We start from the raw sequence: 111,020 nt of genomic DNA, 5'->3' as shown, positions 1-111,020 counted from the left end.
CGTCAAGACCGACGGCTCCACCGTCCGCATGGAGGTCTACCTCTTCGCCGAGTTCGCCCCCGACGGCCGCTTCCGCCGCCTGGAGGAGACCACCCTCCTGCTCGAAGGCACCGACGGCGACCGGGACCTCGGCAGCGCCCGCTGACCGCGCATCGGCAGGGGCGGCCCCATGAGGACGCTCGTTGAGAACCCTCATGGGGACCGCCCCTGCCCGGGCACCCGACCGCCACCGCAGGCCGGCCCCGGCGGAGGCCCGCGTCAGCTCATGGTGACGGTCTTGCCCCGGATGAAGCCCTGGTAGCCGTAGTGCTCCGGGTCAACGCCGACGGCTCCACGACGCAGCAGGGCCCGGATGGCCGTCGTGATCTCCTCGGGGGCCTCTTCGGCCATGAAGTGGCCCGCTCGGGTCAGCCGGTGGTCCAGGTCCGGTGCCCACGCCCGCCACACCGCGGCGGCGTCGTAGCCCAGTCGGGCGCCCCAGTCATGCTGGACGACCGTCACGGGCATGGCCAGCTGCGAGCCGGCGGCCAGGTCCGCCTGGTCGTGCAGGACGTCGATCCCGGCCGAGGCACGGTAGTCCGCGACGATCGACGGCACCGCCGCGGCGCTCGCCCGCAGGTAGGCGGCGCGCACGTCCTGCGGGATGGCGGTCGCGTCGCCGGCCCAGGTGTCGAGGAAGGAGCCGAAGAACGCGTCCGCGCTGTTGGCGATCATCGTCTCCGGCAGGCCCGACGGCTGCGCCATCAGGTAGAGGTGGTAACCGACCGCCGCCGAGGTGCCGTGCAGGACGTTCCACATGTCGAGCGTGGGCACGATGTCGAGGATGCCCAGGTGCGTGACGGTCTCGGGGTGGTCCAGGCCCGCGCGGAAGGCGACCAGGGCGCCCCGGTCGTGGCCGACGAGGGCGAAGCGCTCGTGGCCGAGCGCCGCCGCCAGGCGCACGACGTCGGCGGCCATGGTGCGCTTGGCGTACACCTCGGGGTCGGTGGCCGCCGGCTTGTCGCTGGCGCCGTAGCCCCGCAGGTCGGGGCAGATCACCGTGTGCTCCGCGGCGAGCCGCTGGGCGACGTGCCGCCACATCAGGTGGGTCTGGGGGAAGCCGTGCAGCAGCACGACGGGACTGCCGCTGCCGCCGACGGCCGCGGCCAGCCGCACACCGTCCGTGCCGGGCAGGCGGACGTGGTCGAAGCCGGGGATGGTGGGCGCGGGGGCGGGGGTCGGGGTCGTGGGCGGCATGAGGGGATGTCCTTTCGGGTCGGAACTGACGGACGGACTGACCTGGTCAGCCTGGACGACGGCGATCAGCAACCGATCAGTGCGGTTGGGCGCGGCCGACCACCGGCGCGGAGGATGGGGGCATGCGAATCGACGTGCTCGGTGCCGTACGGGCCCTCCGTGACGACGGCAGCCCGGTCGACCTGGGCGGCCCCCGGCATCGCGAGGTGCTGGCACGGCTCGTCGCCGCCGAAGGCCGGATGGTGACCACCGACACCCTCGTCGACGACCTGTGGACCGATCCGCCGGCGCGCGCCGTGGGGGCCTTGCGGACCTTCGTCGCTGCACTGCGCCGCGCCCTGGAACCGGACCGGCCGCCCCGCACTCCGCCGCGCGTCATCGTCACCGAAGGTCCTGGGTACGTGCTGCGGCTGCCGCGGGAGGACGTGGACGTCCACCGGTTCCAGGACACCCTGGCCCGTGCCCGGCGCGACGCCGGCGCGGTGCCGGCCTCCATGCCGGGCGCAGTCCCGGGCGCAGCGCCGGGCGCCGGCGCGGTGGCCGAGCTCGACGCGGCGCTCGCGGACTGGCGCGGGCCCGCCTACGCGGATGTGACCGGCTCCGCGTGGGCGCAGCGCGAGCGGACCCGGCTGGAGGAACTGCGGCTGGAGGGGGTGGAACTGCGCGCCCGCATCCTGCTGGACGCCGGGGACGGGGCCGAGCTCGCGGCCGAGCTGGGTGCCCATGTCGCGGAGCATCCGTGGCGTGAGCCGGCCTGGGGGCTGCTGGCCCGGGCGCTGTACCGCGCGGGGCGGCAGGCGGACGCGCTGGCCGTGCTCCGCCGGGCCCGTGCGATGCTCGTCGATCAGCTCGGGCTCGATCCCGGTGCCGAACTCCGGCGTCTGGAGGCGGACATCCTCGACGGGGCCGCGTTCCTGGGTGGTTCTGCGGGCGCCGACGGGGTCGCGGGCGTCGGCGGGACCGCGACCTGCGACGGGACCGCGACCGCCGACGGCGCACGCGCCGGGTGGAGCGGCCGCGGCCCCGGTGTCCGGTTCGGGCCGCGCACCACCGTGGATCTGGCCCGTACCCTCGCTCTGGCGGGTGGCGACGCCCTCGTCCACTCGCGGCGCGAGCGCCTGCGCGCGATCCGGGCGGCGGAGCGCACGGGCGACACCCACCTGACCGCCCGGATCATCGGCGCCTACGACGTACCCGCCCTGTGGAGCAGGGCCGACGACCCCGAACAGTCCCGCGCCGTCGTCGCGGCCGCCGAGCGTACGCTCACCGCTCTCGGCCCCGACGGCCCCGCCGACCTGTCCACCCGCCTGCTGGCCACGATCGCCGTCGAGAGCCGCAGCGCCGACCTGTCCGCCGGCGGCCGGTCCGATGGCGGCCGGTCCAGGGCCGACCTGGAGCGCGCGCAACAGGCGGCGCGGCAGGCCGAGGCGCTGGCCCGGGGCCTGGCCGACCCCGCCCTGCTGGCCTTCGCCCTCAACGGGGTGTTCCTGCAGTCCTTCACCCGTCCCGGGCTCGCGGCGGAACGGGACGCGATCGGCGCCGAACTCCTCGACCTGGCCACCCCGCACCAGCTCCCGAACTTCGCCGTCCTGGGCCGACTCGTCCGCCTCCAGTCCGCCTCGGCCCTCGGCGACCTCGACGCCGCGGCCGCGCACGCCGAGGCCGCCGAACGGATCGCCGCCACCACCGAGGCGCCGCTCGTCCCCGTCCTCACCGGGTGGTTCCGGGCCCGGGCCGCAGCCGACCGCAGCACCGAACCCGGCGGACCGACCGCCGCCACGGCCGCGGCGCAGTACCGCGCCGCCGAGAACGCCCTGCGGACGGCCGGAATGCCGGGGCTGCACCGCGGCCTGTTCCCGCTCGCCGTCCTGGGGCTGCGCCTGCTGCACGACCGGCCCGCGCCCACCGATCCGCAGCTCGACTGGGGCCCGTACCGGCCCTGGGCGTTCCCGCTCGTGCTGCTCGCCCAGGACCGGGTCGCCGAGGCCCGTACGGCCCTCGCCGCGACGCCCGACCCCCCGCTCGACCACCTGCAGGAGGCCCTGTGGTGCCTGACCGCCCGCGCCGCCGTACGCCTCGGCGAGCGCGCGGTCGCCGCCCGCGCCGCGGCGGCCCTGCGCCCGGCCGGTGCCGAACACGCGGGCGCGGCCAGCGGACTGCTGACCCTGGGCCCGGTCGCGCGCTACCTGGCCGAGGCCCAGGCGTGCGCGGCGGCGGGCGCGGCGGGGTAGGCGGGCGCAACAGGCCCAGCGGAGGGCGGCGCAGTCGTGATGGCCGCGGCCGTCGTCACCGGGGCGGCCCTGCGTGAGCTGTTCATCCGTTCCTCGGCGGCACCGACATCCTGGGCCGGCTGCCGAACTCCAGGCAGGTGGCAGTGCCGCTCTCCACGAGCCTCCGGTGAGCGTCAGGTGGCCGGCCCGGCCCGGCTCGTCACCTCGTGAGGATGCCGGCCAGGCGGGCCGCCTCGGTTCGGACGCGGCGGGGTATGGACGGTATGGCTGGTACGGCAGGTACGGCCAGGGCGTCGAGGGCGGGCAGGGTGGTGCGGATGCCTTCGGCTGCCGCGCACTCGGCGGCGAGGACGAGGACGTCCGCCAGTGCGCGCCGGCCCGGGTCGGCGGCGAGGTCGGTGATCAGGGCCGCGAGCACCGCCCACACCGTCCGGCCCGCGCCGCTGCGGGCGGCGTCCGCCAGGACGGGCAGGACCCGGTTCGGCTTGACGACGGACAGGCACCACAGGGCTGCGAGCCATGCGCCCAGCGCCTCCGGCCGCAGCCGGCCCCTGGCGGCCGCAGCCAGCAGGGCGTCCAGCGCGGCCGTGCGGTTCTCCGCGCGGGCGGCGGTCAGGCCGTACGCGAGCAGCAGGTGGCTCACCGGCCCGAACTCGCCCGGGGCTTCGGCGAGTCGGGGCAGCAGGGGTTGTTCTCGTGGTGGCTGGCCGTGTCCGCCTGGCGCACCGCGCGGGGGAGGCCGTGGGCGGCGATGGTCTCCGGGTGCCAGGGCGCCAGCCAGGGCAGCTGGGCGAGGTCGGCGGCCGACAGCGACGGCGTGCCCGTGAACCGGTCGATCTCGGTGGGGTCGGGCAGCGTGTGGAGCAGCCCGGTGATTCCTCCGGATGCGGACACGGGGGTGTCGACGAGCGGTGCGATGCGCGGGAGTACGGGCGGGGCCCAGCCGTAGCCGCCGACCCGCTCCGGCAGGTCCGGCGTCTGGGTGTGGAAGCGGCGCGGTGCCGGGGGCGCGGTGTCGGGGGGCAGGTCGCAGCCGAGTCCGGCGGCAGCGGCACGGAGGCCCGGCAGCGCGTGCGGGGGGACGCGGAGCAGCGCCTGGGCCATGTCCAGGGGCCAGGGGCGGGCTCCGGACGCGCGGTGGGCCGCGAGCCGTTCCGTGAGCACGGCCGGGTCGATCGTGCCGTCCCCGGCGGTGGGGGTGGCGAGCAGGAGCGGCACCGGTGCGGCGGCGACCCGGCCCGCCGCCTCGTGGATGCGCAGTACGGGGATCACGGCGGGAGTGCGCAGGTGCGCCGGCCAGTCGAGCAGTTCGGCCGCGTGCCGGTCGGACTCCTGCGGTCGGCCGGTGAGGGCGTCGAGGAGGCAGCCGAGCGCTCCCCCGAGGCTGCGGGCCTCCCAGAACGACGCCGGGCCTTCGCCGCGCCGTGCGGTGAGCGGGGCGAGCGCCGTCCGCAGCGCGGACGCGTCGCGGCGGTGCTCCGCGACCAGGGCGGCGAGCACCACCTCGAACTCCCCGGGATCGGGCACGCGGTCGGCCAGCAGGGCGCCCAGCCGCTCGGCGAGATCGACCGGCCCGGCGGGTGCGGCCGGCATCGCGGCAGAGCCCGTAGGTGATGCCTCGACCTGCGGGGGCTCCTGCCACTCGCCGGATGGGGTCGGGATGGCCAGCAGGCGGTGGGCGTCGGCCTGCAGGGCGGGGCTGAGGGCGCTCACGGCAGCGCGCACGGCCTCGGCCGCGGCGGCGGCCGTGTGGGGCAGGTGGCGGGCGGCGAGGCCCAGGGCACGTTCCTGGACCGTGGGCGCCGGATGGGCGAAGGCCACGGCGACAGCGGGCAGCAGCCGGTCGGCCTGCGCCGGGTCGCGGCGCAACGCGGCCCCGACCCAGCCGAGTTGGGCGGTGGCGAGGGCCTTCTCGGGGCGGGCCAGGACGGCGGCCGTGAGTTCGGCGAACAGCTCGGCGGGCAGCCGGGTGTCCACGGCTCGCAGCGCCGCCTGGGCGGTCTTGGCGGCGGTCGGGGCGCCGTCGGCGGCCAGCCGGACGTGGTCGCGGGCCCGGGCCAGGACCTCCTCGGCGTCGGGGGCCAGTTCCGCGTACAGCTGGAGGAATCCGCGCAGGTTGCCGGGCCGGTCGCCGCGCAGCAGCCGGCCGAGGCACAGGTCGATCAGTTCGGCGCGGTCGAGCAGGCCCTCGCCCGCCAGGGCGGTGAGGACCTTGGGCCACTCGTTGTCCGGCCCGGAACGGGCGGCGTGCGGGTCGGCGAACTCGCTTCCGACGTCCGGGACTTCGAAGAGCCGGCGGACGAACTCGGCGAGCCGGGGCTGAACCCGCAGCCAGGACCGCAGCGTGCCGTGGTGCGGCACCGGCCCGCGCAGGCCCTCGGCGGCGAACCACTCGCCGATCTCCCGGTGGTGGTGCCGCATCATGCCGCCCTCGCGCACCCAGCCGATCACGTAGCCATCGGTGGTGGGGAGTTCGGCACCGGACCAGACCGCGAGGCCGTGCGCGATCAGCCACCGGGCGCCGTCGCCCCGCGCGGGCAGCCACTCGGCGAGGCGGACCGCCAGCTCCCGGTGGAAGGCCGCGTCACGGTGCGGCCCGAGCAGGGCCCGCAGCAGGGCGTGGTGGTCGGGATTGGTGGAACCGCCGCCGGGCCGCGGCCAGGTGAGGTCGAGCAGCCGCCGGGCCGTCAGCCACTCCAGGGCCTCCGCCGGAGTCGCCGCGGCGAAGACCCCGGCGAACTGCAGCGCGGCGAGCTGGTCGTACGCGGCGCCGTACCGGCCCATGTCACCCGAGGAGAGCTCCCTCCCGAGCTCACTCCGGAGCCTGCGCAACGGCCCCCGCAGGTGCCGCAGCTCGGCGGCGGGCACCGGCGAAAGCCGCTCGATCACCCCCTGCGGAACCCGGGCGGCGATGAGCGCACGCACCTCTTCCCAACTGATCATCTCGATCGTACGGTCGGTCACAACGCCCCCCATCCGGTCCGGCTGATGATCGCGAACGTAGCGCACGGCACTGACATTCACGTCGACGGCCCAGTCGACAACCCAGTCGACAGCCCTGTCGACGGCCGGACGGACGGGCGGGCGGGGGCGTAGGAGATGCCGACGATCAGGCCGTCCGTGGTGAGGAGCTCGGTCACGGTCTGGCTCCGTGTCACCCGATCGGGTCAGACTCGGCGACGGGTCGACCGGGCGGCGGATCGCATAGGGTCGGCCAATGGCGAAGTACTTCGACGTGCACCCGCAGACCCCTCAGGCCCGCACCATCGGCACCGTGGCCGACAGCCTCCGCTCGGGGGCCCTCATCGCGTATCCGACCGACTCCTGTTTCGCCCTGGGCTGCCGCATGGGCAACCAGGACGGCCTCGAACGGATCCGGACGATCCGGCGGCTCGACGACCGGCACCACTTCACCCTGATGTGCCAGGACTTCGCGCAGCTGGGGCAGTTCGTCCACATCGACAACGCGGTCTTCCGGGCCGTCAAGGCGGCGACGCCGGGCAGCTACACCTTCATCCTGCCCGCCACCAAGGAGGTCCCGCGCCGGCTGATGCACCCGAAGAAGAAGACGGTGGGCGTCCGGATCCCCGACCACGTCGTCACCCAGGCCCTGCTCGCCGAGCTCGGCGAACCCCTCGTCTCCAGCACCCTGGTCCTGCCCGGCGAGGACGAGCCGATGACCCAGGGGTGGGAGATCAAGGAGCGGCTGGACCACGTGCTGGACGCCGTGGTGGACTCCGGCGACTGCGGGACCGAGCCGACGACGGTCGTCGACTTCTCCGGCGGCACGGCGGAGATCGTCCGACGCGGGGCCGGCGACCCCGCGCGCTTCGAGTGACGGCACCGCCCGGGCGCGGCTCCCGGGCGCGGCTCCCGGGCGCTGCGCCCCGCACGAAGGGCGCCGGCCGGCAGTGGCGCGGATCACAGCAGCGTTCGCTCCGGCGGCGAAATGCGGGGGCCGTCGAGGTGGTTGGCAGGGGCAACCGTATTCGTTCCGGCGCACGCCACCGGTATCCGCGAGGGATCCCCATGACCATCACCGAGCCCACCGACCACGCCGCATCCCGGGCGGCCGGGATCCTGTCCCGGCCCGTCACGATCAACGGGCTGACCGTGCCCAACCGGATCGTGATGGCGCCGATGACGCGCCAGTTCTCCCCCGGCGGCGTGCCCGGCGAGGACGTGCGCTCGTACTACGCCCGCCGCGCCGCCGCGGGCGTCGGCCTGATCGTCACCGAGGGCACGTACGTCGGGCACGAGTCGGCCGGGCAGAGCGACAGCATCCCGCGCTTCCACGGGGAGGAGCAGCTGGCCGGGTGGGCCCGCGTCGCCGAGGACGTCCACGCGGCGGGTGGCACCATCGTGCCGCAGCTGTGGCACATCGGCATGGTGCGCAAGCAGGGCGACCCGCCGTACGCCGACGCCCCCGCCATCGGCCCGTCCGGGATCCGGCTGGACGGCACCGAGGGGACGGGGCGGGCGATGACCCGCACCGACCTGGACGCCGTCATCGGCGCGTTCGCCGAGGCCGCCGCGGCCGCCGAGCGGATCGGCTTCGACGGCGTCGAGCTGCACGGCGCCCACGGCTACCTGCTCGACCAGTTCCTGTGGGCGGGCACCAACCGCCGCACCGACGCCTACGGCGGCGACCCGGTCGCCCGGACGAAGTTCACGGCCGAGCTCGTCGCCGCGGTGCGCGAGGCCGTCTCGCCCGAGTTCCCGGTGATCTTCCGCTACTCGCAGTGGAAGTCGGAGAACTACGACGCCCGGCTCGCCGAGACCCCCGAGGAGCTGGAGGCGATCCTCACCCCGCTCGCCGAGGCCGGCGTCGACGCCTTCCACGCCTCGACCCGCCGCTACTGGGTGCCCGAGTTCGACGGCTCGGACCTCAACCTGGCCGGCTGGACCAGGAAGCTCACCGGCCGCCCCACCATCACCGTCGGCTCGGTCGGCCTGGACGGCGACTTCATCCGCGCCTTCGCCGGCGAGGGCGCACCGGTCCAGGGCATCGACGACCTGCTCGACCGGCTGGAGCGCGACGAGTTCGACCTGGTCGCCGTCGGCCGCGCCCTGCTCCAGGACCCGCAGTGGGCCGCCAAGGTGCTCGCCGGCCGTTTCGCCGACCTGAGCCCGTACGACGCCGCCGCGCTGCGCACGCTGAGCTGACCGGCGCGTCCCGGTGCCCGGGCGGGTCACCCGTCCCGCCCGGGCACCCGGGGGGTCAGTGGCGCGGCACCGCGACCGCCGTCACCTGTTGCTGCTGCAGGTGGCCCGGGTTGGTGCCGTCGTCGTAGGTGGTCACCGAGGTGGTGTACGCGGTGCCGCCGCCGATCGTGTTGCCGAAGTAGTCCCCGATGAAGGTGTCGGAGCCCTCGACCGGCGCATCGAGCTGCGGGTCGAAGGAGTGCGCGCTGAGCCGGATGTTGTGGCCGAGCGGGTCGAGCGTCGGGCCGTAGAACTGGGCGCTGGTGTTCACGCAGTAGTCGGCGGCACCGTAGGGCGCGCCGGGGTGCTTGGGGTTGGCGGTGTCCAGGGCGAGCCCGGCGGCCCGGGCCTCGGCGGTGCCGGCGGCGGGGCAGGCCAGGCGCCGGTCGTAGAAGGCGACGCTGACGGTGCCGTCCTCGCCGGTGGTCAGGTTGGGCTGGAACTCGTCGACGGGCGCCGTGTTGTCGTTGACCCGGACGGGCGCGCTCCAGGTGGCGCCGCCGTCGTAGGAGGCGGTCAGCAGGACGTTGACGACGCCGGTGGCGTAGTCCTCGTACGCGACGTACAGCGGGTAGTGGCCGTTCACCGGCCGGCTGCCGAGGGTGAAGGTGTCCTCGATGCCGTCGCGGAAGGTGGTGTTGGCGTACTCGCCCGGGGCGGGGTGATGGTGCCCGGCAGCGTCGAGACGGTGGACCAGGTCCGGCCGCCGTCGTGCGAGGCGTCCAGGAAGATCGCGTCGCAGCAGAACCGGTGCGCCGGGTCGGAGTTGGTGAGCGTGGTGTACACCGTGCCGTCCGGCGCGACGTGGGGCAGCAGGTAGGTGGCGCCCTGCGGGGTGCCGGGCGGTTCGGGGAGCACCTGCGGGGTCGACCAGTCGGTGTGGGTGCCGTCCGGACGGGCGTCGGCGTACGCGAGGTAGGGCACGGCGGTCCTGCTGTGGAAGTCCACCCACATCGCGTAGATGCGGTTCGGGTGCGGGCTGCCGGGGTTGGTGTCGATCGCGATCCACTGCTTGTCGGGACCGTTGCCGACGCTGTCGTAGCTCGCCACGTAGTCCGGGTGCCCGGCGTGGGTGCTGACCCACTGGGTGGCGGTGGTGGCGCCGTGCGGGCGGACCGCGACCGAGATGACCTGGGACGGGACGGCGGGGTTCGGCTCCTGCGCGGCGCCGGGGGCGAAGTCGTGGCTGCCGTCGGGGTCGTAGGAGAACTGGTAGGGCAGCAGCAGCGAGTAGTAGTTGCCCCAGCTGTCGAAGGCGCCGACCGGGTCGGTGTTGTCGGTCCACCCCTCGTAGCCGGGGATGTGGCCCTGCACCGGCCAGCTGTGCCCGCCGTCGAAGGACTCGAAGAAGCCGAGCAGGTGGTTGTAACCCTCGGCGCTCGCAACCCACTTGGAGGAGCCGATCAGGTGGGCGGGGTTGGTCGGGTCGATCCGCAGGTCCGACTCCGAGTGTCCCTTGACCAGCATCGGCGTCGCCGCCGGGTAGCCCGGGTTGCTGCCGGCCTGGCTCGCGTACGGTCCGGCCGTACCGGCGTCCTCACCGGTGGTGGGGCCCGACGCCGGGCAGGGCGTCATGCCGCTGTAGCCCTCGGCCGGGCCGCTGTCGACGCCGTACGGCACCTCCGGGCGGTAGCAGCTGAGGACGCCCGAGGTGGCCTGCACGTTGCTGACGGCGTTCGCGGCACGGCTCGTGGCGTAGGCGTCGTCGCTCTGGGTGCCCTGCGGCAGCGCCGGACCGGCGGCGGCCGAGGAGGAGGAAGGGGAGAAGAGGGAGAGGCCGAGCAGGGCCGGGCCGACCAGCTGGGCGATTCTTCGAAGGCGCACGGCGGATCCTCCTGGAGGGTGTGCGACAGCCTCGGGGCGGTGTCGGCCCCGGGTCGCGGCGCGGTGACGGGCCATCAGGTGATCGAAGCCCGATGACCGTAGTGAGGGCGGGGCCACGTCAACAAGTGCACGGGAGGGAAGTTGACGTGCCGTTTGCTCGCGCGCGGGGAGTGCTTTCCCTGCGGCCGCCCGTTGTCGGCCCCTCGCCGCCCGGCCGGGACGCCGCTCGACCTGCCGGGGCGGCCGACCGGACGATCGGGCGGTACGGACCAACGGGAGGCGTCGGCGTTGGAGCGCCGGGGTCCGGGGGGCGCCGGTGGCCGGTGCGGACGGGGCTGGCAGGCTGGGGTGGTCGGGGCGCTGCCGGGCGCCCCTCGGCGAGGGGGGTTCCTGGTGACGGTGCCGGACGCATCGGTGGCACAGGGCGTGCCACCCCTGGATCCGCAGGTGGGGGCCGCCGTGGCGGCCGCCGGGGAGCGGGCGCGGGCGGTGCTCACCCCGGAGGGCCTGACGGCGTGGCAGGAGCGGGATGCCGCCGCGCGGCCACGCCCGACGCTGGAACGGCTGCGTGACGGCGGCCGGTTCGAGGTGACGGAACTGCACGTGCCGCGGGCGGACGGCGTGGCCGACGGCGGGGGCTCGGCCGACAGCGGCGAGGTCACGCTCGTCAGTGCCCGGCCCGCCGGGGTCCGCGAGCCGCTGCCCCTGCTGTACTACCTGCACGGCGGCGGGATGGTGACGGGCAACGCGTGGTCGGTCCTGCCCCGGCTGCTGCGCACCTGGGCGCTGCCGCTGGGGCTGGCGGTCGTCTCCGTCGAGTACCGGCTGGCGCCGCGCACCCGGTTCCCCGGGGCCGTCGAGGACTGCTACGCCGGGCTCTCCTGGGTCTTCGAGCACGCGGACGCGCTGGGCGTGGACGCGCGGCGCGTGGTCGTCGGCGGCAAGAGCGCCGGCGGCGGGCTCGCCGCGGCCCTGGCCCTGCTGGTCCGCGACCGCGGCGGCCCTGCGCCGGCCGGCCAGCTGCTGCTGAGCCCGATGCTCGACGACCGCGGGGACACCTTCTCCAGCCACCAGCTGGCGGGCCACGACACCTGGGACCGCACCTCCAACGCCACCGCCTGGCAGGCCCTGCTCGGCGACCGCTACGGCGCCGCCGACCTGTCGCCGTACGCCGCCCCGGCCCGCGCCACCGACCTGTCCGGGCTGCCCGCGGCGTACGTCGAGGTGGGCTCCGCCGAAACGTTTCGGGACGAGGCCGTCGCCTACGCCGACGCGATCTGGCGGGCGGGCGGCGACGCCGAGCTGCACGTGTGGCCCGGCGCCTGCCACGGCTTCGACACCCTCGCCCCGGACGCGGCCCTCAGCCAGGACGCCCAGGAGGCGCGCACCCGCTGGCTGCGGCGCGTCCTCCACCGGTGACCTCGTCAAGGCTTCAGGCCGGGTGGTCAGCCGGGTGGTCGGGAGTCTGCGGGAGCAGGGCCTCGATCTCCTCCAGGATCGGCCGGTAGGCCGCCTCGGCCCTGCGCATAAAGGCCTCGCACTCCGCGAACAGCCGCCGGGAGCGGGCCCTGCGCCAGGGCAGCAGGCCGTAGCGGCGCAGCCGCACCGAGCGGAGGTCCACCATGAAGCCGGGCTTGCAGCGCACGCCGTGGGCGTAGCGCACCTCCTCCTCGGCGTGGCGCAGCAGGCCCTGGTAGGCCTCGTGGGCCGTCCGCCAGCGGGCGGCGTCCTGCTCGGTGGCGGGCACCTCGACGCCGCCCGCCTGGACGACCTCGTACAGGGTGAAGGCGAGTCCATCGGGCACCCGGGCCCAGGACATGGCTCTCCACGGCCACGGAATCAGGGTGTAGCTGCGTTGCCGTACGCGTATCACGCGGTCCCCCCGGGGTCGGTGCGTGCTGGGCTCGGCGCCCGGCGCCAGCGTAGAGGCAGCCGCCCGCACACGGCGAGCGGCGGGGGCGGCGGGGCGGGACGGTGACGCGAACTCCGGTCGGCACAGCAGACCTTGGTGTCCCATCAGGTATCGTCGCACGTCACCCGAATCCACTCACACGTTCGACCCGTCCGTTCGATCCCCCTGCGACGAACCGAGGAACCGAGGAACCGAGGAGCCATGGAGACGCAACCGACCGTGAACCAGCCCCGCCACGTCCTGATCACCGGTGCCGCCGGCCGCATGGGCAGCTGCCTGCGGGAGCTGCTGCCCGCCCACGGCTACCGGCTGCGCAGCTTCGACCGCCTCCCGGTGCCCGGCGAGCCCGAGGCCGTCGTCGCCGACCTGCGGGACACCGAGGCGCTGGCCGCGGCGATGGACGGCGTCGACGCCGTGGTCCACCTGGCCGGGATCCCGGGGGAGGCGCCGTTCGCCGACATCCTGGCCGCCAACATCGACGGCACCTACCGGCTCTACGAGGCCGCGCGGGCAGCAGGTGTCCGGCGGGTCGTCTACGCCAGCAGCAACCACGCGACCGGCTTCACCGAGCGGCCCGCCGACGGCAGCAGCGTGCCGGTGGACGCGCCGGCGCGGCCCGACACCTACTACGGGGTCTCCAAGTGCTTCGGCGAGAGCCTCGCCTCGCTGTACGCCGACCGGCACGGCATCGAGACGGTCTCGCTGCGCATCGGCTCCTTCACCCCCGAACCCCGCAGCGTCCGGATGCTCTCCACCTGGCTCAGCCCGGCCGACTGGGCCCGGCTGGCGCACGCCGCGCTCACCGGCCCGGTGGCCGGCGGCCACACCGTGGTCTACGGCATCTCCGCCAACACCCGGGCCTGGTGGGACCTCTCGTCGGCGCGGGCGCTCGGCTACCGGCCGCAGGACGATGCCGAGGCCTACGCCCCCGAGCTGATCGCCAAGTTCGGCGAACTGCCCGCCGACGACCCGGAGTTCCGCTACCTCGGCGGCAGCTTCACCCAGTCCGGGCGCTGACCGGGCGCTGACCGCCGACCGGCATGGACTGCGGGTGCTCCGTGTCCGACCCGCACGATACGGTTCGTCATCTCACAACCGGAGGTGGAACATGGCTCGTTGGGGAATCGGAACCGGGCAGGCCGGGCTGCGCCGACGCCGGGCCGAGCGGCAGCTCCTGGCGGCCGAACAGGGCTGGGACTTCCACGAGGAGAGCCCGGAGCTCGCCGCGCGCTGGCACGAAGCCGTGCCCGTCGGCGCAGGTGGCCGCGACGCCGCGTCCCACGCCCGCTTCGCGGCCACCGGCATGCTCGACGGCCACCGGGTCACCGTCTTCGACCTGGTCGGCGGCGGGCCCGACGGCGACATACGCACCGTTCACCTGGTCGAACTCCCCTGCCCGCTGCCCCTGGTGGCGGTCGCCCGCCACACGCTGGCCCTCGACACCCTGCTGCCGCTGCTGCGCCGCCGCGTCCTGGAGACCCCCGGCCGCCACCTGTACGAGAGCGGCGACCCCGAGTACGACGCCGTCCACCTGGTCGAGACCACCGACCCCGGCCTGGCCGCCCGCCTGCTCACCCCCGCCGTCCGGGAGTACGCCGACGACCGCCGCTGGCTGGAATGGCGGGTGGACGACCGCTGGCTCTGTTACGCCGGGAACCCGGGGCCTGCGGCGGCGGGCGAGAACCCGCCGGCCGTCCTGCGTTCCCTGGCCCGGCTGGTGGACCTCGCCGACCCGGCACTCTGGGGCGACCAGTCCCTCACGCGGAAGCCTGTCGCACCCGCTGCCGCGCCGCCCCGACCCGCCGGCACCAGCACCGGCCCGAGCACGGCCCGCGGCGGCCCCGGCCACGCCGGCTTCCACCCCTGGAGCACCCGCCTGCCCGAACGCCCCGGCTCCGCCCCCGCCGTCCGCGCCGGAACCCTCTACCAGGCCGCCGGCCCGCACTGCTACGCCCTGGACGCGCTCACCGGCCGACTCCGCTGGCGCCACCAGGCCCAGGACCGGCTGACCACCACCCCCGCCGTCGCGGGCGACACCGTCTACCTCACCGGCGAGGACGGCCTGCTGCGCGCGCTCGACGCCACCGACGGCGCCGAGCGCTGGAGCACCCGCGTCGGCACCTGCGCCGCGCCCACCGTCGCCGACGGCGTGGTCTACACCGTGACCACATCGGAGTTCCGGCTGCAGCACGTCCGCTCCAGCACCCTGACCGCGACCGACGCGCGCACCGGCCGGACGCGCTGGCAGCAGCACCTCCCCGACGGCTCCTGCTCCGCGGCGACCGTGGCCGGTGGCCTGGTCCATGTGACGGGCGTCAAAGGGCAGTTGGGCGCCTACCGGACGGAGGACGGCGAGCGGGTCTGGTACGACGACAATGCCGAACGCTACCTCGCCCTGTGCGCGCCGAGCGTCGCCGACGGCACCGTCTACCTCGGCACCGGCGGCGGCCTGGCCCACGCCTTCGACGCGGCCACCGGCAGGCAGCGCTGGGGCGCCGAGGTCGGCGGCACCGCGATCGACCACAGCCCGGCCGTGACCCACGACCTCATCCTCGTCGCCGACTTCGGCACCGGCGTCCACGCCCTCGACCGCACCACCGGCATGCGCCGCTGGCACCTGCCCGGCCCCCACGGGGCTTCCGCCGTCACCGTCAGCGGCTCCGACGCCTGGGTGGTCACCGGGCCCCGCCGCCGCGTGCTGCTGCGGCTCGACCCCACCACCGGCACGGTGCACTGGCGCCGCACCCTCGACGCCCCCGGCAGCCGCCCCGTCCACGCGGACGGCGTGGTGTACGCGACCACCGCCAAGGGCACGGTCCTGGCCCTCGACGCCCTCACCGGCCGCCGCCCCGCCCTACGGCAGCGCGGGCAGCGCATCCCCTGATGGCCCCGGGCGCTCCTGCACGGTCACTGTCGGCGCGCGACATCGCCTTCGGTGGCAGGGGCGAGCTGCAGGTGGATCGCGAGGACGCCGAGCGCTTCCTTCTCCGGCGGGTAGATCTCGCTGCAGGCGGCGAGGAGTTCGGCCCGGTCCATGCCCTCGCTGCCGATCGCCTCGTTGTCCTCGGCGTCGAGCATCGCCTCGAAGGTCGGGTACTCGGCGACCTTCACGACCTGGGTGCGGCAGCGGGCCCCGCCGGACTCGAAGACCAGGGCCTGGCCGGGGTGGATCCGGCGCATGCTCGAGTAGCCGACGCGGACTTCGATCGTCTTGGTGCCGTCGGCGATCAGGTCGAGGTAGGGGCGGCGGATCTGGATGACGCGGTCCTGCTCGGGCATGGGGATCTCTTCCTACGCCGGGATGGACAGGGTGGTCAGACGCTCGCGCAGTTCACCAGCAGCGCCGTGGCCGGGTGGAAGGTGAGGGCGTAGTCGGCGAGCGACAGTGGGCCCAGGCCGAAGCAGTGGGCCATCCGGACGGGCCACGTGTCTACCGCCCCAGGCGGTCGGCCAGGGACTCGATGGTGCGCCGGCGCAGGGTGTAGGCCGAGACGGCCGAGCCGTCGGCGAAGTGGAGGCGGAAGCGGGCCATCGCCTGGAACCTCGGGCGGCGTTCGATCCGGGTGACCAGGTGGCGCGGGACGTGCCACAGCACCTCGCCCGCCCGCCGGATGTCGGCCGCCGAGACGAACGCGACCCGCCGGTCGGTGACCATGAGCAGTTTGTGGATCGCCGTGCCGGCGCCGGTGGGGAAGCCGTGCGCCAGGCTGCCCGTCTCGCCCGAGACCGCGCCGATGCGCCCCAGCTTGTTGCCGATCTTGGCGCCCGCGCCGTCCCCCAGGCCCTTGGCCCCCGCCACCGGAATGACGGTCGCCACGTCCTGCAACTGCTCGCCCGGCACCAGGAGCGGTTCCACGGCCTGGCGGTAACGGTTCACCAGCTTGTCTGTCACCCGGTCAGCGTAGCGAAGCCGTCAGCCGAGCTCCGCAGGGCCCGGGACGAGGGGCCCGACGACGTGCTGGGTCGGGTTGGTGACGTCGTCGTTGTCGTCGTCGTCCGAGTTCACCGAGGTGGTGACCGAGCTCGTCACCCAGGACACCACGCCGAGCAGGATGAAGAGGACGAGCAGTCCGCGCCCGGCGCCGCCCAGCACCAGCGGTCGGGTGGCCGACACCGGGCCGCCCGGCTCGCTGCCCGGCTCCTCGCCGAACAGGCGCTTGGGGTAGGCGGAGGAGAGCATCGTCAGGTACGCGGCGTAGCGCATCCGGTAGCGCAGGATCGCGGTCGTCGCCTCGTACAGCGGCTGCGGCATCCGGCCGAGGACCAGCACCACGAGCCAGCTGACGAAGCCGACCGTCCACCACCCCGCGTACACCAGGCCCTGCACGATCGAGGCCGGGATGACGAGGACGATGCGGAACAGGACGGCGAGCCGGTTCAGCTCCCCCGGCCGCAGCTCGACCTGCACCGGGTGGTCGGGGGCGTGGAAGCGGAACGGCGGGTAGCGGTCCACGGTGAGCATCAGGTACCCGGTGACGCGGGTTTCGTACGGGACGAACGCGGTCAGGTAGTCCGCGGCGAAGCCGGGCAGCCGGCCGAGCACCAGCGCGCCGAACCAGCCGATGACCGTGACGAAGAACGCCACCACCGACAGCACCCACACCACCACGAACTGGGGGATCAGCAACAGCGCGCGCAGCAGCACCGTCCAGCGGTTCTGCGGGCCGGGCGCCGGCATGTCCAGCACCGGGAGCCATTCACGGCTGACGGGAGCGGGGGGTGCCTGCCACATCCGGGCCTCCACGGTCTCGGGACGACGGGCCCGGGCCGCCGTGTGCGCCACCGGGTGCCCTCCGAAGATCGCAGCCACCCGCCCGGCCCGCGCGCCGCGCTGCGCCGGACGGGTCGGGCCCGTCGTTCCGGATCAGTGGGAGGGGCCGGACCAGAGGACGTTCTTGCGCTGCAGCCCGTTGCCGTAGCTGAACTCGACGGAGAACCGGTCGGCCGCGCCGGCCGGCAGGGCGTAGGCGGACAGGCCGGTGGCCTCCTGGCCGGGGGCGAGCGAGCCGGCGAGGACCTTCATCCGGCCGCTGCCGTCGATCAGCGAGAAGACGGGGGCGCCGTTGGCGTCCTTGACGATGGGCGAGCCGGATCCGTAGAGCGAGACCTGCTCGGAGCCGGTGTTCACGACGGTGATCTTCACCTGGACGATCGTGGCGTTCTCGGGGAGGTCGTAGACGGTCCCGCGCGGGACGTACGGCTCCGGCTCGGCCATCGTGACCTTCAGCCCGTCACCGTACGTGTAGGACTGGCCGAACGGCAGGCGCCGGGCCCGCTCGTCCGCGGCCGCCTTCTCCTGCTCGGCCTCGGCCTTCTTCCGCTGGGCGTCGGCCAGCTCCTTCTCCTTCACCGCCCGCTGCCGGGCGGCCTCGATCGCGGCGTCGGCACGGGCCCGGGCGGCGTCCGCCTCCGCCCGCCGCTCGTCGTGCACCGCCTGGATTCGGGCCACCACGAACACCCCGGCGCCGACCGAGACCAGCAGCCCGGAGATGCCCAGGACCACGCCCGCGATCGCCATGCCCCGGTTCGTCGCCACGCCCCTGCGCGCATGACCGACGCCGATGACCCCGAAGACCAGGGCAAGCAGGGCCGGTATCCAGGACACCCAGAACAGGAACACCGCCAGGCTCAGGACCACCCCGACGATCCCCAGCACCATGGCCGCGGTCCCCAGCCCGTTGCGGGGCACCGGCGCCGCCACCGGGTACGGCGGCCAGTACGGTGCGCCGTGGGCGGGGGCGGCGGCGGGAGCGGCCGAGGGAGCCGGTGCGGCGGCAAGGGCCGGGGCGGCACCGGCCGGCGCCGCCCACGGGTCGCTGCCGGACGGCTCCTCAGCGGGCCGCGGACTCTCGGGCGGGACGGAATCGGTCATGGGAATCCTTCGACGACAGACGACAGACGACAGACGGACGGTGAGCGGCTGTTCGGCTCTGGGTCGAGGTCTTTCCCGCCCCCCGGCGACAGCATCCGGCCCCCGCGGGGAGGCCGACGGCCGGGCCGGACTCCACGCGTCCCCACACCCCGGGACGGGAACCCGACAGGCCCGGCACGCGATCAAGATACAGGTGCCGGGCGACGGCCTCGGCCATGACCTGCTCACGCACGCCGGTAGCGGGCCGTCACACGGGCGGCATCAGATCGCTCTCGCTGACGGTGTACGTCAGCGGTGGGTAGGTGAAGTCCGTTTCCCGGTTCTCACGGCGTCGGAGCCGGTAGAACTCGCGGCTCTGCTCGTCGTCGGCCGACACCAGGCGCGCGCCCTGCGGGAGGTGTGCCTGTCCGTCGCGAAAGCGAACCAGGGTCTTCGACGTCCGAAAGGTCACGCCCAGCCACTGGTTGTCCGCCGCCCGGTCGGGCCCGTCCAGGACGATCCTGTGCCGCAGTCGCCGATTGGTGTCGACGGAGAACGCGACGACACCGTGGTGGGTGAGGGGGATCTCGAACTTCTCGCCGTCGGACTCCTTCGGTTCGAAGATCAGCTTCCTCGGCGGGCCCGCTTCGGGATTCCGGTAGCAGGAGAAGACGGCGATGAACGAGTCGTCGGCCAGGTCGAGGGCCTGGTCGGAATGGGCGCCCATGGTGGTGTAGGCGTTCGTGTAGGTCTCGATGAGGGCGTTGTTGAAGCCGACCGAGAGCCCCGCGTGTTCCTGGATCCGCTGTGCGAGCCGTTCGTGGACCGCCCGGAAACGCTGGGCCGGGCTGCCGTACCGCGTGGTGGTACGGACGAGGGGCACCCCGTCCGACTCGTCGGCCCTGGTGAGTACGGCGCCTCGCCGGCCCTTTCCCACGTCCTCCCAGTGGACCGACGCGGACAGCTCCGCGAAGATGTCCGCTTCGGCCGGCAGGGCGTACGAACGGACTTCGTCCGAGATCCTAGGCGCGGGGGGCAACGTAGTCTCCGGCGTTCATGCTGAAGAGGAATTCGTCGCCGTAGTCGACGAAGGACGAGGACCTGTTCTCCTCGGCGTACCGCCGGCGCAGCTCGTCCATCCCGCCCTGCGTGGGCGGCTCCAGCTCCACCAGCCCTCCGGCGCTCTTGAGGAACGTCCGGCCGTCCTTGTGCACGGCTTCGGTGTTCGAACAGCGCACCACGTACCCCAGCCGGGTCGGCAGCAACTCGGCGTCCAGCGCCGAGGGCCGGATCTCGTGGGTGTAGAGGCGGTTGGTGGACAGCGGCATGAAGAACACGGAGCCGGGGTGGAGGGTCACGGTGAACTGCGCGGGGAGTACGCCGCCGTCGTGTCCCTCGATCTCCTCGGCCGAATCCTTGAGACGGAACCGGAGCCTGGTCAGCCCGCTGACGCCCTTCACGCCGTGGTCGAAGGCGTCTCCGGCCAGGGGCTGCAGCCTGTCGAGCCCGTCGTAGAAGGTGCAGAAGGCCATGATGCCGTTGACGGGCATGTCCTTGGTCTTGTCGGCGTGGGCCGAGATCCTGGCCTTGGACTGCTTGCGCTCGGTCGTGGCACGGGTGTTGTGGTAGGTCTGGGCGAGGACGTGGTTCAGCGGCGCGTGGTTCCGGAAGACCGCGGCGGCCTCGCGGTTCAGGTCCTCGACGATGCTCGTGTCGGTCGGGCCGAAGTTCTCGGTCGGCCCCGAGAGGTTCGTGGAGCACCGCAGCAGGCGGAAGTGCAGTTCGTCACCGTCCTGTGTGACGGGCGTCAGGTAGATTCCGCTGCGGTGGGCCGTCCCGGGCTTGGTGGACTCCGTCAGGGACTGGAACTCGTGCTCCGCGCGGATCCGTCCGAAGAAATCGCCGTCGAGCCCGAAGAAGCGGTGGTAGTACACGCCGACACCGTGCACCCGGACCGGAACCCGGCCGAGGTCGACCACGGTCCAGGGATCGCCGGCGTCCTCGCGGTAGCCGTGCGAGAGCTCCCGGACGACGAACACCCGGGCAGCCGCCGGCAGTCGGCGACGGTCGATCCCGGAGATGTCGCCGCACAGGTAGACGGTCTTCTGCGCGAGGTCGGGCGAAGGCGAACCGGAGGCAAGCTCCTCGGGCGTGATGACGGACCCGAAGAAGTCCCGGACCACGTCGGCGTCCTGAAGCGCCGAGGGCGCGACCAGGATGGTGCTCGCATCCTCGATGCGGGCTTCTGTCAGCTCCGGCGTGTCCGTCGAACGGTGCGTACCTGCCATTCGGCGATGCTCTCACGGGGCTCGAACAGCGGACAACGGGGTTTTGTCGGCGACGGTTTCAGTAGTTCTGGTTCTCGCTCTCCGTCGTCAGCCACTGGATGTGCTCGTGGAACTGCCGTCCCGCGGTCCGGAACAGGTTGTACTCGCCCCGCTGCCCCTCCGGGCAACTGGCGCCGGAGGCGTCACGGCGTCACGGCCGGTCGTACCGGCATCGCCCACGACCAGCCCCCTGCCCCGACCGAAAGCGAGAAACGGACATCATGTTGGTCCCGCCCTCTGAGATCCGCTCTCATGCGCCGGGTCGGGGAAGCCGTTCGCTGATCGGGCGCGGCGAGGTTTCACGTCGCGCTCGCCTTCACCGCACGTCCAGGCCGGCAGTCCGGATGCGCGGGTACTGTGGCCTGCGTGCGCAGGGAGCAGGGAGGGAGCCGAGTCATGGGGGACGGGCTTCGGTGGCTGGTCGAGGGTGAGGAGTGGTATTTCGGCGTCGTGTTCGCCCGTGGTGTCACGCCGGGGGAGCTCGCGGTGCGGATGGGCGGCGTGGCCGGGTCCGTGCCGTCGCCGGTGACGGGGGCGCAGGCGTGGGGCGTCGTCATGGACGACGGAACGGATGACGAGTCCGTGGTGCGGGTCGGGGCCTACCAGGGGTGGTCGTTCGCCCTGGAGTACGGCATACCCGGCGGGGTGGAGCGGCTGGCCGAGGTCTCGCGGGGCGGGGTGGAGGCCGTCCGGCTGGACCCTCAGCCGGACCATCCGCCGCGGCAGTTCGCCTACGCCAGGGACGGGGTGGCCGTCTGTTCCTTCGGCCTCGGCGAGGAGGTGTGGCGGTGGGGCTCGCAGCCGGACTTCCTGCTGGAGGAGCTGGTCCGGGCCGGCGTGCTCCGCCCGGACGGCGAGTCCGCCCGCCCGGAGGGGGAGGACGGCGAGGACGCCGAACGGGCCACCCTGGCGGTGATCGAGGCCCGGTTCGGCCTCGGCCTGCCCCGCGATGTCGAGGAGGCGGCCCTTCCGGCGTTCGTGATCAGGTGATCGGGTGCTCCGGTGATTCGTTCCGCCCACATGCACACGGGTGGCTGTCACAGGAGCAGCGCCTCAAGTTCCGGGAGCCGGCCGTACAGGTCGGGGAGGCCGCGCACGCCGTTGCGCGCGGACTCGTGCGACAGGGCGAGGTCGGGGCCGGTGCTCGCCTCGACTCCGGCGAGGCACCGGAGGATGTTCCACCTCGTGTGCCCCAGCCAGCCGCCGACCATGTACACGAACCAGCTCGGACCTGACGGCGGCAGCGCTCCGCCGCCCGCGACGTAGCCGTCGAGGACCGAACGGAAGACGGCGGGCCTGATGTCGTCGAAGCCAGGCCCTTTCGCGAGGCTCAGCGCGGTCGAGCCGAGCTCGCCGGACAGGTCGAGCATCCCGGAGAGCTCCCAGTCGAGCACCACCGGCCGGCCCTCGCGAGCGAGCAGGTTCCACGGTTGGACGTCCCGGTGGGTCAGCACCACGGGGCCCGGCCGTTCGCAGGTGTCGACCAAGCGGGCGATCGCGAGGAACGTCTCGACGTGGGAGGCGAGTTCGTCGGCCCACGGCTGTCCGGTCGCCACCGCCCGCGCGGCGAGCTCGGGCCAGTCCCGTGGCGTTTCCGGTTCCTCGACCGGCGCACCGGTCCACGCGACGTCGAGCGCGTGGAGGCGCGCCAGGATCTCACCGATCTCGAACGCGTACGCCGCCGACACCGGTGCCTCCGGCACCTTCTCGCCCTCGACCCACCGGTGAACGAGCGTGTCGTGGCTCGCCGAGATCGGCTCCGGCATCGGGATGCCGGCGGCGAAGGCCGCCCGCTCGAACCTGAACACGTCCTCGGCCCGATACGGCCGGCGGCGGTCGGCGAGGTTCAACTCCTTCACCGCGAACGACCCTTGGTCGGTGTCGAGCCGGTACATCCGGTTGGCGAACCCGCCGTGGACGCGAACCATCGGCCCGAGCGGCGCGCCGAGATGCGAGAGGTCCATCCACGCATGCTAGGGCCCGCAGTTCCTCGCCGCACCGGAGTTTCCCGCGGCGCTGCCTGCTCACCGGGTCGGCCCGGGTCGCGCCCCCGGGTCGGCCGCAACGGAGCCGGGCGCCCCGGGCCTGACGGATTGTCGAGATGGTGTGCAGGCCCGTTCCCGAGGGCTTGTGCGGGCTCGACGGCCCTGCCCATACTTCCCGTCAGCGCCTGTCAGGGGCAGATCATCCGCGTGGCTCCCGTGAGCTGCGGCGGGTGCCCGCGCACGCCCTGACCGCGCCTCACCGGCCCCCACCCTCAGGGGCCTCTCACTCCCAGGAGGAGATCAGTGAGGACCACGCGCACCACCCCCCACACCGGCACCGCGCGGACCACTCGTCTGCTCGCCGCCGCCGTCGGCCTGCTGTCCGCGACCGCGGTCGCCGTGCCGAGCGCCGTCGCCGCTCCCGCCTCGTCCGCCGCTCCCGCCGCCCCCACGCGGCTGGCGGCGGTCAGCGACGCGGTGCAGCGCAGTGACGTCAACGGCATCGCCTGGTACACCGACCAGGCGTCCGGCCGGGTCGTCGTCACGGCGGACAGCTCCGTCTCCCCGGACGGGATCGCCAGGATCAGGCAGGCCGCCGGCGCCGACGCGGCGACCCTGCGGATCCAGCGCTCCCCCGGGACCTTCCGCCCGCTGCTCTCGGCGGGCAACGCCATCTACGGTGGCCAGTACCGCTGTTCGCTCGGCTTCAACGTGGTGAGCGGCAGCACGTACTACTTCCTCACCGCAGGGCACTGCGGGAACGTCGCGAGCACCTGGTACACCAACTCGGGCCACACCACGCTGATCGGCGCGACCGTCAACTCCAGCTTCCCGGGCAACGACTACGCGCTGGTCCGGTACGACAACAGTGCGCTGAGCCACCCTGGCGGGTACTCCTCCGCCCCGAACGCGTTCGTCGGCGAGTCGGTCAAGCGCACCGGCTCGACCAGCGGCACGCACGGCGGCACGGTCACCGCGCTCAACGCCACCGTGCGCTACTCCGACGGCGGCACCGTACGCGGCATGATCCAGACCAACGTCTGCGCCGAGCCCGGGGATTCGGGCGGCCCGCTGTACGACGGGACCAAGGCCCTCGGCATCACCTCCGGCGGCAGCGGCGACTGCAGCACCGGCGGCACGACCTTCTTCCAACCGGTGAACGAGGCGCTCGCCGCCTACGGGGTCAACATCTACTGACCGACCCCGGCCGTCGTTCCCCGACCCCGATCCCGACCCCGGCCGCCCGGCCGCCCCTGCTGCGTGCGGCAGCGGGGGCGGCCGGGCGGCCCCTTTTCGTCGTCTTGACGAAAACCAGCACGGACCCATATCGTCGCCATGACGAAAAGGGGTTCCACCGATGGCCGACATCACCAGACGATTCGGGCTGCGCCACCTGCGCGCCGTCCCCACCGCCCACGTCCGCCACCTGCGGCGCGGCCGGGTCGCCCACGAGGGCACCGGACTGGCGTTCTGGTTCCGACCGCTGACCGCGGCGATCTCCGAAGTCCCCGTGGACGACCGGGAACTCGCCATGCTCTTCCACGCCCGCACCTCGGACTTCCAGGACGTCACCGTCCAGGCGACGCTCACCTACCGGATCACCGACCCGGCCACCGCCGCCACCCGCGTCGACTTCGGCATCGACCCGGACACCGGTGCCTGGCGCACCGCCCCGCTCGACCAGCTCGCCACCCTGCTCACCGAGACCGCCCAGCAGCACGCGCTCGGCCTGCTCGCCCGCACCCCGCTCGCCGCCGCCCTCGCCGACGGGGTGAGCGCGGTGCGCGAGCGGATGGCCGACGGCCTCGCCGGCGAGCCCCGGATCGCCGAGACCGGGCTCGCCGTGATCGCCGTCCGGGTGGTGGCGCTGCGGCCCGAGCCGGAGGTCGAGCGGGCGCTGCGCACCCCCGCCCGCGAGCTGGTGCAGCAGGAAGCCGACCGGGCGACCTTCGAGCGCCGCGCGGTGGCCGTCGAGCACGAGCGCGGCATCGCCGAGAACGAACTCGCCAACCGCATCGAACTCGCCCGCCGCGAGGAGCAGTTGCTCGCCCAGCAGGGTGCCAACCAGCGGCTCCAGGCCGAGGAGGAGGCCGTCGCCGACCGGGTCCGCACCGACGCCGAGGCCCAGCGCCGCACCCGGCTCGCCGCCGCCGAGGCCCAGGCCGCCCGCGACCTCGGCGACGCCCGGGCCGCGGCGGAGGCCGCCTGGCTGACCGCCCACCAGCAGGCCGACCCGGCGGTGCTGCGGGCGCTGGCGCTGATGCGGCTGGCCGAGCACCTGCCGCGGATCGACAGCGTGACGCTCACCCCGGACGTGCTCACCGGCCTGCTCGCCCGCCTCGGCGCCCCCGGCGCCCCCGGAGCTCCCGGCGCGCAGCGGTGACCCTCGCCCCGCGGGTGGTCCTGGTGCACCGGCGCACCGAGTACGAGGAACTGGTGGCCCGTCACGGCACCCCCGGGCAGGCGGCGTTCTTCCTCGCCTCCCGGGGCCGCTCGGCGGCGGAGGTCGAGCAGCGCCACCGCCGGCAGGCGGCGGCGCTCGCCGCGGCGGCGGCGGCCGTACCGCTGGACTGGCGGCGTACCCGGGTCGAGCGGGCGGACCTGCCGCGCTTCCTCTTCGAACCCGGGGACGTGGTCGCCGTGGTGGGCCAGGACGGCCTGGTGGCCAACGTCGCCAAGTACCTGGACGGCCAGCCGGTCATCGGCGTGGACGCCGACCCCGGCCGCAACCCCGGTGTGCTGGTGCGCCACCGGGTGGACGCCCTGCCGGCCCTGCTACGGGCGGCGGCGGACGGCCGGGGGCCGCTGGAGGAGCGGACCATGGTCGAGGCGGTCGCGGACGACGGCCAGCGGCTGCTCGCCCTGAACGAGGTGTACGTCGGCCAGCCCGGCCACCAGACGGCCCGCTACCGCCTGGGCACCGACGACCCTGTGCTTTCCGAAATCCCCGCCGAGGCCCAGGCCTCCTCGGGCGTCCTGATCGGCACCGGCACGGGCGCCACCGGCTGGTGCCGCTCGGCCTGGCTGGAACGCGGCAGCCCGCTCCCCCTGCCCGCCCCGCACGCACCGGCCCTGGCCTGGTTCGTCCGCGAGGCCTGGCCCTCCCCCACCACCGGCACCAGCCAGGTCCACGGCCTGCTGGACGCCGGACGGCGCCTGGTGCTCACCGTCGAGTCCGAGCACCTGGTCGCCTTCGGCGACGGGATCGAGGCGGACGCCCTGGACCTCACCTGGGGCCAGACCGTCCGCGTCGGCGTCTCCACCACCCGCCTGCGCCTCCTGGGCTGAGCCCGGGCCCCGACCGGACCGTCAGCGGGCCGACAGCTCCCGCGGCTCCGGGCTCCCGTCACCGTAGGCGTCGGCCATCGGGGAGGCTCCGCTGGTGACGAAGTCCCGGATCGCCAGCAGGTAGGCGGCGCGGTCCACGGTGCCGTCACCGTCGGTGTCCAGGGCGGCGAACGCGGCAGCGGCTCCGTCGGTCGTGTTCCCGGTCGCCGCGCGAAGGCGGGTGAACTCCTGGCGGGTCAGCCGGCCGTCGCCGTCGGAGTCGGCGAGGTCGAACAGGGAGCCGAGGGCGGGCCGGCAGGACTGCTCGAAGGCGTCGTGCCCGGCCCAGTCACGGTATTCCTCGAAGGTGACGCCGCCGTCCCCGTCGCCGTCCATCTGCCGGAACACCTCCCGGTGGGCCGCCCTGGCCGCCTCGACCAGGGGGTCCTGCGGCTCGCGCCCGCACGCCGAGGCCGCCCGCTCCACCCGCGCAAGGTACTCGGCCCGGGTGATCACCCCGTCCCCGTCCGCGTCCAACATCGCGAAGATGCGCCGCTTCGCCTGGTCCGACATTCCGTCACCATCCCTTTCTCCCATCCGACTTGCTCCGCCGGACGCTATCGCCTCCACCGGCCGGACCGGAGCAGACACGACGGCCGCCACCCGGGCGTGGCCGGAATCGGACCGAGACCGGCATCGCGGTGTCCCCAGGGGAGCGGGTCAGGGGGCGCGGGTCGGGGGCCTCGAGTGCGCCGTCATCGGCGTGCCCGACGCGAAGTGGGGCGAGATCACCGTCGACGGCACCGTGGAGATCGAGGGCGAGCCGAAGCCGGCCGCGGTCCTGCAGAGCGTCTCGCGCTTCTACGCCTGAGTCACGACACCGCCGGGTACCGAAAAGGTCCCCGTCTCCAGGAGGAGACGGGGCCCTTTCGGGCTACCCGGTCACGGTGTGGTCAGCTGCTCCTCAAGGGCAGCCAGCGTCCGGTAGCAGTTCAGCACCTGGGCGATGGACGCGTTCGGCTCGCGGCCCTCGCGGACGGCGGCGACGAACTCGCGGTCCTGCAGCTCGATGCCGTCCATCGAGACGTCGACCGCGCTCACGTCGATCGGCTCGTCCTTCCCGGTCACCAGGTCGTCGTAGCGCGCGAGGTAGGTGCCGGTGTCGCCGATGTAGCGGAAGAAGGTGCCGAGCGGCCCGTCGTTGTTGAACGACAGCGACAGGGTGCAGATGGCACCGTTCTCCGCGCGCAGCTGGACGGACATGTCCATCGCGATCCCGAGCTCGGGGTGGATCGGTCCCTGGATCGCGTTGGCCTGCACGATCGGCGACCCGGTCTGGTACGCGAACAGGTCGACGGTGTGCGCGGCGTGGTGCCACAGCAGGTGGTCGGTCCAGGAGCGCGGCCGGCCGAGTGCGTTGAGGTTCTCGCGGCGGAGGAAGTAGGTCTGCACGTCCATCTGCTGGATCCGGTAGTCCCCGGCCTGGATCCGCTGCCGGACCCACTGGTGGCTGGGGTTGAAGCGCCGTGTGTGCCCCACCATGGCGACCAGGCCGGTGCGCTGCTGCGCAGCGTGGCACGCCTCGGCGTCCTCCAGCGATGCGGCCAACGGGATCTCGACCTGGACGTGTTTGCCGGCCTCCAGGCAGGCGAGCGTCTGCGCGGCGTGCACCGGGGTGGGCGTGGCGAGGATGACGGCGTCGACGTCGTCGGCCGCCAGCGCCTCCTCAAGGCTCGCGACGGCGCGGCCCGTGCCCTGCTCCTCGGCGAAGCGCCGGGCGCGTTCGAGCGTGCTGCTCACGACGGCGGTCACCTCGACGCCCTCGATCCGCCGCAGCGCGGCCGCGTGCTTGGCGCCGAAGGCGCCGCCACCGACCAGGGCGATCCGGACGGTCTTCTCGTCGGTCATGTCACTCCTTCATGCCGGGCGTCTCGCCCTGCGGGTGGTTCTCGATGATCAGGTGGCCGACGGCGGTGTTGGACGCCGGCACGTGGTAGAAGCGGTGCTTGACCTCGGTCCTGCCGGATCCGTCGATGTCGCTCATCGCCCCCCGGGCGATCAGCCACATGACCAGCTCGATGCCCTCCGAGCCGGCCTCCTCGACGTACTCCAGGTGCGGCACCCGGGACAGGCCCTCCGGGTCCGCGACCAGCCGGTCCAGGAATGCGTTGTCCCACTCCCGGTTGATCAGGCCGGCGCGCGGGCCCTGCAACTGGTGGCTCATCCCGCCGGTGCCCCACACCTGCACCTTCAGGGGCCGGTCGTAGGACTCGATCGCCCTGCGCAGCGCCCGGCCGAGCGCGAAGCACCGCGCGCCCGAAGGCACCGGGTACTGCACCACGTTGACGTGGAACGGGATCACCTTGCACGGCCACCGCTCGACGTCGCCGAACATCAGCGACAGCGGGACGGTCAGGCCGTGGTCGACGGTCATCTCGTTGGCGAGGGTGAGGTCGAAGTCGTCCTGGATCAGCGCGTGCGCGATGTGCGCGGCCAGCTCCGGATCGCCCTCGATGCCGGGGACCGGCCGGGGCCCGTAGCCCTCGTCCGCGATGGGGTAGGCCGCACCGGTGCCGAGCACGAAGGTCGGGATCAGCGACAGGTCGAAGGCGGAGGCGTGGTCGTTGTAGACCAGGACGATCACGTCGGGGACGTTCTCCCGCTGCCACCGCCTGGAGAACTCGTAGCCCTCGAAGACCGGCCGCCAGTAGGGCTCGTCGGTCTTGTGGTGGTCGATGGCCGCGCCGATCGCGGGCACGTGCGAGGTGAACACCGCGCCGGTGATGCTGGCCCCTGCCTTCGGCGGACGTCGGTCGGCGTGCGCCGCTTCGAGGACGGCGTGGTCGATCCGGTTGCCGGCGACGGGGCGTCCGCCGCCGGCCATCATGTCGCGGTAGTCCTGCTCGGTCATGCCGGTCATCGACCCGGCCATCTGCTGGAAGGACAGTCCGAGCGTCGCTCCCCACTTGGCCAGGAAGTAGATGTTGCCGCCCTCGCGGATCGCGGCGTTGAGGTCGCGGTCGAGCAGCGCCTGCTTCTGTTCCTCCCGCAGCGGCCACGCGTCCAGGTAGGCGCGCTCGTCGGCGAGGTAGCTCTGCCGGTTCTCCGCCGTCATCAACGACATGCAGAACTGGTTGAGGTGGTAGCCCTTGGCGGACTGCTCGGCGTCGAAGACGGTCGTCCCCGGGACCAGTTTGTAGCTCTTGTCGAGCGGCACGGGGGGTGCCTCCTCTCGTAGGGCGGTCGGGGCGGTCGGGGCGGCTCAGTCGGCGTCCGGCCAGTACAGGCGCATGGGGTTGTCGACCAGGAGCGCCTGCCGGAGCGCGGGCGTCGGCGCGATGTGCGGGATGAAGTCGACGAGCAGGCCGTCGTCGGGCATGTGGTCGGTGAGGTTCGGGTGCGGCCAGTCGGTGCCCCACAGCACCCGGTCGGGGAACTCCTCGACCACCCGCCGGGCGAACGGGACGACGTCCCGGTAGGCCCGCCGCTCGCCGTCCAGGGCCGCGGGGCCGCTCAGTGACAGCCGCTCCGGGCAGCTCACCTTGCACCAGATGTCGTCCCTGGCCCGCATGAAGTCGAGGAACGCCTCGAACTCCGGGCCCTCCGGGTCCTTGCCGACGTCGGGCCTGCCCAGGTGGTCGACGACCAGCGGCACCGGGACCGACAGGAGGAACTCGCGCAGGCCGGCGAGGTCGCCGGCCTCGAAGTAGACGACGACGTGCCAGCCGAACGGCCTGATCCGCTCGACGACGTCCCACAGGTCCTGCTGCGGGGCCGCGTCGACGAGCCGCTTGACGAAGTTGAACCGCACACCGCGGACACCCGCTTCGTGCAGGTCCCGCAGCTCCGCTGCGGAGGTGCCGGGGCGTACGGTCGCCACGCCGCGGGCCAGGCCCCCCGAAGCCCGCAGGGCGTCGACCATGGCACTGTTGTCGGCTCCGTGGCAGGTCGCCTGGACCACCACGTTCCGGGCGAAGCCCAGGTGGTCGCGCAGGGCGAAGAGCTGGTCCTTGGAGGCGTCACAGGGGGTGTACTTGCGCTCGGGCGCGTACGGGAACTCCGCCCCGGGGCCGAAGACGTGGCAGTGCGCGTCGACGGCGCCCTCGGGCAGCCGGAACTGCGGGCGGCTCGGGCCCGCGTACCAGTCCAGCCAGCCGGGGGTCTTCTCGAACTCGGTGGTCGGGTCGGTGTCCATGTCTCAGTCCTCGTACCGCAGTCCGAGCTCGGCCAGCGGGCCGCGCATGCCGTAGATGTCCAGACCGAGCTCGCCCGCGCGGAACCGCGCGCGCTTGCCCTCCTCGCCCGCCTCCCGCCGGGCCGCGGCCTCGGCGACCTCGGCGGCCCGTTCACGCGGTACCACGACGACGCCGTCGACGTCGGCCACGACCACGTCGCCCGGGCGCACCAGGGCGTTGCCGCAGACCACCGGAACGTTGACCGAGCCGAGCGTGGCCTTGACCGTGCCCTTGGCGTTGACCGCCCGGGAGAAGACCGGGAAGTCCATCCCCTCCAGGTCGGCCACGTCGCGCACGCCGCCGTCGATGACCAGTCCGTGGCAGCCGCGGGCCCGGAAGGAGGTGGCCAGCAGCTCGCCGAAGAAGCCGTCCTCGCTCTCGGTCGTGCAGGCCGCGACGACCACGTCGCCCGGGCGGATCTGCTCCGCGGCGACGTGGAGCATCCAGTTGTCTCCGGGTTGCAGCAGCACCGTCACGGCCGTACCGCACAGGCGCGCCTTCGGGTAGACCGGGCGCAGGTAGGGGCGCATCAGGCCGGTCCGGCCCATGGCCTCGTGGACGGTCGCCACGCCGTACGCCGACAGGGCGGCGACGGCGTCGGGGTCGGCGCGGGTGACCGCCGTGTGGACGACGCCGATCTCGGTGTGTTCCATGCCTTCTTCTCCTCGGGTCAGCGGCCGGCGGCGGCGAGTCGTGCGGCGAGTCGGGGGTAGGCGCGAAGGGCGTTGCCGGCGTACACGTCGGCCCGCTCCCGGTCGGAGAGGTTCGCGGTCGCGTCCACGTACCGCTTCGTGTCGTCGAAGTGGTGGCCGGTGCGGGGGTCGACCTCGCGCACCGCGCCGATCATCTCGCTGGCGAACAGGAGGGACCTGCTGGGGATCACCCGGGTCAGCAGGTCGATGCCCGCCTGGTGGTACACGCAGGTGTCGAAGAGGACGTTGTCCAGCAGCGCCTCGGGATCGGGCCTTCCCAGTGCCATCGCCAGGCCGCGGAAGCGGCCCCAGTGGTAGGGCACCGCCCCGCCGCCGTGCGGGATCACGAACCGCAGCGTCGGGAAGTCGGCGAACAGGTCGCCCTGGACCAGCTGCATGAACGCCGTCGTGTCGGCGTTGAGGTAGTGGGCGCCGGTGGTGTGGAACGCCGGGTTGCAGGACGTGCTGACGTGGATCATGGCGGGGATGTCGTACTCGACCATCGCCTCGTAGAGCGGGTACCAGCTGCGGTCGGTCAGCGGCGGCGCGGTCCACCGGCCGCCGGACGGATCGGGGTTGAGGTTGACCGCCACCGCGCCCAGCTCCTCCACCGCACGGCGCAGTTCGGGCAGGCAGGTCGCGGGATCGACGCCCGGCGACTGCGGCAGCATCGCGCCCACCGCGAAGCGGTCGGGGTAGAGCGCGCCGACCCGGTGGACCAGGTCGTTGCAGATCCGCGCCCACACCGAGGAGACCTCGAAGTCGCCGATGTGGTGCGCCATGAAGCTGGCGCGCGGCGAGAAGACCGTCAGGTCGCTGCCGCGCTCGTCCATGAGCCTCAGCTGGTTGCCCTCGATCGCCTGGCGCAGGTCGTCGTCGGTGATGACCAGCCGGTCGGGGTCGGGCGCGTTGTCGGGGTCGCCGACGCTCGCGACCTGCCGGTCCCGCCACTGCGCCAACTGCGCGGGTGCGGTGGTGAAGTGACCGTGGCAGTCGATGATCATGCGTTCTCTCCTGGTGAGCGTCTGGTGGTGACCGTCCGGGGCTTGTCCGGGGCCTGTCCGGGCCTTGTCCGGCGAAGGTCCGCCGACCGGCCCTGAGGTCAGTGCCGGGCGCTGGTGGGCCAGCCGGTGTACTGCTCGGCGAGATAGGTGCGTCCGGCGCGGGTGCCCACCACGTTGTCCAGCTCGCCGAGTTGACGCCGAAGGTCGTACGCCGTGCCGCCGGGCGCGGTGTGCAGCAGCTGGGTCATCCAGGAGGAGAAGTTCTGCGCCCGCCACACCCGCCGCAGGGCGCGCGGCTGGTAGTCGTCCAGGGCGGTGTCCCCTTCGGGGCCGAGGGCCCGTCGCAGGACGTCGGCGAGGACCTTCACGTCGTGGAGCGCGAGGTTGAGGCCGCGTGCCCCGGTCGGCGGGACGGTGTGCGCGGCGTCTCCCGCGAGCGCCAGCGAGCCCCAGCGCATCGGCTCCTGCACGAAGGAGCGGAACCGCAGCACCGTCTTCTCCAGGACGGCGCCCTCCTTCAGGCGGAAGCCGTCCCGACCGGCCACCCTGGCCTGCAGGGTCTCCCAGATGCGGTCGTCCGGCCAGGCGCCGACGGACTCGTCCGGACCGCACTGGAAGTACATCCGCTGCACGGTCTCGGTGCGCCGGCTGATCAGGGCGAACCCGTGCTCGGAGTGGGCGTAGATCAGCTCGGGGGCGCTCATCGGGGCCTCGGCCAGGATGCCGAACCAGGCGAAGGGGTACTCCTTGCCGTAGCGCACGCGCCGGTGCTCGGGCACCAGGTCGCGGCACATGCTGCGTGACCCGTCGGCGCCGACGACGTACCGGGCCCGGATCTCGTGGCGGGTCCCGTCGGCCGCCGTGCAACGGACCCTCGGCGCCTCGGTGGTGACATCAAGGACCTCGGTGTCGCCGACGCCGAAGAGGACCGTTCCGCCGTCCCGGTCGCGTGCGTCGGCCAGGTCGACGAACACCTCGGTCTGCGGGTACAACCAGACCGACGCGCCGACGAGCTCCTTGAAGTCGATCCGGTGCGCCCCGCCGGCGAACCGCAGCTCCACGCCCTCGTGCTCGTCCCCCTCGCGCAGGATCCGGCCGGAAACCCCGGTGTCGACCAGGTCCCGGGCCACGTCGGCTTCCAGGATGCCGGCGCGCTGCGTCGTCTCGATCTCGTGCCGGGTACGGGTGTCGACCACGACCGTCTCGATCCCGGCGCGTCCGAGCAGGTGAGCGAGCATCAGGCCGGCGGGGCCGGCCCCCACGACGGCGACGGGTACCGAAGTGACGGTGTCGATGGCATCGGCCATGGCGTCTCCTGAACGACTGCGGTCTCGGACACCCCGAACGCTGGCATCCGGGGCCGCGAGCAGTCAGCAGGGTTTCCGCCAGGCGGAAGCGCTCTCGGCGTCAGGCCGTCGTACGGGTCCGCCGTCCGAGCTCCTCGGAGATGCCGGACGCGGCCCGCAGCAGCGGTTCGCGCAGCCCGCGGGCGCGGCCCGCGCCGCGCGCCGCGATGACGATCCCCAACGCGGCACTCACCGGCCCGGTCCGGCCGATCCGCACCGGCGCGGCCACCGCGACCGTGGTCTCGGAGAGCTGCCGGTCACTGACGACGACCTGCTCGCGGCGGATGCGGTCCAGCTGCGCCCGCAGCGCCTTCGGATCGGTCAGGGTGTGTGCGGTCCAGGCCTGCAACGGTGCTTCGAGAACGGCCTCCTGGATGTCCCGCGGTGCGTGCGCCAGTAGCACGCGGCCCATCCCGGTGGCGCTGACGGGGAAACGCGCACCGACCATCGTCACCAGCTCGACCGATCGGTGCCCGGCGATCCGTTCCACGAAGACGAGCTCGGTGCCCTCGCGCACGGCGAGCTGGACGTTCTCGTGCGTGGCCTCGTAGAGGTCCTGCATGAAGGGCAGCGCCACGTCGCGCAGGATCTGGGTGCGGGGGCACCCCGACGCGATCTCCCACAGCCACAGCCCGACGTGCCAGGAGCCGTCCTCCGCCCGTTCGAGCGCGCCCCAGTCGGCCAGCTCCCGCACCACGCGGTGCGTGGTGCTCAGGGCCAGACCGGTGCGCTGAGCGATCTCCGACAGGGTCTGTGACCGGTGCTCACGATCGAAGGTCGACAGGACCTGGAGAACCTTTCCGGCCGCGGTACCAGGAGTTGCGCTCATCCGCTCAGTCTCGCAGACCGGTCGGGTGCCCCTGTCGGACTGCCCACTCGTGGGCCGTAGCATCGGCCGGACACAAGGAGGCGACGTGCACCGAGAGATTTCCGGACTGTCCTCGATGGCGACCCGGGCGGTCCTGGCCGAACTTTCCGAACACATCCGACGGGTCCACGGGATCCCGGTCCGCTTCGAGTCGGCCGGCGGGGTCGACATCGCACGGCGGGTCCGCGCCGGCGCCGAGGCCGACGTCCTCGTGCTCGCCGACGACGCCATGGCCGCCCTCGCCACCGAGGGCCACCTCCTCGACGGCACGCTGCGACCGTTGTGGATCTCCCAGGTCGTCGCCGCCGTACCCGAGGGAGCACCGGCCCCGGCGCTCGCCTCGGAGGCCGACCTGCGGGAGGTCCTGCTGACCGCGAAGCGGGTCGCCCACTCCACCGGCCCGAGCGGGAAGGCCGTCGTCGACCTGATCGACCGGCTCGGCCTCGCCGAAGCGGTGCGAGGCCGGCTCGTCCAGGCACCGCCCGGGACACCGGTCGGCAGCATGCTCGCCTCCGGCGACGCCGACCTCGCGTTCCAACAGCACAGCGAACTGATGGACCTGCCGGGCGTCACCGTCCTCGGGCCGTTGCCGGGCAGCACCGCGATCAGTTCGACCTTCACCGGCGCCGTGCCGGCGACGTCCTCCGCACCGGACCGCGCCACCGCGGTCCTCGACCTCCTCGGCTCCGACACCGCCACGAAGGCCGCCCACGCCAAGGGCATGCGGGCCGCCGGCGACCACAACTGACGGATCTGCAGGTCAGGACAGGATGCTGCCGGGCCTGGGCCGGGCGGGCCGAGGACGGCGGTACGACGAATTCCGTCCGGCCGTATCCATCCGGGCGGTTGGCTCGTTGGGCGACCGGGTGATCGCAGGAGGCTGCTGACGGCAACGCTGGTGCCCGCGAACTGCCCGGCCGGGGCCGTGCCTCGGCCGCGGCGGAGTTGCACTGCAGGTAGCAGCGGGAGGAGTCATCGTGTTGCAGATGCCCGTCGGAGACGTGGAGATCGAACCCGGAAGCATTCTCGAATGGCGGATGGCCGCCACGACGTCGGGCGGCTCCGGCGAGCCCGGGCAGCAGCGGGAAAGCACGACGTACAACCAGGTGAAACATTTCGCCGCGGCGCAGAGCGCCCGCATCGCGAACGACACGATCTCCACCTACGTGGCCGGCACCTTCGAGATCCCCGGCGCGGTGGACCGGTCGGCGCTGGAGTCGGCGCTCCTGCACTTCGTGCGGCGGCACGAGGTGCTGCGCTGCACCTTCCAGCAGCTCGCCGGCGACCTGTCCTGCGACGTCCTCGAACCGGACGACGTCAAACTGGAGGCCGTCGACCGGGGGCGCGTCGACTCCCGCACCGAACTCCGGGAATTCCTGGGCGAGTTCTTCCAGAGCGTCGACACCCTGTCCTGGCCGCTCATCCTGATGGGCGCAGTGCTCAGGGAGGAGTCCACCACGGTGTTCTTCGCCTGCGACCACATCGTCACCGACGGACTGTCGACCCCCATCGCCATCAACGACATCGCCACCGCCTACGCGGCGTTCGCGCGGGATCGTCGACCGGAGCTTCCCGAGACGGGGAGCTACCTGGCCTACAGCCGCGAACAGCGCCGCCGCAACGAGTCGATGGACGTCGAGGACGGCAGGCTGGACCACTGGAAGGCGTTCGTCGCGCGCAGTGGCACCTTCTTCCCGCGGTTCCCCCTGGACCTCGGCGTCGAGCCGGGCCGCATGTACCCGACGGTCAACGAGACGGGGATGCTGCTCGCGAGCGGTGAGGTGGAAGCGCTCGAAGCCCGTTGCCGGGCCGTGGAGGGACGACTGTTCATGGGCCTGCTGGCCGCCGTGGGGGTGTCCCTCAGGAAGGAGGGCGGGCCGGAGGTCTACCGGGGGTTCATGCCGGTCAGCGAGCGCGATCACGGCCCTTACGCCCACACCATGGGCTGGTTCGTCAACACGATGCCCATCGAGTTCTCGGTCGCGGAGGGCACGGAGGTCGCGGAGGGCACGGAGGGCACGGAGACCCAGGGGGGCAGGGCCTTCACGAAGGTCCTCGACAACGTGCGGTTCGCCGCCACCGAGATGCGACGGAACACCACCGATGTGCCCTTCGTGAAGGCCTGGCATCTGCTGGCTCCCGCGGAGCACGCCGACCTCCGCCACTGGCCGTACGCCGTGAACTTCTTCTCCTACCTCGACTTCAGGAAGTCGCCGGGCTCGCAGCACCACGCCGCGCGGAAGGCCACGACACACGTCTGGGCCTCGCGCAGCAACGGCATCTCCTTCTGGTTCCACCGCAACGACGCCGGACTGTTCGTGAACTCCATCTCCGTGGACACGCCCCAGGCGCGTCACACCAGGTCCGCACTCCGGCGCACGCTGACGCGGACGCTGGAGAGCATGGCGCGCTCCGGAACGTTCTGACCGGCCCGCCGAACGGAGGCCTGCGGGCCGTGCGTCGCATCCGGGACGGGCACGGCGTGCAGGGCGTCCAGGAGGGCGGCCTGACGCTCCGTCAGCTTTCCTGCGGTGCGGGCGGCGGCCTGTTTGCGCAGCCAGGCGCCGGGGCGGAAGGCCGGGTCCTCGCCGAGGCCGGTGCGGTTGACGGGGCCGGTGAGGGTGCCGCCGGCCTCCAGGTAGGCGAGCAGGCGGCGGTAGGAGCGGTTCCAGTCCGGTTCCAGGCGCCACAGTTCGTCGAGCGCGTCCAGCTTGGCGGTCTGCTCGGCGGTGAGGTGTTCGGCCCGGCGCTGGCGGCGCATCCAGGCGCCCACCGCGTAGTCGTCCAGCTTCGCCGTGGCGGGGATCGCCAGGTGGCCGTGGGTGCGGTGGAAGGCGGTGGCGTAGGCGTGGCCGCGTTCCCAGGCGTTGGCGTTCTTCGACCAGATCATGCCGAGCGCGTCCAGTTCGCCGACCCGGGCGGGGTCGAGCAGGCCCTGGCCGTGCAGGTGGCGCTGGCGGGCGAGCCAGGAGATCAGGCCCGGGTGCGTCGCCTTGTCGGTGGGGTCGAGGTGGCCGTGCTCGATGTGGAAGACCGCGGCGACGGCGTGCATGCGCTGCCACTCGCTCGCCCGCGGGTTGAAGGCGCGCAGTTTGACGGTCTGCAGGATCTGCGCGGTGTGCCGGCGGGCGTCGATCCGCAGCCAGTCGGCCGGTGACTCCTGCGGGGGCGCGGGCTGCTGTTCGGCGTCGGCGGCCGGTGCCGGAGCGGTGGGCTGGGGCTGGGCGCGGTGGGCGCGCAGTTCGGTGATCCGGCCGACCACCCGGGCGTCGTGCGCGGCCAGCGCCCGCAGGACCCGCCAGATGGTGCGGAAGGAGGAGGCCTCGATCTCGCCGTCCGCCTCCGCCTTGACCGCCTCCCCGGCGTCGCGGACCTCGGCCGGGTCGGCGGCCGCCGTCTCGTCGCCGGCGCCGTCGTCACCGACCGCGGGGGCGGGCAGGTGGACCGGGATGATGATCCAGCTGACCTTGCCCTGCCGGTAGGACTGGCGCAGCGCCCGCCCCACCGCCTGCACGATGTCGATGACGCTCGACTTGGGGTCGGCGAAGCAGACCGCGTCCACGGCCGCGATGTCGATGCCCTCGGACAGCAGCCGGGAGTTGGCCAGGATGCCGCACTCCTCGCCCTCCTCGCCGGGGCGATCGCCGGTGTGGGCCCTGAACTCGGCGAAGGCGGCCCGGCGTTCGCGCAGCCGATCGGTGCCGGCCACCGCCTTCGCCCAGATCCGCTCCGGGCGGTCCTGCTCGTCCAGCAGGTCGGCCGCCGCCGGCAGGGTGGCGGCGAACTCGCGGGCGGCGGCGACCCGGGAGTGGAAGGTGATGACCCGGCGCAGCCGGAGGTCGGCGACCGCGCGCAGCACGGCGATCTGCAGGGCCAGGCGCAGCAGTTCCTCGTTGCTTCGCTGGGTGCGCAGGTCGGCGACGGCGGGGAGGTTGAGCAGGTCGCGCAGGTCCTCGTCCGTCACCACCGGGACCAGGACGCGGTAGTCGGCGAGGTAGCCGTGCTCGATGCCCTGGCCGAGGGTCCAGGTGGAGACGGTGGGGCCGAAGATCCGATCGTCGTCCATCGAGCACAGCTCGGGCAGGGCGCCCCCGGTGAGGTCGGCCAGGTCGGCCAGGCCTTCCTGCGCCCGCCGGTCGTCCGCGATCCGCGGGGTCGCCGTGAAGTAGAGCCGCCGTACGGCCGGGACCTGGTCGTCGGCGTGCACGGCGGCCCACGCCTTGCCCTGCGCCCCGGCCGTACGGTGCGCCTCGTCGACCACGACCAGGTCCCACGCCGGGAGGCCGTACAGCAGGTGGGCCTGGACGATCCGCTCCAGCGAGGCGTACGTCGCGTACACGGTGACCGGCTCGCCGGGCCCGGCCGCCCGCACCAGGTCGGCGATCCGTACGGCCTGCGTGGACACCTCGGCCCGTACCCGGCCGCCCGCCTCGGCGCTCTCCAGTGCCTCCTCACGCGAACACGCCGCCACCGCCAGCCCCTTGCGCCCGCCCTTCAGCGCCCATGCCTCGGCCGTCTGCTCCAGCAGCTCGATCGTCGGCACCAGCACCAGCACCCGCCCCCGGGCGGCCAGCCGCCGGGCGCAGCCCGCCGCGATCAGCGTCTTGCCGGAGCCGGTCGCCGCCACCACCGTCGCCCGCCCGCCGTCCTTCACCGCGCGCACCGCGGCTGCCACCGCGTCCTTCTGGAACCCGTGCAGCGGCAGCGGGTTGAGGATGCGGCCCGGCTGCGCCAGGACCGGCGGCCCCGCGTCGGGGCGGGTCGGCCCGTCCTGCGCGGCGGTGGTGCTCGTGCTCTCCACGGCGGTGGCTCTCCTTCAACAGGTCCCTCCGGCACCCGCATCGAACCACATCGACGGAGGCTGCCCGCCCGCGCATGGACCACCCCGGACCGGGCACACGCGTGTCCGAACATCCGCACCGCACGAACAACGAAAGGGACGATCCCCATGCTTGCTCTCGTCCTCGTTCTCCTGCTCGTCCTGGTCCTGGGCGGGGCCGGCTTCGCCCTCCACGTGCTGTGGTGGGTCGCGCTGGCCGTCCTGGTGCTCTGGCTCCTCGGCTTCGCGTTCTCGGGCGGCCGTGGCGGTGGCCGACGGTGGTACCGCTGGTGACGCTCGCAGCGGGCCCGGGCCGGTCGCGCGCCCGGGCCCGTGGGCGCACCCGTGACTCAATGCAGCACGGACTCAGTGCAGTACGGACTCAGTGCAGCACGGACTCAGTGCAGCAGGACCGCAAGCAGCTCCGCCAGCGTCGGGCCCGCGTCGGCCGGGTGGCGGAGCTGCTTGCTCGCGATCACGTGGTAGTGGTTGGCGCGGCCCCGGCGCTCGTGGCTCAGGTACCCGGCCTGTTCGAGGTCGGCGATGATCCGCTGCACGGCCCGTTCGGTGAGCAGGCAGCGCGCCGCGATGTCGCGGACCCTGACGCCCGGATCCCGGGCGATCTGCACCAGCACCCGGGCGTGGTTGGTCAGGAAGGTCCACTGCCGGGTGGCCGTCGGGCGGTCGTCCATGACCTCAGGATATGGCCGCCGCTTCAGCGGGTCTCCGTCGTCGTTCACAGGTGGCGTCCTTCCCCTGCCTGGCCCGGCTCAGCCCTCCAGGGCGTTCGCGATCCGGTGCAGCACGCCGCCGCCGGGCGGGTGGCGCGGCGCCGTCTCGCGCACGGCCTGCATCCGCTCGCCGAGCTCGACGAGCTCCTTGCGGCCGAGGGCGGCCCGGATCGGCGGGAACCAGTCGCCCTCCTCCTGTTCCATGTGCCGCCCGACGGCGTCGATCAGGACGACGGTCTTGGCGTCGTAGCCCTCGTCGTCGGGGGTCATCCGGCTCAGCTCCTCGCACAGCATGTCGGCGACGTGGTGCTCCTCCTTGGCGCGGTCCATGTCCTCGGCGAGGTCGGGGATCTCCTGGCGGACCCTGGGGTAGAACAGCTCGTTCTCCAGGTAGGTGTGGACGGTCAGCGCCTCGACGATCTGTTCGACCGTCTCGCGCCGTGCCTGGTCACCACCCTGCCCGTCGCCTTCGGCGAGCCCCTGGTAGGCGCGGAACAGGCGGCGGATCTCCTTGTGGTCCTCCCGCAGCAGGACGATGGCGTCGTGGGACATCGTGCGTCTCCTCCGTGACGAACCCCCGCGTGACGAATCCCCGCCCGTCCCGGCGTGTCCCCGACCGGCCCCGGCCCAAACGCCGGGGGCGGCTTCCCGGCGCAATCGTCCACCGGTCCCCACGCTCCCGGCCAGGACCCGCGGCACACGGCTCCGGCCCCCACGTGACGTGGGGGCCGGAGCCGTGTGCCGGGCTCGTCCAGGTGGGGCGGGTGACGGGTGGCGGGGCTCAACCGGGGGTGATCCGACCGCGCCAGCCGCCTTCCTCGCGGCCCCGCTCCTCCATGAAGTCCTTGAAGCGCCGCAGGTCGCCCTTCACCCGGCGGTCGACGATGCCCATCATGTCGCCGGCCTTCTCGGCCATGCCCTCGGGCCGGAAGTCGATCGCCATGTTGATGCGGGTGCGCCGGTCGTCGAGGCGCTGGAAGGTGACGACGCCCTTCTGCTCCACGTCGCCGTCCGTGGTGCGCCAGGCGATCCGCTCGTCGGGCAGCTGGTCGACGATCTCGGTGTCGAACTCGCGGGTGACGCCGCCGATCGTGGTCCGCCAGTGGTTGTGACGGTCGTCCAGCTGGGTCACCGAGTCGACACCCTCCATGAACCGCGGGAACTCCTCGAACTGCGTCCACTGGTTGTACGCGGAGTGCAGCGGGACGTCGACGTCGACGGATTCCTTCACGGTGCTCATCTGGGGTCTCCTCTCCGGTTGCGGCCGGGTCGCTCCCGGCCGACCGCGCGTCTGCCCGTCCGGTGGCGCCGTAACCATCCGCACACCATCCGATCGGGGCCGGGCGGCCGCGTCACGGTGCCTGGACGTCCGCCGCCGGCGGCTCCGGCTCCTCGTCGTCGCCGTCGCCGTCGCCGTCCTGCTGGTCCTCGGCCTTGGCCCGGACGTCCGCCGGGGTGGGCGCGGTGATCTCCCGCACCTCTGCGGACCGTTCCCGCGCCTGCTCGTCGCCTCGTAGCGCGTCCTCGTCGGGGGTCTTCATCTCATCGTCCTCTCACGGGGTGCGCCTCCTCCCTGAGCGGAGGAGCCACGGGGCGGCTGCCCCGCTCCGCTGCTTCCACACACCACCCGGCCCGGGCCCGCCCCCGCGCGGCGAGGTTTCGCCGCGCGCCACCCGGTTAGCCGCTCCGGCGGGGGATCCGTCGAGGAACCGAGGCTTGCCATGACCGCGTTCGGCTACTTCCTGTCCTGCGAGGAGTTCACCCCCGCCCAGCTGGTCGAGCAGGCCCGCATGGCGCAGCAGGCCGGCTTCACCCGGCTGGCGATCTCCGACCACTTCCACCCGTGGAACGACGCCCAGGGCAGCAGCCCGTTCGTGTGGGGCGTGATCGGTGCGCTGTCGCAGGTGACCGACCTGCCGGTGACCACGCTGGTGACGTGTCCGACCGTACGGCTCCACCCGGCCGTCACCGCCCAGGCGGCGGCCACCGCGGACGTGCAGCTGGAGGGCGGACTGCGGCTGGGGGTGGGCACCGGCGAGGCGCTCAACGAGCACGTGCTGGGCGACCGCTGGCCGCCGTTCGACGTGCGGGCGGACATGCTGGAGGAGGCCGTCGCGGTGATGCGCGAGCTGTTCACCGGCGGGCTGGTCAACCACGGGGGCGCGCACTACACGGTCGAGAACGCCCGGCTCTACACGCCGCCGAAGCGGGGCCGCCTGCCCGTGTACGTCTCGGCGTTCGGCCCGAAGGCGGCCGAGCGGGCGGCGGGGTTCGCCGACGGGCTGGTCACCATGAGTCCGGACACCGAGCTGATCGGGCGCTACCGGGCGGCGGGCGGCGGCGGGCCGGTGCTGGGCGGGGTGAAGGTCTGCTGGTCGCCGGACCGCGAGCGGGCGGTCAAGACCGTCGACCGGCTGTGGCCGAGCGAGCTGCTGCCCGGCGAGCTCGCCCAGGTGCTGCCCACGCCGCGGCACTTCGAGCAGGCGACCGCGCTGGTCACGGAGGAGATGGTGGCGCAGGCGGTCACCTGCGGGGACGACCCGCAGCAACACGCCGACCGGCTGCGCAGCTACGTCGGGGCGGGCTTCGACGAGGTGTACGTGGGCCAGATCGGCCAGGAGCAGGAGGGGTTCTTCGACTTCTACCGCGAGCAGATCCTGCCGCAGATGGCCTGACCGCAAGGGAGCCCGGCATGACCGCCTTCCCCCCGTGGAGCCTGCGCGAGTACGCCCTCCTCGCCGACGGCGAGCGCGGCGCGCTGGTGGGCCCGTGCGGCGAGGTCGCCTGGCTGTGCGCGCCGCGCTGGGACGACGAGCCGCTGTTCGCCGGGCTGATCGGCGGCAGCGGGGTGTACGCGGTCACACCGGTGGGCCGGTTCGTGCCCGGCGGCGCGTACGAGGAGGGCGGGCTGGTGCGGCGCAGCCGGTGGGTCACCGGGAGCGGTGTGGTGGAGTGCCGGGAGGCGCTGGCCCTGCCCGCGGATCCGCACCGGCTGGTGCTGCTGCGGCGGTTGACCGCCGACTACGGGCCGGCCCGGCTGCGGGTGGTCCTGGAGCCGGGGACGGGCTTCGGGCCGGGCCGCGTCCGTGCTCCCCGCCGGACGGCGCACGGCTGGACGCTGCGCGCCGGCCGGCTGCGGCTGCGCTGGACGGGCGCCGACACCGCCCGCCCGGGCCCCGCCGCCGGGCGGCTGGCGGCGGAGGTCGTCCTGGAGCCGGGCGAGCGACTGGACCTCGTCCTGGAGGTGTCCGACCGGCGCCCGGACGGGCCGCCGCCGGACCCGGAGCGCTGCTGGCGCGCGACCGAGCGCGCCTGGCGGGAGGCCGTGCCGGAGCTCGGGCACACCCTGGACGGGCGCGACGCCCGGTTCTCCTACGCGGTGCTGCGCGGGCTCACCTCGCCCGCCACCGGGGGCATGGTCGCCGCGGCGACCACCAGCCTGCCCGAGCGGGCCGAGGCCGGGCGCAACTACGACTACCGCTACGTCTGGATCCGCGACCAGTGCCTGGCCGGGCAGGGCGTCGCCGCGTGCGGGCCGTACCCGCTCCTCGACGAGGCCGTACGGTTCACCACCGCCCGGCTCGCCGAGCACGGCCCGCAGCTCTCCCCCGCCTACACGGTGAGCGGCGGGCGGGTACCGGACCAGCACACCGTCGACCTGCCCGGCTACCCGGGCGGGCATGACCAGGTCGGCAACCGGATCTCCCGACAGTTCCAACTGGACGTCTTCGGCGAGGCGTTGCTGCTGTTCGCGGCGGCCGCCCGGCACGACCGCCTGGACCCGGACGCCCGGGCCGCCGTGCGCACCGCCGCCGACGCGATCGCCCGGCGGTGGCGCCGGCCGGACGCCGGCATCTGGGAGCTGGAGGACCGGGCGTGGACGCACAGCCGCCTGGTCTGCGCCGCCGGGCTGCGCGCGATCGCCCGGCCACGGGCGGCCGGCCCGGCCGACGTGCCGGACGGTCTGGCGGCGGACTGGAGCGCGCTGGCCGACCGCCTGTTGGCCCACACCTCCCGGCACGCCCTGCACCCCTCCGGCCGGTGGCAGCGCTCCCCCACCGACCCGGCACCCGACCTGGCCCTGCTGCTCCCCCCGGTCCGCGGTTTCCCGGCCCCCGACGACCCCCGTACGGTCGCCACCCTGCGCGCCTGCCGCGAGCAGCTGACGGTCGGCCATGTCGCCTACCGCTTCCGCCACGACGAGCGCCCCCTGGCCGAGGCCGAGGGCGCGTTCGTCCTGTGCGGCTTCCTGCTGGCCCTGGCCGAACACCAGCAGGGCCACGCCGTCGAGGCCGCCCGCTGGTTCGAGACCACCCGCGGCCTGTGCGGCTCGGCCGGCCTCTTCTCGGAGGAGTACGACCTGGCCCAGCGCCAGCAACGCGGCAACCTGCCCCAGGCGTTCGTGCACGCCGTGTTGCTGGAGTGCGCAGCCCGCCTGGCCACCCCGGCGCCCGGTTGAGCGGGCTTGCGGTCAACTGAGCGGCCTGGCCCGGCGGTTGACGCGCCTGCGGTCAGTCGACGGGCACCGGAGGTCGCACCAGACCGTCTTGCCGCGGGCCAGGGGGTACCAGCCCCAGTGCTGGGCGAGACGGGTGAGCAGGAAGAGGCCGAGGCCGCCGGCTTCCTGCACGTCGTGGGGCGGACGGGGTCGCGGGGGGCGGGGGCTGGTGTCGGTGACCTCGATGCGCAGGTGGCCGGTTTCGCGGAGCAGCAGCAGGGCGCCCGGGCCGTGGGTGTGGCGTACGGCGTTGCCGACGAGTTCGGAGACGAGCAGGACGGCGTCGGCGACCACCAGGGGGTCGCCGACGTCGGCGAGGAAGTCGGCGGTGAGGGCGCGTGCCTCGGCGACGGCACCAGGCCTGGCGGAGAACGGCAGCCACCGCGCCAACGGGCCCCGGGGCGGCGGACGCACGGAGGACGTTCTCGTCCCGTTCACGTGCTCGCACCTCCCTGGTGGCCTCGTCGGCCTCGGTGGCTTCGGTGACTTCGGTGGCTTCGCCTCAGCAGCCTCAGTGGCCGAACAGGTGCAGGTGCCGGCCCCGAGTGGGCCTGGTGGGCTCGACGGGGGCGCCGACGTCGCGGTCGCCCTGTTCGGCGGCCCGCTCCTGCGGCGGGGCGAGCACCTGCTCGTCCTGCGGCTCGACGGCTGCCGCCCGGCGGGCGCGCCCGGCGGGCCGGACAGGACGGGCGAGGTACCGGGTGCGGCGGCCCCTCGCCAGCAGGGCCAGGCCCAGGCAGAAGACCAGGGCGAGGCCCACGCCGGACAGGAAGATGCCCAGGGTGTCCATCGTCGCCAGGTCGTTGCCCAGGACCGTCACCTGGTAGTCGGGCCCGCCGGAGAGGTTGTCCGCGATCAGCAGCCCGGTGAAGGCACCGGACGCCGTCAAAAGCAAGAGTCCCAGCAGCAACATGAGGTTCCCCTTCCGTCCCGTGTTCGTCCCGCCCCCGTCGGATCGCGCCTACCCGGGCCGGGCCGGCCCTAACGGCCGTAACGGCCGTATCGGCCGTATCGGCCCCGCCAGCCCCGACGGCCTCAGTCGACCTGGACGGCGATCAGGCAGGTGTCGTCCTCGGTGTCGGCGGGGCTGAGTTCCAGGAGCCGGTCGAGGTAGTCCTCCAGGTCGGGGCCGGGTGCTCCGGCGGCGCGGATGAGCTGGTCGACGGAGTCCTCGACGGGGCGGTCCCGGCGTTCGACCAGGCCGTCGGTGTAGAGGAGCAGGACGTCGCCGGGGGCGAGGTGGGCGGTGTGCTCCTCGTAGCGGGCGTCCTCCAGGGCGCCGAGGAGGACGCCGTGCGGCATCGGCAGCACTTCGGCGCTCCCGGCGGCGAGGCGGATCGGCGGGAGGTGGCCGGCCCGGGCCCAGCGCAGTGCGCCGCCGGCCGGGTCGAGCAGGACGCAGACGGCGGTGGCGGTGACCTGGCCGGGTTCGCGCAGGGCGACCGTGTTGGCCCATTCCAGCAGCCGGCCCGGGCCGGCGCCGGTGACGGCGAGGCCGCGCAGCGCGTGCCGCAGCGCGACCATGCCGGTGGCCGCGCCGACACCGTGTCCGGCCACGTCCCCGACCGCGAGCAGGACCCGCTTGTCGGGCAGGAGCAGAACGTCGTACCAGTCGCCGCCGACCCGGTCGCGCTTGGCGGCGGGTCGGTAGCGGGCGGCGGCGTGCAGGCCGGTGGCGCCGAGCGGGGGTGGCGCGGTGGGCAGGATGGCCTGCTGGAGCCGCAGCGCCAGCCGCTCGCTCTCGGCGGTCTCCTGTTCGCTGTCGGCGAGCCGTTCCCGGGTGGCACCGAGGGCGACCTCCGTCCAGTGCTGGGCGGACACGTCGTGGTAGGCGCCGCGCACGGCGATGAGCCGGCCGTGGGTGTCGAGGACGGGTTCGGCGATCACCCGGGTGTAGCGGTGGGTGCCGTCCGGCCGGGCCAGCCGGAAGACGGCGGAGGCGGTCCGGTGCCGGTGGCGGACGGTGTCCAGCAGGCGCCGGATCGCGGGTTCGTCGTCGGGGTGGGTGTGCCGGGCGAGCCGGTCCAGTGGGACGGGCGCCGCGTCGGGCGCCAGCCCGTACAGCTCGTGCAGGCCCTCGCTCCAGCGGATCCGGCCGTCGGCGAGCTGTTCCTCGAACCCGGCGACCCGGGCTAGCCGCTGCGCCTGGCGCAACAGGGTGCTCTGCTCGTCGCCTCTGGCCATGAGGCTCTCCGGCTGCCAGCTGACCAGCAGCCGGCCGCCGAGCGGCGCGACGGCGAGCAGGACGGTGTCGGGGCCGGCGAATTCGCCGTCCTTGAAGACCAGCCGCACGTGCTCGCCGACGAGTGGGATCCCGGTCGTGTGCACCCGCAGCAGCCGGTCGAGGAGGCCGGTGGCGCAGGCGACGGGGTAGGTCTCCAGCAGCGAGGCGCCTTCCAGGGCTTCCCGGGGGCGGCCGCGCGGGTCGCGGAACCGCGCGTTGACCCGCAGCAGCGTGAAGTCGGCGACCCGTCCTTCGCGCAGGACGGGCTCCAGCAGCAGGGCGGGGGTGAGCAGCGCGTCCACCAGGGCGGCGGCCTCGTCGGCCGACGCGGGCGGCGGCGTCGAGGCCTGGCCGTGGGGGTGGCTGTCGGCGAGGAGGGTCGCGCAGAGGTCGGCGACGGCGCCCAACCGGCGGCGCTCGGGCCCGCCCAGGTCGGGGCCTGGTGCGGGCCACAGGATCTCCAGGGCGCCCCGGCAGCGGCCGTCGCCGAGCAGCGGGAGGACGGCCCGGGCCGATCCGGTGCCGACCGAGGGGCCGACCGTCCGCGGGTCGCCGGGCCACAGGTCCGTCCCGTCCTCGACGGCCCGCTGCGCCGGGGTGGCGACGCCGGGCGGGACGCGGCTCCAGGCCGCGGCCTCGGCGGCGGACAGCCCGATGTGGGCGGCGAGGGCCAGCGCCCCGCCCGGCAGGCGCTGCCAGACCGCGACGGCGTGGGCGCCGTGGGCCGGCCCCGCCTGGTCGAAGACGGTGTCGACGGCGTGCTGCAGGTCCTCGACGGCGGCGAGCGCGGGAGTCACGGCCGGTGTCACGTCCTGTGTCACGGCCGGTGCCGGCTCCTGCGCAGCGTCCGGCGGCGCACCCGGTACGGGCGGTGGCGCGGCGGACTGCCCGGCGATGTCGGCGGCCAGCGCGGCCACCGGCACGCCGGCCTCCCGGGCGAGCCGGGCGAGGCGGGCGGCGGCCTCGGCGGGCAGCAGGCCGAGGCGTTCGGCCAGGATGCCGGTGGCGAGGTCGACGACGGCGCGGGTACGGGCCTCGGCGTGCTGCTGCGCGGCCGCGCGCTGCAGGCGGCGGACGGTGTCCGCCAGGGCCCGCGCGGTCGCGTCCGGGGGCTCGTGCGCGGCGCCCTCGTGCGCTCCGCTCATGGCGCGTCCAGCCAGTGCCGCACCCGGTCGAGCAGGAGCGGGACGTCGACCGGCTTGGTGACGTGGTCGTCGGCGCCGGCCGCGAGGCTCTTGTCGCGGTCGCCGGGCATCGCCTGGGCGGTGACGACGACCACCGGCAGGTGGGCGAAGCGCTCGTCGGCGCGGATGGCGGCGATCGCGGCGTGACCGTCGAGGCCGGGCATCATGACGTCCATCAGGACGAGGTCGGTCTCGGGGCGGGTGCGGAGCAGGTCGAGCCCGGCGCGGCCGTCGGCCGCGTGCAGGACGGTGAGGCCGCGCTCTTCGAGGGCCGCGGCCAGTGCGAAGACGTTGCGGGCGTCGTCGTCGATGATCAGCACGGTGCGCCCGGCGAGGGCGGGGTCGACGGGCACGGCAGGCATGACGGCGGGCACGGCGGGCGCTACGGTCGGCACGAGCGGCCGCGCCCCGTCCAGCGGCAGGTAGAGCGTGAAGCGGCTGCCCTGCCCGGTGGTGGAGCTGACGGTGATGGTGCCGCCGAGCAACCGGGCGAGTTCACGGCTGATCGACAGCCCGAGGCCGGTGCCGCCGTAGCGGCGGCTGGTGGTGCCGTCGGCCTGCTGGAAGGCGCCGAAGATGGTGTCGAGGTGGGCGAGGTCGATGCCGATGCCGGTGTCCTCGATGTGGAAGGCGACCGCCGCGGGCGTCCGGCCGAGTTCGGGCGGCAGGTCCGGGGCTTCGACACGCTGGACCCGCAGTTCGACGCGCCCGGTGTCGGTGAACTTGACGGCGTTGGAGAGCAGGTTGCGCAGTACCTGGCGCAGCCGTGCCTGGTCGGTGACGAGCTCCTCCGGTACGGCCCGGTCGACGACGATCTCGAAGGTGAGGCCCTTCTGGTCGGCGAGCGGTTCGAAGGCCGACTCGACGTAGTCGAGCAGGTCGCGGGTGGCGAAGGGTTCGGGGGTGAGCTCCATCTTCCCGGCCTCGACCTTGGAGAGGTCGAGGATGTCGTTGATCAGCTGGAGCAGGTCGGCTCCGGCGGAGTGGATGACGCCCGCGTACTCGACCTGTTTGGGGGTGAGGTTGCCGGTGCCGTTCTCGGCGAGCAGCCGGGCGAGGATGAGCAGGCTGTTGAGCGGGGTGCGCAGTTCGTGGCTCATGTTGGCCAGGAACTCGGACTTGTACATCGAGGTGAGGCTCAACTGCCGGGCGCGTTCCTCCAGTTCCTGGCGGGCCTGTTCGATCTCCAGGTTCTTCGCCTCGATGTCCCGGTTGCGGTCGGCCAACAGGGCCGCCTTCTCCTCCAGTTCGGCGTTGGAGCGCCGCAGCTCCTCCTGCCCGGCCTGCAACTCCTCGGAGCGGGACTGGAGTTCGGCGGTGAGGCGCTGGGACTCGCCGAGCAGTTCGTCGGTGCGGGCGTTGGCGAGCAGGGTGCCGATGTTGACGCCGCATGCTTCGGTGAACTGTTCCAGGAAGTCGCGGTGGACCTGGGTGAAGGGGTGTACGGAGGCGAACTCCATGACGCCGAGCAGCCATTCCTCCAGGGCGATCGGCAGGATCACCAGCGAGCGGGCGTCGGTGGAGCCCGTCCCGGAGGCGATGGTGGCGTAGCCGGGCGGCAGGTCGTCGACGGCGATGGTCCGTCGGGTGCGGGCGGCCTGGCCGACCAGGGTCTCCCCCGTCCGCAGCCGCCGGCGCTCCCCCGCCGAACCCGAAGGCCCGGCCGACCCCGGCGCCCCCACCGACCCGGCCTCCCCCGCCGACCCGGCCGGGCGGCCGTAGGCGCTGATCAGCGCAAGCTCCGTACCGCCGCTCTCGCCCTCCTCGGCGAGGAAGAACGCGCCGTACTGGGCGCCGACCAGCGGTGTCAGCTCGTCGGTGATCATCTCGGCGACGGCCCGGATGTCCCGGCGGCCCTGGATGGCGGCGGAGAAGTGGGCGAGGTTGGTCTTCAGCCAGTCCTGTTCCTGGTTGGCGAGGGTGGTGTCGCGCAGGGAGCCGACCATGGCGTTGATGTTGTCCTTGAGGTCGGCGACCTCCCCGGAGGCGTCGACGGTGATCGAGCGGGTCAGGTCTCCGGCGGCGACGGCGCTGGTGACCTCGGCGATCGCGCGGACCTGCCGGGTGAGGTTGCCGGCGAGCTCGTTGACGTTCTCGGTGAGCCGCTTCCAGGTGCCGGAGACACCCTCGACCCGGGCCTGTCCGCCGAGGCGCCCCTCGCTGCCGACCTCCCGGGCCACCCGGGTGACCTCGGCGGCGAACGAACTCAGCTGCTCCACCATGGTGTTGACGGTGGTCTTCAGCTCCAGGATCTCCCCGCGCGCGTCCACGTCGATCTTGCGGCTGAGGTCGCCCTCGGCGACGGCCGTGGTGACCTGGGCGATGTTGCGGACCTGGCTGGTGAGGTTGTGCGCCATGAAGTTGACGTTGTCGGTGAGGTCCTTCCACGTCCCGGCGACGTTGGGCACCCGGGCCTGGCCGCCGAGGATGCCCTCGGTGCCGACCTCCCGGGCGACCCGGGTCACCTCGTCGGCGAAGACCGACAGGGTGTCCACCATGGTGTTGATCGCCGCCGCGAGGGCGGCCACCTCGCCCTTGGCCTCCACCGTGATCTTCCGGGACAGGTCGCCGCGGGCGACCGCGGTGGCCACCTCGGACATCGAGCGGACCTGGCCGGTGAGGTTGTCCGCCATCACGTTGACGTTGTCGGTGAGGTCCTTCCACGTCCCGGACACGCCCCGGACGGTGGCCTGGCCGCCCAGGTTCCCGGCCGTGCCGACCTCCCGGGCCACCCGGGTCACCTCGTCGGCGAACGCGGACAGCTGGTCGACCATCGTGTTGATGGTCTCCTTGAGCTCCAGGATCTCCCCGCGCGCGTCCACCCGGATCTTCTGGGTGAGGTCGCCCTCCGCGACGGCGGTGGTCACCTCGGCGATCGCGCGGACCTGCCGGGTGAGGTTGTCCGCCATGACGTTGACGGACTCGGTGAGGTCGCGCCAGGTGCCGGAGACGTCCCGGACGTCCGCCTGCCCGCCGAGCCGGCCGTCGGTGCCGACCTCCCGGGCCACCCTGGTCACCTCGGCCGCGAAGGAGCCGAGCTGGTCGACCATGGTGTTGATGGTCGTCTTGAGCTCCAGGATCTCGCCGCGCGCGGTGACCGAGACCTTCTGGGTGAGGTCGCCCCCGGCGACCGCCGTGGCGACCTCGGCGATGGCGCGGACCTGGGCGGTGAGGTTGCCCGCCATGAAGTTCACCGAGTCGGTGAGGTCCCGCCAGGTGCCGGCCACGGCGGGGACGCGGGCCTGGCCGCCCAGGCGGCCCTCGGTGCCGACCTCCCGGGCCACCCTGGTCACCTCGTCGGCGAACGCGGACAGCTGGTCGACCATCGTGTTCACGGTGTTCTTGAGCTCCAGGATCTCGCCGCGGGCGTCCACCTCGATCTTCTGGGTGAGGTCCCCCTTGGCGACGGCCGTGGTCACCTGGGCGATGTTGCGCACCTGCCAGGTCAGGTTGCCCGCCATCGCGTTCACCGAGTCGGTCAGCTCCAGCCAGGTCCCGGCCGCGTCCGGTACCTGGGCCTGGCCGCCCAGGCGTCCGTCGGTGCCGACCTCCCGGGCCACCCGCGTCACCTCGGAGGTGACCCGCGCCAGCTGGTCGGCCATGCCGTTGAAGACCGTGGCGATCTCGCCGTGCAGGCCGGGCCGGTCGGCGGTGAGCCGGGTACGGAAGTCGCCGTCGCGCACCGCCGTCAGCCCGGCGAGCAGCTGCCGCAGCGCCTGCTCGGCCGGGTCCGCCTGGTGCGCCTCGTCGGCCTGGTGCGCCCGGCCCCGCTGCTCCGACGGGCCTGCCGGCTGCACGCCGGAGACCGGGTGCTCGTCCATGCGTCTCACCGTCCGGATCGGCCGCACGGTCGGAGTGTGCCGACGGGCCACCCCGGCCCGAGGGCGGCGGGGACCGCCCTGCTCCTACTGTGCCACCGCCGCGTGAAGGACGACAGACTTAGCAGGTGTCGGCCGACCCTCGCGACGGCCCCGTACACCCGCCCTCAGCCCGGCACCGCCTCCCGGATCGGGAACGCGTCCGTCGCGCCGGTGAGTTCGAGCATGCGCAGGACCAGCGGCCGGGGCCGGGCCAGCTCGATGCGGCTGCCGTCGGCCGCCGCGCGCGCCTGGGCCCGGAGGATGGCGTTGAGACCGCTGGAGTCGCAGAACTCCAGCCCTGCGCAGTCGAGCACGACCACCACGCCGGGGCCGGTCAGGGCCGCGTCGACGGCGGCGCGCAGTCCGCCGGCCGCGTCGAAGTCGAGTTCGCCGGACAGGGCGAGGACGGTGCCGCGGGCCCACGGCCGGGGCCGCGCGGTGAAGGCGCCCGGGCCCCGGTCGGGCTGGATGGGGGGTGATCGGCGGGTCATGGTCTCGGTTCCTTCCGTTTCCGGGCCCGGCGGCGTCGGGGCCGCCCGGCGGGCCGCAGGCGGGCGTTCAGGGGGCGGAACCCTCCTGGCCCCGGCGGGCGCGGACGAGGACCCGGCCGGTCATGGCACCCCCGTAAACCGTGTACCCGACGCCGATCAGCCAGGACTGGACGATCAGGACGGTTCCCACCGTCCCGTAGGACACCGCGTTGGACACCAGCAGCGGCGCGAACACCAGGCGGGAGAAGAGATGGAGCCCCGCCAGCGCGAGGACGGTCGCGACCGCCCCCGGGAACAGGTCACGGGCCGGAACGTGACCGGCCAGCAGCAGGTGCTGGAGCCACCAGAAGAGCAGGAGACCGGCGAGGACGGTGACGCCGATCCGGAACGTCGGCTGGGCGCCCGAGCCGTGCCAGGGGGAGCCGCTCCAGGCGGCCAGCACGATGTAGCCGACGAGCGCGGCCAGACCGATGGTCTGGCGCCAGACCGCGTGCCACGCACCCCGGTCCGTCCGCCAGATCCGCTGGTAGACGCCCTGCACGGACCCCATCAGGGAGACGCCGAAGACCGCCAGGGCGGCCAGGCCGACCCCCGTGGTGGTGCTGAGGATCTGACCCCGCGAGGCGAACAGCCGGTGGACGGCGACCGAGCCGCGGCCGCGCACGCCGAGGGCGTCGATGATCCACTGCGCGATGCCGGTGCTGCGCGCGGGAAACGCTGCGGCGATGACGATCAGCAGCGGCACCAGGGTGACGAAGAACAGCGCTGCGAACGCCAGCGAGCGTTGCAGGATCTCGATCCTGCAGCCCTCGTCCCACAGGTCCTCCGCCCGCCCCCTCAGGCCCCGCCACGAGGTGCGCAGCACGCCGCCGAACCGGCCCTTGGCCCCGGCCCCGGTCCCGGCGTCGCGGCGCGAGCCCGCCGCTCTGGTGGACATGGGCCGTCCTCCTTCCGATCCGGTGCCTGCCCTGACCAGGCGCCTGCCCGGGGCGTCCCCGGACAAACGGCCGGTCCTGCGCCTGCCGCGCCCCGGAATCCTCCGGTGATCCGGCTTCGGACCTTGGCGCTCGGGCGTCATGCGGTCCGGTACCCGGCGGCCCGGGCGGGCGCCAGGCGCAGCCCGTGGCCGGGGGCGCCGTCGGCGCCGGGGGTGACGATGCCGCCGGTGGGGTCGAGGGTGCCGTCGAAGAGCAGCCGCTCGATCCGGACGTGGTCGTGGAACCACTCCAGGTGGCGGCAGTTGGGGACGGCTGCGGCGGCGTGGGCGTGCAGGTGGGGGGCGCAGTGGGCGGAGACGTCCAGGCCGTGCGCCTGGGCGAGGGCGGCGGTGCGCAGCCAGCCGGTGAGGCCGCCGCAGCGGGTGGCGTCGGCCTGGAGGCAGTCGACGGCGGGCAGCATGCGGGCGAAGTAGGCGAGGTCGTAGCCGTACTCCCCGGCGGTGACGTCGGGGGTGACGGCGTCGCGCACGGCGCGCAGGCCGGTGAGGTCGTCGGAGGAGACGGGCTCCTCGAACCAGGTGACGCCCTGGTCGGCGAGGGCGGCGCCGATCCGGACGGCCTGTTTGCGGCGGTAGCCGCCGTTGGCGTCGGTGTAGAGCTCGGCGCGGTCGCCGACGGCGGCGCGGGCGGCCCGTACCCGCTTGAGGTCGCGCCGTTCACGGGTGCCCCAGGACTCGCCGATCTTGATCTTGACGCGGGGGATGCCCTGGTCCTCGGTCCAGTGGCGCAGCTGCCGTTCCTGGCGCCGGGCGGAGTAGGTGGTGAAGCCTCCGCTGCCGTACACGGGGACGGGCCGGGCGGCGCCGCCGAGCAGCCGGGCGAGCGGCAGGTCGAGCAGGTGGCCGCGCAGGTCCCACAGGGCGAGGTCGACGGCGGAGACGGCGCCGGCGACCAGGCCGGGGCGGCCGGTGTTGCGCACTGCCCGGTTCATGGCCTCGTGGGCGCCGCTGGTGTCGTGCGGGTCGCGGCCGGTGACCAGCGGGGCGAGCTCGTCGCGGATGACGGCGGCGGTGGCGGGCGCGCCGTAGGTCCAGCCGAGGCCGGTGTGCGGGCCGCTGGCGGCCTCGGCCAGGATCAGGGTGGTGTGGTCCCAGGCGAGGGTGCCGTCCGCCTCGGGGGCGTCGGTGGGGACGGTGTAGACCTGCACGCCGATCCGGTCGACGCGGCGCTCGGCGGCGCCCGCAGTGTCCACGCGGCGGCTCACGGCGGTGCCCGCAGTCCCGAGCGGGCGCCGGCCGCGAGGAGGCCGGCGGCCCGGTCGACCAGCGCCATGATGGTGAGCGCGGGGTTGGCGCTGCCCTGGGTGGGGAGCACGCTGCCGTCGGTGATCAGCAGGTTGGGCACGGCGAAGGTGCGCAGCCGGTGGTCGACGACGCCGCCGAAGCGGTCGGCGGCCATCCGGCAGCCGCCGACCAGGTGGGCGTAGCGGTCGATGGTGATGACCTCCTGGGCGCCCGCGGCGCGCAGGACGGACTCCATCACCTCGCGGGCGGCCCGGATCAGCCGGCGGTCGTTCTCGCACTGGGAGAAGGAGAACTCGGCGACGGGCAGCCCGTACCGGTCGGTCTCGGCGGCGAGGGTGACCCGGTTGTCGGGCTGGGGCAGCAGTTCGGCCATCGCGCCGAGGGTGGCCCAGTGGACGTAGTCGCGGAGGTAGGCGCGCAGGTCGGCGCCCCAGTGGCCCTGGGCGACGACGTGCTCGGCCCAGGTGACGGGCAGCGGGGAGATGTTCTGGATGGTGAAGCCGCGCTTGTACGGGCGGTCGGGGCCGGTCTCGTAGTACTGCTCGGTGGAGACCTCGGGCGGCGGGGCCTTGTAGGCGCGGACCTCCTCCTCGAAGCGGCCGGAGGTCTGCGGCGCGCCCTGCACCATGACGTAGCGGCCGACCAGGTCGTGCTCGTTGCACAGGCCGTCGGGGAAGCGGCGGCAAGCGGAGTTGAGCAGCAGGCGCGGGGTCTCGATGGCGTAGCCGGCGAGGGCGACGGTGCGGGCGCGCTGGAGGTGTTCGCGGCCGTGGTGGTGGTAGCGCACGCCGCGGGCGAGGCCGTCGGGGCCGAGTTCGACGGCGGTGACCATCGAGTCGGCGCGGATCTCGGCGCCGTGCGCGAGCGCGTCGGGGACGTGGGTGATCAGCGGGGAGGCCTTGGCGTTGACCTTGCAGCCCTGCAGGCAGAAACCGCGGTAGATGCAGTGCAGGCGGCGGCCGAAGCGGCCGTTGGTGATGGCGACGGGGCCGACCCTGGCCTGGATGCCGAGCGCGGCGGCGCCGCGCAGGAAGATCTCGCCGTTTCCGCCGACGGGGTGCGGCGGGTGCGGGTAGGGGTGCGGCTCGCCCCAGGGCCAGTACTGGCCGGCGACGGGGAGTTCGTGTTCCAGGCGGCGGTAGGAGTCGCGCAGGTCGGCGTAGGCGATCGGCCAGTCGGCGCCGACGCCGTCGAGGCTGTGGGTGCGGAAGTCGGAGGGGTGGAAGCGGGGCGCGTAGCCGGCGAAGTGGACCATCGAACCGCCTACGCCCCGGCCGGAGTTGTTGGAGCCCAGCGGCACCGGGTCGGTGCCGGAGACGACCCGCGGTTCGGTCCAGTACAGGTGGTGGGAGCCGGCCTCGTCGCTGACCCAGTCGGTGAGCGGGTCCCAGAACGGCCCGGCCTCCAGGACGACGACGCTCCAGCCGTGCCGGGCCATCCGCTGGGCGAGGGTGGCGCCGCCGGCGCCGCAGCCGACGATCAACAGGTCGACCTCGTCGCTGTCGCGGTAGCGGCGCATGTCGCGCAGCAGGGCGTGGTCGAAGCCGCGGCCGTCGCGCGGCAGCAGCCAGGCGGAGGCGTTGGTGCGGCGGATCTCGCGCTCGGCGGCGGCGGTCCCGGCCCGTACGGTCTCGACGGCGGCGCGCAGTCGGGAGTGCCGCCCGGGGTCGGTGGCGGGAGGCGGGGAGTGGGCGGGCCGGTGGTCGGGGGGCCGGGGCGGGTCGGGGTGGGCGTCGGCGACCTCCCAGGGTTCGCGCAGGCCCACGCCGAGGCGCAGGTAGCCGCGGGGGTGGGCGGGGCCGCCGAAGCCGATCTCGTTCCAGGCGGCGGGGTGGGCGTAGTAGGCGGTGCAGGCGTAGCGGGTCCACAGGCTCCAGACGTGCCGGGCGGGCAGGCCGTGCCAGCGCTCGCCGTGCAGGTCCCGCACCCGGCCGACGAGGGCGCGCTGCTGTACGGCGGTGAGCGCGGCGAACGGGCCGTCGGCGTCCTCGTCCAGGGCCCGCAGGGTGCGGCGCCAGGCTTCGTCGTCCTGGGGCATGTCGGCGTAGCGCCAGCCGTCGGTCTCGCGTTCGGCGAGCCGGGCGTCGATCATGGCGAGCAGCGGGGGCTCCGGGTGGTCGAGCAGCAGGTCGAGCAGGGCACGGGCGGTGGACTCCTCGGCCGGGGTGAAGAAGCGCAGCGGCGGCTGCGGGCCGCTGGTGCGGGCGAGGACGACGGCGGCCGTCTCGCGGTCCCAGTGGCGGGACTGGGAGAGCACGTCGTAGCCGGGGAAGCGGGCCTCGGGCCGGGCCTCAGGCATCGCGCGACTCCCGGCGCAGGACGGCGGCCAGCAGGCCCATCCCGCCGACCAGGCTCATCAGCAGCGGGGCGAACAGCGGCGGGCCCATCTCGACGTTGTAGCGGGCCATCGCCCAGCCGCCGGGCTTCTCGGCGATGCCGCGCACGTGCAGGTAGGTGCCCTGGAGGCCGTTGGCGGTGATGGCGGCGGAGGCGACCGGGAGCAGGGTGTGGGCGGCGCGCGGGCTGAGCGCGCCGGCGACGCCGGCCGCCGCGCCGACGGGGCCGAGCCACACCGGCCACCACATGACGCGGTTGCCGAAGCCGGCCCGGTCGTGCTCCAGGTAGATCTCGGCGGCGGTGATCACCGAGCCGGCGGCGGTGGCGAGGGCGAGCGAGCGCTGGAAGCGGCCGCTGCGGAGGTTGCGCACCGCGAGGCCGGTGAGGCCGGTGATACCGGTGGCGCCGACGGCGGGGCCGGTGGTGCCGTCAGTGGTGCCCATGCCGGCCTCCGAAGGAGGGCAGGAGCTCCTGGAGCTTGGCCCGGAAGCCCTGGCGGACCATCGCGGCGCGGTCGGCGTCCCCGCGCAGGACGGCGGCGGTGGCGGCCTGGATCTGGTCCCAGGTGGCGTGCGGCGGGATGGGCGGCACGGCCGGGTCGGTGCGCAGCTCCAGCACGTACGGGCGGTCGGCGGACAGGGCGCGCTCCCAGCCCTCGGGGACGTCGCCGGGCTCGTTGGCGCGGGCGGCGGCGAGGCCGAGCGTGCGGGCGAAGCCGGCGTAGTCGACGTCGGGGAGCTCCTGCGAGGGCAGGAAGGAGGGGGCGCCCTGCATGGCGCGCATCTCCCAGGTGACCTGGTTGAGGTCGCGGTTGTTGAGCACGGCCACGATCAGGCGCGGGTCGTCCCACTGCTGCCAGTACTTGGCGACGGTGATCAGCTCGGCGAGGCCGTTCATCTGCATGGCGCCGTCGCCGACGATGGCGATGGCGGGCCGGTCGGGGTGCGCGAACTTGGCGCCGATCGCGTACGGCACGCCCGGGCCCATGGTGGCCAGGGTGCCGGAGAGGGTGCCGCGCATCCGGCCGCGCATCCGCAGGTGGCGGGCGTACCAGTTGGCGGCGGAGCCGGAGTCGGCGGTGATCATGGCGTCGTCGGGCAGCAGGTGGTCGAGGGCGTGGATCGCGTACTCGGGGTTGATCGGGTCGGCCTCGACCTCGGCCCGGCGCTCCATCACCTCCCACCACCGTTCGGTGTTGTCGCAGACGGTGCGCTGCCAGTCGCGGTCCTCCTTGCGGATCAGCAGCGGCAGCAGCGCGTCCAGGGTGGCGGCGGAGTCGCCGACCAGGTTGACCTCGTACGGGTAGCGCAGGCCGACCATGAACGGGTCGAGGTCGATCTGCACGCCCCTGGCCTGGTCGAACTCCGGCAGGAACTGGGTGTACGGGAAGGAGGAGCCGATGGTGAGCAGGGTGTCGCAGTCGCGCATCAGCTCGTAGGAGGGGCGGGTGCCGAGCAGGCCGATCGACCCGGTGACGTAGGGCAGGACGTCGGGGAGGGCGTCCTTGCCGAGCAGTGCCTTGGCGACGCCGGCGCCGAGCAGTTCGGCGGTCTCCTGGACCTGCCGGCGGGCGTGCCGGGCGCCCTGGCCGACCAGCATCGCGACCTTGCGGCCGGCGTTGAGCACCTGCGCGGCGCGCAGCAGCTCGTCCTGCTCGGGGACGACCGTCCAGCGCGGGTTGCCCAGGCTGGAGGGCACCATCTTGAAGGCGTGCTCCGGCGGGCTGTAGTCGAGTTCCTGGACGTCGGCGGGGACGATGACGGCGGTCACGGTGCGACGGGCGGCGGCGGTGCGCAGCGCCCGGTCCAGGACGTTGGGCAGCTGCTCGGGGACGGTCACCATCTGGCAGTACTCGGCGGCGACGTCCTTGAACAGGGTGAGCAGGTCCACCTCCTGCTGGTAGGAGCCGCCCATGGCGCTGCGGTCGGTCTGGCCGACGACGGCGACCACCGGGACGTGGTCGAGCTTGGCGTCGTAGAGCCCGTTGAGCAGGTGGATCGCCCCCGGCCCCGAGGTCGCCACGCACACTCCGGTGCGGCCGGAGAACTTGGCGTAGCCGACGGCTTCGAACGCGGCCATCTCCTCGTGCCGGGCCTGGACGAAGACCGGGTGGTTGTCGGCCCGGCCCCAGGCGGAGAGCAGGCCGTTGATGCCGTCGCCGGGGTAGCCGAAGACGTGGTCGACGTCCCAGTCCCGCAGCCGTTCCAGGATGTGGTCGGAAACCTTCGAGGTCACGGTGCTCCTCCTTCACCGGGCGGCCCCCCGCCCTGCGGCTATCCGCTGCGGGGGGACGGAAACGCCCGGCGGGAGGGGAAATCAGGACGGGTCCTGGGCGAGCTCCGCGGGCTCCGCCGACGCGACCGACTCAGGTGCTCCGTCGGCCCAGCCGGGGGCGTCGCGGTCCTCCAGCTGCTCGCGCAGCCGGGCCAGGGTGGCGCTGAGCAGCCGCGAGACGTGCATCTGGGAGACGCCGATCCGCCCGGCGATCTCGGACTGGGTGCAGCCGTCCCAGAACCGCAGCTTGAGGACGGTCTGCTCGCGCCGGGGCAGGTCGGCGAGCAGCGGGCGCACGGCGGTGCGGAACTCCGCGAGTTCGACGCCCGGGTCGCAGTCGCCGAGCCGGTCGAGTATGGCGCTGCCGCTCTCGTCGGCGTCCTGGTCGCGCAGCGCGTCCAGGGAGTTGGGCCGGTGGACGCGGCCGGCGATCAGCCCGTCGAGCACCTGCTCCTCGGTGAGGTGGAGGTCCTCGGCGATCTCGTCGGGGTGCGGGAGCCGGCCGAGTTGCTGTTCCAGCCGGTCGGAGCCGCGGGCGACGGCCAGGTACAGCTCCTGCATGCTGCGCGGGACGCGGACCGGCCAGGAGGTGTCGCGGAAGAACCGTTTGACCTCTCCGGCGATGGTGGGGATGGCGTAGGTGACGAACTCGACGCCGCGGTGCGGGTCGTAGCCGTCGACGGCCTTGATCAGGCCGATCGTGCCGACCTGGAGGATGTCGTCCATCTCCTCGGCGCGGTGCCGGAAGCGGGCGGCGATGAAGCGCACCAGCGGCATGTTGAGTTCGATGATCGTGCCGCGGACGTAGCTGTAGGCGTGGCTCTCGCGGGGGAGGCCGGCCAGGCGCTCGAACAGCGCGTCGCTGAGCTCGCGGGCCTCGGACTTGCCCATCGTCCGCAACTCGGCCGGGCTCGGCCGCTGCGGCACCCCGGCGGGCGGGCCGCTCGGCGCGCCGGCACGGGGGACAGTTTCCGGAAGTGTGGACACGTGGGTCTCCTGGGGCAGCGGAAAGGAGCGGCGGAGGGGGCCCCGGGTATCGCAGACGGACTCGCAGTCGCTCGCTGCGGGCCCTCGGATCCCCCCGCGGCCGCCGCACGACTCCTTCTACCCGATATACGACATAGAATTCATGTTTCGGCTGATTTCTTCCGATTTCTCCTGGTACACGCCGGGTCACACCAGCCTCGGCCACCAAGGACCACGAGAGGAGGGGCCGCCATGCCCCGAGGATCCAGTCCCAAGCGGGAGCGTCAGTACGAGCACATCAAGGAGAGCGCCCTCGACCGGGGCGAGAGCGAGAAGCGGGCCGAGGAGATCGCCGGCCGGACGGTCAACAAGGAACGCGCCCGGCACGGCGAGTCCAAGACCGCCAGCCGCTCCTCCATCCACGACGTCTCCTCCGGCCACCGCGGCGGCAAGCGCTCGCACAGCGGCGCCCAGGGACCGACCTACGACCAGCTGTACAACGAGGCCAAGCACCGCAACATCCACGGCCGCTCGAAGATGAACAAGCGCCGGCTGGCCGACGCCCTGGGCCGCTGACCGACCGCCGCTGACCGACCACGGACCCGGCCGCCGACCCCACCGCGGCGGCGGCCCGGCCGTTCGGGTGAAGCCCGCGAGCGCGGGCGAGCCCCGTCCGGCCGGGCCGCCGCCGCACGGTATGGCTATCCGGAACACAGACCGGAGCGGACGGGAGGAGCGGCGTGCCGCTGTCGAGATGGCGGGAACGGGCCGGGCAGCGGGCCGGGCGGGCGGCCGAGGACGCGGCGGTCGCACTGGACCGCCGGCTGCCGCTGTTCGACGGCGCCAAGGGCCTGCTGCGCAAGGTCTTCCCCGACCACTGGTCGTTCCTGCTCGGCGAGTTGGCGCTCTACACCTTCGTGCTGCTGCTGTTGACCGGCGTGTTCCTGACCCTGTTCTTCACCCCGTCCATGACCGAGACCGTCTACGCCGGGACGTACCCGCCGCTGCGCGGGGTGCGGGTGTCCCAGGCGTACGCCTCGACGCTGGCGATCAGTTTCGACGTGCGCGGCGGCCTGCTGATCCGCCAGATCCACCACTGGGCGGCACTGGTCTTCACCGCCGCGATCTGCGCGCACCTGCTGCGGATCTTCTTCACCGGCGCGTTCCGCCGCCCCCGCGAGGTCAACTGGCTGGTGGGGCTGACCCTGTTCCAACTCGCCCTGCTGGAGGGCTTCGCAGGCTACTCGCTGCCCGACGACCTGCTGTCCGGCACTGGGCTGCGCACCGCCCAGGGCTTCATCCTGTCGATCCCGCTGGTCGGCAGCTACCTGAGCTTCTTCCTCTTCGGCGGGGAGCCGCCCGGACACGACATCGTCCCGCGGCTGTACAGCGCGCACATCCTGCTGTTGCCGGGCCTGCTGGTGGCCCTGGTCACGGCGCACCTGATCCTGGTCTTCCACCTCAAGCACACCCAGTGGGCCGGCCCCGGGCGCACCAACCGCAACGTCGTCGGCAAGCCGATGTTCCCGCACTTCTCCGCCCAGACCGCGGGCCTGATGGCGATGGTCTTCGGGGTCATCGCCCTGGCCGGGGCCCTCGCCCAGGTCAACCCGATCTGGCTGTACGGGCCCTACCGCCCCGACCAGGACTCCACCGACGCGCAGCCGGACTGGTACATGGGGTTCATCGAGGGCGCACTGCGGCTGATGCCCGGCGCCGAGACCCGGCTGTGGGGCCACTCCATCCCCTGGAACCCGCTGATCCCGGCCGTGTTGTTCCCCGGCCTCTTCTTCGCCGTCCTGTACGGCTACCCGTTCTTCGAGCGCTGGATCACCCCGGGGACGGGCGAGCAGCACCTGTGCGACCGCCCGCGCAACCGGCAGACCCGGACGGCGCTGGGGGTCGCGGGGGTGTGCTTCTACGTCGTGCTGCTGGTCGCCGGCGGGCAGGACGTCGTCGCCCGCGCTCTGGACGTGCCGGTGGAGGGCCTGAACCTGGTCCTGCGGGTGAGCCTGTTCGTCCTCCCGGTCGCGGCGTTCTGGGTCACCCGGCGGCTCTGCCTGGCCCTGCAGGAGCGGGACGGCGAGCGGGTGGCGCGGGGCGAGGAGACCGGGTACGTCCGCGAGGCCGTCGAGGGCGCCTTCCACGGCGAACACCGGCCGCTGCCCGCCGGCCTGCGCCACACCCTGGCCCGGCGCGACACCCCGCCCCCGCTGCCCGCCCCGGGCCCCGGCGCCTCCCGCCCCGCCCGGCTGCGGGCCGGGCTGAGCTCCTGGTACTACCGGGACACCGTGGAACCGCCGCCTTCGCCTCGCACGCCGGAACCGGAGCCCGAACCCGAGCCGGGTCCGGAGCCGGCCGAGCTCCCCTGACCGGCCGGCCTCACTGCCCGCGCTGGGCGTACTGGAAGACGAAGCCCAGGACGCCCGCGCCGGTCACCCCCATGCCGATGACGAACAGCCACAGGGCGTACACCAGACCGAGCCCGGCGAGTGCCACGCCCGCGGCGGTGAGCAGCGGGTAGTAGCTGCGGGGCGCGAAGAACTCCAGCGGTCCGGCGCCGGTGACGACCTCGGCGTCGGTGGTGTCCTGCGGCCGGACGCCGCGGCGGGAGTACTGGGTGCGGAAGAAGAACGCGACGAGTGCGGACATCAGGAAGGCCACGACCAGCGCGGCCTTGCCGGCCGGCTCGCGCGCGAACCAGCCGTAGACCGAGGCGGCCGCGGCGAAGAACAGCGCGACCCCGGCGAACAGGTAGGACTCGGTCTTCACGACGGATTCTCCTCGGCTCGTCCTGCGTTGCGTGCTTCGAGCGCGTCCATCGCCATGCGCGAGTGCTCCGGGTGGTGCAGGTCGAAGGCCGGGCCCTCGGAGCGGATCCGGGGCAGGGCGTGGAAGTTGTGCCGCGGCGGCGGGCAGGAGGTCGCCCACTCCAGCGAGCGGCCGTAGCCCCACGGGTCGTCCTCCTCGACCTTCACCCCGTGCCGGGCGGTGTGCCAGACGTTGTACAGGAAGGGCAGGGTCGACAGGCCCAGCAGGAACGCCCCGATCGAGGAGACGGTGTTCAGCGCGGTGAAGCCGTCCGAGGGCAGGTAGTCGGCGTAGCGGCGCGGCATGCCCTGGGCGCCGAGCCAGTGCTGGACGAGGAAGGTGATCTGGAAGGCGGGCAGCAGCATCCAGAAGTGGATCCTGCCGAGCCGTTCGTCCAGCATCCGGCCGGTGATCTTGGGCCACCAGAAGTAGAAGCCGGCGAACATCGCGAACACCACCGTCCCGAACAGGACGTAGTGCAGGTGGGCGACCACGAAGTAGCTGTCGGTGACGTGGAAGTCGATCGGGGGCGCGGCCAGCAGAACACCGGTCAGCCCGCCGAGGAGGAAGGTCACCAGGAACCCGAGGGCGAACAGCATCGGCGTCTCGAAGGAGAGCGAGCCGTTCCACATGGTGCCGACCCAGTTGAAGAACTTCACCCCGGTCGGCACCGCGATGAGCAGCGAGGCCAGGGAGAAGAACGGCAGCAGCACCTGGCCGGTGGCGAACATGTGGTGGGCCCAGACGACCGCGGACAGCGCGGTGATCGCGATGGTCGCACCGATCAGCCCGCGGTAGCCGAAGATCGGCTTGCGGCTGAAGACCGGCAGGACCTCCGAGATGATCCCGAAGAAGGGCAGCGCCACGATGTACACCTCGGGGTGGCCGAAGAACCAGAACAGGTGCTGCCACAGCAGCGCCCCGCCGTTGGCCGGGTCGAAGACGTGGGTGCCGAGCTTGCGGTCCGCCTCCAGCGCGAACAGGGCCGCCGTGAGCGGGGGGAAGGCGAGCAGCGCGAGGATCGAGGTGAACAGCACGTTCCAGGTGAAGACCGGCATCCGGAACAGCGTCATCCCGGGGGCGCGCAGGCAGACGATGGTGGTGATGAAGTTGACGGCCCCCAGGATGGTGCTCAGGCCCGCCACGATCAGGCCGACGGCCCACAGGTCGGCGCCCGTCCCCGGGCTGCGGATCGGCCCGTTCAGCGGGGCGTAGGCGAACCAGCCGAACGACGCCGCGCCGCTGTTCGTCAGGAACCCGCCGACCACCATCAGGCCGCCGAACAGGTACACCCAGTACGTGAAGGCGTTCAGCCGGGGGAAGGCCACGTCGGGCGACCCGATCTGCAGGGGCATCACGGCGTTCGCGAAACCGGCGAAGGTCGGCGTGGCGAACAGCAGCATCATGATCGTGCCGTGGATGGTGAACAGCTGGTTGTACTGCTCGTTGCTCACCAGCTGCAGCCCCGGCCGCATCAGCTCCGCGCGCATCAGCATCGCCAGCAGCCCGGCGAACAGGAAGAAGCAGAACGCCGTCGTCAGGTACAGGTTGCCGATGGCCTTGTGGTCCGTCGTGCTCAGCCACCGCAGCAGCGTCGAGCCCTGACGCCGGCGCCGGCGCGGCCCGCCGGACGCTCGACGGGCCGCGGACCGCCGCAGGGTCTCCGCCATCGGTCTCCTCCTGTCCTCACTGCCGGACCGCGCGCACCCCACCGGGCACGGGCTGCGACCATGCAACCACCTGTGGTCACGGGGGTGCCGAAACGGCCGGGCCGGGCGCGCCGCGCGCCGACCTGCCGATGCGATCGGGGTGATTACGCGGCGGAAGTCCGGGCAGACGCCGGGGCGACGGAAGACACCGCCGAGGAACGCACAGCGGAGGAGGCCACCCATGATCATCCTCGGAGTGATCCTGCTGATCATCGGTTTCGTCACCGGAATCAGCATCCTGTGGTCCATCGGGATCGTCCTCGTCCTCATCGGGCTCGTCCTGTGGATCCTCGGGGCCGTGGGCCACGCCGTGGGGGGCCGATCCCACTACTGGTGATGACGTCTGCCGACCGGACGTCCTCACAACGAGACGTCCCCGCAACCGGAGGAGTGCACCCGATGGGTACCGACGACAAGCTGCGCAACGCCGCCGAGAAGGCCAAGGGCAAGGTCAAGGAGACCGCCGGGCGGGCCACAGGGGACCGCACGTTGGAGGCGAAGGGCCGCGCCGAGAAGATGAAGGGCGACCTGAAGCAGGCCGGCGAGAAGATCAAGGACGTGGGCAAGGACTGATCCGGCGCCCGCCGATCGACCACGAGAACACGAGAACACGAACAGCCACCGCGGCCCGGTGCCCTGCACCGGGCCGCCGAGGAGGCGGTCACGTTGACCATCCCGACGCCCCCGAACCCCGACACCGAGCCCTTCCCCCACCCCCACCCCGATCCGGCCCCCAACCCCGACCCGGCGCCGCCGCCGGTTCCCCCGTTCCCGGCGCCGGAGCCCTTCCCGGACCCCGATCCGGCACCGCCTCCGCAGCCGCACCCCGGCCGGGCGTGAGCGGGCAGCCGTCAAGCCGGATACCGTCAACGCCCGGAGACGGTCAACGGGAGTGGTGGTCCAGCGGGGCCGACACTTCCAGCCAGACCCGCTTGCCGCCGCCCTCGGGCACACAGCCCCAGGCACGGGAGAGCCGGTCCACCACCCGCAGGCCGTATCCGCCCGGCCGCCCCGGTTCGGCGGCCCGCAGCAGCCTCGGCGGGACCGGGCTGTCGTCCGCGACCTCCACCCGCAGCCGGCTGCCGTCCCAGTCCAGCCGCAGCTCACTCGGGCCACCCGGAGCGTGCAGACACGCGTTGGTGACCAGCTCCGAGACCATCAGCAGGACGTCCTCCGCGACGGCCTGCTGCTCCTCGTCGGCGGCCGGCAGCCAGTGCCAGTCCGCCAGCGCCTCGCGGCTGAACTCACGGCTGCGCTGCACGGCTCCCCGGCTGCCCGCGAGCGCGAGCAGCCTGGTCCGGTCGGCGTCCCGCACCTGCCGCCCGTTCCCGGGTTGGTTCATCCGGGCCTCCTCACGCTCACGCCGGGCCGTCGTCACGAGGGCGCGAACTGTCGTCACGGGGGCGCGCGGCCGGGCCGGGCGCCGTCAACGCCGTTTCGAGATCGGAATGGATCCGCAGCACGCTGTCGGCGCCGGTGATGGCGAAGAGCCGGGCCACGGCAGGGCGCAGGCCCGCGAGTTCCAGCCGCAGCCCCGCCGTCTCGGCCGCCAGACGGGCGCGCAGCAGGAGGTTGAGGCCGGTCGAGTCGCAGAAGCGCAGGTCCCGCAGGTCGATCAGGATCCGCTCCAGGCCGTCGACCGCGGGCCGCGCAAGAGCCTCGCGCAGCCCGTCGGCCGTGTCGTGGTCCAGTTCCCCGGCGACGGTGACGATCCGCACCGCCCCCTCGTGGTCCACGGCGACGCTCAGCCCTGTGGGCTCCGGGCCTGCGGGCTCGTGCTCGTCGCCCCCGGGTCGGTCCTCGACTGGCCGTGACATGGCGGGCTCCCGGTCGGGTCGGGTCGGGACGGCGCGGTGCCGTACCGGTCATTGTGCCGCGCGATCGTCGTGCCGCGCACGGACCGCCGGACGGACGGAGCCAGGCGCGGTGCAGGGCCCACCGGCCGCGCACCGGGCGTTTGTCCGGTCCGGCGGCGGCTACACGCTCTGCCGAGGAGGAAGCGGAGGCGATTCACCATGGCGACGCCGGAGACCCGCCCGGACAGCGGCTCGTACCACGCCCCGGACAGCAGCCCGAACAACGGCGCCCACCGGCCCCGGCCCCGGACCGGCCGCCGGGAGTCGCCGGAGGAGCGGGCCGACCGGCGGTGGGGCGACCTGCTCCAGGAGGTGCGGGTCGCCCAGACCGGCTCCCAGGTGCTGTTCGGCTTCCTGCTGAGCGTGGTCTTCATGCCGCGCTTCGCCGAGCTCGGCGGCTTCGACCGCGGCCTGTACGTGGTCACGGTCGTCCTCGGCGCCCTCGCCACCGGTGCGCTGACCGCCCCGGTCGCGTACCACCGGATCCTCGCCGGGCGCCGGCTCAAGCCCCAGCTGGTGGACGCCGCGGCGCGGCTGGTGGGCGGGGGCCTGGCGCTGCTGGCGCTGACCATCGGCTCGGCCCTGCTGCTCCTGCTCCGGGTCGCGGCGGGGCCGGTGATGGCGGGCTGGATCGCCGGGGCGGTGATGCTCTGGTTCGTGGCGTGCTGGCTGGCCCTGCCGGTCCAGCACCTGCGCCGGCACAACGGCCACTGCACCCGGCCGCCCACCGACCCCGATCTCGGCGAGCCCACCGAGATCGACGCGGGTACCGGTACCGGCACGGGCACGGGCACGGGCCGGAAACCACCCGGGCCGGGACGGCCGTCGTGGCGTTTCGGCGACGCCCCCCGGGAAAGGCGCGCGCCATGACGATGCGTACGCCTTCACGCCCCCGCACCGTGGTCGTCACCGGCGCCACCGCCGGCGTCGGCCGGGCCTGCGTCCGGGCCTTCGCCACCTCCGGCAACCGCCTGGTGCTGGTCGCCCGCGGCGCGGCCGGGCTGCGCGCCGCCGCGGCCGAGGCCGAGGCGGCGGGTTCACCGGTGTGCACGGTCCCGGCGGACGTCGCCGATCCACGGGCCTGCGAGGCGGTGGCGGCCCGGGCCGAGGAGGAGTTCGGACCCATCGACGTCTGGGTCAACGACGCCTTCGCGTCGGTGTTCGCGCCGTTCACCGAGATCAGCCCGGAGGAGTTCCGCCGCGTCACCGAGGTCACCTACCTGGGCTACGTCAACGCCACCCGCGCCGCGCTGCGCCGGATGCTGCCGCGCGACCACGGCACGATCGTGCAGGTCGGCTCGGCGATCGCCTACCGCGGCATCCCGCTGCAGACCGCCTACAGCGGCGCCAAGCACGCCCTGCAGGGCTGGCACGAGGCGCTGCGCTGCGAGCTGCTGGCGGGCGGTTCGAGCGTGCGGGTGACGATGGTGCAGCTGCCCGCCGTCAACACCCCGCAGTTCGACTGGGTGCTGAACCGGCTGCCCGGCCGGGCCCGGCCCGTCCCCCGGTCCACCAGCCCGAACTCGCCGCCCGCGCCGTCCGCTACGCCGCCGACCACCCCGGACGGCGGGAGTACTGGGTGGGCGCCAGCACCGCCGCCACTCTGATCGCCAACGCGGTCGCCCCCGGACTGCTGGACCGCTACCTCGCCCGCACGGGCCTCGACGCCCAGCAGGAGGGGCCGGAGGACGAGCGGCCGTCGGAGGAGCGGACGACCGGTGCCGGGGACCAGGCCAACCTCTGGACCCCGGTCGACGCGGCGCAGGACCACGGCGCCCACGGCCGCTTCGACGCCGAGTCCCGCGACCGCAGCGCCCAGCTGTGGGCCTCCCAGCACCACGGCCTGCTCGCCGCCGGCGGCGCGGCCCTGCTCGGCGCGACGGCCGGCGCCCTCGCCCGGGGAAGGAAGCTCCCCTGACCCCGTTCCCGACCACTCGTTCCCGACCACCCGCCGTCCCCGAGGAGTTGAGACGCATGCGCGACCAGGACCACCCAGTCCCGAAGGAACCGACCACACCGAAGGAGCCGCCGGTGTCCGTGGAGACTCCGGAGTCCAGGATGACCGGCGAGGGCGCGCCACCGCCCGGGCACGAGGAGGAGAAGGGCCCGCAGGACGGCCCGGAGTACGAGGTGACCGAGCCGGCCGCCGAACCGGCGGCGACCCAGGAACCGCCCGACTGAGCCTGCCCGGAGGACGCCCCTCCCCACCCAGCCGATGATCGGACCGCCCGTTCCCGCGCTGCGGCGAACGGGTGGTCCGCCACGACGATCCCGCACGCGGCGGCGTTGCGCGCGGGACGCGCTCCCCGGCCGGACGGTACACCTGGGGGCCGCCCGCCAAGACGGCGGAGGGCCGGTACGGCCGGAACGGGGGTCGTGCGATGCGAACGGTGACCGAACTCCTGCTCTGGTGGGGCCTGTTGCTGCTGCTGAACACCGTGCTGATCAGCTCGGTCACGCCGTTGGAGGTGGCGGTCGGCGGCGGCATCGCGCTCCTCGGGGCGCTGGGCGCCCTCGCGGTGCGGCGCGCCTCCGGGGCCACCCCGGGCGGCCCGGCCCGACTCGCCCACGCACTCTGGGCGTTCCCGTGGACCCTGCTCGCCGACACCGGCCGGCTGGCGCTCGCCGTCCTGTCGCCCGCACACCGGCGCGGCAGCGGCTTCCGCACCCTCCGCCTCTCGCCCGGCACCGGGCCCGCCTGGGCGGCCGCCCTGTTCTCGGCAACACCCGGCGGGTACGTCGTCGCAACCGAGGACGGCACCCTGACCGTGCACGCGCTCGGCCGTGAAGTCTCCTCGCTGGAACGCGCGTTGACGGACACCACAGCGACGGGCGGCGCATCGACGGGCGGCGCGCGGTGAACGCCTGGCTGCTGGCGGCGGCCTTCCTGGGTGCCGGCGGCGTCGCCCCCTGCCTGCTGCTCGGGCTGCGCGGAGAGCCGCCGCAGCGCCTGGCCGGACTCAACCTCGCCGCGACCCTGACCTCCGTCCTCCTGCTGCTGCTCGCCCAGGGCTTCAGCCGCAGCTCCTACACCGACCTCGCCCTCGACCTGGCCGTCCTCGCCCCCGCCGGCACCCTGGTGTTCACCCGCTTCCTGGCCGGCGAGGAGCATTGATGGACCGCCACGTCCTCGCCCTGGTGCTGCTCTGCGCCGGTACGGCCGCCCTGCTGCTCGGGGCCCTCGGGCTCGTCCTGCTCCCCGGCCCGTACCTGCGGCTGCACGCCCTCTCCCCCGCGGCCACGCTCGGCGCTCCGCTCGTCGCCCTCGCGCTCGCCGTGGACACCGGCCCGGGAAGGGCGGCCGTCAAGCTGCTGGTGATCGGGGTACTGCTGGCGGCCGGCGGCACCGTCACCACGATGGCCATCGCCCGGGCGACCGTCCGCGCCGAAGCCGGGCGGGAGGCGAACCGGTGACCGACACCCTGATCGTGATCGCCCTGCTGCTCACCGCCGTCACCGCGACCGCCGCCGCGCTCACCCGCGACCCGGTCCGCCAGGCCGCCGTGCTCGCCCTGCTCGGGCTCTGCCTCGCCGCCCTGTTCACCGTGCTCCAGGCCCCCGACGTCGCGCTCTCCCAACTCGGCGTCGGCAGCGCGATCACCCCGCTGCTGATCCTGCTCACCGTCCGCCGGGTGCGCCGCGAGGAGCACCCCGGCGAGCGCGGGAAAGGCCCCGACCGTACGGACCGGCCCGAGTGAGCCGCACCGCCCGGCTGCGGCTGTTCCTGACCGCCGCCGCCGTCCTCGCCGCCGGCCTGATCGCCGCCGCCGGCCGGCTGCCCGGCTTCGGCGGCGCCCGACACCCGTACGGCGAACGGGCGGTGGCGGCCGGACTGGCCAGGAGCACCGCCAACATCGTGTCCGCCGTCAACTTCGACCAGCGCGCCTTCGACACCCTCGGCGAGGAGTCCATCCTCTTCGGCTCCGTCCTCGGCGCGGGCATGCTGCTGCGCCTGGCCCGGGACGAGCACAAGCGCCGTCCGGCCGCCGAACCGGTCCTGCCGACCACCCGGCTGTTCGGTGCCACACTGCTGCCCGTCACCCTGCTGACCGGCGGATACCTCGTGGCGCACGGCCAGTTGAGCCCCGGCGGCGGATTCCAGGGCGGCGTCGCCCTGGCCACCGCGCTGCACCTGGCGTACGTCGCCGCCGACTACCGCGTGCTCAAACGGATCCGCCCGCTGGCCGTGCTCGACGTGGCGGACGCGCTGGCCGCCGGGACGTTCGCCGCCCTCGGCCTGATCGGCCTGGCGGAGGGCGCCGGCTACCTCGCCAACACCCTGCCGCTCGGCACCTTCAACACGCTGTCCTCCAGCGGACTGGTGGCGGTGGTCAACGCCGTCGTCGGCGTGGAGGTCGCCTCCGGCGTGGTGGTGCTGCTCGCCCACTTCCTGGACCAGGCGGTCGAGGTCGTCCCCCGCGGAAGCAGTCGATGAGCGTCTTCCCCTACCTCGCCGCCGGGTGGATCCTGCTCGCCGGTCTGTACGGGCTGGTCACCAGCCGCGACCTGGTCCAGGCCGTCGGCTGCCTGGCCGTCGCCCAGTCCTCCACCTACGTCCTGCTGCTCGCGGTCGGCTACCGGCGCGGCGCCACCGCCCCCGTCTTCTCCGACCTGCCGACCGACGCCCCGGTGGTGGACCCGGTCGTCCAGGCCCTCGCGCTCACCGACGTCGTCGTCGGCGCGACCGTCACCGCCCTGCTGCTCTCCCTGGTCGTCCAACTGCGCAAGCGACACGGCACGGTGGACCCGGAGGACCTGACCGGGCTGCGGGGGTGACGGCCCTTGCACACCGCCGATCCCTTGCACACCGCCGACCTGCTGCCACTGGCCGTCGCGATCCCCCTGCTGGGAGCGGCCGTCCTCGCCGTCGCGGGCCGCCGGCTGCCCCGCCTGGGCCGCGACGCGCTCGCCACCGCCCTCGCCGCCGCCGACGTCCTCTGCCTCGCCCTGCTGTGGGCCCGCACCAGCCCGGACGGCCGGGCGGTGTCCTGGCTGGGCGGCTGGAACCCGAGCGGCGGGCACAGCGTCGGCATCGTCCTGGTCGCCGACCGCCTCGGCAGCGGGCTGGCCCTGCTCGCCGCCGTCCTGATCCTGGCCGTGCTCTGCTACGCCTGGCGCTACTTCGAGGAGCCCTCCGGCCGGGAGGGCGGCCTCTTCCCCGCGCTGCTGCTGCTCTTCGAGGCCGGCATGTGCGGGTTCGCGCTCACCGGTGACCTCTTCGACGCCTTCGTCTTCTTCGAGCTGATGGGCGCCGTCGCCTACGCGCTCACCGGCTACCGCATCGAGGACCCGCGCCCGCTGCAGGGCGCCCTCGCCTTCGGGCTCGTCAACTCGGCCGCCGCCTACCTCTCCCTGCTCGGCATCGGCCTGCTCTACGCCCGCACCGGCGAGCTCGGCCTCGCCCAGATCGGCGCCGAGCTCGACCGGCTCGCCACGCCCGGCCACGGCCCGGACGCCCTGCTGGTCGTCGCCTTCGTCCTGGTCCTGGCCGGCCCGCTGGTCAAGGCCGCGGCGGTGCCCTTCCACTTCTGGCTGCCGGACGCGCACGCCGTCGCCCCGAGCCCGGTCTGCATGCTGCTCTCCGGGATCATGGTCGAACTCGGCGTCTACGGCACCGCCCGCATCCACCGGGTGGTGTTCGCCGGCCCCGGCGGCCTGCCGGACGCCGTCGTACGCGACACCCTGCTCGCCTTCGGCGTGCTGACCGCCCTGGTCGGCGCCGTCATGTGCTGGCAACAGCGGCACCTCAAGCGGATGCTGGCGTTCTCCACCGTCGGACACGTCGGCCTGTTCCTGGTCGGCGCCGCCCTGCTCACCCCGGCCGGACTGGCCGGCACGGCCGTGTACGTCGCCGCCCACGCGGGCGCCAAGGCCGCGCTGTTCGGCCTCACCGGCGTCCTGCTGGACCGGTACGGCTCGGTCGACGAACACGGGCTGCACGGCCGCGCCCGCGAACTGCGCCTGCCCGGGCTGCTGTTCGGCCTGGGCGCGCTGGCCCTGGCCGGACTGCCGCCGTTCGGCACCGGCCTCGGCAAGGCCGTGGCCGAAGAAGCCGCCGGGCACGAACTGGCCTGGCTGCCCGCCCTGTTCGTGCTGGTGTCGGCCGTGACCGGCGGCGCGGTGCTGCGGGCCGGCCTGCGGGTCTTCGGCGGCGTCGGCGCCCCGCCCGAGGAACACCCCGAGACGGCCGCGACCAGCGGCGAGGGCGAGGAGCCCGAGATCCGCACCCCGGGCCGCCGACCGCCCGCGTCGATGCTCCTCGTGCCCGGACTGCTGCTGGCCGGCTGCCTGGCCGTCGGCGTGCTGCCCGGCGTGGGGCGGGCACTCGCGGCGGGCGCCGCCGCCTTCACCGACCGCGACGGCTACCTCGCCGACACCCTGGCCCACCCGGGCATCGTCCCGCCCGGGCCCGGGCCCGGGCCCGCCCCCGACGCCTGGTGGACGGGCGCCGGGATCGGCCTCGGCCTGCTTTCCGCCCTGCTGGCCGTCGGCCTGGCCACCGCCGCCGTCCGCCGCGACCCCAGGCGCGGCACCGGCGGGCTCCACCGGGTCACCGTCCTGCCGCTGCGCCGCCTCCACTCCGGACTCCTCGGCGACTACGTGGCGTGGCTGACGGTGGGGCTGGCGGCCCTGCTGGTCGCGCTCACCGCGCAACTTTGAACGAGGTGCCGTCCGGGCGGGAGAGGAGGTCCGCGAGCAGCCCGCGGGCGGTGAAGGACAACCGCCGGTTCTGGAGCACCGCGTTGGGAAGTACGGCGAAGTCCCGCTCAGAGACGCTACGATGAATCTGCATCCGGAGTTGCTGCTCCAGTGCCGGGCCCCGGGGTGTTCCACCACCGCCGGGGTCAACTCGTTGGGTTGACGCACGAAACCTCACACAACCCCCTGGCGCACAAAGCGAGTTCGTGATAGCGGGCTGATCACGTTGAAGGCCTGCCGGTGAGTTGGTCGTCCGCTCACAGCGTGCGCAGGGCGCGCTCGCACTCCTGGCAGCGCTGATCGGCGAGCGCGGCCGGGTACCAGGGCTCGCCGGGCCTGGCCGCCCGGTAGTGGCTGTGCTCCATCGGGCCCGTCTCCAGCCCGCACAGCGTGTACGGCTGCGGGTCCTCGGGCACCTCGGGATCGGCCCCGGCGGCGTGCACCGCGATCACGGCGGGTTCGACACCCTCCGCGCCGATGGCCGCCTCGGGCTCCAGCTCGAAGAGCACGATGATCGATGCCATGCTCCGAGCCTCGGGCACCGCCGCCGGACGCACACCCGGGGTGGGCCGTTCGAGGCGGCCGCTCCTGCCCACCGGGTCAGTCGTCGGCGCACAACCGGGCGAGCGCCGCGTCGACGTCCAGGTGGTCGGCCTCCGACCCTGCGGGCACCAGGGTGAAGGAGTCCACGAGGAAGGCGGTGACGACGTCCTCCGGTGCGCTGAGCACCGACTGGCCGTCGGGGCTCCGCAGGGTGATCAGGACCTCGCCGGCGGGCCCGGGCCTGACCTTGACGTCCCCGCAGCCGGCCGGGGCATGGCGGCCCTCGTTCAACAGGTCGCGGCTGAAGTACCAGCAGAGCTCGCCCCCACCCGGGCAGCCGTTGAGCGCGAAGGGGAACGCCAGGCACGCCGCGTGCGGGAGCGCGGCGTCGAAGCGGAGTTCCGCATCGATCGGGACGTCGGGCGCGGCGCTGTCGGGAAACGTGACGGGCATCGGGCGGACAGCGGATTTCTGCATCTGATCACCTTCCTGGTGTGCGCCGGCCGCGGGCGCGGCAGCTCCTGGCCCACGGCGCCTACCCCGGCTTCCACCCACCAGTCGGCAGACCCGACATCTGCACAACTCCCGTACTTCACATGCACGTTGACCGTCCGTCAAGCCGATCACCGGCACGGTGAGGCCGGAGAGGCCGGAGCGGCCGATCCGAACCGGTAGCCTTCTCGCCTCCGACGGGCCCCGCACTGCCCGTCCACGCCCCTGGAGAGCCGACATGACGCCCGCCGACGAGCCCCACGAGACCGGCGCCTCCCCGGTGGCCCCCCGGACGGGCTTCAGCACCGCCCGCCTCGAAGCCTTCAGCGACGGCGTCCTCGCCATCGCCATCACCCTGCTCGTGCTCGACCTCCAGGTGCCCGAGCCCGACACCCTGCACGGCGAAACCCTCCTGCACGCCCTCGGCCGCCAGTGGCCCGGCTACTTCGCGTACCTGGTCAGCTTCCTGGTCATCGGCATCATCTGGATCAACCACCACGCCATGTGCGCCCTCGCCCGCCGGGTCGACCGACGCACCCTGTTCGCCAACCTCTTCCTGCTGCTCACCGTCTCCGTCATCCCCTACCCCACCCGCCTGCTCGCCACCTACCTCACCGCGGGCCACGACGACGCCAGTACGGCCGCCGCGCTCTACGCCGCGACGATGGTCGCCATGGGCATCGCCTTCTCGCTGCTCTTCCTCTCCTTCACCCGCGACGCCCGCGCCCTGCACACCCCCGTGCCCCCCGAGGCCCGCCGCGCCGCCCTGCGCCGCTTCGGCATCGGCGGCCTGGCCTACCTCGCCACCGTCGGCCTCGCCTACCTCAGCCCGGTCGCCATGCTCGCCACCCACGCCCTCATCGCCGTCTACTACTGCTACGACCAACTCGCCCCGGCCCGCCGGACCTCCTGACCGCGCCCCGCAGCACGTCGCGCCGGAGACACCAACCACGGGCCTTCTCAGGGATGTTCGGCTCCTGACCCGGCCCCGGCGCCCGCTCCGGGCCGCAGAGGTCCGACCGGCCCGGCCGCCGGCCGGCGTTGCGGCCCGAGCCCGCGGAGGGACACGCTGGTGGCAGGACCACCCACCTCCCGACCGCCCACCCGCGGTCCTCGCCACGGAGCCCGCGATGCCGACCGCGATCGCCCGACGGCGCGACGACTGGCACACCGGGCTGCTGCGTGCCTCGGCACGCTGGTCCGGGCGCGCCGAGCGCTGCGCCGGCTGGACCCGCCGGGGCGTCTCGCGGTGCCGCCGCTGGGCGCGCGAGGGTGCCCGGCGGCCCGGCGAGCTGGCACCCCCGTCCTGGTTCGCCATCGCCCTGCCGTTCGGCATCGGGTGGTACCTGGCCCTGGGCGGCGCGGCCCGAGGATGGTGCCGGCTCGCCCGCTGGTCCTGCCGGGTCCTCGCCCACGCCCTGTGAGGCGGTGGACGACGGGCCGCCACCCGTGCCGAGCGCCCGGTATCGCCGTACCCCCCGTACCGCCGGTCTGCGGTGCTGCCGCTCCCGGCGCAGGCTGGAAACGGGTGGCGTGGGAACGGGTGACGGGCCTGGGAAGGAGGCGGCGATGACCACGGCGGCACCGTTGCCGGCGGAATCCGAGGCGTGGGTGGTGGACCACCCCGGGCCGGTCGCCGGGCCAGTCCGCGGGACGGCACCGGGCGGGACGGCACCGGGCCCGCTGGTGCGGGTGCGGCGGCCACTGGACGCGCCGGGGCCGCAGGAGATCCTGGTGGAGGTGGAGGCCTGCGGGGTGTGCCGTACCGACCTGCACCTCGCGGAGGGCGACCTGGCCCCCCGGACGGCCGGGTGCACGCCCGGGCACGAGGCGGTCGGGCACGTACGGGCGGCCGGCACCGCGGTCCGGGAGTTCGCGGTCGGGGACCGGGCCGGGGTGGCCTGGCTGGCCGGGACCTGCGGCAGCTGCGCCTACTGCCGCAGCGGGCGGGAGAACCTCTGCCCCGGTTCGCGCTACACCGGCTGGGACCGGCACGGCGGCTACGCCCGGTACCTCACCGCCGACGCCCGCTTCGCCTACCGGCTGCCCGAGGGCCCGCCCGCCGAGGAGCTCGCCCCGCTGCTGTGCGCCGGGATCATCGGCTACCGGGCCCTCGAACGGGCAGAACTGCCCGAAGGCGGGCTGCTGGGCCTCTACGGCTTCGGCGCGTCCGCGCACCTGACCGCCCAACTCGCCCTCACCCGCGGCGCACGGGTGCACGTGTTCACCCGCGGCGCGAACGCCCGCCGGCTGGCCCTGGAGCTCGGCGCCGACTTCGCCGGGGACTCCTACGACCCGCCCCCGCAGCGGCTGGACGCCGCCATCCTCTTCGCCCCGGCCGGCGAACTGGTACCGGTCGCCCTCGCCGCACTCGACCGCGGCGGCACGCTCGCCGTGGCCGGCATCCACCTCACGGACATCCCCGCGCTGGACTACCAGCGCCACCTCTTCCAGGAGCGCACGCTGCGCAGCGTCACCGCCAACACCCGGGCCGACGGCCTGGCCTACCTCACGGAAGCCGCCCGAACCCGCCCGTCGGTCCACCTCACCCGCTACCCCCTGCGCCAGGCGGACACCGCGCTCGCGGACCTCGCCGGGGACCGCGTGACGGGCGTCGCGGTGCTCATGACTGAGTAGCCGGGCAGCCGGGCAGCCGGATGGTCCGAACGCTCCGGGCAGTGGGTGTCGGGACGGCACGGTCGGGCAGACGCGCCGTGTGAACCCGATCGAGCAGGCCCTGCGGGGTGTGGACGGCTTCCAGCAGCGCCACCGGCCATCCGCCGTGGTGGTCGGTGTGGTGCGCAAGTACGGGGACGACCGGGGCGGGCTGCTGGCCGCGCTGATCACCTACTACGGCTTCGTCGCGCTGATCCCGCTGCTGCTCCTGCTCAGCACCGTCCTCGGGTTCGTCCTGCACGGCCATCCCGGCGCCCAGCGCTCGGTGCTGGACTCCGCGCTCGCCGACTTCCCGATCATCGGCGACCAACTGCGCCAGAACGTCCACTCCCTGCAGGGCAGCGGCCTGGCCCTGCTCATCGGCGCGCTCGGGATGCTGTACGGCGCGCTCGGCATCGCCCAGGTCCTGCAGCACGCGATGGCCGAGGTCTGGAACGTGCCCGGGGTCCAGCGGCCCGGCTACTGGCCGCGGCTGGCGCGCAGCCTGCTGCTGTTCGCCGTCCTGGGCTCCGGGCTGCTGCTGGGCACGGCGGCCGCCGCCCTGGTCGCCACCGCCCTGGGCGGGGTGCCCGCCCGGATCGGGGGCCTGGCCGTCTCGGCACTGGTGAACACCGCCCTGTGCCTGGCCTGCTTCCGGGTGCTCACCCCGCGCGAGATCCGCACCCGCTCGCTGTGGCCGGGCTGCGCGCTCGCCGGACCGCTGTTCACCGCCCTCCAGGCCGGCGGCTCGCTCCTGGTCACCCACGAGCTGCGCCACGCGAGCCAGGTCTACGGCTTCTTCGCGACCGTCATCGGCCTGCTCTTCTGGCTCTACCTCACCGCGCAGATCACCGTCTACGCGGCCGAGACCAACGTCGTGCTCGCCCGACGCCTGTGGCCGCGCAGCCTGCTGCAGCCGCCGCTCACGGCCGCCGACGAAGCCGTCCTGTCCTCCGTCGCCCGTCAGGAGGAACGTCGGCCCGAGCAGCACGTGGACGTGTCGTTCCAGGACGAGGAGCAGGACGACGAGGCGCACGGCGGGGAGGAAGAGCCCGGCGAGGCGCAGACCGACGACCGTCCCTCGGACACCGACCGCCCGTGAGGATCCCGTGCCCGGGTTTGACCGGCCGCCGCCCGGCTAGCCGCTCGGTATGAACACCTCACCCCTGCACACCCGCCCCTGGTCCCGCCGGCTGCGCCACGCCCTGGAGGCGCCGGAGCACTGGGACGTCCTCGACACCCCGGCCGGGCCGCTCGCCGACGCGGTGGAAGCCCTCCCGCTCGGCCCGTACCGCGACGCGCTGCACGGCGTCTGGCTCGGCCATCCGCTCCACCCGGCGCTGGTCCAGCTGCCGCTCGGCTGCTGGACGTCGGCCGGCCTGCTGGACTTCACCCCCGGCGGCCGCAGGTCGGCCGACGCCCTGGTGGCGGCGGGCCTGCTGGCCGCCGGCCCGGCCGCGCTGGCGGGCTGGGTGGACTGGGCCCGGCTCGATCCGCCGCGCCGCCGCACCGGCCTGGTGCACGCGCTCTCCAACACCGCCGGGGTGCTGCTGTACGCCGGGTCCCTGCTGGCCCGCTGCCGCGGCCGCCACGCCCGGGGCCGACTGCTCGGCCTGGCCGGCCTGACCGCCGTCTCCGCCGGTGCCGCCCTCGGCGGCCACCTCGCCTACCGGCTGGCCGCCGGGCCGGACCGGGCCGCCGCCGTCCACCGGCTGGCCCCGGCCGACTGGGTCGGCCTCGGCGCGCTGGAGGACTTCCCGCCCGGGAAGCCCGTCCGACGGACGGCCGGTGAGCTGCCCGTGGTCGTCGTCCGCGACGGCGAGCAGTGCCACGTACTGGCCGAACGCTGCGCCCACCTGTCCGGGCCGCTCTCCGAGGGCACCGTCGCCGACGGCTGCCTGCGCTGCCCGTGGCACGGCAGCGAGTTCCGGCTGCGTGACGGCCAGGTGGTGCACGGGCCCGCCACCGCGCCCCAGCCGGTGCTGGAGACCCGCGTGCTCTCGGACCACCTGGAGGTCCGCCTGCCCGGCGCGGGCTGACCACCACCCTGCTGCCCCGCAGCGCCGGGCCGGCCGCGTTTCGTCCCAGGGGCCCGGGGCAGCCGCCCGGGAGCACCCCCACGGAGGAACCATGACCGCCGTCGTCCCCGAGCTCCCGCCCCGCGCCGCCGCACCGGAGCACCGGTACCGCACCGCGGTCCAGCAGCGCACCGGGATGGGGTACCGCACCGGGATCCGGGTGGCGGCCGTCCCCGCCGGGCACGTCTACGCCCGGCACGTCACCGCGCTGACCCTCCACGACCCGGTGCAGCACCTCCCGGGAAACTGATCGCCATGTTGCTGCTCCGACCCCCCGGGGTCTACCGACCGCAGGGGGACACCCGGCTGCTGGCCTCCTGCGTGCGCCGCGAGCGCCTGGACGCCTCCGGGCGGGTGCTCGACCTGTGCACGGGGACGGGCGCCGTCGCGCTCGTGGCCGCGCAGGCGGGTGCGCAGGTCACGGCAGTGGACCTGTCCGCCCGAGCCGTCGCCACCGCCTGGCTGAACAGCCGGCTGCACGGTAGCCGGATCCGGCTGCGCCGGGGCGACCTGGCGGATCCGGTGGTGGGCCGCCGGTTCGACCTGATCACCGCCAATCCCCCGTACGTCCCCGTCGATCCCACCGCGGGAGCCGCAGGTGCCGCAGGTGCCGCGGGAGCCGCGGGAGCCGCGGGACGCACACGCGGGCGCAGAAACGGCCGGCGCACCGCCGCCCACGGCGCCGCCCTCGCCTGGGACGCCGGACCGGACGGGCGGCTCGTGCTGGACCGGATCTGCCGGACGGCCCCTGACCTGCTCGCCGCCCACGGCGTGCTGCTCCTCGTGCAGTCCTCGCTCGCGGACGTCCCCGCCACCCTCGCGCAGCTGCGCGCGGCCGGGCTGCGCACGGAGGTGGCGGCCCGGCGGCGGCAGCCCTTCGGGCCGGTGATGAGCGCGCGGGCCGCCCTGTTCGAGCGGCGCGGACTGATCGGGCCGGGCGAACGCGAGGAGGAGCTGGTGGTGGTGCGCGGTGTCCGCGAACGCTGACCGGGCGGCGACCCGGGTGGTAGGGGACGACGGTGCGTGAGGGGACGACGGTGCGTGCTGGTCAGTCGCCGGTCGGCTCTGCCTCGTCAGGGCGCGTCGAGGCTGCCCGCTCAGTCGTCTGCTGCGCCCTTCCTGTTGCGGTGACTGGTGTCGCAGAACGGGTAGCGGCGACTGCGGCGGCACGTACACAGCGCTACCACCGGGCGGTCGGCCCGCACGCTCCGGCCGTCGGGGAGCACGATCTCCACAGGGCCGTCGACGAGCACCGGGCCGCTCCCGGTCAGCCGCAACCGCGTGACCGGGCCCTCGTCACGGCCGGACACCGCGCACCACCGCCACGGTCTCCGCCCGCTCGCCGGGGGCGGCCACGCTGCCGGTACCGAGGTCCGGAAGTGGGTGGAGGAAAAGCATGCTGTGTCACCTGCCCGGTTCGTCTGCTGTGATCCTTGAGCTTCAGGACTGATCCTTGAGCCTCAGGACTCCTCCGTGAGCCTCAGGACTCTTCCGTGAGCCTCAGGACTTCGCCTGCGGCGCGAGCGCGGTCAGGGGGGTGCGGAGTGAGCTTCGGCCGTCGCGCCAGCAGCCGACCACGTGGGCGCCGAACCGTGCCTCCACGGCAGTGGTGGCGGCGATGCCGAAGGCGATGTCGGGGCCGAGCGAGGGGTCGTCCTCGACCAGGGGCGTGATCACGGTGCGGCGGACGAGCTGCTCGTGGACGGCGTCGGCCACCACGTGCTCGCGGTAGAACAGGGTGCCCGCCGGCGATGCGCCCAGGCGCTCCAGCGCCGCCGCCAGCCGCGCGGCGCCGGGCGGAGAGGTGATCTCCACCGTGGCGAACTGGCCGATCAGCGCGCCGCGCAGGGAGCGGTGCAGGCCGAACAGCGACATCAGGTTGACCACCGCCAGCGCGGGCGCGGGGACGGCGTCGAGGTAGTGCCCGTAGCTCGGATCCAGGTCGAGGTCCGCCATCATCTCGGCGAACAACTGCGCGTGGGCCCGTTCGGGGCGGCCTGCGCCGTACTCGTCGTACTGCACGGTGACCAGCGCGGCCTTGGCCGGGTTCGGCAGGCGGGGCACCACCCACATCTGCGGGTCCGCTTCCTTGAGGTGGTAGAGCGAGCGGTGCGCCACGTATTCGCGCGCCTGCCAGCGCTCCCCGTGGTCGAGCAGGTGGTGGGAGGGGCCGGTGCCGCCCGTGTCGTCGGCCAGCAGGCCGGCCAGGGCCCGGGCCAGCGGTGGCGGTTCGCCGGTCGCCGCCCGTACGGCGGCAAGGAACGCCTGCTCCAGCGCGGACCGCAGGGCCAGCTGCCAGGGGTGCCACTCCCAGTCGGGGTCGACGTCGGCGAAACCCTGGTAGTGCAGCTCGTAACAGGTGTAGAGGGCCAGTTGGAGGTCCTCGCCCCACGGGTCGCCCGGGTCGCCCGGGTCACCCGGGTCGCTCAGAGCGACGGGCGCGAACGTCGCGGCCGGGTCCGCAGCGGCACGCAGGGCGGCGAGGAGTCCGGCGCTGACCGGTCCGCGCGGGCCGGGCAGGGCCGGCGCCGCACTGCGGGAAACCGGCTCCGCGGCCGTACGGGACGGCGCGGTCACGCCTGCCCCTCGTCCGGCAGCCGAGCGGCTGTCGGCCGGTGTCCCGCCGACGGCGATGGTCATCGAGCCTCCTCCGTTGTCAGGGCGACGCCCCGGGCCAGGACCACCGCTGCGCGGGACCTGCCCGTGTGGGCGTGTGCCCTGAGGCGCGGGTGGGAAACAGCGGTACGCGATGTCGGCCGGCTCCGGGTGGCGGAGGCCGGCGGTCCACCGGTGGCCCCGTCCCGCGCCGGGGAGGCAGGATCGAAGGACGGACGCGACCGGCGCCCGGGCGGAGGTCTTACGGCTGATGAGCGGCATCGAGCACGAGTCGGCAGAAGCGCGGGACACGACCGAAGGCCGCGTCTACACCGTCACCGGCGGCGACTGGGACGAGGTCGCCGATGCGGTGCAACGACGAGAACGGGCGGACGACGAGCGGATCATCGTCAACATGGGCCCCCAGCACCCGTCCACCCATGGCGTGCTGCGCCTGGTCCTGGAGATCGACGGCGAGACGGTGAAGGAGGCCCGCTGCGGCATCGGCTACCTGCACACCGGCATCGAGAAGAACATGGAGTTCCGCAACTGGGTCCAGGGCACGACCTTCGTGACCCGGATGGACTACCTGGCCCCGCTGTTCAACGAGACCGCCTACTGCCTGGCGGTCGAGAAGCTGCTCGGCATCACCGATGACGTCCCGGAGCGGGCGAGCGTGATCCGGGTGCTGCTGATGGAGCTCAACCGGATCTCCTCGCACCTGGTGGCGCTGGCAGCCGGCGGGATGGAGATCGGCTCCACCACGCTGATGGTCTACGGCTTCCGGGACCGCGAGGTCATCCTCGACATCTTCGAGCTGGTGACGGGCCTGCGCATGAACCACGGCTACGTCCGGCCGGGCGGCCTGGCGCAGGACCTGCCCCCGGGTGCGGTGGACCAGATCCACGAGGGCGTGAAGCTGCTGCGCTCGCGGATGCACGAGTACGACAAGCTGGCCACCAAAAACCCGGCCTTCAGGGCCCGGCTGGTCGACGTCGGCTTCCTGGACCTGCCCGGCTGCCTGGCCCTCGGCGCCACCGGCCCGATCCTGCGCGCCACCGGCCTGCCGCACGACCTGCGCAAGACCGACCCGTACTGCGGGTACGAGGACTACGACTTCGAGGTCGCGATCGCCGACAGCGCCGACTCCTACGGCCGCTTCCTGATCCGCCTGGAGGAGATGAAGCAGTCCCTGCGGATCGTCGAGCAGTGCCTGGACCGGCTGCGCCCGGGCCCGGTCATGGTGGCGGACAAGAAGATCGCCTGGCCCGCCCAACTGGCCGTCGGCCCGGACGGGTTGGGCAACTCGCTGGACCACATCCGCAAGATCATGGGCGAGTCCATGGAGGCGCTGATCCACCACTTCAAGCTGGTGACGGAGGGCTTCCGCGTCCCGCCGGGGCAGGCCTACGTCGCGGTCGAGTCCGCCAGGGGCGAGCTGGGCGTGCACGTCGTCTCCGACGGCGGCACGCGGCCGTACCGGGTGCACTTCCGCGACCCGAGCTTCACCAACCTGCAGGCGGTGGCCGCGATGTGCGAGGGCGGACAGGTCGCGGACGTCATCGTCGCGGTGGCGAGCATCGACCCGGTGATGGGCGGCGTCGACCGCTGAGAGCCCGGCTGGTCGGCGGCTGGTCCTTGTGCGGTGGCGGTACGGGCTCCGCGTCCCCCGGCGGCAGTACGGGGTCCGCCTCCGCCCGTACGTCGGCGAGGAACGGCCGTCAGGCGGCAGGGCGCTGCGCGAGCAGGCTGCGGTCGAGGTCGGCCAGCACGCCGGCCGTGTCGCGGTGGACCTCGGCGGCGCCCGCGGCGAGGAGTTCCTGCGCGGAGAAGCCGCCGCTCTCCACGGCGACGCAGGGAACCCCCGCGCGGCCTGCGGCCACGACGTCCCAGACCGTGTCCCCGACGAACACGCTGTCCGCCGGGGCCGTGTCCGCCCGGTCCAGGGCGGCGCGGACGAGGTCCGGCGCGGGCTTGGTGGCGGACACGTCGTCGGCGGTGGTGGCGGCGTCGATCACGTCGTCGGCGTCCAGCACGCGGCGCAGCGCGGTCAGTTCCCGTTCCGACGCGGAGCTGGCGAGGACGATCCGCCGGCCTCGGGCGGCGCAGGCGCGCAGGAGGTCGGCGGCGCCGGGCAGCGGCGCGATGACCGGCCAGTAGGCGGCGTAGAGCGCGTCGTGGGCGGCGGCGATCGCCTCGTCGTCGTCCCGGTCGCGGTCGCGGCCGAGCAGGTGGTCGAACAGTTGGTCGGCGCCCATCCCGATCGCCCGGTGGACCCGGGCCGCCGGTACCGTGCGGTCGTACTGCCGCAGCGCCTCCCACCAGGCGAGGGCGTGGAAGTAGGTCGTGTCGAGCAGGGTGCCGTCGACGTCGAAGAGCGCCGCCGTGGTCGTGGTCACAGGTCCTCCTTCGGTCGGCCCCACGCCGCGCCTGCCCGGTCCGGCCACGTCCACACGTGGCTCCGCGCCCGCCGCCCCCGGCCCCCGGCCCGACCTACGAGTCCTACCGGACGGCGTTTCGACGCCCGCAGCACGGCAAGACGCCCGCCATGCAGACCCCCGCGCCCGAAGCCGCCGCGGCCATGGCCCCTGCGCGGGCACTGCGGCGGATCGCCTTCCTCCTGGAGTGGAACGGCGCCTCCCCCTACCGCGTCCGGGCCTTCCACACGGCCGCCGACGCCGTCGCCGACCTGCCGCCCGGCCCGGTGGACGCCGCCCGGGCGCGGCAGCTGCCGGGCGTCGGGCCGGTCACCTCCGAGGTGATCGCACAGGCCTCGGCCGGCACGACACCCTCGTACCTCGCCCGCCTCCTGGCCGAGGCCGGTCCGGCCGCGGCGGACGCCTGGCAGCTCGCGGCCGCCGCCCAGGGCGACTGCCACCTGCACTCCGACTGGTCCGACGGCGGCCACCCGATCGAGGCCATGGCCCGGGCCGCCCGCACACTCGGCCATCAGTGGGCCGTGCTCACCGACCACTCCCCCCGGCTGACCATCGCCCACGGCCTCAGCCCCGAACGGCTGCGGCGCCAACTCGACGTCGTCGCGGCCTGGAACGGGGCCGCCGCCGAGCACGGCCCGTTCCGGCTGCTCACCGGAATCGAGTGCGACATCCTGGAGGACGGCTCCCTCGACCAGGACCCGGAGTTGCTCGCCCGACTCGACCTCGTCGTGGCCTCCGTCCACTCCAAACTGCGCGCCGACCCGGAACCGATGACCGCCCGGCTGCTGGCCGCGGTCCGCAACCCGCGCACCGACGTCCTCGGCCACTGCACCGGCCGGATCGTCACCGGACGCGGCAGACCACCCTCCCGCTTCGACGCCGAGGCCGTCTTCACCGCCTGCGCCGAGTCCGGCACGGCCGTGGAGATCAACTGCCGCCCCGAACGCCGCGATCCACCCGACGACCTGCTACGCCTGGCCGCCGACGCGGGCTGCCTCTTCGCCGTCGACACCGACGCCCACGCCCCCGACCAACTCCACTGGTACACCTCCGGCTACGCCCGCGCCGCCCACCTCGCCCTCACCCCCGCCCGCCTGATCACCACCTGGCCCTACCCCCGCCTCCTCGCCTGGACATCCCGCCCCGACACCTGACGCCCCGGCAACGCCCCACCACCCACTCACTGTCGGGGTCCGCGGTGGAGATCGGACAGCGGTGGCCTGGACCGGGACCAGGGTGCCGGCAGCGACCGCCTGGAAGGAAACGCGCTGAGCCCCGCTGCCTCCGTGGATCTGATCAGCGCCGCAATCAAGGAACTGTGAGTATGGAAAAGCAAGAGCTGTACGACGTGACCCCCTCCATCGACGAGCGCTTCAAGTCGCCCCTCAGCCAGACGAACGGCTCCTGCGCCACGTTCGCGCCGATCAACGACGCGAACGGCCAGCTGGTCGGCGTCTACCAAGGCGACAGCCAGAACCCCGACATCCTCGGCGTCCGGTACACGATCGCGGAATTCGTCGCCATGGCCGATGGGATGGACGCCATCCGCAAGCGGCTCGGCCTGTAGTCACCTCTTCTCCGCCAGCTGCCGGTGCCCCTGTCTCCACCGGAGACGGGGGCGCCGTCGGCGGCCGGCATGCACGCCGGGCTGTTCACCACGCCGCAGGCATGCGCACGACGCCTCACCTCCCTCGGCCGCCTCTCGCGTTGCCGGGTCGCCCCGAACCGAAACACAGCGAACAGTTGTGCCGGGCGTCTGCGCGGCGCCCCCGGATGGGTGAGCTCCCCGCGCCCGGGCGGGGTGGGCGGCCGATGCTGGGACGCATGGCTGGCAATGCGGCAGCGGCGCTCGGGGAGGGGTTCCGGGGGCAGGTGATCGTGCCCGGTGATCTGGCGTACGACGAGGCCCGGGCCGTGTGGAACGGTGCGATCGACCGGCATCCGGCCGTGATCGCCCGCTGTACCGGGACCGCCGACGTGCTGCGTGCCGTCGCCGTGGCCCGGGAACACGGCCTGCTGGTCGCGGTCCGCGGCGGCGGCCACAACATCGCCGGGCTGGCGGTCTGCGACGGCGGCATGGTGATCGACCTGTCGCAGCTGACGGGCGTCCGGGTCGACCGTGAGCGGCGGATCGCCCGCGCCCAGCCAGGCGTCACCTGGGCCGGCTTCGACCACGAGACCCAGGCGTTCGGCCTGGCGACCCCCGGCGGCCTGATGTCATCCACCGGCATCGCCGGGTTCACCCTCGGCGGCGGCTTCGGCTGGCTCAGCCGCGCGCTCGGCCTGGCCTGCGACAATCTGCTGGAGGCCGACGTCGTCACGGCCGACGGGCGGCTGCTGACTGCGGACGATGCCGAGCATCCGGATCTGCTCTGGGGCCTGCGCGGGGCCGGCGGCAACTTCGGCATCGTCACCAGCTTCAGCTACCGGCTGCACAAGGTCGGCCCGCAGGTGCTCTGCGGAGCGGTGTTCGTCCCGGCGGAGCGGTTGACCGAGACGCTCCTCGCGGTCCGCGACCACATGCTGGAAGCGCCGGACCAGCTGATGCTGGCCTGCACCCTCCTCCCGGCGCCGTCCGCGCCGTTCCTGCCCGAGGCGGTGCGGGGCAAGCCGGTGGCCCGGGTCGGCATGTGCTGGGCCGGGGACCCGAACCGGGGGCTGGCCGTCGTGGCGCCGCTGCGAGCACTGCCGGGCGCAGTGGCGGACACCGTGAGCATGAGGCCGTACGTGCAGTGGCAGCAGATGCTCGACCCCGGCTGGGGCCCGGGCGTGCCCAACTACTGGAAGGCCGAGTACCTGGCCGTGCTGGACGAAGCGGCGGCGTCGACCATCGCCGAGCACTTCGCGGCGATCAGCTCGCCGCACTCCGACATCAAGCTGGCCTTCCTCGGCGGCGCGATTGCCCGGACCGGGCCGGCGGACACCGCGTACACGCACCGGGCGGCGCCGTACCTCCTCAACATCAACAGCCGCTGGGAGCACGGCGATTCCGCGCCGCACATCGCCTGGACCCGGGAGTTCTGGAGTGCGATGCGGCCCTTCTCGGCGGGCGGGGTGTACGTCAACTTCCTCGGCCAGGAGGGACAGGAGCGGGTCGTCGAGGCGTACGGCAGGCCCATGTTCGAGCGGCTCACCGCGCTCAAGGACCGCTACGACCCGGAGAACTTCTTCCGTGTCAACCAGAACATCCCGCCGAGCACCTGACCGGTCATCGGTTCGTACCCCCGCGCTATCAGGAGGCCGCTGTAGTGGGGCAGCGAGCCCGGCGGGCTGCTCCTGCTGTCCGCCGGTTCCCACCTGACCGCGCCGTCGCCGGAGTTGCCGCCACCCGATGCGCCTACCTCCCCTCGGCCGCCTGTCCGGCAGCGGTGACTGCCCGCGCCGGGTCGGCGGCGCCGATCAGTTGGCGGAGGGCGCCGAAGTAGACCTCGTGGTCGACCACCGCACGCAGGACCTGGGCCAGGTGCCCGGTCAGCGCCGGGAACTCGTCCGGGTCGAGGGCGGCCAGGGCCCGGCGGGTGGCGGCCTGGGCGGCCTTGGGGTCGCGATGGTCGACGAAGCTCGCGCTGCCCAGGGTCAGCAGGTAGAGCCGCCGGTAGGTGACGACCGCCTCCTGTGGGCTCATGCCGGCCGCGATCGACTCGGCGAGCTGCGGCTCCACCAGGCGCTTGAGCAGGTGCGGGCCGAGCCAGGGTCGGCCGCCGCGCAGGGCGACCAGGCCCGGATGGGCCGTCAGCAGCTCGTACAGCGCGGTGAACCGCCGCTCGGTCGCCGCGGCCCAGTCGGTGCCGGGCTCGATCTCCGGCAGCTGGGCGGCGAGGTGGTCGGTGACCAGGTCGAGCAGTCCGGCCAGATCGGTGCAGCGGCGCTGGAGGGAGGCGACGGAGATGTCCAGCGCGGCGGCCAGGGTGCGGAAACTGAGCGCCGCGTGCCCGTCCCGATCCACGATCAACAGGGCTTGCTCGGCGATCCGTTCGGGAGTCGCGCGGTTCACGGAAGTGGATTGCCCGGGCATGCGAGCCAGCGTACGGTACACCGTATCGCCAGGGTAGGTCCCTGACTCCTCACGGAGGCGCACGGAGGCGGCACGCCCCGCACCACGGCACTCGACCCGCTGTCCACCCGGCCCGCTCTTGGCGTTCTTCCTCGGCCTGACCACCACCGGCCGGCTCATCGCCCGGTCGTGAACCTCTCATCGCAGGAGCAACGACGTGCACCAGCTCACGTACGGCGACATCAAGGCCGCCACCGACCGCATCGCCGGACGCGTCCGCCCCGTCGCCCTGTCCCGGGTCGATCCGGGCGCGATCCGCACCGCCCGCCGCGACCCCCTCGACGACCGCGAGGTCGAGCCGTGCGAGGTGTGGCTGGCCATGGAGTTCATGCAGCACACCGGCTCCTTCAAGGCCCGCGGCGCGCAGAACTTCATCCAGGCCCACCGCGACGCGAGCACCCTGCCCGACGCCGGGGTGACCATCGCGTCGGGCGGCAACGCCGGGCTGGCGTGCGCCTGGGCCGCCCAGCAGCAGGGCGTGCGCGCCACCGTCTTCCTGCCCGAGACCGCTCCGGCGGTGAAGGTGGCCAAGCTGCGCAGCTACGGCGCCGATGTCCGCCTGGTCGGCTCCGAGTACGCCGAAGCGCTGGCCGCGTGCGAGGAGTTCGCCGCCGCCACCGGCGCGCTCGCCTCGCACGCCTACGACAACCCGCTGATCGCCGCAGGGGCCGGCACCCTGCTGGAGGAGATCCACGCCCGGATCCCCGGCCTGGACACCGTGGTCGTCGCGGTCGGCGGCGGCGGCCTGTTCGCCGGTGTCGCCACCGCCGCCCGGCACCACGGCATCCGCACGGTGGCGGTGGAGCCGGAGAACTGCCGGGCGCTGAACGCCGCGATCGAGGCCGGCCGCCCGGTCGACGTCTCCGTGGACTCGATCGCCGCCGACTCCCTGGGCGCCCGCCGCACCTCCACCATGGCCCTGCACGCCGCCCGACAGGGCGGCGTGCGCTCCGTGCTGGTGGCGGACGCCGAGATCGCCCGCGCCCGGCAGGCCCTGTGGGACCACCGCCGGGTCGCCGTCGAGCACGGTGCCGCCACCGCCCTGGCGGCCCTGACCAGTCCGGATCAGCACACGCCGAACCGGGACCTGCCGACCCTCGATCTGCCGAGCCGGCCGGACCTACCGAGCCGGCCGGACGCGCTCAGCCGCAGCTACCGGCCGGCGAGTGGCGAGAAGGTCTGCGTGGTCCTCTGCGGAGCCAACACCGACCCCTCCGACCTGGCGACGAGCTGACGGGTTGCCCGACGGGGGCAGCCGAGCGGACGAACCGTTCGGCTGCCCCCGTCGCTGTGTGTTCAGCACGCGGGCGACAAGGTCCCCTGGTGTGACGGCCCCGAGGCAACGTGAACGTCCGCGCGGAATCACCCGATGGGCTGACCGCCTCTCGCATTGCCGGAGCTCTCCGCCCCGAGCTGGTGTCCTGTCCTCGGTGTCATCGTGCGGTGATCATCAGGAGGGGGCGCCATGACTGACACGTCGCCACAGGCCGTTGCCGACAGCGCATCGGCCGTCCGTCCGCCGCTTCCCGGGCCACGTCCTGGAGGCCGCGGCGCCGCCGAGAGGGTGCCCGAGGCCTACGCGCCCCGGATCTCGCGGATCCGTTCCGCGGTAGCGGCGGGAGAGTTCGCCCTGGCCGGCCGGCTCGCTGCCGAACTGCACCAGCGGATCGCAGCCGCACGCGGTGACCTGCACCCGGAGGCACTGCGGGCGCAGGAGGTGCACGCACACGTCGCCGCCCTCGGCGGCGACTTCGTACAGGCGGCCGACATCTACACGGCGGCCGCGGCCGGGTGGGCTAGCCGGGGCGCCGCTGCGGAGCGGTGGACGGCCTCGCGCAATGCGGCGGCCTGTCGGCAGCGGGCAGCCTCGACCGTCCGGAGCCGATCCGACTGGCTGCTCTGGACGGGCGTTTCGGGGCGCAGGGCCGTCATCGCGAGCGTCCTCGTGGCGGCGCTGTTCTCCGCGGCGACGTCCAGCAGTCCGCCGACGCGCCTCGCTGCAGCGCAACGACCTGCGGCGGATGGTCGGCCGGTCGCCCCCGACCCTGCACCCACCGCGCCGTCGACCCCGAGCCCGACGGTCGCGGCGCCGCGTGAACTGCCCCCGGCCGCCAGCGTTTCCGGCCCGACGGCGGAGCTCGAACCCACAGCGCAGCCGACCACGTCGGCAGACGAACCAGCCGGGTACCGTGTCCGGCCGGGAAACGCCCGGCCAGGGGGCCGGACGCCCGGACCGAGCGCGGCACCGCGACAGGAGCGGACTGCGCCCGACCCCCGGCCTGTGCCGGGGCCCGCGCCCGACACGGCCGCCGGGTCCGGGACGGATCCGTGCGCCGCCGCCCGCCAGTTCGGCCGGCTGCCCGACTCGCTGCTGGCGTTGTGCCACCGTGCAGCCGGGGTAGCGGGCCGACGGTCGGCTCCCCCGGCCGCACGGTCTGGGAGGTCAGGGCAGGACAGCTGACCAACGGAGGGCAGAGGGCGGTCAGGGGCGGTCGAGGAGGTCGGTGATCTTGTCGGCCATGGCGGCCTGGGCGGGGTTGGCGCCGGGGCGGGCCTGTTGGGCGGCGTGGACGGCGGTGGTGAGGGTGGCGCGGAAGTTGTCGGTCTCCTCGGGGGCTTCGGCGGCGAGCAGGACGAGGGAGCGGAGGATGGCGTCGAAGACCTGGTCGGCGATGTCGGCGGTCGACTTCCCGTTGAACTTCAGGCCCTTGGGCTTCTCCGCGAGGACGCGGCCGACCAGGCCGGTCGCGGCGGTGAGCGCCTTGCCGGCGGCCATACCGGCCTTGGTGGAGGAGATGGCGCCGGGGTCGGAGGCGGCCATCAGGACGGCGACGCCGTGGGCGGCGGTCTGCAGGGTCAGCTTGTCATCGGCGGTCAGGGTCGGGATGCCGGTGGTGGTCTGCTTGGACATGGTGGTCTGCTTCCTGTGCGTGGCTGGGGCGTTGGTGGGCGGGTCCGGTCAGTGGGCGGGTCCGGTCAGTGGGCGGCGGGCTGTACGGCGGCGGCCGTCTCCTCGTCCTCCTCCTGCGGGATCTCGTGCTGGGCCAGGCGGCTGGCGGGCAGGAACAGGCCCGCGCCGGCGGCCAGCAGGTAGCCGGCGGCGCAGACCAGGGCGCCCACGAGCAGGGCGGTCTTCATCACCGACGGGTCGTAGCCGTCGTGGGTCCGGCCGAAGAACACGACGCCGGTGACCGCGACGCCGAGCGCTGCGCCGAACTGCTGGAAGGTGCTGTAGACGCCGGAGGCGGCACCGGCGTCGCGGACGTCCACGGTGGCCAGGGCCAGGTCCACGAGCGGCACGACGAGGAAGCCGAGGCCGAGGCCGGCCAGCGCGAGCGGCCAGAGCAGGTCCCAGCCGGACAGGCCCGCGCCCTGGGCGTCGATGACGTGACGGGCCCAGAGGATGCCGCCGGTCTGCATCAGCGCACCGGCGATCACCAGTGGCTTGCCCGCCCTGGGGCCAGCGGCACGGAGGCGGCGGAGCCGAGGAAGGCGCCTGCGGTGAAGGGCAGCAGCGTCAGCCCGGAGGCGATGGCGGAGAAGTGCAGGCCGATCTGCAGGTAGAGGGCGAGGATCAGGAAGAACCCGGCCATGGCGCCGGAGAAGCAGAGTTGGACGATGCTGCCGGAGGTGAAGCCGCGGTCGGCGAACAGGTGCATCGGCGCCAGCGGCGAGCCGTCCCGGCGCATGCGGCGCCGCTGGTTGACCACGAAGGCGGCGAGGACGAGCGGGGAGGCCGCGAGCATCGCCCCGATCCAGCCGGGCCAGCCCGCCTCACGGCCCTCGACCAGCGGGAAGACGAGCAGGAACAGGCCGGCGGAGGCGAGCAGCAGGCCGGGGATGTCCAGGCGCAGCGGGTGGGCGGAGCGGGTGTCGGGTACGAGGCGCCAGGCGGCGGCGAGCAGGGCGAGGCCGATCGGGAGGTTGATGACGAAGATGCTGCGCCAGCCGATGGAGAAGGCGTCGACGGAGACGAGCCAGCCACCGAGCAGTGGGCCGGCGACGGCGGCCAGGCCGGAGACGGCGCCGATGATGCCGAGAACCGCGGCGCGTTCCCTGGGCTTGTAGAGGGCCTGCACGGAGGCCAGGACCTGGGGGACCATGAGGGCGGCGAAGGCGCCCTGGACGACGCGGGCGGCCACCAGGGTGTCGCCGTTGTGGGCGAGGGACGCGCCGAGCGAGGCGAGGGTGAAACCGGCCACGCCGGTGAGGAACACGGTCCTGCGGCCGACGATGTCGCCCAGGCGTCCGCCGGTGATCAGGACGACCGCGAAGGCGAGGGTGTAGCCGCCGACGACCCATTCGAGGTGGCCGGGGGTCGCGTGGATGTCCTTCTGGATGGCGGGGAGGCCGACGTTGACGATGGTGGTGTCCAGCAGGTCCATGAAGGACGCGACGATCAGGACGACCATCGCGAGGGCGCGGCGGCGGTGGACGGGGTTTCCGGCGGGCGCGGCGGGCTCGGGGGGTACTGCGGGTACGGGCGTGCGGTGCTCGGGCATGGGTCTTGGGTCCTCTTCGATGCGTGAGGGTGAACGACGGTGACGGGCCGAGTCGGGGCTCTGGGGATCGCGACTGCCGAAGGGCCCCGGCGGCGGGAAATCGCATGGCGTGGCCGTATGGCGCGAGTGGCATGGCATGACCATGGCTACGCCGCGAACTATTTCGTTCGGACGAAAGAAGCATAGCAACTGCTTCGGTGTAGCGAAACAGTTTGCTAACCTGAGGCCATGACCCGCGCCGGCAAGCCCACCGACCAGCCCTCCGATCAGCCCTCGCGCGAGGAGCTGATGGCCCGGCTGCACACGGCCGGACGGGAGCTCAGCACGGCCGCCGTCATGTTCCACGCGGCGCTCGCGCAGCTGAACGGCCTGAGCGCCACCGAGGAGAAGGCCATCGACCTGCTCCTGCGCCACGGCCCCTTGACCGCACGCGAGTTGGGCGAGCACTCGGGGCTGGCCCCGGCCTCGGTCACCGGGCTGGTCGACCGGCTCCAGCGCAAGGGCTTCGCCCGCCGGGTGCCGAACCCGCTGGACGGCCGGAGCGTCCTCATCGAGGCCGCGGAAGCCCCCAGCGAGGCCCTGGCACCGCACTTCACGCAGTGGACGGGTGCCCTGGACGCGCTCTGCGAGCGCTACAGCGACACCGAACTGGCCGCCATCGTCGACTTCCTGGGCTCCGCCGCCGTCCTCCAGCGCGAGGCGACCGCCCGTATGACCACGTCGCGCCCCACCACCCCCGGAACCGGGGCGACCTTCGAAGCCGGAACGGCCCTCGGCCGCGGCGAGAAGCTGACCCTGCAGACCGCCGCCCACGGCGTCGTCGCCCTGATGGCGGGCGCCGACCCCGGGGCGTTCTCCTCCGCCAGGGCCGGCATGGCCGGCGGCAAGGCGCTGTCCGCCGCCACCGGACTGGTCGGCCGCGTGCTCGCCGAGAAGCCCAAGGGCATGAAGCTCGGCGGGAAGTCGACCGCCGACCTGGCCGACCAGGTCTTCCCCGCCCTCGCGGCCTCCCTCGCCCTCCTCCGGGACCTCGACCCCGGCGAGGCCGACAACTTCCGCTCCGTCATCCGGACCGCCGTCGAGGCCGCGCTCAAGACCCGCCACGGCGGGAGCCCCGCCATGACCGCCATGGCCGCCAAGATCAGCACAACCCTCGACAACGCCTGACGCCCGGGGCACCTGCACCCGGGCCAGGTTTCGGTCCGTCAGGATGAAGAACCCGCGCAACCCCTCCACCCGCCCCGCCGGATCGCCGATAGCGGAGTAGCACATCGGCACCGGAGAGGAACCCAGCGAAATGACGAGTGCGGACGACCTGACGGACGCCCAGATGAAGGCCTTCGAGGAGAACGCGGCAGCCCTCGACCAGGTAGCGCAGCAGCTCCGATCGGTCCGGGAGCAGGCCCGCGCACGGTTGACGGCCGTCGGCATCATCGGCGAGGGTGATGGCGGCGGGGACGGCGATGACGACCGGTGCTTCCTCTGCACGTGTCAGGCGTTCGTCCCGACACCGCCCCACCCGAAGGCCCCGTGTGCGCGCCCGGGATGCGGGCACCCGCTCATCCCGGCCCACCGAGGGTGATCGAACTCCCCTACCGACTCACCATGCGTCGCGGGACCACGCCGCGCCGCTCGTACTCCATGACCGACTCGACGCGGGCGGCGACGGCTGCCCCGCACTCGCGGGTGACCATCGGTGACGGTGACTCCGCGTCCGTACGAGGTTCCGCAGGACGTCCGGGTCGTTGCTCAGCCCGCCACCGCCGCCCGCCGTGTCGGGCCCTGTCAGGCCCCGGCCCCGACCTGGTGTCACCGCTACAGGAGGCCCAGGTGGAGCTCGACGCCGGCTCCGTCGCAGCTGGCGTCCCACAGGCGTCCCGCGACGGCAGGATCGGTCATGTGCGCCCGGGCGGGCTCCAACCGGGGTGTGCCGCGCAGGCCGAAGGCCCTGGGGCCCCACAGCTGCCCTCCCTGCACGTACGGGTCCAGGACGGCCCGGACGATCGGCCAGGCCCCGCGGTCCTTGCCCTGGAGCAGCAGCCCGGCGGGCAGGCCGCGCAGCCGTGTGCCACGGCTTGCCACGTGCACCCCCGCCCGCGGCGGGGTCAGGGAATCGAGGGCGCCGCCGGGGTGGGCCACCACGCTGAGCACGGTGCTGCCGGCGGCGCGCAGGCGGCGGTCGAGCTCGAAGGCGAAGGACATCTGCGCCAGCTTCGACCGGCCGTAGGCGCGTCCGGGGCGGTAGTCCCGGCCCGACTGGAGGTCGTCCGGGTCCAGCCGCTCGGAGCGTGCCGCGAAGCTGCCCACCGTCACGATCCGGGCGGCGGGCGCCGCTGACAGCACGGGTGCCAGCGCTCGGGTCAGCGCAACGTGCCCCAGGTGGTTGACGCCGAACATCAGCTCGTGACCGTCCTTCGTCGTGCGCCGCGGTGGATCGTCGAGCGCGACACCGGCGTTGTGGACCACCGCGTCGAGGCGGTCGAGGCCGAGCCCGTCCGCGACGGTCCGCACGGACGCCAGGTCGGCGAGGTCCAGCGGGATGGCGCGCAGTCGGGCTCCGGGGACACGTGAGCGGATCGAGGCCATGGCGGCGGCGGCCTTCTCCCGGTCCCGGCTCCCGAGCACCACGAGGGCCCCGGTCCCGGCGAGTTGCTCCGCCACGAAGTAGCCGATCCCGGCATTGCCCCCGGTGATCAGGAAGGACCTGCCGACGGCGGACGGCAGCCGGTGAACGTCCCACGGCCGGCTCGGCGGTACGGAAGACCTCGGCGGTACGGAAGACATCGTGAACGGCTCCTTCAGCTCGGGGGACACGGCGCACTTTCCTACGCCGACCCGGCCCATGACACGACGTGCGCCCCACAGACCGCTGACAGATCGCCGTCACCACCGACAGACCTCCGACACCGTCCCGCCTCACCCCACCCGAGGAACGCCTCCTCGGTGTCAAGACCTGTGGGATCGGCGACCCGGCGGGAAGACTGAGGTTGAGTCTCCCGTAGGGGGAGGGGCGTGAGAGTGCGGGTATGGACGGCGACACGCTCTTCACGATCGGTGATCTGGCCCGGCGGACCGGGCTGACGGTCAAGACCGTCCGGTTCTACTCCGACACCGGGATCGTGCCGCCGACAGACCGCAGCCCGTCCGGCTACCGGCTCCGGCGGCGTCGGGCGTAGGCGATCGTGAGGACGGCGACCAGTGGCCCCCAGGCGAGCAGCGGCGCATAGCAGATGTCCATGATCACGCCCGCCGTGCCGTGCGGGAAGTCGGGGTGCTCCAGCGGCCCGTTCGGCACCAGGGTGACCGCCGCGCAGAGTCCCATCACCGCGACGGCACCCACGGCGGCCGGTATGACCACCACCAAGGGCGGGATGCGGCGGCCGCCCAACCGCGGCACCCAGCCCGGGACCCGCTCGCCCCAAGGCTTCACCAGGCCCAGCGTCAGGCAGGCGGCCGCCTGTGAGGCCACCGAGAGGATCAGCACGTAGACCATGATCGGCGTGCCCGTGTACAGCGAACCGAGCCGGCCGGTGAAACCGACATCGGCTCCGAAACCGAGCAGGAGCCGCCACACGCACGAGGGCACCGTGCAGAGCACGGTCGCCCAGGCCGCCCACACGGCCCAGCGAGGGGCGACGATCCGAGCGTTGGACGACGAGAACTGGCTGGCCATCACGGGCTCCGTCGAGGTGAGGTGAGGTGGACCGACCTCTTGACGATGTCACCAGCCGGCAAGCAGGGACATCATCCGGCCGGCCCGACCACCTCCCTCGCACGGGGGACTCGCCCCTCAGCCCCCCGGACGTCCGCTGGGGGCGTCCCGTCCCTGATCTCCGGCGGATCGGGGGCGGGGTGATGAAGCGCTCGGTCACACACCTGCGCGGCGGCGGGGTCAGGAGGGCGGGATCCAGGCGCGGACTTCGAGGTACAGGATGTCAGCTTCGGGGACGGCGCGGCCGGTGTCCACGAGCCAGGTGCGCATGGCCTCGGTGACGTCGCCGTGGTGGGCGGCGACGCGGCGGGACCATTCGGCGGCGTCGAAGCCGCCGGTGGAGGCGGAGCCGTAGGTGCGTTCCTCGGTGCCGTCGGCGCGGGGGACGAAGCCGCGGCGCAGGCCGCCGGAGTCGCGGTCGGAGCCGGCGGAGTAGACGTACTGGTCGGCGCGCATGCGGACGGTGAAGGCGAGGCGGCCGCCGGCCCGGCCGGTGGCGTGGACGACCGGGGCGAGGTGGGAGGCGCCGGAGCGGATGGCCTGGCGTCCGGCGCGCCCGGCCATCGACTCGCCGGGCGTGCCGACCACGTCCTTGCCGCGGACCCGCGCCTTCTGGCCGGTCCTGGTGCGGCGGCGCACCACGTTCTCGCCCGCGATCCCGGCTAGTGCCTCGGTGTCGCGCTCGCCGCCGCGCACCGCCCGGACGACCTGGCGCAGCGCGTCCACGAAGGCCGCGCCCTTGCCCTTGGTGAAGAACTGGGAGACGAGTGAGGCGTCGCGGCCCAGCATTGCGGCGACCTGGCGCTTGGTGAAGCCCTGGTCGAGCAGTTGCTGGGTCAGGCGGGCGGCCTCGTTGGGGTTGTTCGGGTCGGCGGGGCTCACCGGTCACCTGCCGTCCGGGCGAGTTCGGCGCGGCCCTGGGTGCGCAGCGCCAGGTACTGCTCCTGGCTGGTGGGGTGCGGGACGGGGCCGGTGAGATGGCCCTTGAGGAGGTAGTCACCGGGTTCGCCCCGGTAGGGCCACGGCTGGCGCTCGGTCAGGGCGATGCCGTCCGTGCCGAAGTACACGACGGTGCCGGGCCTGGCGTGCAGGGCACCCGCGACGCCGACGACCTCCCTGCCCTGGCGGTACTTCATGTCGAGCAGCGCCGCCCGCGCCCCCGACCACACGTAGGCCGCCCATTCGGGGTGGGCGTACGGGTCGCGGGAGAAGCCCGCCTGCCGCTGCCAGGTGACGACCGCCGCGTCCTGGCCGAGGATCTCCACGCCCGGCGGCAGCGCCTCGCCGACGGGCGTGGTGCCGGAGACCAGGCGCGGGCGCTGCGCGAAGCCGCCGAGGCCGAACAGCAGGACGGCGCGCACGGCGCGGGAGGCGAGGTAGGCGGCGGTGCGCTGTCGCTCGTCGGCGTGCGCCGTCGACAGGTGGGTCAGGTCCGCCCACGCGGCCTTGAGTCGCTTGCCCCACTCGTCCAGCGGCTTGCCGTCCTCCCACACCAGGCCGCCGAGGACTTCGATCCGCCACGGCGCCAGGTGGTTGGCGAGGGCCAGGTGGACCTCGGCGCCGCCCGCCCAGGTGGTGAAGGTGGCACCGGGCTCGGAGGGGTAGACCCAGGCGCGGTCCCCGGTGACGGGGGCGGGCAGCAGGCCGACGTGGTTCCAGCCGGACGGGACGGTGACCCGCACGTTCCAGTGCGAGCAGGACATCAGGGCCTTGGTCTGCTCCTGCTCGGTCATCGCGGCGAAGCGGGCCGCGGTGATGCGCTGCGGGGTGCCAACCGGGGACTTCCACAGGTGCTTGGCGTAGGCGAAGGTGCGGTCGTACTCCACCAGCGCGGGCAGCTCGGCGGGGACGCGCGGGGGCAGGATCAGCTCGGTACGGCCCTGGCCACCGGTGGCGTGCAGCAGGCCGCGCAGCTCCTCGGACAGCACCGGGTAGCCGCCGGCGAAGCGGCCCTTGACCGGGACGGTGCGCGACCACAGGTCGCGGCCGGTCTGCGACGGCGAGCCCATCAGCACCGCGTCGTCCCAGTGCCGACGCAGCGCCTGCCAGAGCAGCCGGAACGCCTCCCGGCAGGTGACGACGTCGGCGCCGTCCGGGTCGAACCACTCGCCGATGCTGCGGAGCTCGGTGGCGCCGCTGTCGGGCGCAGCCGACGGGGCGTAGCGGCCGACCGGCTGGCGCTGGTGGACGAAGTGCCCGGCCAGCTTGTCGCGGCCGCTGCCGACGGCGGTGGTCCAGCGCTCTGACGGGGTGTTCAGCCAGGCCGCGACCGCGTCCTTGAGGGTGGCGTAGCGCTCGGCGCCGTCGTGCCAGGGGGCACCGGCGGTGAGGTAGATCCGCTCGGTGCCGGGCGCGTCGGCGAGGACGGCGTCCAGGATCTCGCCGGGCGTACGGGCGCCGAGGTCGACGCGCACGACGCGGTCGCGCACCGCGAGCTCGCCGGTCGCGGCGTCCAGGAAGACCGTGGCGCGGGCCTGTTGGGTGAAGTTGGGGCGCTTGGAGACCAGCCCGGTCGTCACGGCCTCGAAGCGGGCGCCCGCCGCGCCGTCCGGGACGGTGGGCAGCTCGCGCGGGGCGGCTTCGGGCACCGGGTGCGGCGGCGGGTACGGGGGCTGCGACGGCTCGGCGGCGACGACCGGAGCGACTGTAGCGACCGAAGCGACCGAGACTGCGGATTCGGCTGACGTGTCGGCTGACGTGTCGGCTGACGTGTCGGCGGCGGGCTCGGATGGGGGCTCGGCGGCCTTTACGGCGGGGGCGATCGGCTGAGCCGCAGACTGCTCCTCGACCTCGGCCTCAACCGCTGCCGATGCCGCTGCCGATGCCGCCGCCCGCACCGAGGCCGGGGTCGGGTCCAGCACCGGCGCGAGCCGCACCACGTCGGCCACCGACAGCCCGCCCGCCTTCGCGATCGCGTCCGCCTTCGCCCCCTCGTACCCGGCGAGGCCGGTCACCCGGCGGGCGCGCTGCGCGGTGAGCTTGTCCAGTTCCTTCTGCGCGGCGGCGACGGCCTTCTCGGCGGCGGTGATCCCGGCGCGCAGCTCCCGCAGGCCGGCGAGTTCGGCGGTGTACGTCTTGCGGTCCATCGGCAGGTCACTCCCCTTCGGCGGCAGGACGGCCTGCGGTGACGTAGGCGATCGGCCCGCCGGAGACGGACGGGAGCCGGGTGCCGAGCAGGACGGCGGCCAGGCGGGCGTCCTCGGCGTCGGTCGGGGCGGCGGCGTTGGCGGGGGCGGTGAGGTCGTTCAGGTAGCCGACCAGCCTGGCGTGCGGGAAGCGGTAGCGGGCCGCGGTCCCGGTGGCGCCGTCGGACTCCCAGCCGGTCAGGCCGGTCAGCACGGCGACGACGAAGGAGGCCACCGTCACCGGCAGCGCCCCGCCCGCAGCCACGCGGGCCGGGTCGCACCGCCACCAGCCCGACAGCGAGGCCAGCAGCTGCGCCTGGTCGAGTGCCGTGCCGAAGCCGATCCACTCCCGGCCCGGCTCGTCCACCCGCTGCGGGGCGTCCGCGCGCAGCACGGCGAGCTCCGCCGCACCGGTGACGGCGAGGTCCGCGTCCGGCCGGGCCTGCAGCGCCTGCAGTCCGGCCAGCGGGAACACCTGCCGGCCCGCGTCGCGCACACCGGGGACCAGCCCGGTGGCCATCAGCTTCTTCACCGTCGGGATCGAACACCCGAGCGCCGCCCCGGCCTGCCCGGTCGTCACGAACACCCCCACGGTCTCCACGCCTCTCCAGTCAACTCGAAATGCGACGGACCCCGACTCTACGCCTCCCGAGCGACGTCGCCGTGCGGCCGGCTCAGAAGCCCGCCGTGTCGAGTTCGACGTCCAGCGGGGCCGGGAGCCGGAGCGGGGTGCCGAAGGGGTGCGGGCCTTCCACGCGGGTGTAGCCGAGCCGGCCCGGCTGGGAGAACAGGGTGCAGGTGCGTTCCTGCCGGTCGACCAGGAGGTAGACGGGCGCGCCGAACTGGGCGTAGCGACGGCGCTTGGCGGTCCGGTCGGTGTCGCCGTTCGACGGCGAGGTGACCTCGACGACGAGCACGGTCTGGTCCGGCAGGAGGGCGCCCTCCGTCCTCGCCAGCTCGGCGGGCACGACGGCGAGGTCGGGGACGTAGAAGTTCTCCGTGCCCGGCAGGTCGAGGTTCCCGGAGCCGGCGCGCAGGCCGAGCTCGCGCATGCGGGGCCCGATCTGTTCGCGAATCAGGTCGACGGCGGTCTCGTGGGCCCAGGACGGTGACACGGGGGTGATGACTCCCTCGACGATCTCGACGCGGTCGCCCGCGATGTGCTGGATCGCGTATTTCAGGGCCTGCTCCGGATTCGGCACCCGGCTGTAGTCGCCCGGGCCGGCGTGCGCTGTGCTCACGTGCTGCTCTCCTGTCCGGATCTCTGTCCTCGGGATCCTCGGGACCGGCGACGGTCGGGGGCGACGGTCGGGGGTGACGGTCGGAGGTGACGGTCGGAGGTGACGGTCGGGGGAGACAGTCTCTGAGGTGACGACCGGGCCGGCGGGAGCCGAGGCGCCTGGAAAACGATACTGGCCGCGGAGACCGTCGACCGTCGGATGGCTGTGCCGGCCCGGCAGGCCCGTCGCCCCCGCCGGTCACCGCAGTTGACGGATCGCGCCCGCGGGGCAGGATCACCGGACTGGCGGTCCCACCGTGCACAGCCGTGCGCCGCGTGGCTACCGTCGACAGGAGGCCGACGACGCCTCCCCCTCCCCCCGACCAGGAGATCCTCATGGCAGCCGACGCTGTGCAGGTGGCGCCCGATGCGTACAAGGTCCTCTTCGAGAACGATCGGGTGCGGCTGCTCGAAGCCCGGCTCCAGCCCGGTGCCACGACAGCCATGCGCCACCACCACGACAACCTCGTCTACAACCTCGCGGACGGGCAGGCGGCCTTCACCGACGAGTCCGGTGCGACCGTCGAGGTCTCGCTCGTGGCCGGCTCGACGATGTGGTCCCCGGCCGTGGACCACTCCACGCACAACACCGGAAGCACCGAGGTCCGCTCGCTCATCTTCGAGCTGAAGCAGCCGGCTTCGAACTGACGCAGCGGCCCGGGGCGGGCCTGACCGACGTCGCTACCGAGCGTGGGTGGCCCGGTAGCGGGTGGGCGGGGTGCCGCGGTGGCGGGTGAAGGCGCGGGAGAAGGCGAACTCGGAGGTGTAGCCGACGGTGTTGGCGATGCGGGTGACCGATTCGCTGGTCTCTCGGAGCCTTCGTGCGGCGATCTCCAGGCGCCAGCGGGTGAGGTAGGCCAGCGGGGGTTCGCCGACGAGGCGGGTGAAGCGGCGGGACAGGGTGGCGCGGGAGACTCCGACCTCCCGCGCCAGGCTCTCCACGGTCCAGGTCCGCCCGGGTTCCTCGTGGATGAGGGAGATCGCGGCGGCGACTTCGGGGTCGCGCAGGGCCGCCCACCAGGCGGCGCCGTGGTCCGGAGAGCCCGGCAGGGCCGCCCACTGCCGCAGGATGTGGACGAAGAGGACGTCGACCAGGCGGTCGGTGATGGTCTGTGAGCCCGGTGCCGGATCGGCCAGTTCGGCGGTCAGCATGCGCAGCGTCTCGGTGAGGTCGTGCCGGCGCGCCGAGGGGTCGGCGGGCAGCAGCAGCACGGGCGGAAGAGCCAGCAGCGGGTGGGAGGCGTGGGTGTCGAAGCGGTAGCCGCCGCAGACGACGCGGGTCTGCGGTCCGGTGCCGGGGAAGTCGATGGGCGTGCCCGGCCCGCCCGGCCCACCCGGCCCGCCGGGCTCGCCCGGCCCGCTGCGGGGCGCCCGCGTGACGTCCTCGAACCGGACTGCCGGGGCCGTCGGGTCGCCGGCCATCACATGGCCGGTGCCGGCCGGGAGCAGGACGAGGTCACCCGCCGTCAGGGGAAGCGGCTCGGCGCCCGGGCGGCGCAGCCAGCAGCTGCCCTGGGTGACGTGGTGGAAGACCGCCGAGGGCAGGTGCGGGAACTCGATCCCCCACGGCCCGGCGGCGCGCACCCTGGCGGTGACCGTACCGCCGATCTTCGTGGCGGACAGCACATCGGCGAGGACATCCATGCCCGGACCCTACACGCGATGAGACGAACGGACAGGAATCCGCACCGGACAAGCATGGAACGGCTCATACGGGCACCCATAGCGTCAGAGCCATGGCACACACCACAGTCATCCCGGTACCGGTGCTGGGCAAGCGCAACGTCAACGCCCATCTCCTCCTCGGCCGTCGGGCGGTCCTGGTCGACACCGGCATCCCGGGCAGCGGCGCGAAGATCCTGGCCCGCATCGCCGAGCACGGCGTCGAGCCCCGCGACGTCTCGGCGATCGTCATCACCCACGCCCACATCGATCACTTCGGCTCCGCCGCGGAACTGCGCCGGGCTACGGGGCACCGGTGGTCGCCCACGTCGCGGATCTCGGGCCCTACACGACGGGCCGGATCCGGGAGCCGTACCTCCCCACCGGACGGTTCGGCCGCTTCCTGGACCGGCTGGACGCCTTCCACGAACACGCCGAACCGTTCCGGCCTGACCTGCTGGTCGACGGTCCGGGCACGCTGGACGAGTACGGCGTCGACGCCCGGATCATGCCCACCCCGGGACACACCGCCGGTTCGATCTCGGTCCTCACGGACGAGGGCGACCTCGTCGCGGGCGATCTGGTCGCCACCTCGTTCCTCGGCCTCGCCCACCGGAAGCCGGCCAACCCGCCCTTCCACGACGACCCGCTCGGCAACCTGGCCAGCCTGCGTGCCATGCTCGCGCTGAAGCCGACCAGGCTGCACGTCGGCCACGGCGGACCGCTGGACCCGGCACGAGTGGCGACGTGGGCGGCCGGGGAACAGCGCCGGCTGGACCGGCTCGCCGCCCGCGGCCGGCTCCGCACCCGGGCGCAGGCCGACGGCCCCGCGGGGAAGCCGACGAGCGACGGGCGATGAGCCGGACGCGGCCGCGGCGATGAGCCGGACGCGGCTGCGGCGGTGAACCGGACGCTGCCGGCCGGGCGGTGAACCGGACGCTGTCGGCCGGGCCCTGCTGGCCGGGCCGTCCGGCAGTCGGACGTGTCCTGTCGGATTCCCGCGGTATCTGCTGAGCTGCCGGGTGTGAACGACGAGGGCGAAGGACAGGACGACCGGCGGCGGTGGCTGGTACTGGCCGTCGGGATGGCGGCGATGACGGCCGGCTGCGCGTTCCAGTTCGGGCTGCCGTACCTGATACCCGCGCTGCGGGCGGACGGCCTCTCGCTGGGCCGGGCGGGGCTGCTCGCGGCCTGTCCGACCATCGGGCTGGTGCTGACGCTCACCGCGTGGGGTGCGGCGGCGGACCGGTGGGGTGAGCGGTGGGTGCTGGCGGCCGGGCTCGGGCTGGGCGGGCTGGTGCTGGTCGGCGCGGCGGCGGTGCACGGGCCGGTCGGGCTGGGCGTCTGCTTCCTGCTCGCAGGCGCGGCCGGGGCGTCGGCGCACGCGTCGAGCGGGCGGCTGATCCTGGGGTGGTTCCCGGCGCGGGAACGGGGGCTCGCCATGGGGCTGCGGCAGACCGCTCTGCCGCTGGGCGTCGCGGTGGCCGCGCTGCTGCTGCCGCCGTTGGCCGTGCACGGACGGGCCGTCGCGCTGCTGGTGCTGGGTGGCTTGAGCGTGGGCGCCGCGCTGCTGGTGGTCGGGGCCGTCCGGGATCCCGCCCGCCCGGCCGGCGGGCATGGCGCCCGGGCCGCGAACCCGTACCGGACGCCGGTGCTGTGGCGGCTGCACGGCGCGGCCACCCTGCTGGTCGTACCGCAGTTCACGGTGTCGGTGTTCGCGCTGGTCTTCCTGGTGGACGAGCGCGGCTGGGCGCCGTCGACGGCCGGACCACTGCTGGCCTGCGTCCAGCTCGCCGGGGCGGGCGCGCGTCTCGCGGCCGGGCGCTGGTCGGACCTGGCGGGCAGCCGGACGGGCCCGATGCGGCGGCTGGCACTCACCGCGGCCGGAGTACTGGCGGTACTGGCCGCGGGGGTGCTGACCGATTCGGCGGTGGCGGTGGCGGCACTGGCGGCGGCGGGCGTGGTGACGGTGTCGACGAACGGTCTCTCCTTCACCGCCGTGGCCGAGTACGCGGGTTCGGCGTGGGCGGGCCGGGCCCTGGGCGTCCACACCACCGTGCAGAACGCCGCCGCGGCGTGCGTGGGCCCGACGGTGGGCGCACTGATCGGCGGTTTCGGGTACGGCTGGGCGTACGCGCTGGTGGTGGCCTTCCCGCTGGTGGCCGCCGCGGTGGTGCCGTAGCGGCGCCGTAGCACCGCCGCAGTGGCGCCGTACGGACGCCGCAAGAGCGCGGCAGGGACGCCGTAAGGACGCCGCGGCCGGGGCCGGGGCCGCAGGCAGCGGGCCCTGAGGACCCTGAGACCCTGAGGACCCTGAGGGCCCTGCGCGGGTATCGGGCCGCGGATCGCTCAGCGGACGAGCCCGTGCAGGAGGAGTTCGGCGAGGTGGCCGTAGGCCTCGGCGTCGGCCAGGCCGGTGGCGGCGGCCACCTGGCGCTGCTGGATGCGGACCATCACCGAGGTGATCACCTCGGCGGCGAAGGCGACCTGGACGTCGCGGAACGCGCCGGCCGCCACGCCCTCCGCGATCAGCTGCTGCACCCGGGCGGCTGCCGCCCGGGTGTTGCGCTCGTACACCTCGGCGGCGGGCTCGAAGGCAGCCACGTCGTCGAAGAACTGCGGTGACACCGGGGCCAGTTCGGCCGCGACCGCACGCAGGTAGGCGGCCAGCCGGTCGACGGGGTCGGACTCGGCGGCCAGCGCGGCCTCCACGTGGCCGGTGGCGCGCCGGAAGAAGTGCACCACGACGGCGCGGACCAGTTGCTCCTTGCTGCCCGCCAGCCCGTACAGCGTGCGCTTGGAACAGCGCAGTCGGGCGGCCAGGTCGTCCAGGGTGAAGCGGGCGAAGCCCTCGCCGATCAGCAAGGTGACCAGTTCCTCGAACAGCTCCCACCGGCGCGCGGCACCGCGTCCGGTCAGCTTCGGGGCGCCTGTTCCTGAGGTCTCCATCACCGGAGCAGTATTTCAGGGCCCGCCCATCCTCTACTCTATCCGGTACTGACGTACCGCTTTGAGTACCGCTTGGAGCCACCATGGCCGTCGACCGCCTGCTCCCCACCGAGGAAGCCGAGGACCTGATCGCCCTCGTCCGCGACCTCGCCGACCGGGAACTCACCTCCCGGGTCGAGCAGCACGAGAGCAGCGAGAGCTACCCCGAGGGACTGTTCGCCATCCTCGGCAAGGCGGGGCTGCTCGGCTTGCCCTACCCGGAGGAGTACGGCGGCGGGGGCCAGCCGTACGAGGTCTACCTCCAGGTGCTGGAGGAGCTGGCCGCACGCTGGGCGGCGGTCGCCGTGGCGACCAGCGTGCACACGCTGGCCTGCCATCCGCTGAACGGCTTCGGCACCGCCCAGCAGAAGGAGCGGTGGCTGCCGGCCATGCTGGCCGGGGAGACCGTCGGCGGCTACAGCCTCTCCGAGCCGCAGGCCGGCTCGGACGCCGCCGCGCTGGCCTGCAAGGCGGACCGGACCGAGGACGGCGCCTACCGGATCACCGGCACCAAGTCCTGGATCACCCACGGCGGCAAGGCCGGGTTCTACGCGCTCTTCGCCCGCACCGCCCCCGGCAACCGCGGCGTCTCCTGCTTCCTGGCGCCCGGGGCCGTCGCCGGCCTCACCTTCGGCGCGCCCGAGAAGAAGATGGGCCTCCAGGGCATCCCGACCGCCGCCGCCTACTGGGACGGTGCCCGGCTGGAGGAGGCGCGGCTGATCGGCGAGGAGGGCCAGGGCCTGCAGATCGCCTTCAGCGCCCTCGACTCCGGGCGCCTGGGCATCGCCGCCTGCGCCACCGGCCTCGCCCAGGCCGCCCTGGACGCCGCCGTGGCCTACGCGAACGAGCGGACCACCTTCGGCCGGAAGATCATCGACCACCAGGGCCTGGGCTTCCTGCTCGCCGACATGGCCGCCGCCGTCGACTCCGCCCGCGCCACCTACCTGGACGCCGCCCGCCGCCGCGACGCAGGGCGCCCGTTCGGCCGGCAGGCCAGCGTCGCCAAGCTGGTCGCCACCGACGCCGCCATGAAGGTCGCCACCGACGCCGTACAGGTGCTCGGCGGCTACGGCTACACCCGCGACTTCCCGGTCGAGCGCTACATGCGCGAGGCGAAGATCATGCAGATCTTCGAGGGGACCAACCAGATCCAGCGGCTCGTGATCAGCCGCGGGCTCACCCCCTGACCTGCCGCTGCCACTGCCGTTTCTTCCCGCCCCGCTTCCGCTTCCGCCACCACGAGGAGTTCTCCATGGACATCAACGGTTCCGCCGCCCTGGTCACCGGTGCCGCCTCCGGCCTGGGTGCGGCCACCGCCGCCGCCCTCGCCGCGCGCGGCGCCACCGTCTACGGCCTGGACCTGGACAAGGCCGTCGCCGCCGCCGGCCCGCAGCCGGACGGGGTCACCCTGCTGGCCGCCGACGTCACCGAGGAGGAGCCGGTCCGCGAGGCCCTGGCCCGGATCGACGCCGACGGCGCCGAGCTGCGCCTCGCGGTCAACTGCGCCGGCATCGCCCCCTCGGCCCGCGTCCTGGGCCGCAAGGGCCCGCACGACCTGGACCTCTTCCGCACCGTGCTGAACGTCAACCTGCTCGGCACCTTCAACGTGATGCGCCTGGCCGCCGAGGCGATCGCCCGCCACGAGCCGGACGCCCACGGCCAGCGCGGCCTCGTCGTCAACACCGCGTCAATCGCCGCCTTCGAGGGCCAGGTCGGCCAGATCGCCTACGCGGCCTCCAAGGCGGGCGTGGCCGGCATGACCATCACCGCCGCCCGTGACCTCGCCCAGTACGGGATCCGGGTGGTCACCATCGCCCCCGGCATCGTGGACACCCCGATGATGGCCGGCTTCGGCGACGAGGTCCGCGCCGGCCTCGCCGCCGGCGTCACCTTCCCCCAGCGGCTCGCCCAGCCCGCCGAGTACGCCCGCCTGGTCACCATGATCGCCGAGCACGACTACCTCAACGGCGAGACCATCCGGATGGACGGCGCCCTGCGGATGTCCGCCCGGTAGCCCGACGCCGTAACCCCGTCCCGCACCCCGCCCGCCACACCCGGAGCCCGCCCGATCACCCCGACCGGGCGGGCTCCGCTTGTGCACCCACCCCGTTGATGCGGGTCTCGGCACCGCGGCCCGGCTATGTCATCATGTGATGACATCGAACGATGACATCACATGATGACACCGAGGAGCACACGTCCATGGAACCGCTGCCGACGCGACGTGAGCGGGCGCTGGTGCCCGTCCTGGCGTTCCTCAGTGCAGTGGTGGCGGTGATCAGCAGTCTCGGTGCGCCGATGATCCCCACCATCGCGGCCGTCGACCACGTCCCACTCTCCGAGGCCCAGTGGTCCCTGACCATCACCATGCTGGTCGGAGCGGTCGCCACCCCGGTGCTCGGCCGCCTGGGCGACGGACCGCACCGCCGTACCGTCACCCTCGCCGCCGCCGCGGTGGTCGTGCTCGGCAGCGTGCTGGCCGCGCTGCCACTCGGCTTCGGCTGGCTGGTCACGGGGCGCGCACTGCAAGGCGTCGGACTCGGACTGACCCCGCTCGCCATCGCCACCGCACGGGACAGCCTTCCCCCCGCGGCCTCCCGCTCGACGGTCGCACTCCTGTCCGTCACCACCGTCGCCGGCGTCGGCCTCGGCTACCCGATCACCGGCCTGATCGCCGAGTCCTTCGGCATCCACGCGGGCTTCTGGTTCGGCGCCGTGATCAGCGCCCTGGCGCTGGTCCTGGCCTCCTTGGTCCTGCCCCCGACCACGGACCGCGAGCGGCGCCCGCTGGACGCGCCGGGCGCGGTACTGCTCGGCCTGGCCCTGGTCGGACTGCTGCTGGTGCTGAGCGAGGGCGAGACCTGGGGCTGGGGCAGCGCCATGCTGTGCACGGTGGCGGCCCTCTCCCTGGTGCTGCTGGTCGGCTGGGTGTGGCACGAGCTGCGCACCACCCACCCTCTGGTCGACCTGCGCTCGCTGCGCAACCCCGTCGTCCTGACCGCGGACGTGGCCGGCCTGGTCGCGGGCGTCGGGATGTACCTGCTGATGTCCCTGGTGATCCGCTACGTCCAGACCCCGACCGGCACCGGCTACGGGCTCGGTGCCTCGGTCGTGGTGGCCGGCCTCGTCCTGGTGCCGTTCTCGGCGGCCAGCCTGCTGTCCAGCAAGGTGGTCCCCGGCCTCGCCCGGCGCACCTCCTCCGCCGTGGTGCTCCCGCTGGGCTGCACCGTCTCGCTGGCCTCGATGCTGCTCTTCCTGTCCGCCCGCGACCACCTCTGGGAACTCCTGGTGGTGATGGCCGTCGCCGGACTCGGCGTCGGCTGCACCTTCGCCGTGATGCCCGGACTGATCGTCGATGCGGTGCCCGCCCACGAGGTCGGCAGCGCGGTCAGCTTCAACCAGGTGCTGCGCTACATCGGCTACTCCAGCGGCAGCGCGCTGTGCGGCGCCCTGCTCCAGGCGCACACCGAACCGGGACGCCGGCTGCCCACCGACAGCGGCTACCGGGACGCGGCCCTGATCGGCTGCGCGGTGTGGGTGGTGATCGGCCTGGCTACGATCGTCCTGCCGCGGCTCGGTGCCGCGACCGCCCTCCGGAGGGGTGCGCGCGTGGACGAGGGGTTGATCGTGGCAGAGGACATCGACGAGGTGGTCGCCGGCGAGAGCACGGCACCCGTCCTACGCGCCGGGACCGAACGGTGACCGACACGACCCCCGAGGCCGGCGGATCCGCCCCCGAGGGCGGCAGCCGTCCGGAGCCGTCCCCCGCACCCCGGCGCCGGGACGCGGCCCGCAGCCGGGAACTCCTGATCCGGGCAGCGACGGAACTCTTCGCCGAGCGCGGATTCGACCGCACCACCATCCGGGAGATCGGCGAACGGGCCGGCGTCGACCCGGCCCTGATCGCCCGGTACTTCGGCGGCAAGACGCAGCTCTACCTGGCCACCGTCCGGCTGGAGCTGGGCGACACCGCACCGGCCGACCTCCTGGAGGAGGACCGCCTGCGCACCCTGCTGGAGCGCCTCGCCCAGCGCGGCCCCGGCCCGAGCTTCCAGGCCGCGGTCCTGCCCGGCGACAACACCGAGGTGCAGCAGGCCGCCCGCTCATTCCTCCACGAGCGCCTGGTGCAACCGCTCCACGACCGCTTCACCGCCGAACAGGCCGACCGGCCCCGGCTGCGCGCCGAACTGGCGACGGCCGCCTTCGCCGGAATCGTCCTGGCCCGCGCCGGCGGCGCGTTCGACGAACTCACCGAGGCCACCCCCGAGGACCTGCTCCCCCTCCTCCACGACCTCCTCGCCGCCGCCCGCCCCGCCCGGTAGGACGGGACACCCGCCTCGAAGCCCACGTCGAGCGCTACGAGCAGTCGACCCGAACAGGGCCGCGCCGTGCCCCCGAGGCGGCCGGTGGCGTCAATCCCATGGTCACCGAACCGCCCTCTCGCGTCGTTCGAGCCATGCGAGGTACCAGGTACGGAAGGTGTGGAACCTGCCATCTGCATCGACGCACGGTTCGAACGGCGGGTTGACCCCACAGTCCCGCTCCCGGATTTCACCACGGCGCGGACCGACGGCGATCAGCCAGCCGGTCACCCCGCAACCACTGTCCCCGACGTGGATCGCCCCCCGCCCGCGGTGCAGGTGCCAGACTTCGTCCCCGGCGTCGCCGAACACCTTGCGACAGTCGTCCAAGTAGTCGTTGTCCTCGTCCCGGACAGTGGGCTCATACCCGGCCGCGCGCAGGGTCGCTTGCTGCCACTCGGGCCACCCCTCCGTCTCGACGAACGGCCCGCCGGCGTCCAGCCGCCAGGGATGGTCCTCGTCGTCGTCCCAAACCCATCCCCACCGCCCGTCGACCCGACGCAGCGAGGTGAGCCTAAGCGCCGGTCCAGGCCCGCCCACCCCGACCTCCGTCAGGAACGTGCGGTACTCCTCGGGAAGCGCAACACCGAACTGCGCCTCAGCCTCAGCGATCTCACCGCCGGTCAGAACCGGCTCGAACGCCGGACGCCCGGACGGCCCCAGGCCACAGGCCCGCCGCTCGGCCGCCTCCACCGCAACGACGCGCTCCCGGACTCCCGCCCAGCCCGTGTTCGCGTTCATGGGTCTCCTTCCGACGGCAATCACGGACAGGTACTTCTCATGGCGGTGACCAGGTGACCTGGGGATGGGACTTCCTCCCCAGCAGGGAGGTAGTCACCGATAACCTCCCCCCCCCAAGTTCCTTGTCGAGACCGAACTCAAGGCCGATGAGCTCGTTCGATCTGCAGAAGAACGCCATCCCACCGGGTCGTCCTACCAGGGCTGTGGTGAGCCAATGTGCCACCTCAACGTCGCAGGCGGGATTCTCACCTACTACATCGTCCCGCGCCTAAAACTGGTCGTGATCTGTCAGTTGATTCCACCGCCTATCTGACCTCGCCAGCAGCACCTATCAACCAGCACCAGTTGTCCCACTGGCGCGGGGAGCACGAGGTCCCCGCGCTTGTACCTTGTCGAGGGATCGCCCTGAGCCTTGCTCCGAAGGGACTTCCTACGGTCCTCGCCTCAAGCGTGGCCTCCACGATGCACGATGGGTGGGTCCTGGCCTGCGTGGGTTCTATTCGCGAGCCAGGTCCTGATCGGCCGCGGGCTGGAGACTTGCCATGGCGACCAGGGTCAGGCCGTCGAAGTCGAGGGGTTTGCGGCGTTGTTCGCCGGCTGTTCGGAGTTCGAAGCCCTGTTCGTTGGCTGCGGTGTGGACGAGGACTGCGACGCCGGGGCCGATGCAGCCGGTGACGGCTTGCCAGAGCTCTTCGCGGACCTTGGCGGAGATGGTGCCGACGTAGAGCTGGGGTGTGACCTCGATGAGCCAGCGGGTGAGGGCGCCGCGGACGTGGTCGGGGACGGCGGAGGCGGAGAGGACGGTCATGGTTGCCACGGGTGCTCCCTGACCGGGTGGGACGTCACAGCAGTTCCTCCCCGGCGTAGTTGACGCCGCCGGGGATCGGGCCGGAGACCGGGTCCCAGAGGTCGACGAGTTGTTCTTCCGGGTCGGGGAAGGCGATGTCCTGGTCCGGGGCGAGGAGGCGTTGGATGTCGGTGACGATGCGCGGGAGGAGGCGGAACAGGCGCAGGCCGTCGCGGAAGCCGCGGCGGGCGTCGGCTTCCGGTTGGGGGGAGGCGTGGAGGGAGAAGGCGAGCGGGATGGTGAGTTCGGCCTTGTAGAGGTCGG

At 73.8% G+C, this 111,020-nt stretch carries 110 protein-coding genes and 5 pseudogenes (2 of these 115 cut by a window edge); 54 read left to right on the top strand and 61 right to left on the bottom strand.

Features of this window, described 5'->3' with window-relative positions:
• Window positions 1-145, top strand: the final stretch of a protein-coding gene (locus CRP52_RS34120; RefSeq protein ID WP_097240710.1) for a nuclear transport factor 2 family protein. The gene continues 248 nt to the left of window position 1, outside the view; the window shows 145 of its 393 coding nt (coding positions 249-393); the start codon falls outside the window, past its left edge; it ends in the stop codon at window positions 143-145.
• A 188-nt stretch (window positions 146-333) separates the two neighbouring features.
• Here the strand turns inward: CRP52_RS34120 and CRP52_RS34115 are convergent.
• Window positions 334-1,236, bottom strand: a pseudogene (locus CRP52_RS34115) (alpha/beta fold hydrolase); the annotation flags it as partial.
• 122 nt (window positions 1,237-1,358) lie between these two features.
• Here CRP52_RS34115 and CRP52_RS34110 point away from each other — a divergent pair.
• Window positions 1,359-3,467 carry an AfsR/SARP family transcriptional regulator gene (locus CRP52_RS34110; protein WP_097240708.1) on the top strand — a complete coding sequence of 703 codons (2,109 nt, stop codon included), beginning with the start codon at window positions 1,359-1,361 and terminating at the stop codon, window positions 3,465-3,467.
• Window positions 3,468-3,666: 199 nt separating this feature from the next.
• Here the strand turns inward: CRP52_RS34110 and CRP52_RS34105 are convergent, their stop codons facing one another.
• Complete coding sequence (locus tag CRP52_RS34105; RefSeq protein WP_097240707.1) at window positions 3,667-4,110, bottom strand: hypothetical protein; 444 nt, start codon at window positions 4,108-4,110, stop codon at window positions 3,667-3,669.
• Window positions 4,107-6,431, bottom strand: a complete 2,325-nt coding sequence (locus CRP52_RS34100) for a DUF6493 family protein (protein WP_097240706.1) — start codon at window positions 6,429-6,431, stop codon at window positions 4,107-4,109. The genes CRP52_RS34105 and CRP52_RS34100 overlap by 4 nt, the downstream gene beginning before the upstream one ends.
• A 253-nt stretch (window positions 6,432-6,684) precedes the next feature.
• On the opposite strand from CRP52_RS34100, the gene CRP52_RS34095 reads away from it, so the two are divergent.
• Both CRP52_RS34095 and CRP52_RS34090 read left to right on the top strand, forming a co-directional pair.
• Complete coding sequence (locus tag CRP52_RS34095; protein WP_097240705.1) at window positions 6,685-7,305, top strand: L-threonylcarbamoyladenylate synthase; 621 nt, start codon at window positions 6,685-6,687, stop codon at window positions 7,303-7,305.
• A gap of 191 nt (window positions 7,306-7,496) precedes the next feature.
• Window positions 7,497-8,633: an NADH:flavin oxidoreductase gene (locus tag CRP52_RS34090; RefSeq protein ID WP_097240704.1), complete on the top strand. Its 1,137-nt coding sequence runs from the start codon at window positions 7,497-7,499 to the stop codon at window positions 8,631-8,633.
• A gap of 55 nt (window positions 8,634-8,688) precedes the next feature.
• Here the strand turns inward: CRP52_RS34090 and CRP52_RS34085 are convergent, their stop codons facing one another.
• Both CRP52_RS34085 and CRP52_RS34080 read right to left on the bottom strand, forming a co-directional pair.
• The gene (locus tag CRP52_RS34085) at window positions 8,689-9,258 is read right to left on the bottom strand and encodes a hypothetical protein (RefSeq protein ID WP_097240703.1); all 570 of its coding nucleotides are present in this window, start codon (window positions 9,256-9,258) and stop codon (window positions 8,689-8,691) included.
• Entirely contained in the window at window positions 9,255-10,496 is a 1,242-nt protein-coding gene (locus CRP52_RS34080; RefSeq protein ID WP_097240702.1) for a hypothetical protein, read from the bottom strand. The genes CRP52_RS34085 and CRP52_RS34080 overlap by 4 nt, the downstream gene beginning before the upstream one ends.
• Before the next feature lie 399 nt (window positions 10,497-10,895).
• On the opposite strand from CRP52_RS34080, the gene CRP52_RS34075 reads away from it, so the two are divergent.
• Window positions 10,896-11,915: an alpha/beta hydrolase gene (locus CRP52_RS34075; protein ID WP_306458935.1), complete on the top strand. Its 1,020-nt coding sequence runs from the start codon at window positions 10,896-10,898 to the stop codon at window positions 11,913-11,915.
• Window positions 11,916-11,928: 13 nt separating this feature from the next.
• On the opposite strand, the gene CRP52_RS34070 is transcribed toward CRP52_RS34075, so the two are convergent.
• Window positions 11,929-12,300 (bottom strand): hypothetical protein, encoded by a 372-nt coding sequence (locus tag CRP52_RS34070; RefSeq protein WP_179853117.1) that lies wholly within the window; start codon window positions 12,298-12,300, stop codon window positions 11,929-11,931.
• A gap of 327 nt (window positions 12,301-12,627) precedes the next feature.
• On the opposite strand from CRP52_RS34070, the gene CRP52_RS34065 reads away from it, so the two are divergent.
• Both CRP52_RS34065 and CRP52_RS34060 read left to right on the top strand, forming a co-directional pair.
• Window positions 12,628-13,425, top strand: a complete 798-nt coding sequence (locus tag CRP52_RS34065; protein ID WP_097240883.1) for an NAD-dependent epimerase/dehydratase family protein — start codon at window positions 12,628-12,630, stop codon at window positions 13,423-13,425.
• 91 nt (window positions 13,426-13,516) lie between these two features.
• Window positions 13,517-15,292: an outer membrane protein assembly factor BamB family protein gene (locus tag CRP52_RS34060; protein ID WP_097240700.1), complete on the top strand. Its 1,776-nt coding sequence runs from the start codon at window positions 13,517-13,519 to the stop codon at window positions 15,290-15,292.
• A gap of 23 nt (window positions 15,293-15,315) precedes the next feature.
• Here CRP52_RS34060 and CRP52_RS34055 read toward each other — a convergent pair whose 3' ends face one another.
• The 6 genes from CRP52_RS34055 to CRP52_RS34030 all read right to left on the bottom strand — a co-directional run bounded on the left by CRP52_RS34055 (window position 15,316) and on the right by CRP52_RS34030 (window position 20,547).
• Window positions 15,316-15,687 carry an ASCH domain-containing protein gene (locus tag CRP52_RS34055; protein ID WP_097240699.1) on the bottom strand — a complete coding sequence of 124 codons (372 nt, stop codon included), beginning with the start codon at window positions 15,685-15,687 and terminating at the stop codon, window positions 15,316-15,318.
• A 151-nt stretch (window positions 15,688-15,838) separates the two neighbouring features.
• On the bottom strand, window positions 15,839-16,300 hold the full coding sequence (locus CRP52_RS34050) for a hypothetical protein (RefSeq protein ID WP_097240698.1): 462 nt from the start codon (window positions 16,298-16,300) through the stop codon (window positions 15,839-15,841).
• Window positions 16,301-16,321: 21 nt separating this feature from the next.
• Window positions 16,322-17,140: a DUF4389 domain-containing protein gene (locus tag CRP52_RS34045; RefSeq protein ID WP_097240697.1), complete on the bottom strand. Its 819-nt coding sequence runs from the start codon at window positions 17,138-17,140 to the stop codon at window positions 16,322-16,324.
• A 132-nt stretch (window positions 17,141-17,272) separates the two neighbouring features.
• On the bottom strand, window positions 17,273-18,280 hold the full coding sequence (locus CRP52_RS34040) for a DUF4190 domain-containing protein (RefSeq protein ID WP_097240696.1): 1,008 nt from the start codon (window positions 18,278-18,280) through the stop codon (window positions 17,273-17,275).
• Between the two features lie 247 nt (window positions 18,281-18,527).
• Window positions 18,528-19,298 (bottom strand): alpha-ketoglutarate-dependent dioxygenase AlkB, encoded by a 771-nt coding sequence (locus CRP52_RS34035; RefSeq protein ID WP_097240695.1) that lies wholly within the window; start codon window positions 19,296-19,298, stop codon window positions 18,528-18,530.
• Complete coding sequence (locus CRP52_RS34030) at window positions 19,282-20,547, bottom strand: hypothetical protein (RefSeq protein ID WP_097240694.1); 1,266 nt, start codon at window positions 20,545-20,547, stop codon at window positions 19,282-19,284. Before CRP52_RS34030 ends, CRP52_RS34035 begins: the two co-directional genes overlap by 17 nt.
• A 435-nt stretch (window positions 20,548-20,982) precedes the next feature.
• On the opposite strand from CRP52_RS34030, the gene CRP52_RS34025 reads away from it, so the two are divergent.
• Entirely contained in the window at window positions 20,983-21,576 is a 594-nt protein-coding gene (locus CRP52_RS34025) for a DUF6461 domain-containing protein (RefSeq protein WP_097240693.1), read from the top strand.
• A gap of 47 nt (window positions 21,577-21,623) precedes the next feature.
• Here the strand turns inward: CRP52_RS34025 and CRP52_RS34020 are convergent, their stop codons facing one another.
• Complete coding sequence (locus CRP52_RS34020) at window positions 21,624-22,550, bottom strand: phosphotransferase family protein (RefSeq protein ID WP_097240692.1); 927 nt, start codon at window positions 22,548-22,550, stop codon at window positions 21,624-21,626.
• Between the two features lie 324 nt (window positions 22,551-22,874).
• Here CRP52_RS34020 and CRP52_RS34015 point away from each other — a divergent pair, with 324 nt between their 5' ends.
• The 3 genes from CRP52_RS34015 to CRP52_RS34005 all read left to right on the top strand — a co-directional run bounded on the left by CRP52_RS34015 (window position 22,875) and on the right by CRP52_RS34005 (window position 25,859).
• Window positions 22,875-23,768: a S1 family peptidase gene (locus tag CRP52_RS34015; RefSeq protein WP_097240691.1), complete on the top strand. Its 894-nt coding sequence runs from the start codon at window positions 22,875-22,877 to the stop codon at window positions 23,766-23,768.
• 160 nt (window positions 23,769-23,928) lie between these two features.
• Window positions 23,929-24,954, top strand: coding sequence for an SPFH domain-containing protein (locus CRP52_RS34010; protein ID WP_097240690.1), 1,026 nt, complete (start codon window positions 23,929-23,931; stop codon window positions 24,952-24,954).
• A complete protein-coding gene (locus CRP52_RS34005; RefSeq protein WP_097240689.1) occupies window positions 24,951-25,859 on the top strand; it encodes an NAD(+)/NADH kinase in 909 nt (302 codons plus the stop codon). The genes CRP52_RS34010 and CRP52_RS34005 overlap by 4 nt, the downstream gene beginning before the upstream one ends.
• 21 nt (window positions 25,860-25,880) lie before the next feature.
• Here the strand turns inward: CRP52_RS34005 and CRP52_RS34000 are convergent, their stop codons facing one another.
• Window positions 25,881-26,411 (bottom strand): EF-hand domain-containing protein, encoded by a 531-nt coding sequence (locus CRP52_RS34000; protein WP_107474921.1) that lies wholly within the window; start codon window positions 26,409-26,411, stop codon window positions 25,881-25,883.
• 211 nt (window positions 26,412-26,622) lie between these two features.
• Here CRP52_RS34000 and CRP52_RS33995 point away from each other — a divergent pair.
• A pseudogene (locus CRP52_RS33995) lies at window positions 26,623-26,709 on the top strand (MaoC family dehydratase); the annotation flags it as partial.
• A 71-nt stretch (window positions 26,710-26,780) separates the two neighbouring features.
• Here CRP52_RS33995 and CRP52_RS33990 read toward each other — a convergent pair.
• From CRP52_RS33990 to CRP52_RS33960, 7 genes are all read right to left on the bottom strand, one after another.
• Window positions 26,781-27,746 carry a Gfo/Idh/MocA family oxidoreductase gene (locus tag CRP52_RS33990; protein WP_097240688.1) on the bottom strand — a complete coding sequence of 322 codons (966 nt, stop codon included), beginning with the start codon at window positions 27,744-27,746 and terminating at the stop codon, window positions 26,781-26,783.
• Window position 27,747: 1 nt separating this feature from the next.
• On the bottom strand, window positions 27,748-29,055 hold the full coding sequence (ligA, locus tag CRP52_RS33985) for a protocatechuate 4,5-dioxygenase subunit alpha (protein WP_097240687.1): 1,308 nt from the start codon (window positions 29,053-29,055) through the stop codon (window positions 27,748-27,750).
• 45 nt (window positions 29,056-29,100) lie between these two features.
• Window positions 29,101-30,033, bottom strand: coding sequence for an amidohydrolase family protein (locus CRP52_RS33980; RefSeq protein WP_097240686.1), 933 nt, complete (start codon window positions 30,031-30,033; stop codon window positions 29,101-29,103).
• A gap of 3 nt (window positions 30,034-30,036) precedes the next feature.
• Window positions 30,037-30,726, bottom strand: coding sequence for a 4-carboxy-4-hydroxy-2-oxoadipate aldolase/oxaloacetate decarboxylase (gene ligK / locus CRP52_RS33975; protein ID WP_097240685.1), 690 nt, complete (start codon window positions 30,724-30,726; stop codon window positions 30,037-30,039).
• A 17-nt stretch (window positions 30,727-30,743) separates the two neighbouring features.
• Window positions 30,744-31,769, bottom strand: a complete 1,026-nt coding sequence (locus CRP52_RS33970; protein WP_097240684.1) for an amidohydrolase family protein — start codon at window positions 31,767-31,769, stop codon at window positions 30,744-30,746.
• A gap of 98 nt (window positions 31,770-31,867) precedes the next feature.
• Complete coding sequence (locus CRP52_RS33965; protein ID WP_097240683.1) at window positions 31,868-33,076, bottom strand: 4-hydroxybenzoate 3-monooxygenase; 1,209 nt, start codon at window positions 33,074-33,076, stop codon at window positions 31,868-31,870.
• Window positions 33,077-33,176: 100 nt separating this feature from the next.
• Window positions 33,177-33,944 carry an IclR family transcriptional regulator gene (locus tag CRP52_RS33960; RefSeq protein WP_097240682.1) on the bottom strand — a complete coding sequence of 256 codons (768 nt, stop codon included), beginning with the start codon at window positions 33,942-33,944 and terminating at the stop codon, window positions 33,177-33,179.
• 85 nt (window positions 33,945-34,029) lie between these two features.
• Between CRP52_RS33960 and CRP52_RS33955 the strand changes: the two genes are divergently transcribed.
• Both CRP52_RS33955 and CRP52_RS33950 read left to right on the top strand, forming a co-directional pair.
• Window positions 34,030-34,731, top strand: a complete 702-nt coding sequence (locus CRP52_RS33955) for a substrate-binding domain-containing protein (protein ID WP_257033188.1) — start codon at window positions 34,030-34,032, stop codon at window positions 34,729-34,731.
• A 238-nt stretch (window positions 34,732-34,969) separates the two neighbouring features.
• Window positions 34,970-36,409 (top strand): condensation domain-containing protein, encoded by a 1,440-nt coding sequence (locus CRP52_RS33950; protein ID WP_218893211.1) that lies wholly within the window; start codon window positions 34,970-34,972, stop codon window positions 36,407-36,409.
• On the opposite strand, the gene CRP52_RS33945 is transcribed toward CRP52_RS33950, so the two are convergent.
• Window positions 36,337-38,784, bottom strand: coding sequence for a DEAD/DEAH box helicase (locus tag CRP52_RS33945; RefSeq protein WP_097240679.1), 2,448 nt, complete (start codon window positions 38,782-38,784; stop codon window positions 36,337-36,339). The two genes, CRP52_RS33950 and CRP52_RS33945, sit on opposite strands and share 73 nt — an antisense overlap.
• A gap of 147 nt (window positions 38,785-38,931) precedes the next feature.
• Between CRP52_RS33945 and CRP52_RS33940 the strand changes: the two genes are divergently transcribed.
• Window positions 38,932-39,096 carry a hydrophobic protein gene (locus CRP52_RS33940; protein WP_097240678.1) on the top strand — a complete coding sequence of 55 codons (165 nt, stop codon included), beginning with the start codon at window positions 38,932-38,934 and terminating at the stop codon, window positions 39,094-39,096.
• 104 nt (window positions 39,097-39,200) lie between these two features.
• On the opposite strand, the gene CRP52_RS33935 is transcribed toward CRP52_RS33940, so the two are convergent.
• The 4 genes from CRP52_RS33935 to CRP52_RS33920 all read right to left on the bottom strand — a co-directional run bounded on the left by CRP52_RS33935 (window position 39,201) and on the right by CRP52_RS33920 (window position 41,074).
• Window positions 39,201-39,494 (bottom strand): helix-turn-helix transcriptional regulator, encoded by a 294-nt coding sequence (locus CRP52_RS33935; RefSeq protein ID WP_097240677.1) that lies wholly within the window; start codon window positions 39,492-39,494, stop codon window positions 39,201-39,203.
• A 78-nt stretch (window positions 39,495-39,572) separates the two neighbouring features.
• The gene (locus CRP52_RS33930) at window positions 39,573-40,085 is read right to left on the bottom strand and encodes a hemerythrin domain-containing protein (protein WP_097240676.1); all 513 of its coding nucleotides are present in this window, start codon (window positions 40,083-40,085) and stop codon (window positions 39,573-39,575) included.
• 229 nt (window positions 40,086-40,314) lie between these two features.
• Window positions 40,315-40,773 (bottom strand): SRPBCC family protein, encoded by a 459-nt coding sequence (locus CRP52_RS33925; protein ID WP_097240675.1) that lies wholly within the window; start codon window positions 40,771-40,773, stop codon window positions 40,315-40,317.
• 112 nt (window positions 40,774-40,885) lie between these two features.
• Window positions 40,886-41,074 (bottom strand): hypothetical protein, encoded by a 189-nt coding sequence (locus CRP52_RS33920; RefSeq protein ID WP_097240674.1) that lies wholly within the window; start codon window positions 41,072-41,074, stop codon window positions 40,886-40,888.
• A gap of 180 nt (window positions 41,075-41,254) precedes the next feature.
• Here CRP52_RS33920 and CRP52_RS33915 point away from each other — a divergent pair, with 180 nt between their 5' ends.
• Together CRP52_RS33915 and CRP52_RS33910 are read left to right on the top strand one after the other, a co-directional pair.
• Complete coding sequence (locus CRP52_RS33915) at window positions 41,255-42,208, top strand: TIGR03557 family F420-dependent LLM class oxidoreductase (RefSeq protein WP_097240673.1); 954 nt, start codon at window positions 41,255-41,257, stop codon at window positions 42,206-42,208.
• Window positions 42,209-42,225: 17 nt separating this feature from the next.
• Complete coding sequence (locus CRP52_RS33910) at window positions 42,226-43,992, top strand: glycoside hydrolase family 15 protein (protein ID WP_097240672.1); 1,767 nt, start codon at window positions 42,226-42,228, stop codon at window positions 43,990-43,992.
• 12 nt (window positions 43,993-44,004) lie between these two features.
• Here the strand turns inward: CRP52_RS33910 and CRP52_RS38710 are convergent, their stop codons facing one another.
• From CRP52_RS38710 to CRP52_RS33855, 11 genes are all read right to left on the bottom strand, one after another.
• Window positions 44,005-44,445 (bottom strand): ATP-binding protein, encoded by a 441-nt coding sequence (locus CRP52_RS38710; protein WP_179853115.1) that lies wholly within the window; start codon window positions 44,443-44,445, stop codon window positions 44,005-44,007.
• A 97-nt stretch (window positions 44,446-44,542) separates the two neighbouring features.
• Window positions 44,543-44,944 (bottom strand): hypothetical protein, encoded by a 402-nt coding sequence (locus CRP52_RS38705; protein WP_179853114.1) that lies wholly within the window; start codon window positions 44,942-44,944, stop codon window positions 44,543-44,545.
• Window positions 44,945-45,066: 122 nt separating this feature from the next.
• The gene (locus CRP52_RS33895; protein ID WP_097240670.1) at window positions 45,067-47,400 is read right to left on the bottom strand and encodes a SpoIIE family protein phosphatase; all 2,334 of its coding nucleotides are present in this window, start codon (window positions 47,398-47,400) and stop codon (window positions 45,067-45,069) included.
• On the bottom strand, window positions 47,397-51,152 hold the full coding sequence (locus CRP52_RS33890) for a HAMP domain-containing protein (protein ID WP_441349069.1): 3,756 nt from the start codon (window positions 51,150-51,152) through the stop codon (window positions 47,397-47,399). The genes CRP52_RS33895 and CRP52_RS33890 overlap by 4 nt, the downstream gene beginning before the upstream one ends.
• A 272-nt stretch (window positions 51,153-51,424) precedes the next feature.
• Window positions 51,425-51,790 (bottom strand): STAS domain-containing protein, encoded by a 366-nt coding sequence (locus CRP52_RS33885; RefSeq protein ID WP_097240668.1) that lies wholly within the window; start codon window positions 51,788-51,790, stop codon window positions 51,425-51,427.
• 67 nt (window positions 51,791-51,857) lie between these two features.
• On the bottom strand, window positions 51,858-52,727 hold the full coding sequence (locus CRP52_RS33880; protein ID WP_257033187.1) for a ribonuclease BN: 870 nt from the start codon (window positions 52,725-52,727) through the stop codon (window positions 51,858-51,860).
• Window positions 52,728-52,864: 137 nt separating this feature from the next.
• On the bottom strand, window positions 52,865-53,980 hold the full coding sequence (locus tag CRP52_RS33875) for an enolase C-terminal domain-like protein (protein WP_179853113.1): 1,116 nt from the start codon (window positions 53,978-53,980) through the stop codon (window positions 52,865-52,867).
• A gap of 8 nt (window positions 53,981-53,988) precedes the next feature.
• Entirely contained in the window at window positions 53,989-56,331 is a 2,343-nt protein-coding gene (locus CRP52_RS33870) for a GMC family oxidoreductase (protein WP_097240666.1), read from the bottom strand.
• Complete coding sequence (locus tag CRP52_RS33865; RefSeq protein WP_097240665.1) at window positions 56,324-56,812, bottom strand: hypothetical protein; 489 nt, start codon at window positions 56,810-56,812, stop codon at window positions 56,324-56,326. Before CRP52_RS33865 ends, CRP52_RS33870 begins: the two co-directional genes overlap by 8 nt.
• A complete protein-coding gene (locus CRP52_RS33860; RefSeq protein WP_097240664.1) occupies window positions 56,799-58,604 on the bottom strand; it encodes a thiamine pyrophosphate-requiring protein in 1,806 nt (601 codons plus the stop codon). The genes CRP52_RS33865 and CRP52_RS33860 overlap by 14 nt, the downstream gene beginning before the upstream one ends.
• Before the next feature lie 81 nt (window positions 58,605-58,685).
• On the bottom strand, window positions 58,686-59,630 hold the full coding sequence (locus tag CRP52_RS33855) for a SigB/SigF/SigG family RNA polymerase sigma factor (RefSeq protein WP_257033186.1): 945 nt from the start codon (window positions 59,628-59,630) through the stop codon (window positions 58,686-58,688).
• A 231-nt stretch (window positions 59,631-59,861) separates the two neighbouring features.
• Here CRP52_RS33855 and CRP52_RS33850 point away from each other — a divergent pair, with 231 nt between their 5' ends.
• Entirely contained in the window at window positions 59,862-60,185 is a 324-nt protein-coding gene (locus CRP52_RS33850; RefSeq protein ID WP_097240662.1) for a plasmid stabilization protein, read from the top strand.
• A gap of 164 nt (window positions 60,186-60,349) precedes the next feature.
• The gene (gene qcrB / locus CRP52_RS33845) at window positions 60,350-61,981 is read left to right on the top strand and encodes a cytochrome bc1 complex cytochrome b subunit (RefSeq protein ID WP_097240661.1); all 1,632 of its coding nucleotides are present in this window, start codon (window positions 60,350-60,352) and stop codon (window positions 61,979-61,981) included.
• Between the two features lie 10 nt (window positions 61,982-61,991).
• On the opposite strand, the gene ctaF is transcribed toward qcrB, so the two are convergent.
• Entirely contained in the window at window positions 61,992-62,381 is a 390-nt protein-coding gene (gene ctaF, locus CRP52_RS33840) for an aa3-type cytochrome oxidase subunit IV (RefSeq protein WP_097240660.1), read from the bottom strand.
• Window positions 62,378-64,090 (bottom strand): aa3-type cytochrome oxidase subunit I, encoded by a 1,713-nt coding sequence (gene ctaD / locus CRP52_RS33835; protein ID WP_097240659.1) that lies wholly within the window; start codon window positions 64,088-64,090, stop codon window positions 62,378-62,380. Before ctaD ends, ctaF begins: the two co-directional genes overlap by 4 nt.
• A 220-nt stretch (window positions 64,091-64,310) precedes the next feature.
• On the opposite strand from ctaD, the gene CRP52_RS38700 reads away from it, so the two are divergent.
• Together CRP52_RS38700 and CRP52_RS33825 are read left to right on the top strand one after the other, a co-directional pair.
• Window positions 64,311-64,466, top strand: a complete 156-nt coding sequence (locus CRP52_RS38700; RefSeq protein WP_097240658.1) for a DUF6131 family protein — start codon at window positions 64,311-64,313, stop codon at window positions 64,464-64,466.
• Window positions 64,467-64,528: 62 nt separating this feature from the next.
• Window positions 64,529-64,702, top strand: a complete 174-nt coding sequence (locus CRP52_RS33825) for a CsbD family protein (RefSeq protein ID WP_097240657.1) — start codon at window positions 64,529-64,531, stop codon at window positions 64,700-64,702.
• A 310-nt stretch (window positions 64,703-65,012) separates the two neighbouring features.
• On the opposite strand, the gene CRP52_RS33820 is transcribed toward CRP52_RS33825, so the two are convergent.
• Together CRP52_RS33820 and CRP52_RS33815 are read right to left on the bottom strand one after the other, a co-directional pair.
• Window positions 65,013-65,471 carry an ATP-binding protein gene (locus CRP52_RS33820; protein ID WP_257033185.1) on the bottom strand — a complete coding sequence of 153 codons (459 nt, stop codon included), beginning with the start codon at window positions 65,469-65,471 and terminating at the stop codon, window positions 65,013-65,015.
• Window positions 65,472-65,487: 16 nt separating this feature from the next.
• On the bottom strand, window positions 65,488-65,946 hold the full coding sequence (locus CRP52_RS33815; RefSeq protein WP_097240655.1) for an STAS domain-containing protein: 459 nt from the start codon (window positions 65,944-65,946) through the stop codon (window positions 65,488-65,490).
• Window positions 65,947-66,144: 198 nt separating this feature from the next.
• Between CRP52_RS33815 and CRP52_RS40685 the strand changes: the two genes are divergently transcribed.
• The 10 genes and pseudogenes from CRP52_RS40685 to CRP52_RS33770 all read left to right on the top strand — a co-directional run bounded on the left by CRP52_RS40685 (window position 66,145) and on the right by CRP52_RS33770 (window position 72,645).
• Window positions 66,145-66,855 carry a DUF6328 family protein gene (locus tag CRP52_RS40685; protein WP_306458931.1) on the top strand — a complete coding sequence of 237 codons (711 nt, stop codon included), beginning with the start codon at window positions 66,145-66,147 and terminating at the stop codon, window positions 66,853-66,855.
• 2 nt (window positions 66,856-66,857) lie between these two features.
• Window positions 66,858-67,903, top strand: a pseudogene (locus tag CRP52_RS33805) (SDR family oxidoreductase).
• A gap of 113 nt (window positions 67,904-68,016) precedes the next feature.
• Entirely contained in the window at window positions 68,017-68,166 is a 150-nt protein-coding gene (locus tag CRP52_RS38695) for a hypothetical protein (RefSeq protein WP_179853112.1), read from the top strand.
• Window positions 68,167-68,366: 200 nt separating this feature from the next.
• Window positions 68,367-68,846: a Na+/H+ antiporter subunit E gene (locus tag CRP52_RS33795; RefSeq protein ID WP_097240653.1), complete on the top strand. Its 480-nt coding sequence runs from the start codon at window positions 68,367-68,369 to the stop codon at window positions 68,844-68,846.
• Entirely contained in the window at window positions 68,843-69,100 is a 258-nt protein-coding gene (locus CRP52_RS37285; RefSeq protein ID WP_101948336.1) for a monovalent cation/H+ antiporter complex subunit F, read from the top strand. The genes CRP52_RS33795 and CRP52_RS37285 overlap by 4 nt, the downstream gene beginning before the upstream one ends.
• A complete protein-coding gene (locus CRP52_RS37280) occupies window positions 69,100-69,399 on the top strand; it encodes a monovalent cation/H(+) antiporter subunit G (protein WP_101948334.1) in 300 nt (99 codons plus the stop codon). Before CRP52_RS37285 ends, CRP52_RS37280 begins: the two co-directional genes overlap by 1 nt.
• Window positions 69,396-69,683: a Na(+)/H(+) antiporter subunit B gene (locus tag CRP52_RS33785; RefSeq protein WP_097240652.1), complete on the top strand. Its 288-nt coding sequence runs from the start codon at window positions 69,396-69,398 to the stop codon at window positions 69,681-69,683. Before CRP52_RS37280 ends, CRP52_RS33785 begins: the two co-directional genes overlap by 4 nt.
• Window positions 69,680-70,420, top strand: coding sequence for an MnhB domain-containing protein (locus CRP52_RS33780; protein ID WP_097240651.1), 741 nt, complete (start codon window positions 69,680-69,682; stop codon window positions 70,418-70,420). The genes CRP52_RS33785 and CRP52_RS33780 overlap by 4 nt, the downstream gene beginning before the upstream one ends.
• A complete protein-coding gene (locus CRP52_RS33775; protein ID WP_097240650.1) occupies window positions 70,417-70,761 on the top strand; it encodes a sodium:proton antiporter in 345 nt (114 codons plus the stop codon). The genes CRP52_RS33780 and CRP52_RS33775 overlap by 4 nt, the downstream gene beginning before the upstream one ends.
• 6 nt (window positions 70,762-70,767) lie before the next feature.
• Window positions 70,768-72,645, top strand: coding sequence for a complex I subunit 5 family protein (locus CRP52_RS33770; protein ID WP_257033184.1), 1,878 nt, complete (start codon window positions 70,768-70,770; stop codon window positions 72,643-72,645).
• A gap of 296 nt (window positions 72,646-72,941) precedes the next feature.
• Here CRP52_RS33770 and CRP52_RS33765 read toward each other — a convergent pair whose 3' ends face one another.
• The gene (locus CRP52_RS33765; RefSeq protein ID WP_097240649.1) at window positions 72,942-73,208 is read right to left on the bottom strand and encodes a hypothetical protein; all 267 of its coding nucleotides are present in this window, start codon (window positions 73,206-73,208) and stop codon (window positions 72,942-72,944) included.
• Window positions 73,209-73,284: 76 nt separating this feature from the next.
• Window positions 73,285-73,704: an SsgA family sporulation/cell division regulator gene (locus CRP52_RS38690; RefSeq protein WP_179853111.1), complete on the bottom strand. Its 420-nt coding sequence runs from the start codon at window positions 73,702-73,704 to the stop codon at window positions 73,285-73,287.
• A gap of 253 nt (window positions 73,705-73,957) precedes the next feature.
• Here CRP52_RS38690 and CRP52_RS33755 point away from each other — a divergent pair, with 253 nt between their 5' ends.
• The 7 genes from CRP52_RS33755 to CRP52_RS33725 all read left to right on the top strand — a co-directional run bounded on the left by CRP52_RS33755 (window position 73,958) and on the right by CRP52_RS33725 (window position 79,439).
• Window positions 73,958-74,632 (top strand): TMEM175 family protein, encoded by a 675-nt coding sequence (locus CRP52_RS33755; protein ID WP_097240647.1) that lies wholly within the window; start codon window positions 73,958-73,960, stop codon window positions 74,630-74,632.
• Window positions 74,633-74,849: 217 nt separating this feature from the next.
• A complete protein-coding gene (locus tag CRP52_RS33750) occupies window positions 74,850-75,143 on the top strand; it encodes a hypothetical protein (protein WP_097240646.1) in 294 nt (97 codons plus the stop codon).
• Between the two features lie 145 nt (window positions 75,144-75,288).
• Complete coding sequence (locus tag CRP52_RS33745) at window positions 75,289-76,356, top strand: zinc-binding alcohol dehydrogenase family protein (RefSeq protein ID WP_097240645.1); 1,068 nt, start codon at window positions 75,289-75,291, stop codon at window positions 76,354-76,356.
• A 79-nt stretch (window positions 76,357-76,435) separates the two neighbouring features.
• Entirely contained in the window at window positions 76,436-77,476 is a 1,041-nt protein-coding gene (locus CRP52_RS33740) for a YihY/virulence factor BrkB family protein (RefSeq protein WP_179853110.1), read from the top strand.
• A gap of 49 nt (window positions 77,477-77,525) precedes the next feature.
• Window positions 77,526-78,413 (top strand): Rieske 2Fe-2S domain-containing protein, encoded by an 888-nt coding sequence (locus CRP52_RS33735; protein WP_097240643.1) that lies wholly within the window; start codon window positions 77,526-77,528, stop codon window positions 78,411-78,413.
• 91 nt (window positions 78,414-78,504) lie between these two features.
• Window positions 78,505-78,702 carry a hypothetical protein gene (locus tag CRP52_RS33730; RefSeq protein WP_097240642.1) on the top strand — a complete coding sequence of 66 codons (198 nt, stop codon included), beginning with the start codon at window positions 78,505-78,507 and terminating at the stop codon, window positions 78,700-78,702.
• Window positions 78,703-78,707: 5 nt separating this feature from the next.
• Complete coding sequence (locus CRP52_RS33725; protein ID WP_097240641.1) at window positions 78,708-79,439, top strand: methyltransferase; 732 nt, start codon at window positions 78,708-78,710, stop codon at window positions 79,437-79,439.
• 110 nt (window positions 79,440-79,549) lie between these two features.
• Here CRP52_RS33725 and CRP52_RS33720 read toward each other — a convergent pair whose 3' ends face one another.
• Window positions 79,550-79,705: a CDGSH iron-sulfur domain-containing protein gene (locus tag CRP52_RS33720; protein WP_373560584.1), complete on the bottom strand. Its 156-nt coding sequence runs from the start codon at window positions 79,703-79,705 to the stop codon at window positions 79,550-79,552.
• Between the two features lie 247 nt (window positions 79,706-79,952).
• Window positions 79,953-81,092, bottom strand: coding sequence for an iron-containing redox enzyme family protein (locus CRP52_RS33715; protein WP_097240639.1), 1,140 nt, complete (start codon window positions 81,090-81,092; stop codon window positions 79,953-79,955).
• Between the two features lie 226 nt (window positions 81,093-81,318).
• Between CRP52_RS33715 and CRP52_RS33710 the strand changes: the two genes are divergently transcribed.
• Entirely contained in the window at window positions 81,319-82,659 is a 1,341-nt protein-coding gene (locus CRP52_RS33710) for an NADH-quinone oxidoreductase subunit D (protein ID WP_097240638.1), read from the top strand.
• A gap of 109 nt (window positions 82,660-82,768) precedes the next feature.
• On the opposite strand, the gene CRP52_RS33705 is transcribed toward CRP52_RS33710, so the two are convergent.
• On the bottom strand, window positions 82,769-83,446 hold the full coding sequence (locus CRP52_RS33705) for an HAD family hydrolase (RefSeq protein WP_097240637.1): 678 nt from the start codon (window positions 83,444-83,446) through the stop codon (window positions 82,769-82,771).
• A 182-nt stretch (window positions 83,447-83,628) separates the two neighbouring features.
• Between CRP52_RS33705 and CRP52_RS33700 the strand changes: the two genes are divergently transcribed.
• The 3 genes from CRP52_RS33700 to CRP52_RS33690 all read left to right on the top strand — a co-directional run bounded on the left by CRP52_RS33700 (window position 83,629) and on the right by CRP52_RS33690 (window position 86,689).
• On the top strand, window positions 83,629-84,639 hold the full coding sequence (locus CRP52_RS33700) for a PHP domain-containing protein (protein ID WP_097240879.1): 1,011 nt from the start codon (window positions 83,629-83,631) through the stop codon (window positions 84,637-84,639).
• A gap of 170 nt (window positions 84,640-84,809) precedes the next feature.
• Complete coding sequence (locus CRP52_RS33695) at window positions 84,810-85,052, top strand: hypothetical protein (protein ID WP_097240636.1); 243 nt, start codon at window positions 84,810-84,812, stop codon at window positions 85,050-85,052.
• Between the two features lie 257 nt (window positions 85,053-85,309).
• Complete coding sequence (locus tag CRP52_RS33690) at window positions 85,310-86,689, top strand: FAD-binding oxidoreductase (RefSeq protein WP_257033183.1); 1,380 nt, start codon at window positions 85,310-85,312, stop codon at window positions 86,687-86,689.
• Between the two features lie 133 nt (window positions 86,690-86,822).
• Here the strand turns inward: CRP52_RS33690 and CRP52_RS33685 are convergent, their stop codons facing one another.
• Window positions 86,823-87,500 carry a TetR/AcrR family transcriptional regulator C-terminal domain-containing protein gene (locus CRP52_RS33685; RefSeq protein ID WP_097240634.1) on the bottom strand — a complete coding sequence of 226 codons (678 nt, stop codon included), beginning with the start codon at window positions 87,498-87,500 and terminating at the stop codon, window positions 86,823-86,825.
• Window positions 87,501-87,696: 196 nt separating this feature from the next.
• Between CRP52_RS33685 and CRP52_RS33680 the strand changes: the two genes are divergently transcribed.
• Window positions 87,697-88,773, top strand: a complete 1,077-nt coding sequence (locus CRP52_RS33680; protein WP_097240633.1) for a threonine/serine dehydratase — start codon at window positions 87,697-87,699, stop codon at window positions 88,771-88,773.
• 1,248 nt (window positions 88,774-90,021) lie between these two features.
• Here the strand turns inward: CRP52_RS33680 and CRP52_RS33675 are convergent.
• From CRP52_RS33675 to CRP52_RS33665, 3 genes are all read right to left on the bottom strand, one after another.
• Complete coding sequence (locus CRP52_RS33675) at window positions 90,022-90,450, bottom strand: hypothetical protein (protein ID WP_097240632.1); 429 nt, start codon at window positions 90,448-90,450, stop codon at window positions 90,022-90,024.
• Window positions 90,451-90,515: 65 nt separating this feature from the next.
• The gene (locus CRP52_RS33670; protein ID WP_097240631.1) at window positions 90,516-90,977 is read right to left on the bottom strand and encodes a hypothetical protein; all 462 of its coding nucleotides are present in this window, start codon (window positions 90,975-90,977) and stop codon (window positions 90,516-90,518) included.
• Window positions 90,974-92,041, bottom strand: coding sequence for an MFS transporter (locus tag CRP52_RS33665; RefSeq protein WP_179853109.1), 1,068 nt, complete (start codon window positions 92,039-92,041; stop codon window positions 90,974-90,976). The genes CRP52_RS33670 and CRP52_RS33665 overlap by 4 nt, the downstream gene beginning before the upstream one ends.
• 228 nt (window positions 92,042-92,269) lie before the next feature.
• On the opposite strand from CRP52_RS33665, the gene CRP52_RS40100 reads away from it, so the two are divergent.
• Window positions 92,270-93,208, top strand: coding sequence for a MarR family winged helix-turn-helix transcriptional regulator (locus CRP52_RS40100; RefSeq protein WP_257033182.1), 939 nt, complete (start codon window positions 92,270-92,272; stop codon window positions 93,206-93,208).
• A 130-nt stretch (window positions 93,209-93,338) separates the two neighbouring features.
• Window positions 93,339-93,623 carry a hypothetical protein gene (locus tag CRP52_RS33650; RefSeq protein ID WP_097240629.1) on the top strand — a complete coding sequence of 95 codons (285 nt, stop codon included), beginning with the start codon at window positions 93,339-93,341 and terminating at the stop codon, window positions 93,621-93,623.
• 233 nt (window positions 93,624-93,856) lie between these two features.
• Here CRP52_RS33650 and CRP52_RS33645 read toward each other — a convergent pair whose 3' ends face one another.
• Window positions 93,857-94,825: an SDR family NAD(P)-dependent oxidoreductase gene (locus CRP52_RS33645; protein WP_097240877.1), complete on the bottom strand. Its 969-nt coding sequence runs from the start codon at window positions 94,823-94,825 to the stop codon at window positions 93,857-93,859.
• A 242-nt stretch (window positions 94,826-95,067) separates the two neighbouring features.
• Here CRP52_RS33645 and CRP52_RS33640 point away from each other — a divergent pair.
• A pseudogene (locus tag CRP52_RS33640) lies at window positions 95,068-95,199 on the top strand (MerR family DNA-binding transcriptional regulator); the annotation flags it as partial.
• Here the strand turns inward: CRP52_RS33640 and CRP52_RS33635 are convergent.
• The 5 genes from CRP52_RS33635 to CRP52_RS33615 all read right to left on the bottom strand — a co-directional run bounded on the left by CRP52_RS33635 (window position 95,190) and on the right by CRP52_RS33615 (window position 100,119).
• Window positions 95,190-95,714: a hypothetical protein gene (locus CRP52_RS33635; RefSeq protein ID WP_097240628.1), complete on the bottom strand. Its 525-nt coding sequence runs from the start codon at window positions 95,712-95,714 to the stop codon at window positions 95,190-95,192. The pseudogene CRP52_RS33640 and the gene CRP52_RS33635 sit on opposite strands and share 10 nt — an antisense overlap.
• A 219-nt stretch (window positions 95,715-95,933) precedes the next feature.
• Window positions 95,934-96,635 (bottom strand): helix-turn-helix domain containing protein, encoded by a 702-nt coding sequence (locus CRP52_RS33630; protein ID WP_097240627.1) that lies wholly within the window; start codon window positions 96,633-96,635, stop codon window positions 95,934-95,936.
• Window positions 96,632-98,839, bottom strand: a complete 2,208-nt coding sequence (locus CRP52_RS33625) for a hypothetical protein (protein WP_097240626.1) — start codon at window positions 98,837-98,839, stop codon at window positions 96,632-96,634. The genes CRP52_RS33630 and CRP52_RS33625 overlap by 4 nt, the downstream gene beginning before the upstream one ends.
• A 7-nt stretch (window positions 98,840-98,846) precedes the next feature.
• Window positions 98,847-99,464: a DNA-binding protein gene (locus CRP52_RS40095; protein ID WP_257033181.1), complete on the bottom strand. Its 618-nt coding sequence runs from the start codon at window positions 99,462-99,464 to the stop codon at window positions 98,847-98,849.
• 88 nt (window positions 99,465-99,552) lie between these two features.
• Window positions 99,553-100,119, bottom strand: coding sequence for a Uma2 family endonuclease (locus tag CRP52_RS33615; protein ID WP_097240625.1), 567 nt, complete (start codon window positions 100,117-100,119; stop codon window positions 99,553-99,555).
• A 374-nt stretch (window positions 100,120-100,493) separates the two neighbouring features.
• Between CRP52_RS33615 and CRP52_RS33610 the strand changes: the two genes are divergently transcribed.
• Window positions 100,494-100,805 carry a cytoplasmic protein gene (locus tag CRP52_RS33610; RefSeq protein WP_097240624.1) on the top strand — a complete coding sequence of 104 codons (312 nt, stop codon included), beginning with the start codon at window positions 100,494-100,496 and terminating at the stop codon, window positions 100,803-100,805.
• A gap of 33 nt (window positions 100,806-100,838) precedes the next feature.
• Here the strand turns inward: CRP52_RS33610 and CRP52_RS33605 are convergent, their stop codons facing one another.
• Entirely contained in the window at window positions 100,839-101,801 is a 963-nt protein-coding gene (locus CRP52_RS33605; protein ID WP_097240623.1) for an AraC family transcriptional regulator, read from the bottom strand.
• A 92-nt stretch (window positions 101,802-101,893) separates the two neighbouring features.
• Here CRP52_RS33605 and CRP52_RS40090 point away from each other — a divergent pair.
• The 3 genes and pseudogenes from CRP52_RS40090 to CRP52_RS33595 all read left to right on the top strand — a co-directional run.
• Window positions 101,894-102,082 (top strand): annotated as a pseudogene (locus CRP52_RS40090) (MBL fold metallo-hydrolase); the annotation flags it as partial.
• A 53-nt stretch (window positions 102,083-102,135) separates the two neighbouring features.
• Window positions 102,136-102,678 carry an MBL fold metallo-hydrolase gene (locus CRP52_RS33600; protein WP_257033213.1) on the top strand — a complete coding sequence of 181 codons (543 nt, stop codon included), beginning with the start codon at window positions 102,136-102,138 and terminating at the stop codon, window positions 102,676-102,678.
• 165 nt (window positions 102,679-102,843) lie between these two features.
• The gene (locus tag CRP52_RS33595; RefSeq protein WP_257033180.1) at window positions 102,844-104,001 is read left to right on the top strand and encodes an MFS transporter; all 1,158 of its coding nucleotides are present in this window, start codon (window positions 102,844-102,846) and stop codon (window positions 103,999-104,001) included.
• A gap of 167 nt (window positions 104,002-104,168) precedes the next feature.
• Here CRP52_RS33595 and CRP52_RS33590 read toward each other — a convergent pair whose 3' ends face one another.
• Window positions 104,169-104,771 carry a TetR/AcrR family transcriptional regulator gene (locus tag CRP52_RS33590; RefSeq protein ID WP_218893210.1) on the bottom strand — a complete coding sequence of 201 codons (603 nt, stop codon included), beginning with the start codon at window positions 104,769-104,771 and terminating at the stop codon, window positions 104,169-104,171.
• 80 nt (window positions 104,772-104,851) lie between these two features.
• On the opposite strand from CRP52_RS33590, the gene CRP52_RS33585 reads away from it, so the two are divergent.
• The 4 genes from CRP52_RS33585 (at window position 104,852) to CRP52_RS33570 (ending at window position 109,129) form a co-directional block, all read left to right on the top strand.
• The gene (locus CRP52_RS33585) at window positions 104,852-105,994 is read left to right on the top strand and encodes an acyl-CoA dehydrogenase family protein (RefSeq protein ID WP_097240621.1); all 1,143 of its coding nucleotides are present in this window, start codon (window positions 104,852-104,854) and stop codon (window positions 105,992-105,994) included.
• A gap of 65 nt (window positions 105,995-106,059) precedes the next feature.
• A complete protein-coding gene (locus CRP52_RS33580) occupies window positions 106,060-106,821 on the top strand; it encodes an SDR family NAD(P)-dependent oxidoreductase (protein ID WP_097240620.1) in 762 nt (253 codons plus the stop codon).
• Window positions 106,822-107,009: 188 nt separating this feature from the next.
• A complete protein-coding gene (locus CRP52_RS33575; protein WP_097240619.1) occupies window positions 107,010-108,509 on the top strand; it encodes an MFS transporter in 1,500 nt (499 codons plus the stop codon).
• The gene (locus CRP52_RS33570) at window positions 108,506-109,129 is read left to right on the top strand and encodes a TetR/AcrR family transcriptional regulator (RefSeq protein ID WP_097240618.1); all 624 of its coding nucleotides are present in this window, start codon (window positions 108,506-108,508) and stop codon (window positions 109,127-109,129) included. Before CRP52_RS33575 ends, CRP52_RS33570 begins: the two co-directional genes overlap by 4 nt.
• A gap of 102 nt (window positions 109,130-109,231) precedes the next feature.
• On the opposite strand, the gene CRP52_RS33565 is transcribed toward CRP52_RS33570, so the two are convergent.
• From CRP52_RS33565 to cas1e, 3 genes are all read right to left on the bottom strand, one after another.
• Window positions 109,232-109,909 (bottom strand): SMI1/KNR4 family protein, encoded by a 678-nt coding sequence (locus tag CRP52_RS33565; RefSeq protein WP_097240617.1) that lies wholly within the window; start codon window positions 109,907-109,909, stop codon window positions 109,232-109,234.
• Window positions 109,910-110,405: 496 nt separating this feature from the next.
• Window positions 110,406-110,726, bottom strand: a complete 321-nt coding sequence (gene cas2e / locus CRP52_RS33560) for a type I-E CRISPR-associated endoribonuclease Cas2e (protein WP_097240616.1) — start codon at window positions 110,724-110,726, stop codon at window positions 110,406-110,408.
• A gap of 25 nt (window positions 110,727-110,751) precedes the next feature.
• Window positions 110,752-111,020, bottom strand: the 3' end of a protein-coding gene (gene cas1e, locus CRP52_RS33555) for a type I-E CRISPR-associated endonuclease Cas1e (protein ID WP_097240874.1). Its footprint extends 655 nt past the window's final position; the window shows 269 of its 924 coding nt (coding positions 656-924); its start codon lies beyond the right edge, outside the window; the stop codon is at window positions 110,752-110,754.

The organism is Streptomyces sp. 1331.2, assembly GCF_900199205.1.
Lineage (GTDB): Bacteria > Actinomycetota > Actinomycetes > Streptomycetales > Streptomycetaceae > Kitasatospora.
This window is presented reverse-complemented; position numbering and strand designations above follow the sequence as displayed.

Bases quoted from the DNA above. Each gene is read 5' to 3' on its own strand.
- CRP52_RS33575 (WP_097240619.1), top strand. From the start codon at position 107,010: ATGGAACCGCTGCCGACGCGACGTGAGCGGGCGCTGGTGCCCGTCCTG.
- CRP52_RS33580 (WP_097240620.1), top strand. From the start codon at position 106,060: ATGGACATCAACGGTTCCGCCGCCCTGGTCACCGGTGCCGCCTCCGGC.
- CRP52_RS33745 (WP_097240645.1), top strand. From the start codon at position 75,289: ATGACCACGGCGGCACCGTTGCCGGCGGAATCCGAGGCGTGGGTGGTG.
- CRP52_RS34095 (WP_097240705.1), top strand. From the start codon at position 6,685: ATGGCGAAGTACTTCGACGTGCACCCGCAGACCCCTCAGGCCCGCACC.
- CRP52_RS33820 (WP_257033185.1), bottom strand. From the start codon at position 65,471: ATGAACCAACCCGGGAACGGGCGGCAGGTGCGGGACGCCGACCGGACC.
- CRP52_RS33815 (WP_097240655.1), bottom strand. From the start codon at position 65,946: ATGTCACGGCCAGTCGAGGACCGACCCGGGGGCGACGAGCACGAGCCC.
- CRP52_RS33765 (WP_097240649.1), bottom strand. From the start codon at position 73,208: ATGGCATCGATCATCGTGCTCTTCGAGCTGGAGCCCGAGGCGGCCATC.
- CRP52_RS33675 (WP_097240632.1), bottom strand. From the start codon at position 90,450: ATGTCCAAGCAGACCACCACCGGCATCCCGACCCTGACCGCCGATGAC.
- CRP52_RS33775 (WP_097240650.1), top strand. From the start codon at position 70,417: ATGAGCGTCTTCCCCTACCTCGCCGCCGGGTGGATCCTGCTCGCCGGT.
- CRP52_RS38700 (WP_097240658.1), top strand. From the start codon at position 64,311: ATGATCATCCTCGGAGTGATCCTGCTGATCATCGGTTTCGTCACCGGA.
- CRP52_RS33750 (WP_097240646.1), top strand. From the start codon at position 74,850: ATGCCGACCGCGATCGCCCGACGGCGCGACGACTGGCACACCGGGCTG.
- CRP52_RS33665 (WP_179853109.1), bottom strand. From the start codon at position 92,041: ATGCCCGAGCACCGCACGCCCGTACCCGCAGTACCCCCCGAGCCCGCC.
- CRP52_RS34045 (WP_097240697.1), bottom strand. From the start codon at position 17,140: ATGTGGCAGGCACCCCCCGCTCCCGTCAGCCGTGAATGGCTCCCGGTG.
- CRP52_RS33825 (WP_097240657.1), top strand. From the start codon at position 64,529: ATGGGTACCGACGACAAGCTGCGCAACGCCGCCGAGAAGGCCAAGGGC.
- CRP52_RS33690 (WP_257033183.1), top strand. From the start codon at position 85,310: ATGGCTGGCAATGCGGCAGCGGCGCTCGGGGAGGGGTTCCGGGGGCAG.
- CRP52_RS33725 (WP_097240641.1), top strand. From the start codon at position 78,708: ATGTTGCTGCTCCGACCCCCCGGGGTCTACCGACCGCAGGGGGACACC.
- CRP52_RS33990 (WP_097240688.1), bottom strand. From the start codon at position 27,746: ATGACCGACGAGAAGACCGTCCGGATCGCCCTGGTCGGTGGCGGCGCC.
- CRP52_RS33715 (WP_097240639.1), bottom strand. From the start codon at position 81,092: ATGACCATCGCCGTCGGCGGGACACCGGCCGACAGCCGCTCGGCTGCC.
- CRP52_RS38690 (WP_179853111.1), bottom strand. From the start codon at position 73,704: ATGCAGAAATCCGCTGTCCGCCCGATGCCCGTCACGTTTCCCGACAGC.
- CRP52_RS33850 (WP_097240662.1), top strand. From the start codon at position 59,862: ATGCCCCGAGGATCCAGTCCCAAGCGGGAGCGTCAGTACGAGCACATC.
- ctaD (WP_097240659.1), bottom strand. From the start codon at position 64,090: ATGGCGGAGACCCTGCGGCGGTCCGCGGCCCGTCGAGCGTCCGGCGGG.
- CRP52_RS34060 (WP_097240700.1), top strand. From the start codon at position 13,517: ATGGCTCGTTGGGGAATCGGAACCGGGCAGGCCGGGCTGCGCCGACGC.
- CRP52_RS33950 (WP_218893211.1), top strand. From the start codon at position 34,970: ATGCCCGTCGGAGACGTGGAGATCGAACCCGGAAGCATTCTCGAATGG.
- CRP52_RS38705 (WP_179853114.1), bottom strand. From the start codon at position 44,944: ATGTTGCTGCTGGGACTCTTGCTTTTGACGGCGTCCGGTGCCTTCACC.
- CRP52_RS33915 (WP_097240673.1), top strand. From the start codon at position 41,255: ATGACCGCGTTCGGCTACTTCCTGTCCTGCGAGGAGTTCACCCCCGCC.
- CRP52_RS33970 (WP_097240684.1), bottom strand. From the start codon at position 31,769: ATGATCATCGACTGCCACGGTCACTTCACCACCGCACCCGCGCAGTTG.
- CRP52_RS33935 (WP_097240677.1), bottom strand. From the start codon at position 39,494: ATGGACGACCGCCCGACGGCCACCCGGCAGTGGACCTTCCTGACCAAC.
- CRP52_RS34000 (WP_107474921.1), bottom strand. From the start codon at position 26,411: ATGTCGGACCAGGCGAAGCGGCGCATCTTCGCGATGTTGGACGCGGAC.
- CRP52_RS33685 (WP_097240634.1), bottom strand. From the start codon at position 87,500: ATGCCCGGGCAATCCACTTCCGTGAACCGCGCGACTCCCGAACGGATC.
- CRP52_RS34010 (WP_097240690.1), top strand. From the start codon at position 23,929: ATGGCCGACATCACCAGACGATTCGGGCTGCGCCACCTGCGCGCCGTC.
- CRP52_RS37280 (WP_101948334.1), top strand. From the start codon at position 69,100: ATGGACCGCCACGTCCTCGCCCTGGTGCTGCTCTGCGCCGGTACGGCC.
- CRP52_RS33880 (WP_257033187.1), bottom strand. From the start codon at position 52,727: ATGTCCACCAGAGCGGCGGGCTCGCGCCGCGACGCCGGGACCGGGGCC.
- CRP52_RS33920 (WP_097240674.1), bottom strand. From the start codon at position 41,074: ATGAAGACCCCCGACGAGGACGCGCTACGAGGCGACGAGCAGGCGCGG.
- CRP52_RS33700 (WP_097240879.1), top strand. From the start codon at position 83,629: ATGGCCCCTGCGCGGGCACTGCGGCGGATCGCCTTCCTCCTGGAGTGG.
- CRP52_RS33710 (WP_097240638.1), top strand. From the start codon at position 81,319: ATGAGCGGCATCGAGCACGAGTCGGCAGAAGCGCGGGACACGACCGAA.
- CRP52_RS33925 (WP_097240675.1), bottom strand. From the start codon at position 40,773: ATGAGCACCGTGAAGGAATCCGTCGACGTCGACGTCCCGCTGCACTCC.
- CRP52_RS33865 (WP_097240665.1), bottom strand. From the start codon at position 56,812: ATGGGCACCACTGACGGCACCACCGGCCCCGCCGTCGGCGCCACCGGT.
- CRP52_RS33635 (WP_097240628.1), bottom strand. From the start codon at position 95,714: ATGGCCAGCCAGTTCTCGTCGTCCAACGCTCGGATCGTCGCCCCTCGC.
- CRP52_RS33585 (WP_097240621.1), top strand. From the start codon at position 104,852: ATGGCCGTCGACCGCCTGCTCCCCACCGAGGAAGCCGAGGACCTGATC.
- CRP52_RS33695 (WP_097240636.1), top strand. From the start codon at position 84,810: ATGGAAAAGCAAGAGCTGTACGACGTGACCCCCTCCATCGACGAGCGC.
- CRP52_RS33755 (WP_097240647.1), top strand. From the start codon at position 73,958: ATGACGCCCGCCGACGAGCCCCACGAGACCGGCGCCTCCCCGGTGGCC.
- CRP52_RS40100 (WP_257033182.1), top strand. From the start codon at position 92,270: ATGACCCGCGCCGGCAAGCCCACCGACCAGCCCTCCGATCAGCCCTCG.
- CRP52_RS33940 (WP_097240678.1), top strand. From the start codon at position 38,932: ATGCTTGCTCTCGTCCTCGTTCTCCTGCTCGTCCTGGTCCTGGGCGGG.
- CRP52_RS33980 (WP_097240686.1), bottom strand. From the start codon at position 30,033: ATGGACACCGACCCGACCACCGAGTTCGAGAAGACCCCCGGCTGGCTG.
- CRP52_RS33895 (WP_097240670.1), bottom strand. From the start codon at position 47,400: ATGAGCGGAGCGCACGAGGGCGCCGCGCACGAGCCCCCGGACGCGACC.
- CRP52_RS33960 (WP_097240682.1), bottom strand. From the start codon at position 33,944: ATGAGCGCAACTCCTGGTACCGCGGCCGGAAAGGTTCTCCAGGTCCTG.
- CRP52_RS34110 (WP_097240708.1), top strand. From the start codon at position 1,359: ATGCGAATCGACGTGCTCGGTGCCGTACGGGCCCTCCGTGACGACGGC.
- CRP52_RS33910 (WP_097240672.1), top strand. From the start codon at position 42,226: ATGACCGCCTTCCCCCCGTGGAGCCTGCGCGAGTACGCCCTCCTCGCC.
- CRP52_RS34055 (WP_097240699.1), bottom strand. From the start codon at position 15,687: ATGCCCGAGCAGGACCGCGTCATCCAGATCCGCCGCCCCTACCTCGAC.
- CRP52_RS33645 (WP_097240877.1), bottom strand. From the start codon at position 94,825: ATGTCTTCCGTACCGCCGAGGTCTTCCGTACCGCCGAGCCGGCCGTGG.
- CRP52_RS33730 (WP_097240642.1), top strand. From the start codon at position 78,505: ATGACCGCCGTCGTCCCCGAGCTCCCGCCCCGCGCCGCCGCACCGGAG.
- CRP52_RS33930 (WP_097240676.1), bottom strand. From the start codon at position 40,085: ATGTCCCACGACGCCATCGTCCTGCTGCGGGAGGACCACAAGGAGATC.
- CRP52_RS34020 (WP_097240692.1), bottom strand. From the start codon at position 22,550: ATGGACCTCTCGCATCTCGGCGCGCCGCTCGGGCCGATGGTTCGCGTC.
- CRP52_RS33885 (WP_097240668.1), bottom strand. From the start codon at position 51,790: ATGACCCGCCGATCACCCCCCATCCAGCCCGACCGGGGCCCGGGCGCC.
- CRP52_RS33870 (WP_097240666.1), bottom strand. From the start codon at position 56,331: ATGCCTGAGGCCCGGCCCGAGGCCCGCTTCCCCGGCTACGACGTGCTC.
- CRP52_RS33565 (WP_097240617.1), bottom strand. From the start codon at position 109,909: ATGAACGCGAACACGGGCTGGGCGGGAGTCCGGGAGCGCGTCGTTGCG.
- CRP52_RS33610 (WP_097240624.1), top strand. From the start codon at position 100,494: ATGGCAGCCGACGCTGTGCAGGTGGCGCCCGATGCGTACAAGGTCCTC.
- CRP52_RS33605 (WP_097240623.1), bottom strand. From the start codon at position 101,801: ATGGATGTCCTCGCCGATGTGCTGTCCGCCACGAAGATCGGCGGTACG.
- CRP52_RS40685 (WP_306458931.1), top strand. From the start codon at position 66,145: ATGGCGACGCCGGAGACCCGCCCGGACAGCGGCTCGTACCACGCCCCG.
- CRP52_RS33625 (WP_097240626.1), bottom strand. From the start codon at position 98,839: ATGGACCGCAAGACGTACACCGCCGAACTCGCCGGCCTGCGGGAGCTG.
- CRP52_RS34040 (WP_097240696.1), bottom strand. From the start codon at position 18,280: ATGACCGATTCCGTCCCGCCCGAGAGTCCGCGGCCCGCTGAGGAGCCG.
- CRP52_RS34030 (WP_097240694.1), bottom strand. From the start codon at position 20,547: ATGGCAGGTACGCACCGTTCGACGGACACGCCGGAGCTGACAGAAGCC.
- CRP52_RS33965 (WP_097240683.1), bottom strand. From the start codon at position 33,076: ATGGCCGATGCCATCGACACCGTCACTTCGGTACCCGTCGCCGTCGTG.
- ligK (WP_097240685.1), bottom strand. From the start codon at position 30,726: ATGGAACACACCGAGATCGGCGTCGTCCACACGGCGGTCACCCGCGCC.
- CRP52_RS33650 (WP_097240629.1), top strand. From the start codon at position 93,339: ATGACGAGTGCGGACGACCTGACGGACGCCCAGATGAAGGCCTTCGAG.
- CRP52_RS33735 (WP_097240643.1), top strand. From the start codon at position 77,526: ATGAACACCTCACCCCTGCACACCCGCCCCTGGTCCCGCCGGCTGCGC.
- CRP52_RS34025 (WP_097240693.1), top strand. From the start codon at position 20,983: ATGGGGGACGGGCTTCGGTGGCTGGTCGAGGGTGAGGAGTGGTATTTC.
- CRP52_RS34090 (WP_097240704.1), top strand. From the start codon at position 7,497: ATGACCATCACCGAGCCCACCGACCACGCCGCATCCCGGGCGGCCGGG.
- CRP52_RS33795 (WP_097240653.1), top strand. From the start codon at position 68,367: ATGCGAACGGTGACCGAACTCCTGCTCTGGTGGGGCCTGTTGCTGCTG.